General features: G+C 67.2%; 104 protein-coding genes (2 of these 104 only partly in view). 70 read left to right on the top strand and 34 right to left on the bottom strand.

Translation table 11 applies throughout. From position 1 onward, the window contains the following. Positions 1-494, top strand: partial view of an FCD domain-containing protein gene (locus tag DFO47_RS02950; RefSeq protein WP_133830609.1) — the 3' portion only. 211 nt of this gene lie to the left of the window's left edge; the window shows 494 of its 705 coding nt (coding positions 212-705); the start codon falls outside the window, past its left edge; its stop codon occupies positions 492-494. On the opposite strand, the gene DFO47_RS02945 is transcribed toward DFO47_RS02950, so the two are convergent. Beyond that, on the bottom strand, positions 491-1,525 hold the full coding sequence (locus DFO47_RS02945) for a LacI family DNA-binding transcriptional regulator (protein WP_133830608.1): 1,035 nt from the start codon (positions 1,523-1,525) through the stop codon (positions 491-493). The genes DFO47_RS02950 and DFO47_RS02945 overlap by 4 nt on opposite strands. Before the next feature lie 354 nt (positions 1,526-1,879). On the opposite strand from DFO47_RS02945, the gene DFO47_RS02940 reads away from it, so the two are divergent. The 5 genes from DFO47_RS02940 to DFO47_RS02920 are packed head-to-tail and all read left to right on the top strand — an operon-like array spanning position 1,880 to position 7,773. Then, positions 1,880-3,307, top strand: a complete 1,428-nt coding sequence (locus DFO47_RS02940; RefSeq protein ID WP_133830607.1) for a Gfo/Idh/MocA family oxidoreductase — start codon at positions 1,880-1,882, stop codon at positions 3,305-3,307. Positions 3,308-3,316: 9 nt separating this feature from the next. Then, positions 3,317-4,282 carry an NAD(P)-dependent oxidoreductase gene (locus tag DFO47_RS02935; RefSeq protein ID WP_133830606.1) on the top strand — a complete coding sequence of 322 codons (966 nt, stop codon included), beginning with the start codon at positions 3,317-3,319 and terminating at the stop codon, positions 4,280-4,282. After that, complete coding sequence (locus DFO47_RS02930; protein WP_133830605.1) at positions 4,279-5,184, top strand: 5-dehydro-4-deoxyglucarate dehydratase; 906 nt, start codon at positions 4,279-4,281, stop codon at positions 5,182-5,184. Before DFO47_RS02935 ends, DFO47_RS02930 begins: the two co-directional genes overlap by 4 nt. Further along, the gene (locus DFO47_RS02925) at positions 5,184-6,287 is read left to right on the top strand and encodes a mandelate racemase/muconate lactonizing enzyme family protein (RefSeq protein ID WP_133830604.1); all 1,104 of its coding nucleotides are present in this window, start codon (positions 5,184-5,186) and stop codon (positions 6,285-6,287) included. The genes DFO47_RS02930 and DFO47_RS02925 overlap by 1 nt, the downstream gene beginning before the upstream one ends. A gap of 34 nt (positions 6,288-6,321) precedes the next feature. Further along, positions 6,322-7,773 carry an aldehyde dehydrogenase (NADP(+)) gene (locus tag DFO47_RS02920; protein ID WP_133830603.1) on the top strand — a complete coding sequence of 484 codons (1,452 nt, stop codon included), beginning with the start codon at positions 6,322-6,324 and terminating at the stop codon, positions 7,771-7,773. A 118-nt stretch (positions 7,774-7,891) separates the two neighbouring features. Here the strand turns inward: DFO47_RS02920 and DFO47_RS02915 are convergent, their stop codons facing one another. Genes DFO47_RS02915 through DFO47_RS02900 form a run of 4 tightly spaced genes read right to left on the bottom strand, consistent with a single transcriptional unit; the run spans position 7,892 to position 13,534 of the window. Further along, positions 7,892-9,007 carry a M24 family metallopeptidase gene (locus DFO47_RS02915; RefSeq protein WP_133830602.1) on the bottom strand — a complete coding sequence of 372 codons (1,116 nt, stop codon included), beginning with the start codon at positions 9,005-9,007 and terminating at the stop codon, positions 7,892-7,894. After that, the gene (locus DFO47_RS02910; protein WP_133830601.1) at positions 9,004-11,049 is read right to left on the bottom strand and encodes a DUF6807 family protein; all 2,046 of its coding nucleotides are present in this window, start codon (positions 11,047-11,049) and stop codon (positions 9,004-9,006) included. Before DFO47_RS02910 ends, DFO47_RS02915 begins: the two co-directional genes overlap by 4 nt. A gap of 40 nt (positions 11,050-11,089) precedes the next feature. Further along, positions 11,090-12,211 carry an acetylxylan esterase gene (locus DFO47_RS02905; RefSeq protein ID WP_133830600.1) on the bottom strand — a complete coding sequence of 374 codons (1,122 nt, stop codon included), beginning with the start codon at positions 12,209-12,211 and terminating at the stop codon, positions 11,090-11,092. A 54-nt stretch (positions 12,212-12,265) separates the two neighbouring features. Beyond that, positions 12,266-13,534: an extracellular solute-binding protein gene (locus DFO47_RS02900; RefSeq protein ID WP_133830599.1), complete on the bottom strand. Its 1,269-nt coding sequence runs from the start codon at positions 13,532-13,534 to the stop codon at positions 12,266-12,268. A gap of 371 nt (positions 13,535-13,905) precedes the next feature. Between DFO47_RS02900 and DFO47_RS02895 the strand changes: the two genes are divergently transcribed. The 3 genes from DFO47_RS02895 (at position 13,906) to DFO47_RS02885 (ending at position 17,396) form a co-directional block, all read left to right on the top strand. Then, the gene (locus DFO47_RS02895) at positions 13,906-14,850 is read left to right on the top strand and encodes a sugar ABC transporter permease (protein ID WP_018761806.1); all 945 of its coding nucleotides are present in this window, start codon (positions 13,906-13,908) and stop codon (positions 14,848-14,850) included. Beyond that, positions 14,840-15,784, top strand: a complete 945-nt coding sequence (locus DFO47_RS02890; protein WP_018761805.1) for a carbohydrate ABC transporter permease — start codon at positions 14,840-14,842, stop codon at positions 15,782-15,784. The genes DFO47_RS02895 and DFO47_RS02890 overlap by 11 nt, the downstream gene beginning before the upstream one ends. A gap of 253 nt (positions 15,785-16,037) precedes the next feature. Next, positions 16,038-17,396, top strand: a complete 1,359-nt coding sequence (locus DFO47_RS02885; RefSeq protein WP_133830598.1) for an extracellular solute-binding protein — start codon at positions 16,038-16,040, stop codon at positions 17,394-17,396. A 202-nt stretch (positions 17,397-17,598) separates the two neighbouring features. Here DFO47_RS02885 and DFO47_RS02880 read toward each other — a convergent pair whose 3' ends face one another. Then, complete coding sequence (locus DFO47_RS02880) at positions 17,599-19,626, bottom strand: beta-galactosidase (RefSeq protein WP_133830597.1); 2,028 nt, start codon at positions 19,624-19,626, stop codon at positions 17,599-17,601. 199 nt (positions 19,627-19,825) lie between these two features. Between DFO47_RS02880 and DFO47_RS02875 the strand changes: the two genes are divergently transcribed. Genes DFO47_RS02875 through DFO47_RS02855 form a run of 5 tightly spaced genes read left to right on the top strand, consistent with a single transcriptional unit; the run spans position 19,826 to position 24,981 of the window. Beyond that, positions 19,826-21,115 (top strand): ABC transporter substrate-binding protein, encoded by a 1,290-nt coding sequence (locus tag DFO47_RS02875; RefSeq protein WP_133830596.1) that lies wholly within the window; start codon positions 19,826-19,828, stop codon positions 21,113-21,115. A 46-nt stretch (positions 21,116-21,161) separates the two neighbouring features. After that, complete coding sequence (locus DFO47_RS02870; RefSeq protein ID WP_026264595.1) at positions 21,162-22,115, top strand: sugar ABC transporter permease; 954 nt, start codon at positions 21,162-21,164, stop codon at positions 22,113-22,115. Further along, complete coding sequence (locus tag DFO47_RS02865; RefSeq protein ID WP_109045184.1) at positions 22,112-23,029, top strand: carbohydrate ABC transporter permease; 918 nt, start codon at positions 22,112-22,114, stop codon at positions 23,027-23,029. Before DFO47_RS02870 ends, DFO47_RS02865 begins: the two co-directional genes overlap by 4 nt. An 18-nt stretch (positions 23,030-23,047) precedes the next feature. Next, positions 23,048-23,680 (top strand): Poxvirus protein I5, encoded by a 633-nt coding sequence (locus tag DFO47_RS02860; protein ID WP_133830595.1) that lies wholly within the window; start codon positions 23,048-23,050, stop codon positions 23,678-23,680. Between the two features lie 2 nt (positions 23,681-23,682). Beyond that, positions 23,683-24,981 carry an MFS transporter gene (locus DFO47_RS02855; RefSeq protein WP_347876395.1) on the top strand — a complete coding sequence of 433 codons (1,299 nt, stop codon included), beginning with the start codon at positions 23,683-23,685 and terminating at the stop codon, positions 24,979-24,981. Here the strand turns inward: DFO47_RS02855 and DFO47_RS02850 are convergent. Further along, positions 24,968-28,219, bottom strand: a complete 3,252-nt coding sequence (locus DFO47_RS02850) for a family 78 glycoside hydrolase catalytic domain (RefSeq protein WP_133830594.1) — start codon at positions 28,217-28,219, stop codon at positions 24,968-24,970. The two genes, DFO47_RS02855 and DFO47_RS02850, sit on opposite strands and share 14 nt — an antisense overlap. Further along, complete coding sequence (locus tag DFO47_RS02845; RefSeq protein ID WP_133830593.1) at positions 28,219-29,424, bottom strand: Gfo/Idh/MocA family oxidoreductase; 1,206 nt, start codon at positions 29,422-29,424, stop codon at positions 28,219-28,221. The genes DFO47_RS02850 and DFO47_RS02845 overlap by 1 nt, the downstream gene beginning before the upstream one ends. A 240-nt stretch (positions 29,425-29,664) precedes the next feature. Here DFO47_RS02845 and DFO47_RS02840 point away from each other — a divergent pair, with 240 nt between their 5' ends. The 7 genes from DFO47_RS02840 to DFO47_RS02810 all read left to right on the top strand — a co-directional run bounded on the left by DFO47_RS02840 (position 29,665) and on the right by DFO47_RS02810 (position 35,667). Next, positions 29,665-30,339 (top strand): DUF624 domain-containing protein, encoded by a 675-nt coding sequence (locus DFO47_RS02840; protein WP_133830592.1) that lies wholly within the window; start codon positions 29,665-29,667, stop codon positions 30,337-30,339. A gap of 106 nt (positions 30,340-30,445) precedes the next feature. Continuing rightward, entirely contained in the window at positions 30,446-31,975 is a 1,530-nt protein-coding gene (locus tag DFO47_RS02835; protein ID WP_018761793.1) for an extracellular solute-binding protein, read from the top strand. After that, positions 31,976-32,947: an ABC transporter permease subunit gene (locus tag DFO47_RS02830; RefSeq protein WP_018761792.1), complete on the top strand. Its 972-nt coding sequence runs from the start codon at positions 31,976-31,978 to the stop codon at positions 32,945-32,947. It begins immediately after the preceding gene. A gap of 2 nt (positions 32,948-32,949) precedes the next feature. Next, positions 32,950-33,822, top strand: coding sequence for a carbohydrate ABC transporter permease (locus tag DFO47_RS02825; RefSeq protein WP_018761791.1), 873 nt, complete (start codon positions 32,950-32,952; stop codon positions 33,820-33,822). Between the two features lie 23 nt (positions 33,823-33,845). Beyond that, the gene (locus DFO47_RS02820) at positions 33,846-34,556 is read left to right on the top strand and encodes a rhamnogalacturonan acetylesterase (RefSeq protein ID WP_133830591.1); all 711 of its coding nucleotides are present in this window, start codon (positions 33,846-33,848) and stop codon (positions 34,554-34,556) included. Positions 34,557-34,571: 15 nt separating this feature from the next. After that, complete coding sequence (locus DFO47_RS02815) at positions 34,572-35,228, top strand: DUF1961 family protein (RefSeq protein ID WP_243835309.1); 657 nt, start codon at positions 34,572-34,574, stop codon at positions 35,226-35,228. Between the two features lie 61 nt (positions 35,229-35,289). Next, positions 35,290-35,667 carry an STAS/SEC14 domain-containing protein gene (locus tag DFO47_RS02810; protein ID WP_109045191.1) on the top strand — a complete coding sequence of 126 codons (378 nt, stop codon included), beginning with the start codon at positions 35,290-35,292 and terminating at the stop codon, positions 35,665-35,667. A gap of 12 nt (positions 35,668-35,679) precedes the next feature. Here DFO47_RS02810 and DFO47_RS02805 read toward each other — a convergent pair whose 3' ends face one another. Beyond that, positions 35,680-36,702, bottom strand: coding sequence for a LacI family DNA-binding transcriptional regulator (locus tag DFO47_RS02805; RefSeq protein WP_018761787.1), 1,023 nt, complete (start codon positions 36,700-36,702; stop codon positions 35,680-35,682). A gap of 151 nt (positions 36,703-36,853) precedes the next feature. Here DFO47_RS02805 and DFO47_RS02800 point away from each other — a divergent pair, with 151 nt between their 5' ends. The 11 genes from DFO47_RS02800 to DFO47_RS02750 all read left to right on the top strand — a co-directional run bounded on the left by DFO47_RS02800 (position 36,854) and on the right by DFO47_RS02750 (position 47,944). Next, complete coding sequence (locus DFO47_RS02800; protein WP_133830589.1) at positions 36,854-37,198, top strand: L-rhamnose mutarotase; 345 nt, start codon at positions 36,854-36,856, stop codon at positions 37,196-37,198. A gap of 91 nt (positions 37,199-37,289) precedes the next feature. Beyond that, positions 37,290-38,456: an L-rhamnose isomerase gene (rhaI, locus tag DFO47_RS02795; protein WP_133830588.1), complete on the top strand. Its 1,167-nt coding sequence runs from the start codon at positions 37,290-37,292 to the stop codon at positions 38,454-38,456. A gap of 11 nt (positions 38,457-38,467) precedes the next feature. Then, positions 38,468-40,510: a bifunctional aldolase/short-chain dehydrogenase gene (locus tag DFO47_RS02790; protein WP_166651662.1), complete on the top strand. Its 2,043-nt coding sequence runs from the start codon at positions 38,468-38,470 to the stop codon at positions 40,508-40,510. Continuing rightward, positions 40,507-41,994 carry a rhamnulokinase family protein gene (locus tag DFO47_RS02785; RefSeq protein ID WP_133830586.1) on the top strand — a complete coding sequence of 496 codons (1,488 nt, stop codon included), beginning with the start codon at positions 40,507-40,509 and terminating at the stop codon, positions 41,992-41,994. The genes DFO47_RS02790 and DFO47_RS02785 overlap by 4 nt, the downstream gene beginning before the upstream one ends. Before the next feature lie 4 nt (positions 41,995-41,998). Continuing rightward, positions 41,999-42,802 (top strand): (Fe-S)-binding protein, encoded by an 804-nt coding sequence (locus DFO47_RS02780; RefSeq protein ID WP_018761782.1) that lies wholly within the window; start codon positions 41,999-42,001, stop codon positions 42,800-42,802. Continuing rightward, a complete protein-coding gene (locus DFO47_RS02775; protein ID WP_109045197.1) occupies positions 42,802-44,274 on the top strand; it encodes a LutB/LldF family L-lactate oxidation iron-sulfur protein in 1,473 nt (490 codons plus the stop codon). Before DFO47_RS02780 ends, DFO47_RS02775 begins: the two co-directional genes overlap by 1 nt. Continuing rightward, positions 44,271-44,900: an LUD domain-containing protein gene (locus tag DFO47_RS02770; RefSeq protein WP_018761780.1), complete on the top strand. Its 630-nt coding sequence runs from the start codon at positions 44,271-44,273 to the stop codon at positions 44,898-44,900. Before DFO47_RS02775 ends, DFO47_RS02770 begins: the two co-directional genes overlap by 4 nt. Positions 44,901-44,954: 54 nt before the next feature. After that, positions 44,955-45,974: an acetylxylan esterase gene (locus DFO47_RS02765; RefSeq protein ID WP_133830585.1), complete on the top strand. Its 1,020-nt coding sequence runs from the start codon at positions 44,955-44,957 to the stop codon at positions 45,972-45,974. Between the two features lie 242 nt (positions 45,975-46,216). After that, positions 46,217-47,338 (top strand): 3-deoxy-7-phosphoheptulonate synthase, encoded by a 1,122-nt coding sequence (locus DFO47_RS02760; RefSeq protein WP_133830584.1) that lies wholly within the window; start codon positions 46,217-46,219, stop codon positions 47,336-47,338. A gap of 143 nt (positions 47,339-47,481) precedes the next feature. Beyond that, complete coding sequence (locus DFO47_RS02755) at positions 47,482-47,694, top strand: helix-turn-helix domain-containing protein (protein ID WP_018761777.1); 213 nt, start codon at positions 47,482-47,484, stop codon at positions 47,692-47,694. A gap of 151 nt (positions 47,695-47,845) precedes the next feature. Then, positions 47,846-47,944, top strand: a complete 99-nt coding sequence (locus DFO47_RS02750; protein ID WP_003792170.1) for an AURKAIP1/COX24 domain-containing protein — start codon at positions 47,846-47,848, stop codon at positions 47,942-47,944. A gap of 140 nt (positions 47,945-48,084) precedes the next feature. On the opposite strand, the gene DFO47_RS02745 is transcribed toward DFO47_RS02750, so the two are convergent. Continuing rightward, positions 48,085-48,903 (bottom strand): HAD-IB family hydrolase, encoded by an 819-nt coding sequence (locus DFO47_RS02745; RefSeq protein WP_018761776.1) that lies wholly within the window; start codon positions 48,901-48,903, stop codon positions 48,085-48,087. Between the two features lie 78 nt (positions 48,904-48,981). Between DFO47_RS02745 and DFO47_RS02740 the strand changes: the two genes are divergently transcribed. Both DFO47_RS02740 and DFO47_RS02735 read left to right on the top strand, forming a co-directional pair. Next, positions 48,982-49,236: a glutaredoxin family protein gene (locus DFO47_RS02740; RefSeq protein WP_109045200.1), complete on the top strand. Its 255-nt coding sequence runs from the start codon at positions 48,982-48,984 to the stop codon at positions 49,234-49,236. 10 nt (positions 49,237-49,246) lie between these two features. Then, a complete protein-coding gene (locus tag DFO47_RS02735) occupies positions 49,247-49,951 on the top strand; it encodes a redox-sensing transcriptional repressor Rex (RefSeq protein WP_133830583.1) in 705 nt (234 codons plus the stop codon). A gap of 75 nt (positions 49,952-50,026) precedes the next feature. Here the strand turns inward: DFO47_RS02735 and DFO47_RS02730 are convergent, their stop codons facing one another. Together DFO47_RS02730 and DFO47_RS02725 are read right to left on the bottom strand one after the other, a co-directional pair. Beyond that, complete coding sequence (locus DFO47_RS02730) at positions 50,027-50,815, bottom strand: hypothetical protein (protein ID WP_133830582.1); 789 nt, start codon at positions 50,813-50,815, stop codon at positions 50,027-50,029. Positions 50,816-51,017: 202 nt separating this feature from the next. Next, the gene (locus DFO47_RS02725; protein WP_109045203.1) at positions 51,018-51,566 is read right to left on the bottom strand and encodes a YceI family protein; all 549 of its coding nucleotides are present in this window, start codon (positions 51,564-51,566) and stop codon (positions 51,018-51,020) included. 202 nt (positions 51,567-51,768) lie between these two features. Between DFO47_RS02725 and DFO47_RS02720 the strand changes: the two genes are divergently transcribed. The 10 genes from DFO47_RS02720 (at position 51,769) to DFO47_RS02675 (ending at position 65,575) form a co-directional block, all read left to right on the top strand. Continuing rightward, positions 51,769-52,449, top strand: a complete 681-nt coding sequence (locus tag DFO47_RS02720) for a histidine phosphatase family protein (RefSeq protein WP_026264588.1) — start codon at positions 51,769-51,771, stop codon at positions 52,447-52,449. Positions 52,450-52,484: 35 nt separating this feature from the next. After that, positions 52,485-53,063: a TlpA disulfide reductase family protein gene (locus tag DFO47_RS02715; RefSeq protein ID WP_133830674.1), complete on the top strand. Its 579-nt coding sequence runs from the start codon at positions 52,485-52,487 to the stop codon at positions 53,061-53,063. A 15-nt stretch (positions 53,064-53,078) separates the two neighbouring features. Beyond that, positions 53,079-53,834 carry a cytochrome c biogenesis protein CcdA gene (locus DFO47_RS02710; RefSeq protein ID WP_109045204.1) on the top strand — a complete coding sequence of 252 codons (756 nt, stop codon included), beginning with the start codon at positions 53,079-53,081 and terminating at the stop codon, positions 53,832-53,834. Next, a complete protein-coding gene (locus tag DFO47_RS02705; protein ID WP_133830581.1) occupies positions 53,834-55,606 on the top strand; it encodes a cytochrome c biogenesis protein ResB in 1,773 nt (590 codons plus the stop codon). The genes DFO47_RS02710 and DFO47_RS02705 overlap by 1 nt, the downstream gene beginning before the upstream one ends. Beyond that, the gene (gene ccsB / locus DFO47_RS02700; protein ID WP_133830580.1) at positions 55,606-56,694 is read left to right on the top strand and encodes a c-type cytochrome biogenesis protein CcsB; all 1,089 of its coding nucleotides are present in this window, start codon (positions 55,606-55,608) and stop codon (positions 56,692-56,694) included. The genes DFO47_RS02705 and ccsB overlap by 1 nt, the downstream gene beginning before the upstream one ends. Positions 56,695-56,820: 126 nt before the next feature. Then, positions 56,821-58,923 (top strand): Hsp70 family protein, encoded by a 2,103-nt coding sequence (locus DFO47_RS02695; RefSeq protein WP_133830579.1) that lies wholly within the window; start codon positions 56,821-56,823, stop codon positions 58,921-58,923. A gap of 1 nt (position 58,924) precedes the next feature. Then, complete coding sequence (locus DFO47_RS02690) at positions 58,925-61,012, top strand: LuxR C-terminal-related transcriptional regulator (protein ID WP_133830578.1); 2,088 nt, start codon at positions 58,925-58,927, stop codon at positions 61,010-61,012. Positions 61,013-61,179: 167 nt separating this feature from the next. Further along, the gene (locus DFO47_RS02685) at positions 61,180-62,112 is read left to right on the top strand and encodes an IniB N-terminal domain-containing protein (protein ID WP_133830577.1); all 933 of its coding nucleotides are present in this window, start codon (positions 61,180-61,182) and stop codon (positions 62,110-62,112) included. Between the two features lie 122 nt (positions 62,113-62,234). Further along, positions 62,235-64,085 carry a dynamin family protein gene (locus tag DFO47_RS02680; RefSeq protein WP_133830673.1) on the top strand — a complete coding sequence of 617 codons (1,851 nt, stop codon included), beginning with the start codon at positions 62,235-62,237 and terminating at the stop codon, positions 64,083-64,085. Continuing rightward, positions 64,082-65,575: a dynamin family protein gene (locus tag DFO47_RS02675; RefSeq protein ID WP_133830576.1), complete on the top strand. Its 1,494-nt coding sequence runs from the start codon at positions 64,082-64,084 to the stop codon at positions 65,573-65,575. Before DFO47_RS02680 ends, DFO47_RS02675 begins: the two co-directional genes overlap by 4 nt. Here the strand turns inward: DFO47_RS02675 and DFO47_RS02670 are convergent. Both DFO47_RS02670 and DFO47_RS02665 read right to left on the bottom strand, forming a co-directional pair. Further along, positions 65,567-66,076, bottom strand: a complete 510-nt coding sequence (locus DFO47_RS02670; RefSeq protein ID WP_018761760.1) for a hypothetical protein — start codon at positions 66,074-66,076, stop codon at positions 65,567-65,569. The genes DFO47_RS02675 and DFO47_RS02670 overlap by 9 nt on opposite strands. 65 nt (positions 66,077-66,141) lie before the next feature. Beyond that, positions 66,142-66,531: a PLD nuclease N-terminal domain-containing protein gene (locus tag DFO47_RS02665; RefSeq protein ID WP_018761759.1), complete on the bottom strand. Its 390-nt coding sequence runs from the start codon at positions 66,529-66,531 to the stop codon at positions 66,142-66,144. Between the two features lie 61 nt (positions 66,532-66,592). Here DFO47_RS02665 and DFO47_RS02660 point away from each other — a divergent pair, with 61 nt between their 5' ends. Then, complete coding sequence (locus tag DFO47_RS02660; RefSeq protein ID WP_018761758.1) at positions 66,593-66,901, top strand: DUF4229 domain-containing protein; 309 nt, start codon at positions 66,593-66,595, stop codon at positions 66,899-66,901. Here DFO47_RS02660 and DFO47_RS02655 read toward each other — a convergent pair. The 4 genes from DFO47_RS02655 to DFO47_RS02640 form a co-directional block, all read right to left on the bottom strand. Continuing rightward, positions 66,898-67,779, bottom strand: coding sequence for a 1,4-dihydroxy-2-naphthoate polyprenyltransferase (locus tag DFO47_RS02655; protein ID WP_018761757.1), 882 nt, complete (start codon positions 67,777-67,779; stop codon positions 66,898-66,900). The genes DFO47_RS02660 and DFO47_RS02655 overlap by 4 nt on opposite strands. A gap of 75 nt (positions 67,780-67,854) precedes the next feature. Continuing rightward, positions 67,855-69,048 (bottom strand): AMP-binding protein, encoded by a 1,194-nt coding sequence (locus DFO47_RS02650; RefSeq protein ID WP_133830575.1) that lies wholly within the window; start codon positions 69,046-69,048, stop codon positions 67,855-67,857. Positions 69,049-69,060: 12 nt separating this feature from the next. Further along, positions 69,061-70,029 (bottom strand): 1,4-dihydroxy-2-naphthoyl-CoA synthase, encoded by a 969-nt coding sequence (locus tag DFO47_RS02645; protein ID WP_133830574.1) that lies wholly within the window; start codon positions 70,027-70,029, stop codon positions 69,061-69,063. A gap of 22 nt (positions 70,030-70,051) precedes the next feature. Then, positions 70,052-70,492 carry a VOC family protein gene (locus DFO47_RS02640; protein WP_018761754.1) on the bottom strand — a complete coding sequence of 147 codons (441 nt, stop codon included), beginning with the start codon at positions 70,490-70,492 and terminating at the stop codon, positions 70,052-70,054. 163 nt (positions 70,493-70,655) lie between these two features. Here DFO47_RS02640 and DFO47_RS02635 point away from each other — a divergent pair, with 163 nt between their 5' ends. From DFO47_RS02635 to DFO47_RS02620, 4 genes are read left to right on the top strand one after another with little or no spacing between them, the layout of a single operon-like run. After that, positions 70,656-71,933, top strand: coding sequence for an extracellular solute-binding protein (locus DFO47_RS02635; protein WP_109045215.1), 1,278 nt, complete (start codon positions 70,656-70,658; stop codon positions 71,931-71,933). A 4-nt stretch (positions 71,934-71,937) separates the two neighbouring features. Beyond that, positions 71,938-72,879, top strand: coding sequence for a sugar ABC transporter permease (locus DFO47_RS02630; RefSeq protein WP_208294356.1), 942 nt, complete (start codon positions 71,938-71,940; stop codon positions 72,877-72,879). Between the two features lie 3 nt (positions 72,880-72,882). Continuing rightward, positions 72,883-73,815, top strand: a complete 933-nt coding sequence (locus tag DFO47_RS02625) for a carbohydrate ABC transporter permease (protein WP_018761751.1) — start codon at positions 72,883-72,885, stop codon at positions 73,813-73,815. A 39-nt stretch (positions 73,816-73,854) separates the two neighbouring features. Continuing rightward, entirely contained in the window at positions 73,855-75,579 is a 1,725-nt protein-coding gene (locus DFO47_RS02620) for a hypothetical protein (protein WP_133830573.1), read from the top strand. 21 nt (positions 75,580-75,600) lie between these two features. Here the strand turns inward: DFO47_RS02620 and DFO47_RS02615 are convergent, their stop codons facing one another. Then, complete coding sequence (locus tag DFO47_RS02615) at positions 75,601-76,362, bottom strand: type II CAAX endopeptidase family protein (RefSeq protein ID WP_109045217.1); 762 nt, start codon at positions 76,360-76,362, stop codon at positions 75,601-75,603. 204 nt (positions 76,363-76,566) lie between these two features. On the opposite strand from DFO47_RS02615, the gene DFO47_RS02610 reads away from it, so the two are divergent. Then, positions 76,567-78,027, top strand: a complete 1,461-nt coding sequence (locus DFO47_RS02610) for an amino acid permease (protein WP_018761748.1) — start codon at positions 76,567-76,569, stop codon at positions 78,025-78,027. 100 nt (positions 78,028-78,127) lie between these two features. Here DFO47_RS02610 and DFO47_RS02605 read toward each other — a convergent pair whose 3' ends face one another. After that, positions 78,128-78,862 carry a dienelactone hydrolase family protein gene (locus DFO47_RS02605; protein WP_018761747.1) on the bottom strand — a complete coding sequence of 245 codons (735 nt, stop codon included), beginning with the start codon at positions 78,860-78,862 and terminating at the stop codon, positions 78,128-78,130. 112 nt (positions 78,863-78,974) lie between these two features. Here DFO47_RS02605 and DFO47_RS02600 point away from each other — a divergent pair, with 112 nt between their 5' ends. Further along, entirely contained in the window at positions 78,975-80,030 is a 1,056-nt protein-coding gene (locus DFO47_RS02600; RefSeq protein ID WP_133830670.1) for a DNA polymerase IV, read from the top strand. A 105-nt stretch (positions 80,031-80,135) separates the two neighbouring features. On the opposite strand, the gene DFO47_RS02595 is transcribed toward DFO47_RS02600, so the two are convergent. Further along, positions 80,136-80,312, bottom strand: a complete 177-nt coding sequence (locus DFO47_RS02595) for a CsbD family protein (protein WP_133830572.1) — start codon at positions 80,310-80,312, stop codon at positions 80,136-80,138. Positions 80,313-80,414: 102 nt separating this feature from the next. Here DFO47_RS02595 and DFO47_RS02590 point away from each other — a divergent pair, with 102 nt between their 5' ends. The 4 genes from DFO47_RS02590 to DFO47_RS02575 all read left to right on the top strand — a co-directional run bounded on the left by DFO47_RS02590 (position 80,415) and on the right by DFO47_RS02575 (position 84,112). After that, positions 80,415-81,089 carry a pentapeptide repeat-containing protein gene (locus DFO47_RS02590; protein ID WP_133830571.1) on the top strand — a complete coding sequence of 225 codons (675 nt, stop codon included), beginning with the start codon at positions 80,415-80,417 and terminating at the stop codon, positions 81,087-81,089. A gap of 117 nt (positions 81,090-81,206) precedes the next feature. Continuing rightward, positions 81,207-82,433, top strand: coding sequence for a thiolase family protein (locus DFO47_RS02585; protein ID WP_133830570.1), 1,227 nt, complete (start codon positions 81,207-81,209; stop codon positions 82,431-82,433). Further along, positions 82,433-83,236 carry an enoyl-CoA hydratase/isomerase family protein gene (locus DFO47_RS02580; protein WP_133830569.1) on the top strand — a complete coding sequence of 268 codons (804 nt, stop codon included), beginning with the start codon at positions 82,433-82,435 and terminating at the stop codon, positions 83,234-83,236. The genes DFO47_RS02585 and DFO47_RS02580 overlap by 1 nt, the downstream gene beginning before the upstream one ends. A 3-nt stretch (positions 83,237-83,239) precedes the next feature. Continuing rightward, complete coding sequence (locus DFO47_RS02575) at positions 83,240-84,112, top strand: 3-hydroxyacyl-CoA dehydrogenase family protein (RefSeq protein ID WP_133830568.1); 873 nt, start codon at positions 83,240-83,242, stop codon at positions 84,110-84,112. A gap of 12 nt (positions 84,113-84,124) precedes the next feature. Here DFO47_RS02575 and DFO47_RS02570 read toward each other — a convergent pair whose 3' ends face one another. Further along, positions 84,125-84,358, bottom strand: coding sequence for a DUF6480 family protein (locus DFO47_RS02570; protein ID WP_109045221.1), 234 nt, complete (start codon positions 84,356-84,358; stop codon positions 84,125-84,127). 76 nt (positions 84,359-84,434) lie between these two features. Here DFO47_RS02570 and DFO47_RS02565 point away from each other — a divergent pair, with 76 nt between their 5' ends. From DFO47_RS02565 to DFO47_RS02555, 3 genes are all read left to right on the top strand, one after another. Then, entirely contained in the window at positions 84,435-85,055 is a 621-nt protein-coding gene (locus DFO47_RS02565) for a GNAT family protein (protein ID WP_133830567.1), read from the top strand. An 82-nt stretch (positions 85,056-85,137) separates the two neighbouring features. Continuing rightward, positions 85,138-85,848: a tyrosine-protein phosphatase gene (locus DFO47_RS02560; protein WP_133830566.1), complete on the top strand. Its 711-nt coding sequence runs from the start codon at positions 85,138-85,140 to the stop codon at positions 85,846-85,848. A gap of 95 nt (positions 85,849-85,943) precedes the next feature. Further along, complete coding sequence (locus DFO47_RS02555) at positions 85,944-88,100, top strand: trypsin-like serine protease (protein ID WP_133830565.1); 2,157 nt, start codon at positions 85,944-85,946, stop codon at positions 88,098-88,100. Positions 88,101-88,141: 41 nt separating this feature from the next. Here the strand turns inward: DFO47_RS02555 and DFO47_RS02550 are convergent, their stop codons facing one another. Further along, positions 88,142-88,582, bottom strand: a complete 441-nt coding sequence (locus tag DFO47_RS02550) for a hotdog fold thioesterase (RefSeq protein WP_133830564.1) — start codon at positions 88,580-88,582, stop codon at positions 88,142-88,144. 140 nt (positions 88,583-88,722) lie between these two features. On the opposite strand from DFO47_RS02550, the gene paaZ reads away from it, so the two are divergent. Both paaZ and DFO47_RS02540 read left to right on the top strand, forming a co-directional pair. Further along, the gene (gene paaZ, locus DFO47_RS02545; protein WP_133830563.1) at positions 88,723-90,834 is read left to right on the top strand and encodes a phenylacetic acid degradation bifunctional protein PaaZ; all 2,112 of its coding nucleotides are present in this window, start codon (positions 88,723-88,725) and stop codon (positions 90,832-90,834) included. Between the two features lie 275 nt (positions 90,835-91,109). Then, entirely contained in the window at positions 91,110-91,505 is a 396-nt protein-coding gene (locus DFO47_RS02540) for a VOC family protein (protein WP_018761734.1), read from the top strand. A gap of 85 nt (positions 91,506-91,590) precedes the next feature. Here the strand turns inward: DFO47_RS02540 and DFO47_RS02535 are convergent, their stop codons facing one another. The 5 genes from DFO47_RS02535 to DFO47_RS02515 all read right to left on the bottom strand — a co-directional run bounded on the left by DFO47_RS02535 (position 91,591) and on the right by DFO47_RS02515 (position 95,681). Continuing rightward, entirely contained in the window at positions 91,591-91,896 is a 306-nt protein-coding gene (locus DFO47_RS02535; RefSeq protein ID WP_018761733.1) for a hypothetical protein, read from the bottom strand. Between the two features lie 14 nt (positions 91,897-91,910). Beyond that, positions 91,911-93,035: a trypsin-like peptidase domain-containing protein gene (locus DFO47_RS02530; protein ID WP_133830562.1), complete on the bottom strand. Its 1,125-nt coding sequence runs from the start codon at positions 93,033-93,035 to the stop codon at positions 91,911-91,913. 103 nt (positions 93,036-93,138) lie between these two features. Beyond that, positions 93,139-93,792 (bottom strand): TetR/AcrR family transcriptional regulator, encoded by a 654-nt coding sequence (locus tag DFO47_RS02525; RefSeq protein WP_018761731.1) that lies wholly within the window; start codon positions 93,790-93,792, stop codon positions 93,139-93,141. Between the two features lie 61 nt (positions 93,793-93,853). After that, the gene (gene paaK / locus DFO47_RS02520) at positions 93,854-95,206 is read right to left on the bottom strand and encodes a phenylacetate--CoA ligase PaaK (protein ID WP_018761730.1); all 1,353 of its coding nucleotides are present in this window, start codon (positions 95,204-95,206) and stop codon (positions 93,854-93,856) included. A 7-nt stretch (positions 95,207-95,213) separates the two neighbouring features. Then, positions 95,214-95,681: a hotdog fold thioesterase gene (locus DFO47_RS02515; protein ID WP_133830561.1), complete on the bottom strand. Its 468-nt coding sequence runs from the start codon at positions 95,679-95,681 to the stop codon at positions 95,214-95,216. A gap of 156 nt (positions 95,682-95,837) precedes the next feature. On the opposite strand from DFO47_RS02515, the gene pta reads away from it, so the two are divergent. Then, entirely contained in the window at positions 95,838-97,958 is a 2,121-nt protein-coding gene (gene pta / locus DFO47_RS02510) for a phosphate acetyltransferase (RefSeq protein WP_133830560.1), read from the top strand. A 75-nt stretch (positions 97,959-98,033) separates the two neighbouring features. Here pta and DFO47_RS02505 read toward each other — a convergent pair whose 3' ends face one another. Beyond that, entirely contained in the window at positions 98,034-99,365 is a 1,332-nt protein-coding gene (locus tag DFO47_RS02505; RefSeq protein ID WP_018761727.1) for an MFS transporter, read from the bottom strand. 240 nt (positions 99,366-99,605) lie between these two features. Between DFO47_RS02505 and DFO47_RS02500 the strand changes: the two genes are divergently transcribed. From DFO47_RS02500 to DFO47_RS02485, 4 genes are all read left to right on the top strand, one after another. Next, the gene (locus DFO47_RS02500) at positions 99,606-100,331 is read left to right on the top strand and encodes a GntR family transcriptional regulator (protein ID WP_243835307.1); all 726 of its coding nucleotides are present in this window, start codon (positions 99,606-99,608) and stop codon (positions 100,329-100,331) included. Between the two features lie 167 nt (positions 100,332-100,498). Then, entirely contained in the window at positions 100,499-101,845 is a 1,347-nt protein-coding gene (locus DFO47_RS02495; protein WP_133830559.1) for an enolase C-terminal domain-like protein, read from the top strand. Beyond that, positions 101,842-103,386, top strand: coding sequence for an aldehyde dehydrogenase (NADP(+)) (locus tag DFO47_RS02490; RefSeq protein ID WP_133830558.1), 1,545 nt, complete (start codon positions 101,842-101,844; stop codon positions 103,384-103,386). The genes DFO47_RS02495 and DFO47_RS02490 overlap by 4 nt, the downstream gene beginning before the upstream one ends. Further along, positions 103,383-104,579 (top strand): fumarylacetoacetate hydrolase family protein, encoded by a 1,197-nt coding sequence (locus DFO47_RS02485; protein WP_133830557.1) that lies wholly within the window; start codon positions 103,383-103,385, stop codon positions 104,577-104,579. The genes DFO47_RS02490 and DFO47_RS02485 overlap by 4 nt, the downstream gene beginning before the upstream one ends. Before the next feature lie 68 nt (positions 104,580-104,647). On the opposite strand, the gene DFO47_RS02480 is transcribed toward DFO47_RS02485, so the two are convergent. Next, positions 104,648-104,935 (bottom strand): hypothetical protein, encoded by a 288-nt coding sequence (locus tag DFO47_RS02480; RefSeq protein ID WP_018761722.1) that lies wholly within the window; start codon positions 104,933-104,935, stop codon positions 104,648-104,650. Positions 104,936-105,037: 102 nt separating this feature from the next. Between DFO47_RS02480 and DFO47_RS02475 the strand changes: the two genes are divergently transcribed. From DFO47_RS02475 to DFO47_RS02465, 3 genes are read left to right on the top strand one after another with little or no spacing between them, the layout of a single operon-like run. Beyond that, positions 105,038-105,394, top strand: a complete 357-nt coding sequence (locus DFO47_RS02475) for a VOC family protein (protein ID WP_133830556.1) — start codon at positions 105,038-105,040, stop codon at positions 105,392-105,394. A gap of 55 nt (positions 105,395-105,449) precedes the next feature. Beyond that, positions 105,450-106,610, top strand: coding sequence for an acetate kinase (locus DFO47_RS02470; protein ID WP_133830555.1), 1,161 nt, complete (start codon positions 105,450-105,452; stop codon positions 106,608-106,610). A 5-nt stretch (positions 106,611-106,615) separates the two neighbouring features. Then, entirely contained in the window at positions 106,616-107,188 is a 573-nt protein-coding gene (locus DFO47_RS02465) for a GNAT family protein (protein ID WP_133830554.1), read from the top strand. On the opposite strand, the gene DFO47_RS02460 is transcribed toward DFO47_RS02465, so the two are convergent. The 3 genes from DFO47_RS02460 to DFO47_RS02450 all read right to left on the bottom strand — a co-directional run bounded on the left by DFO47_RS02460 (position 107,172) and on the right by DFO47_RS02450 (position 110,906). Continuing rightward, positions 107,172-108,368 (bottom strand): FAD/NAD(P)-binding oxidoreductase, encoded by a 1,197-nt coding sequence (locus tag DFO47_RS02460; protein ID WP_109045236.1) that lies wholly within the window; start codon positions 108,366-108,368, stop codon positions 107,172-107,174. The genes DFO47_RS02465 and DFO47_RS02460 overlap by 17 nt on opposite strands. A gap of 4 nt (positions 108,369-108,372) precedes the next feature. Continuing rightward, complete coding sequence (locus DFO47_RS02455) at positions 108,373-108,579, bottom strand: DUF2945 domain-containing protein (protein WP_026264575.1); 207 nt, start codon at positions 108,577-108,579, stop codon at positions 108,373-108,375. A gap of 107 nt (positions 108,580-108,686) precedes the next feature. Beyond that, the gene (locus DFO47_RS02450; protein WP_133830553.1) at positions 108,687-110,906 is read right to left on the bottom strand and encodes a S9 family peptidase; all 2,220 of its coding nucleotides are present in this window, start codon (positions 110,904-110,906) and stop codon (positions 108,687-108,689) included. A gap of 149 nt (positions 110,907-111,055) precedes the next feature. Here DFO47_RS02450 and DFO47_RS02445 point away from each other — a divergent pair, with 149 nt between their 5' ends. Then, a complete protein-coding gene (locus DFO47_RS02445) occupies positions 111,056-111,622 on the top strand; it encodes a hypothetical protein (RefSeq protein WP_133830552.1) in 567 nt (188 codons plus the stop codon). 13 nt (positions 111,623-111,635) lie between these two features. After that, positions 111,636-113,243 (top strand): FAD-dependent monooxygenase, encoded by a 1,608-nt coding sequence (locus DFO47_RS02440; protein WP_133830551.1) that lies wholly within the window; start codon positions 111,636-111,638, stop codon positions 113,241-113,243. Positions 113,244-113,779: 536 nt separating this feature from the next. On the opposite strand, the gene DFO47_RS02435 is transcribed toward DFO47_RS02440, so the two are convergent. Then, a protein-coding gene (locus DFO47_RS02435; protein WP_133830550.1) for an NAD(P)H-hydrate dehydratase crosses the window boundary here: on the bottom strand, positions 113,780-114,135 show its end. 559 nt of this gene lie beyond the right edge of the window; the window shows 356 of its 915 coding nt (coding positions 560-915); its start codon lies off the right edge, out of view; the stop codon is at positions 113,780-113,782.

The following is a 114,135-nucleotide window of genomic DNA, read 5'->3' as shown; positions in this document are numbered from 1 at the left end:
TCTCGGATCCCACCGCGGCGCTCGGCTCCGCCCTCCGCCTGCACGTTGCCACCCAGCACCTGCCCGTGGCGGACATTGTGGAGACCCGCGTCCTGCTGGAGTCCTGGGCTGCGGGCAAGGCACGGCCGGATGCCCCCGAACTCGACGAGGCCGCGGCCCTGCTGGCCGGGATGGACCAGGCGGAAGGCCTGTCGGTCGGTGACTTCCTGGCCCTCGATGTCCGCTTCCATTTCGCGCTGGCCAACGCCGCCGGCAATGCGGTGGTCAGCGCCATGATGGGATCCCTCCGCGAGGCTATCCAGGGCTACGCCGCAGAGCTGACGTCAAACCTGCCCGACTGGGACGCCACCGCCTCCCGTTTGCGCGCTGAGCACCACGCCATCCTTGCTGCGGTCCGGAAGGGCGACGGCGGCCGGGCGGCGGAACTGGTGGCGGCACACATCGAGGGGTATTACCGGGAAGCGGGCCTGGGGGCCGGGTCCCGGGAACCCTAGCCGTGGACGGCGCTCCGTGGCGCCTTGGCCGGGCCGCTGCTGGCCCGGACTTCCAGCCGCGGCTGGAACCGGCTGCCGGGCACCTCGTTCCCTTCCTTGCGGATCAATGCCCGGAGCTGGTGCCAGGCCTGCTCGCCCAGTTCGGTGATGGGGACGGCCGCGGTGGTGAGCGCCGGCGTCGTGTACTTGGCGAAGGGGATGTCGTCGAATCCGGTGACGGAGATGTCGCCGGGCACGTCCAGGCCCCGTTCATGCAGTCCGCTCATCAGGCCCATGGCCACGAGGTCGTTGAAGGCGAGGATGCCGGTGGCCCCGCTCGCCAGGACCGCGTCAACTGCTTCATGTCCCGTGTCGAAGTCCGAGCCGCCCTCAAGCATGGTTACCTCCACCTGCGGGTGGGCGGCCTTGAAAGCCTCCAGGCCCTTGAGCCGCATGCCGTTGGATGCGCTCCGCGGAGGCCCTGCCAGGAAGGCCAGCCGGGTGTGCCCCAGCTCCACCAGGTGCCCTGCCATGTCCTGGACGCCCTGCCCGTAGTCCACCACCAGGCTGGGCACGTCCGGCGCGTCCGTGGTGCGGTTGATCAGCACCAGCGGGTGCAGGGACGGCGCGATCTCCGTCAGTTCGGCATCGGACATGCGGGGGGCGCAGAGGACCAGTCCGTCGCAGCGGCGGCGCGCTTCGCCGGCCAGGATGGACTCCTCGCTGGAAACCTCGAACGAATCCGCGATCAGCACCCGGTAGCCGTCCTGTGCCGCGGCCCGGCTGAGGCCGCGAAGGATCGCCTGGAACGTGGGGTTGGCCAGATCCGGCACCACGATGCCGATGGTGTCCGTCTTTCCCAGTGCGAGGCTGCGGCCCACCGGGTTGGGCTGGTACTTCAGTTCGGCGGCGGCTGCGCGGACCCTGGCGGCGATGTCCGGGTCCACGGTGAAGTTCCCGTTCATGACACGCGAAACCGTGGCGTGTGAGACGCCTGCCTTCACGGCGACATCCGCGATGCCGATCCGGCCGCTTGCCGATTTCCTGGCCATGGGGAACCCTTCTGTCGCGCCACTCCGGACGGATGCTGCCGGCTGCGTTAGGCGCCGGGCCAACAAGCCCCCGGGTGGCGGGTGCTTTGGAAGACAGCATATACGGCAGCCGGAAAGCGATTTCTATCCTTTTCCCGGCAGTTTTCCGCCGGGGAGGGCGCCAGCGCTGCGCGCTTGCTCAGAAAACGCTTTCTGTTAGCGCCCGGAGTGGTTGACGGATGGGCGGGCGGGTTGATACAACTTCTATAGCGAACTGAGAAAACGCTTTCTCAGGCAGGTGCAGCAGAGTGCCACCGCCGAACCGCAGCGGCCGCCCCGGCGGCCGGGCAATGAGCTTTCGAAAGGGACCCCCACATGGTCAACACAGCCGAGACGACGTCGGCCGCAGCTGCTCCCCATACGGCTGCCGGCAGCCCCACCTCCGACGGCCGCAAGGCGCGCCTTGCCCTGGTGGGCACCGGAGGGCGTTCTGAAATGTACATCCGCGCAGTGTTCGGCAAGCACGCCGACACCGCGGAACTGGTCGCGTTCTCGGACGTGAACCCCGGCCGCGTGGAGTTCTACCAGGGCCTCATCCAGGAACTCGGCGCTCCCGGCCCCATTGCCTCGTTCGATCCGGCGGACCTGACGGCCTTTATCCAGGCCAACCACATTGACCGCGTCGTGGTGACCACTCCGGACTACACCCACGCCGACTACATCGTCGAAGCCCTCCGGGCCGGCGCGGACGTAGTGGTGGAAAAGCCGCTCACCATCGATGCCGAGGGCTGCCGCCGCATCACCAAAGCGGTCCAGGAAACCGGCCGGAATGTGGTGGTGACGTTCAACTACCGCTACTCGCCCCGCAACAGCGCCCTGAAGGAGATCATCCAGAGCGGCGTGATCGGCAAGGTCACCTCGATCGACTTCAGCTGGGTCCTGGACACGGTCCACGGCGCTGACTACTTCCGCCGCTGGCACCGCGAGAAGAAGAACTCCGGCGGCCTGCTCATCCACAAGGCGTCCCACCATTTCGACCTCGTCAACTGGTGGATCGACGACGTCCCGGAGCGCGTCTTCGCCTCCGGCGGCCTGAAATTCTATGGCGACAAGAACGCCGCCGAACGCGGGCTGGGCCCCCGCCCCGAGCGCGGAACGCCCGACGCCGGTGCGCCCGCCGGTGACAAGGACCCGTTCGCGCTGGACCTCCGCGAGGACGAACGGCTCAAAGCGCTCTTCCTGGACAACGAACACTACGACGGCTACCGCCGCGACCAGGACGTCTTCACCGGCGGCATCACCATCGAGGACAACCTGGCACTGGTGGTTGAGTACCAGGGCGGGCCGCGCCTGAGCTACTCCCTGAACGCGCACAGCCCGTGGGAGGGGTACCGGGTGGCGGTCAACGGCACGGAAGGCCGGGCTGAGCTCGAAGTGGTGGAACGCGCCGCCGTCCTGCACAGCACGGACAAGAAGACAGTGGTGGATCCGAGCGCAACCCCCGTGGAGGAAGAGGACGCCGTCCGCCGCAACGGCGAACGGCTGGTGGTCCAACGCCACTGGGAGGCCGCGTACGAGGTCCCGATCGTCAATGGCGAAGGCGGCCACGGCGGGGGCGATGAGCTCCTGCTCTCGGACCTCTTCAACGGCCCGGGTGAAGACCCGTTGGGCCGCCCCTCCGGCTACCTCGACGGGCTGCGTTCGGTATCCGTGGGCATCGCCGGCAACCAGTCGCTCGAGACCTCGCTGCCCATCCGCGTGGAGGACCTGGACCTCCGCGTCGATCTCCGCCGCGGCAAGTAGGGCCGAACCATGAGCAGGATATTCGTTACCGGCGGCTCCGGCCGCCTGGGACGCAGTGTTGTCGCAGGGCTCGCCCAGGCGGGCCACGAGGTGGTCTCCGTGGACCGGGACGCCGTGCCCGCCGGCCAGCTGCCGCCCGGCGTCGTGCAGGAAACCGCGGACCTCCTGGCGCCGAAGGAGGCGCTGCGCCTCCTTCGGGAGTCAAGGCCCGACGCCGTCATCCACCTTGCAGCGATCGCCGTCCCTTTCAGCGCGCCGGAGGACGTCATCTTCGCCACCAACACCAGGCTCGCCTTCGCCGTGATCAGCGCGGCCACCGAGCTGGGCGTCCCGAAAATCATCACCGCCAGCAGCCCCACCGTGCTCGGTTACGGCTCGCCCGCGGGCTGGCTTCCGTCGTCGTTCCCGCTCGATGAGCGGACGCCGCCGAAGCCTTGGAACGCCTATGCGCTGTCCAAGCTCATCGCCGAACAGACAGTGCAGATGTTCGCCGCTGCCCAGGGTGAGCGGATCCGGTATGCGGCATTCCGCCCATGCTTCGTGATCTCACCGGAGGAATGGGAGGGGGCGCCCACGCAGCAGGGCCACACCCTGGCTGAACGCCTGGCCGATCCCGCCCTCTCCGCACCGGCCCTGTTCAACTACGTGGACGCCCGGGATGTGGCGGACTTCCTTGACCTGCTGCTCCGGAAAATGACGGACATTCCCAACGGCGAAACCTTCTTCGTCGGCGCCGCGGACGCCCTGGCAACCGCGCCGCTGGCCGAGCTCATGCCCCGCTTCCTGCCGGGCAGCGAAGACATCAGTGCGGGCCTGACCGGGACCAGCCCCGCGTTCTCCATCGCCAAGGCACAGGAACTCCTGGGCTGGCAGCCGCGGCGCAGCTGGCGCACCGAACTCACGTCCCGCCACACCCTCAACAAAGAGGCTTCCACGCTGGTCACTGCCGGCGGCGGAAGCAAGGAGACACCATGAAATTCGACGGCGTACTGTTTTTTCCCGTCACCCCGTTCACGGCCGAAGGCGCCGTTGACGTCGCACTGCTCAAGGAACACATCGCCTCCCGGCTGCCCTACGGCCCGGGCGGCGTCTTCCCTGCCTGCGGCACCGGTGAATTCCATGCCCTCAGCATCGACGAGGTCCGCACCGTGGTGGCGGCCGCCGTCGAGGTCGTCGCCGGAAAGGTCCCCGTGGTGGCCGGGGCGGGTGGACCGCTGGGCCACGCCCTCGCTGCCGCCCGGGTGGCCGAGGAAGCCGGCGCCGACGCCCTCCTGGTGCTTCCGCCCTACCTGGTGACCGGACCCACCGACGGCCTGGTGGCCTACATCGAGGCTGTCGCCGATGCCAGCAGCCTGCCGGTCATTGTCTACCACCGCGGCAATGCAAAGTTCACCGCCGCGTCCATAGCGAAGCTGGCCGCCAATCCCAAGGTCATCGGCTTCAAGGACGGACTGGGCGACGTCGGCCTTGCCCAGGAAATCGTGTCCGCCGTCAAGGCTGCCGGCCGGGAGGAGTTTGCGTTCTTCAACGGCCTGCTCACGGCGGAACTGACGCAGGGCGCCTACCGGGGCCTGGGGATCCCGCTGTATTCGTCGGCAGCATTCGCGATGGCGCCGGAGATCGCCAAGGCGTACTACGACGCCTACGTATCCGGGGATGAAGACCGCCGCAATGCCTTGCTGGAGGGCTTTTACGCGCCGCTGGTCCGCCTGCGCGACCAGACGCCCGGGTTCGGCGTCTCCCTGATCAAGGCCGGCCTGCGCCTGGGCGGCCTTCCGGTGGGCCCCGTGCGGCCGCCGCTGGTGGATCCCACGGAGGAGCAGCTCGTGGAGCTCAAGGCCATCCTGGCCAAGGGCTACGAGCTGGCCGGACACTGATGAGCGCACCGGCGGCCGAAACCGTCCGCACCATCCCGCGCATCACCGGCCTGTCGACGAGGCTCCTTACCGTTGCGCTGCGCCGCAGCTGGGGCGCGGAGGCACCGGAGAACCACGTGATCGCCACCGAGATCTCCACGGACGACGGCGGCACGGGTTTTGGTTTCTCCTGGACGCCTACCATCGGTCCCCAGGCAGTCAAGGCGTTGCTTGACCACGACATCGCCCCTTTCGTGGCCGGGCTGCCCGCAACCCCCGAGGGTGTGTGGGACGTGCTCTGGAAGCGGCTGCACGAGGCCGGCGGCGGAGGGCTCACCACCATTGCCATGGCCGGTGTGGACCTTGCATTGTGGGACCTGCAGGCCCGCCGTGCCGGCATGTCCGTCACGGGCCTGCTGGGCCAGCGGCAGGAGTCAGCCGAGGTTTACGGTTCCGGCGTGAACCTGCACTACACCCTGGAAGAGTTGGTGGCGCAGGCCGAACGCTGGGTTGCCGCCGGCCACCAGGCAGTGAAGATCAAGGTGGGCAAGCCGGACCTCCGCGAGGACCGCGAACGCGTTGCCGCCGTCCGTTCCGTCCTGGGCCCGGACCGCAGGCTCATGATCGACGCCAACCAGCGGTGGGACCTGCCCACCACCTTCCGGGCCCTCGACGTACTGGCCGAATTCGGGCTGGAATGGCTGGAAGAACCTCTCCGCGCGGATGACCTCTGGGCCTACCGAAGGCTCCGCAAACATTCGCCGGTGCCCATTGCCCTTGGCGAAAACCTGCACACGATCTACCGGTTCCGCGATTTCATCGAGGCGGAGGCGGTGGACATCATCCAGCCCAACATCATCCGGGTAGGCGGCATCACCCCGTTCCGGCGGATCGTGGAGCTGGCACGGACCCACAGCATCAAGGTCATGCCGCACCTGCTGCCGGAACTGTCCGGGCAGCTGGCATTGACCTTGGCGGAGCCCACCATGGTGGAGGATGTCGAGGAGGCATCCTTCGAACAGTTGGGGATCCTGGCCGGGCCATCGCCGGTGCGGTTCGCCAACAGCAGGGTGGCCCTGGCGGACCAGCCCGGACTGGGCTTCCGTTTCCGGGACGCACCGTAACCACCTACGCACATCCACAGAACAGGTACCTGACGTGACAACTGCAACGCTTTCCCTGTCCGAACTCACCGCCGCCGCGACGGAGGCCGCCCGGACCGCTGCTGCGGCCACCGATGCCGAGCGCGCCGCGTGGCTTCACGCGGTCGCGGACGCGTTGGACGCCAACGCGGCCGAACTGGTGGAAATCGCCGATGCCGAGACCAGCCTGGGTGTCCCGCGCCTGACGGGGGAAGTGGCCCGCACCACAGGCCAGCTGCGCTTGTTCGCACGCGTGATCACCGAGGGCTCCTACCTTGAAGCCATCATCGACCACGCGGACCCGTCCTCCACCCCGCCCAAGCCGGACCTGCGCCGCATCCTGCGGCCCATCGGGCCGGTGGCGGTCTTCTCGGCGTCGAACTTCCCGTTCGCCTTCTCCGTGGCAGGCGGGGACACGGCCTCGGCCCTCGCCGTCGGCTGCTCCGTGGTTGTCAAAGCCCACTCAGGGCACCTGCGGCTCTCCGAGCGGACCGCCGGGATTGTGGCTGAGGCGCTTCGCGGCGCGGGTGCCCCGGAAGGCCTGTTCGCCCTGGTCAGCGGCCGCGAGGCGGGAACGGCGCTGGTCCAGGACCCCGCCATCAAGGCCGTGGGCTTCACCGGGTCCATTCCCGGCGGCCGCGCCCTGTTCGACCTCGCCACCTCCCGCCCGGATCCCATCCCGTTCTACGGAGAGCTGGGCAGCCTCAACCCGGTGGTCATCACCGCGGCAGCACTGAAGGCCCGCTCCGCGGAACTCGCCGCCGGCCTGGCAGGCTCCTTCACCCTTGGGGCCGGCCAGTTCTGCACCAAGCCGGGCCTGGTGTTCATCCCAGCCGGAACCTCCTTCGCAGCCCAGGTAGCGGACGCCAGCAAGGACAAGCCCGCGGCCGGGATGCTGACCAGCCGCATCGCCGAAGCCTACCCGGACGGGCTGCGCAGCTTCGCAGCCGTGGAGGGCGTGCAGGTGGTGGGCGGCAGCGTTGACCAGGACGCGGCAGCCAACGGGGCTGCCCCGGTGGTGTTCGCCACCACCGCGGCCAAGGTCCTGGAGCGACCCGGGCAGCTGCTTGAAGAATGCTTCGGGCCCACCACCATCCTCATCGAGTACACGGACCAGCAGGAACTGTCTGCTGTCCTGGCGGAGGTTCCCGGCAGCCTGACGGCCACCGTGCACGCAGAGCCGGAGGAGGACATCGCCGCCCTGGTGGAGCAGCTCGCCGGCCTGGCCGGCCGGGTCCTGTTCGATGGCTGGCCCACCGGCGTCGCCGTGAACTGGGCCCAGCAGCACGGCGGCCCGTACCCTGCCACCACCTCGCTGTTCACCTCGGTGGGTGCGACGGCGGTCCGCCGCTTCCAGCGCCCCGTCGCCTACCAGGACGCCCCGGAAAGCGTCCTGCACCCGGCGCTCCGTGACGACAATCCGCTGGGGATCCCGCGCCGTGTGGATGGGGAACTGCGGCTCCCGTAACAACGCCCGCTCACATACTGCAGCTAAACACGAAACGCCCGCTCACTTATGGCCGTAAATACGGCCATAAGTGAGCGGGCGTTTCGATTAAAGCTGCAGTATGTGAGCGGGCGCCGGACTAGAGCTGCAGGGTCACGGGGCGCGCCAGCCCGTTCACGGTGGCCACCGGCCAGCGCGGGTCAACAGTCAGGATGTGGAGCCCGGATTCCGTGAGCTGGACCGTGTCCTCGATCTTGACGCCCGGCCCTGACGGGTTCCACGTGAACGCCTGGTCCAGCACCACCGTATCCGTGGCTTCCGACGTGACCCGGGGATCGCGCCCCGCGTAACCGGCGGGCCCGCCCTGATGGTGTTGTTCCCACTGGTCCGCGCCGAAGCCATGCCGGACGTAAGCGGCCTGGATCTCGGTGAAGATCCGGTCCAGCCGGGTGCCGGGAACCGTGGCATCGAATATATCCGCCTCCACTGCCGCGATGCGGGCCTCGGCGTCGCGCTCCCCGGGAGTGCCGGCGTCGAACCTGATCCAGCGGGTGATGTTGGCCACGAGGCCGTCGCGGCGGGCGCAAACCACCGCCATGGCACGCCGGCCAAGAGGCGCGTGCGTGGCCAAGGGGTGCCGGAACGTGCTGCGGGAGCTGCCGTTGCACAGGAGTACCAGCGGCTCTGCACCGGCGGCCACCACCCGGGCAGCCAGCGCCGACACCAGCGCGAATTCGGTGGTGTCCGGGCGGGCGGCGGACAGGACCTCGGTCATGATGCCGGCCACGTCGGCGCTGAGCAGGGCATAGCGGGCGCTTTCCGCCGGAAGCAGCTGCTGGCGCGCGGCGCGCAGTTCGGCGGCCACCTCTGCCTCGGACAGCGGAGGCAGGGCGCCATTGCCCACGGTGGCCGCGGCCTGGTGCAGGTTCGCGTACCAGGGAACGGTATGCAGGTTGACTCCCAGCGGAAGCTCCTCGGCGGCGATCCGGCCGGCTTCGTTGTTGAACGTCACCAGGTGGTCGCCGTCGCGCGCGACGAGCAGGGCGGCGATGGGGTCGCCGGCCAGGCTGATGTGCACCCGGCTGCCGTCCAGGTACCAGGTCAGGGCCGTGTTGGTGGTGAGGAGCAGCGAATCCCGCCCGGCATCGTCCAGGATGTCCAGCACGCGCCGGCGCTTGATGGCCCGGTCGCCCGGGGATCCGGGAGCCAGGCGGGCCTCCTGCTGGGGAACGGCTGCGGCTGTGGTCTGGGTCATGACGGATCCCCTTGCTCGTTGATCAGTGTTTCGATGTCGGCGGTGGCCAGGAGTCCGTCGGCCACGAAGACGGTGACGTGCCGCCGCACCGGCGCGCCGGGCTCTGCGATGACGGGCGTATCCCAGGCCAGCGACTGGCCGACGCCCGGGTAGCTGTCAACCCGGACAAACCATGGGTCCGTGGAGTCCCCGGCAGCGACGAACACCAAGGTGGCCGGGCCGCCGTCGAACGTTCCGGACCAGGCGAGCCATGGCGCGACGCTGCCGTGGGCCTGTGACTCACCGGAGCCGGCGGGCGTCCAGACGGCAGGGTCCGCGCACTCGGGCAGCCGCCAGAAGAAGCCGCCGTAGCCACCCTCGAACCGGCCGTTGGAGCCCGGACTGCCCAGGCTGACCGGCGTGTTCCCTGCAGGTGACAACGCAAAATCCAGTGACAGCCGCCAGGCGGAGGGTGCGACGGCGGACCACGCCCAGGTGCGTTCCTCGCGGAGCACAGGGGAGCCGTCCGGCCCGTTCCAGCTCAGCGTCTCTTGCAGGACGCCGGGCCGTCCCGCGCCGGCGTCGGCCTGGAAGGATGCGGTGCCGGTGCTTGCGATGCTGCCGTGGTCCGGGCGCCACACGTACTGGCCGGCTTCCCTGGTGTAGGTGCGGCCGCCCCAGAAATTCACCCCGTCCACATCCTGCAGGGCCACGCCGGCGCCCAGATGCCATACGTGGTCAAGGGGCTGGTGGTCAGTCACCACGGTGCCGTTCAGGGTGCGCACCGGGTGGAGGTAGGGGCGCGGGGAGGATACTGCCCTGATATGGCTGCCGTCCTGGTAATCGGCCACCGGGCGGCCCCCAACGGTCAGCGTCCGGACCGGCGGAAGGGGACGGGCCCAGGGCACGCCGAGTTCGGCGAACGTTGCCTGTGCCTTGACGGCGCGCTCCAGCGTTCCGGAGATGCCCTGCACCACCGGATGGGCGTCGTCGCCCTCGCCTTGCCACGTGATGAAGCCGGTGCCGATCGGCGCTGGTGCGGGCGCGGTGCGGATAGCCTCCAGGACGGCGGTGAAGGCTCCGGTGTCTTCCAGCGCGCACAGCAGCGGCGTTCCGTTGGCCCGGGCATCCAGCAGGTTTTCGAGCAGGTCAGTCCGGCCGAAGGACTCCCGGCGCTCGCCGGCCGGGGTGGTGATGACGACGTGGTCCTCCGTGTAGGAAAGGGTGATCTCGCCCAGCGTTCCGTGCACGGTGACGGCCGGGTTGAGCTGTTCGGGGGCGCAGAGCGTCAAGGCACAAAGGAGGGTCTCTCCGCCTGCGGTGCGGATCCGCAGAATGGACGTGTCATCGCTTTCCGTGCTGTTGGCCCGGTACAGGTCCGTTTCCACCGAGCGGACGTCCGCGAGGGTATGCGCGCCCGCCAGATGCAGTCCGGTGGCAACGGCGTGGGCCAGGGCGTTCGTGGCCACCCCGTCCACCACGTCCGTGCCGTCGAGGCTGCGCTTCCCGGCCCAGCGCGAGCGGTTGAAGTACGCCTTGGTCCGCAGCCATTGGCCGGTGGCGCTGAGCCCCAGCACGATGCCTATTTCACCTGCCTCCACCAGGCCCCGGATGGCGGGCAGGGCTTGGGAGCCCAGGCTCTGGAAGCCCACCTGGACCCGGCGGCCGTGGTCCCTGGCCGCGGCCAGGACTTGCTCGAATTGCGCCAGGGATGCCACCGGCGGCTTTTCGACATAGACGTCCATCCCGGCGGACAACGCCGCGATGGCCAAGGGGGCATGCGTCTGGATGGGGGTGGCAATAATGGCGACGTCGACGCCAGGCTTGGCGGCCAGCAGCCCGTCCAGGTCCGGGTACACAGCCACTGAGCCGGCCAGGCTGCCGGGCTGCGGCGGGTGGGGATCGGCGACGGCTACCAGTTCCAGGGCGCCGGCCTGTTCGAGCCGGGCCAGGTTGGCGAGGTGCCGTTCGCCGAAGCCGTGCACACCCACCAGGGCAACCCTGGGAAGGTCTGTGGACGGGGACTGCGGATGGGTGGATTCCGCCGAATGCTGTGTGGTCACGTGGGTCCTTGGGAGCGGTGCTGGTGTGGGGGGGGGGGGGTCAGGTGGTCAGCGTTTTCGCCAGGAAGTCGAGGGCCTCGTCCTGCATGGCCGCCGTGAAGACGTGCCCGCCGGGCCAGAAGCTGCCCGCATACCTGTCGGTGCCGCCGTGCAGGGATTCGAGTAACTGGTGGGCCCGGCGCATCCCGGCTTCCGGGAAGAGCTCGTCAGCAAGGGCGTACTGCACCAGGAACCGGGCGGACCCTGCGCGGGCTGTGAGTTCCGGCCAGTCACCCAGCTTCCATAGCCCGGGAGTCTGCAGCAGCCACGAATGTGCGTCGAGGTACGCGGGGAAGAGGGATTCAAACGTGGTCATCATGCAGGTGACCACGGCGGCCCTGATGCGCGGGCTAAGGGCGGCCAGGGTGAGGGAACGGCCGCCGCCGCCGGAGAAACCGATGCACCCCAGGCTGTCCGCATCGACGCCGGGCAGTGCGGCCAGGACGTCGAGGGCGGCAAGGTCGTCGTGGGCCACCATGCCGGCAAGGCTGGTGCCGAGCAGCCCCGCCGCCTTGGCCACGGTGTCCTCATGGACGCCGGCCGCGGCGTTGTATTCTTCGGCCTCGGAAGGCGCGATGCCGTCCGCCCGCCACTGCGCCTGCCGTGCGTCAACGGCCGCGGCGGTCCGCCATGGCGGGGTGGAGAGGTCAAACCGGCGGCTTCCCCAGGCAAACGTGTCATGGGCAAGGACAGCGAAACCCTGGCGGGCCAGGCCGGTGGCCAGCGCACGGCCGTCATAGTGCCCTGCGCGTGCGGCGGCCGCCGACGGGTGGGTTGTCGGGAGCTCCACGAGCCGGTCCGCACCGCCAAACTTGTTGCCGCCGTGGCAGTGCAGGGCCAGGACGCCTGGCAGCGGTCCGGAATGTCCTGCCGGCCGGACCAGCCAGCCCGTGGTGCGCGGCCCGAAGCCCAACTGCCAGCTCAGTTCGGTGGTGGTGGCTTCGTCGTGCGTTTCCTCCCAGTGCACCCGTACGTCCGGCGGCGCGGGCACAGCCGGGACGCCCAAGGCGTCAGAGAGCTCCTGCGCCGCCGCGGTGGACGCCCGGTGGCGGGGACGGGCCCGGACGTAGGCAGGCCAATCGTCGTAGCCGCCGATGGCGCTGGGCCGTGTTGCCGTGATCATGTGCCTGCCTCCTTTCGTGGTTGGTGTCTGTTCATCCGTCCGCCGCGGCAACCGTCAGGCGAGGTTTTGGTTGACCTCTGAAATCATGCCTTTGGCAGCGTCCCGCGGCGCGATCTTTCCGAAGAGTACATCCGTGTTGTAACGGTTCAAAACTTCCAGGGTTGCGGATGATCCTGCCGGGAAGGGCTTGGGTGCCGGAACCTTCATGGCCGCGATCCGGTCCAGGTAGGTGGCTTCCTTCTGCTGGGTTTCCTTGAGCAGGGGAGTGATGCCCGCCTTCAGTTCGGTGTTGGCGGGCATGCCGCGGTCGCTCTTGATCTTGGTGGCCGCGTCCATGTTGTTGACCAGGTAGTTGATGAACAGGGCCGCTTCCTTGGGCTGGGCGGATTTGGACGAGATGGCGTATTCCATCGACGAACGCAGCCAGGCCCCCGGCGTCCTGCTTTCGCCGGGAAGTTTCACCATGACCAGCGGGGCGCCGGAGTAGGACGTCATCTGGTTGCTCCAGGAAATCTTCATTCCTTGCTTTCCCTGGCCCATCAGTGTCATCTCAGGCTGGGCGGACCCGTCCTCGACGGTCTGGGACGCGGACGGGGCGCCCCCGGTTTCCATCAGCTTCTTGTTGAGCTCAAACCACTTGGCGAGCGTGTCCTCGCTGATGCCCATCTTCTTGCCGTCGTCCGTGTAGAGCTCCTGGCCATTCTGGCGTGCCCAGACGGCGAGGAAGGAGTCGTTGGCCATGGGGGTCGTGCCGAAGGTGCCGGCCGGCGACTTCTTGGTGATTTCGGCGGCGATCCGTGCGTAGTCGTCCCAGGTCCAGGTTTCGTCGTCCGGCAGCGGCACGCCGGCGGCCTCGAAGACCTTGGGGTCCAGGACCATGGACATGGAGTTGACGCCCGCCGTAATGGTGTACTGCTTTCCGTTGATCTTGCCCAGCTCAACGGTCCCGTCGGCGAACTTCGAGGTGTCGATCTGGTCCTTCACCTTGTCGAGGTCCAGGAGGACGCCGCGGCTGGAGTATTCGCTGGGATAGGCGCCGCTCATGGCGATGACGTCCGGGGTGGTTCCGCCGGCGATCTGGGTGGCCATTTTGTCCCAGTAGGAGCTGAATTCGGTGTTCTCGCCCTGAACCTTGATGGTGGGGTTGGCGGCTTCGAATGCTTTGATGACCTCCATGGTGGTCTTCGCCCTGGAGTCGTTGCCCCACCAGGCGAACCGGATGGTGACGGGATCCTCCGCAGTCCCCGCTTTCCCGGCCTGCGGGCTGTTGCCGCAGCCGGTAAGGACCATGGCCAGCGCGGCGGCGGCGCCGGTGATTCCCATGACCGATTTCCTGAGACCAAACCTCATTGTTGTCCCCCATATTTTGGTGGTCGCGTCCCCTTGCCAGATGCAACAGAAAACGTTTTCTCAAAAACTAACAAAGGGCTGTACAGGAGTCAAGAAACCGTTTACTTTGGTACGGAGCCGCTTTCTAGAACGACGCTCCCGGCGGGCGGAACCGCTCCAGCCCTGACGGGCATGCAGCGGGCCCGCGAAGGGAGTCCCGAACCCCCATCGCCTGGCGATGACCGAAACGTGGAGGCCACGATGACCAAAGGAGACCACATGGCCGCAAAGCATATTCCCAGGACGCGCCGTCCGGCCCCGCTGCCGGCCGACGCTTGCCTGCTGTCCGTGATGGAGCAGCAACCGTGAGCGCCATCAGCGAACTGTCTTCGTTGAGCCGGCGGAAGGGCAAAGCCACCGCTGAGGAGAAGAAGGCCAACAGGCGGGACAACAAGGCCGCCTACATTTTCCTGCTCCCGTGGCTGGTGGGTTTGGTGGCCATCACCATCGGCCCCATGTTGATGTCCCTCTACCTTTCGTTTACGGACTACAACCTGCTGCAGCCGCCCGAGTGGACGGGGCTGGACAACTTCACCAGGATGCTCAGCGACGCCCGGCTGCACAACTCGTTGCGGGTTACGTTCACCTACGTCCTGGTGGGTGTTCCACTGCAGCTGGCCGTGGCACTGCTGATCGCGCTCGTCCTGGACAAGGGGCTCCGCGGCCTTCCGTTCTACCGTTCCGTGTTCTACTTGCCGTCGCTGCTGGGCGGTTCGGTCGCCGTCGCCATCCTGTGGAAGCAGATCTTCGGCACCACCGGCCTGGTGAACCAGGTCCTGGCCATGTTCGGCATTCAGGGTCCCGGCTGGATCTCGGATCCCAGCACGGCCCTGGGATCGATCATCCTGCTGCACGTCTGGACCTTTGGTGCTCCGATGATCATCTTCCTCGCGGGCCTGCGCCAGATCCCCAACATGTACTACGAGGCGGCCAGGGTGGATGGTGCCACCACGCTCCAGCAGTTCTGGCGGATCACCATGCCGATGCTCAGCCCGATCATCTTCTTCAACCTGGTCCTGCAGATCATCGGTTCGTTCCAGTCCTTCACCCAGGCGTTCATCGTCTCCGGCGGCAACGGCGGACCTTCGGACTCAACGATGTTCTTTACGTTGTACCTCTACCAAAAGGGCTTCGGCCAGTTCGACATGGGCTACGCCTCAGCCATGGCGTGGGTGCTGCTGCTTATCATCGGCGTCTTCACTGCCATCAACTTCATCGCTTCTAAGTATTGGGTTTTCTATGACGACTAAGCTTGAGACGCTGCCCACCCCGGAGAAGAAGTCCGGGGGCGCCGGCAAGCCTACGAACCGCAAGCCCAGGGTCCGCGAGTCCCGGGGAACGCTGGCCTTCAGCAGGGCCCAGCGCGGTAAATCGCTGATGAAGCACGGGATCCTGATCCTGGCCGGCGGGCTGATGATCTATCCGCTCCTGTGGATGGTGGTCTCCTCGCTGCGGCCGAATGATCTGATCTTCCGTGAACCGGGCCTGTGGCTGAACAGCCTGGAAATGAGCAACTACACCTCCGGATGGTCGGCCCTGACGCACCCGTTCGGCCACTACATGATCAACTCCGCGATCGTGGTGATCGGCTCGATCCTGGGCAATTTGGTCTCATGCTCGATGGCTGCCTACGCGTTCGCGCGGCTGCAGTTCACCGCCAAGAAGCTGTTCTTCGGCATCATGCTGCTGACCATCATGCTCCCGTTCCACGTGGTGATCGTGCCGCAATACATCCTGTTCTCGCAGATCGGCTGGGTGAACACTTTCTGGCCGCTGATCGTTCCCAAGCTGCTTGCCACGGATGCGTTCTTCGTCTTCCTCATGGTGCAGTTCATCCGCGGCATCCCCAAGGAGCTTGACGAGGCCGCGAGGATCGACGGAGCCGGCCATCCGCGCATCTTCCTTCGCGTAATCCTGCCGCTGATGGTGCCGGCCCTGGCCACTACCACGATCTTCACGTTCATCTGGACCTGGAACGACTTCTTCGGCGCCCTGATCTACCTCACGGACCCGGATATGTTCACCGTTCCCGTGGCACTGCGTGCGTTCGTCGACTCGCAGTCCGCCACCAGCTGGGGATCCTTGTTCGCCATGTCCATCGTGTCCCTGCTCCCGGTCTTCCTGGTGTTCCTGTTCGGCCAGCGGTTCCTGATCAAGGGCATCGCCACCACGGGCATCAAGTAACGCCGGGCCGCACCCGGCGCCACGCACCCCCTGCACCACCTGTTTTGAACGGCCCGTCGCCAGCGGCGGGCCGTTCGCGCGTCACGGGGCGGATGCACTTCGCCGAACGCCTTGTAATACAAGTTATAGACTTGTAGTATTAGATGCAGAAAGCGCTTTCACGGCCTGAGGCCCTCTTCGAAACCTCGACGGCTACGCCCCCGGCCACCCCCAACATCACCGCACCTGGATCAAAGAAGATCGGAGTTACACAGTGCCGCTTTTTCCCCGTCCTGCATCCGCTGCCAAGCAGCCGGCAGGGGCACCACCGTCACGCTCATCGCGCCGAACCCGTACAGCGGGTGCTGTCGCAGCCGCAGTCGCCGCTGTCATGGCCCTCAGTGCCTGCGGCGGTGGAGCAGCTCCGCAGAGCGCCGACGGAACCGTTGAGCTTCGCTTCTCCTGGTGGGGCGGCGACAAGCGCGCCCAGCTGACGCAGGAAGCCATCAAGCAGTTCGAAGCCGAAAACCCCAAAATCAAGATCAAACCCGAATTCGGCGACTGGAGCGGTTACTGGGACAAGCTCGCCACCCAGGTGGCCGCCAACGACGCCCCGGACATCATCCAGATGGACGAGAAATACATCACCGAGTACTCCAGCCGCGGCGCCCTCCTGGATCTGTCCAAGTACGACATCGACACCTCCAAGCTGGATGAGGCGGCCCTGAATGCAGGCAAGAGCCAGAAGGGCTTGACGGGCATCGCGGCCGGCATCAACGCCGCCACCATCCTGGCCAATCCCGCAGTCTTCCAGGCCGCCGGAGTTCCGCTGCCGGATGACACCAAATGGACCTGGGACGATTTCGGCCGGATCGCCGCCGAGATCACCGCGAAGTCGCCCAAGGGCACCTACGGAGCGGCAGCGTACGGAACGGATGAGGCCTCCTTGGGCGTCTGGCTCCGGCAGGACGGCAAGTCCCTCTACACATCCGACGGCAAGCTGGGCTTTGAGTCCGGTGACATCGCCGAATGGTGGGCGTTCCTGAAGGAGCTGAGCCAGAAGAAGGCGGTGCCTTCCGCATCGGAGGTGGTCGAGGCTGAGGCCGCGCCCCTTGACCAGAGCGGCCTGGCGACCGGCAAGAACGCCATGGCGTTCTGGTGGTCCAACCAGGCGCCTGCCCTGGAGAAGGCCAGCGGCGGAGACCTCAAGATCCTGCGGTTCCCCACCAAGACGGGATCGGCAGCCGATGCGGAGCTTTGGTACAAAGCCTCGCAGTTCTGGTCCGCTTCCTCGCGCACCAAGCACCCGCAGGAAACGGCCAAGTTCATCAACTTCCTGACCAACAACGTCAAAGCCGGTGAAGCGCTCCTGGCGGACCGTGGTGTGTATCCCAACGCTGATGTCCGGGCAGCCATCCAGCCCAAACTCACCCCGGCAGACGTCAAGGTGGTCACCTTCATCGACCAGATCAAAGGCGAACTCGGCGATGCCCCGGCGCCGCCGCCAAAGGGTGCGGGAGCGATCCAGGAAATCATCAAGCGCTACACCTCGGAAGTCCTGTTTGACCGCTTGTCCCCGGCCGACGCGGGAAAGAAGGCCACGGACGAGATGAAGTCCGCCATCAGCAGCTGATCTTCACACCGCCAACACGGCTCCGGACAACACGGGTGGACGCCTCCCCGCCCGAGGCGTCCGACGGCGGGTGGCAGCTCCGCCCCGGCGGGAACCGATGGTTCCTTTCCGGGGCGGAGGTGTTTAAGTCGCAGTCCACTTTTAACGGGACTGAGCGTTCCGCGGACGGCGGCACCCAAGCCGGTGCCGCCGTCGGCCGTCCTTAGGACTGTGCCTGGCCCTCCGCCACCACCGCGACGCCGCCGGCAGGAACGGTGCCCGGGAAGGGGCCACCGGTTAGCAGGTCCGGGCCAGTGGCTGAGACGGCGGCATCCGCCCTCGTGTGGTTGATGGCGAACAGGAAGCTGCGCCCGTCGGGGGACAGGCGCCGCACCAGTTCCACCCCGGGATCGGCAGCGGCGACGGGCGAAACGCCCGATTCGGCCAGCAGCTTGTCAACCAGGGCTTCGATGCCGTTGGCGTCCGGGAAGGTGGCCAGGTACCAGGCCGCCCCTGGCCCAACAGGCCGCCGGGTCAGGGAGGGAACCCCCTCCAGCGGGTATTCGGTAAAGGTTTGCACCACCTCGGCGCCGGCAAGGTGGACATGCTCGCTCCAGATGGAAGAAGTGGTCCCGTCGCTCAACTTGAGCTGGGCTCCGGCCAGCAGCGGATAAAACTCCTCCACCCGGACGCCCAGGAGATCGCGGAACGCGCCCGGGTAGCCGCCGAGCAGCACATGGTCCTGAGCGTCCACGATGCCGCTGAAATAGCTGACCAGGACCGTGGCCCCGCGCGAAGCCGCGGCGGCGATGGTGGCGGCGTCCTCATCGGACACGGCGTACAGGGTGCACGCCAGCACCAGGTCGTAGCCGTCAAGTGACGCCGACGGATGCACCAGGTCCACGGAGACTCCGCGCAGGACCAGCGACCGGTGAAACGCCCTCAGCAGGTCCAGGTACTTCACGTCGATGCTCGGTTTGGAGTCGATCTCGCTGGCCCACCAGGCCTCGTAGTCGAAGACAATGGCGGCACGCGACTGGACCCGCGAACCGCGCACGGGTTCGAGGCGCTGCAGGGCCGCGCCAAGCTCCACCACTTCACGCCACACCCGCGTGTCCCGTCCCCCGTGCGGCACCATGGCGGAGTGGAACTTCTCCGACCCCGCGAAGCTTTGCCGCCACTGGAAGAACATCACGGCGTCCGCCCCGCGGGCCACGTGGGCCAGCGAATTGCGCAGCATCTCGCCGGGCATCTTGGGTTGGTTGCGCGGCTGCCAGTTGACCGCCGACGTCGAATGTTCCATCAGGATCCACGGGTCACCGCCAGCAATGCCGCGCGTGAGGTCCGCGCTGAACGCGAGTTCCAGGTGGCGTTCCGGGTCCGCGGCCACGAGGTAGTGGTCGTTGGCGATGACGTCCAGGTCTTTGGCCCAGCTGAAGTAGTCCATGGATTTGGTGGCACTTGAGGCCATCAGGTTGGTGGTGCAGGGGATGTCCGGGGTCACCTCGCGAAGGACGGCCACCAGCTCCCGGTAGTAGTCCATCAGCGCCCACGAGCTGAACCGCTGGAAGTCCAGTTGCTGGCCCGGGTTCAGGGTGGACGGTGCGACGGCGGGCGGCAGGATTTCCTCGAAGGAGCCGTAGTTCTGGGACCAGAATGCCGTGCCCCAGGAAGCGTTCAAGGCAGCGATGCTCCCGTACCGGCGTTCAAGCCAGGTGCGGAAGGCGGCTGCGTCCTCTTCGCCGTAGAACTCCGAGACGTGGCAGCCCAGTTCGTTGTCCACATGCCACAGTGCCAGCGCGGGGTGGTCCTTGTAGCGTTCGGCGAGTGCGCGGGTGATCCCGGCGGCGTAGCGGCGGTACACGGCCGACGACGGCGTGTAGTGCCGCCGTGAGCCCGGTCCCAGCACGGTCCCGTCAGCCCTGACCGGCAGGATTTCCGGGTGTTTGCGCACCAGCCAGGCCGGAGGTGCGGCGGTGGCGGTGGCCAGGGCCACTTTCACGCCGATCCCGGCGAGGTTGTCCAGTACTTCGTCCAGCCAGCCGAACTCGTAGTGCCCTTCGACGGGTTCCAGCAGGGCCCAGGAGAAAATGCCGACGCTGAGGAAATTCACGCCCGCTTCCTGCATGAGGTCCAGATCCTCCAGGCGGACACTGGCGGGCCATTGCTCGGGGTTGTAGTCGCCTCCGAAAGCGATGCCCCCAATGTTGCTCCACACTTTGGACGGGCCGGGGCTTTCCTGCTGTGTCATGGGACTCCTTTGTCAACTGTGAGGCGGGGTTTGCAATGAGGAAACGCTTTCTTGGAAAACGCTTGCCTGGCGGCTTGGAAAACGCTTGCCCATTAATCCGAATGCAGCTATTGTATCGTTTCAGACGCCATGTTAGCCAGCTCACTACTTACGTTGTAGACCGAGCCAAGGCAGGCACCCAAAGAGCAAGGAGGCTCCCGTGATCAACAGAAGGCATTTCCTCACAACCGTGGCCATCGGCACCGCATCTGCCGCAGCCCTGGCAGCCTGCGGGAACGGAGGCAACTCATCCGGCCAGACCGGATCCGCTGAAAAACCCGTGACCATCAACTACACCTGGTGGGGCAACGACGACCGCGCCGAGCGGACCCGCAAAGCCATCGCCCTGTTCGAGTCAAAGAACCCGGACATCAAGGTCAACGGCAACTTCACGGATTTCGCGGGCTACTGGCAGAAGCGTGCCACCGAAGCGGCCGGCGGCGGCCTGCCTGACGTGATGCAGTGGGACCTGTCCTACCTTCGCGATTACGGCCAGCGCAACCAGCTCCTGGACTTGGGCACGGTGAAGATCGATACCTCCGCGTTCGAGAAATCACTCCTGCCGTCCGGCCAGATCAAGGGCAAGACCTACGGCATCCCCACCAGCACCAACGCCTTCGCGGTCTACTACGATCCCGCCAAGCTGGCCTCCCTGGGCATCGCCGAACCCACCGGCAAATGGACCTGGTCCGAATTCCAGGCGTTCCTAAAGGAAGTTGGGGACAAGGGCAACGGCACCCTCTTCGGCTCCACGGACTTCACCGGTGTCTGGTGGCAGTTCAACATCTGGCTCCGCCAGAAGAACATCCAGGCCTTCACCAGCGACGGGAAGCTGGGATTCAGCAAGGACGACCTGAAGACCTGGTGGAACCTCAACTCGAAGCTGCGCGGAACCCAGGCCCTCGTGCCGGAAGACAGGGTAACCCAGCTCAAGCCCAAGTCCCCGTTCGGCTCCAACGTCAGTGCCGCCGAGGTCACCTGGGACAACTTCATGGCCGGATACCTGGCTGACAGCGGCGCCAAGCAACTCAAGCTGGTACCGGTGCCCTCGGATGACCCGAACAACCTGGGCCTGTTCCTGAAGCCGTCCATGCTGATGGTGGCCAGCGCCAAGACCAAGTTCAAGGACGCGGCCGCACGCTTCATCGATTTCATGGTCAACGATCCCGAGGTGGGCCAGATCTTCAAGACCTCCCGCGGCGTTCCGGCCTCCAAGACCCAGCGCGACGGCACCACGTTCGATGGCGCCGACAAGCTGGTGGTGGATTACGAGAAGTCCATCGAGCAGTACCTCAAGGACGCACCCGAGCCGCCGATCGTCGGGTTCGGCACGCTGGAAGCATCGTTCGGCCGGATTGCCTCCGACCTCAACTACGGCAAGCTCACCGTTGACGGTGCCGTCGACGCGTGGTTCAAGGAAGCCGAAGACCTCATCAAGCAGAACGCCTGATCCGGCCAGTGCCTGATCGAGTGTTCACGACTGACGGATTGAACTCGTGACTCAAAGCCCAACCCTGAGCAGGCGCCAGGGGCACTCCGGTACCGCGTTGCCGCGCAAGTCGCGGCAGCGCGGGGCGGATGCCCGCGCCGGTTACACCTTCCTGCTGCCCTGGCTGCTGGGGTTCATCGCCCTGACGGTCGGGCCGATGATCTCCTCCCTGTACCTCTCGTTCACCAACTACAACCTGTTCGAGCCGCCCAAGTGGATCGGCTTCGACAACTACGCCACCCTCTTCCAGGACGAGCGCTTCCTGCAGTCCGTGGGCGTGACCCTCTCCTATGTGGTCTTCGGCACCCCGCTCAAGCTCGCCGCGGCCCTGGCGGTGGCGATGCTGCTGAACAGCAAGCGCCGCGGCCAGGGCTTCTACCGGTCGGCGTTCTACGCCCCGTCCCTGATCGGGGCCTCGGTGTCCATCGCGATCGTCTGGAAGGCCATGTTCGGCGATTCCGGGCCGGTGGACCAGGGCCTGTCCTTCTTCGGGATCAACATCGGCGGCTGGGTGGGAAATCCGTCCATGACCATGCCCATGATGATCCTGCTGACCGTGTGGCAGTTCGGCGCCCCTATGGTGATCTTCCTGGCCGGCCTGAAACAGATCCCGGGCGAACTCTACGAGGCGGCATCGATGGACGGTGCCGGTCCGGTGCGGAAGTTCTTCAACATCACCTGGCCCATGCTCTCGCCGGTGATCTTCTTCAACCTCCTGATGGAAACCATCCACGCGTTCCAGATCTTCGCGTCGGCCTACATCATCTCCAACGGTGACGGCGGCCCCGCCGGCTCCACCCTCTTCTACACCCTCTACCTGTACCTGCGCGGCTTCAGCGACTTCCGGATGGGCTACGCCTCGGCCATGGCCTGGCTGCTGGTGATCGTGGTCGGCATCATCACGCTGATCTTCTTCCGCACTTCCAAGTCCTGGGTCCACTACAGCGGTGATGCAAAATGACAACCACGGCAACCCCCGTCCAACCGGCCCCGGGCGCCACCGCCCCGGCCTACAACCCGAAGTCCGAATCCACCACCGCCAAACGCGCCAAGAGCACCATCTTCCACGCCGCAGCCCTCCTGCTGACCTGCGTGGTGCTCTACCCCGCCCTGTGGATGATCGCCTCCGCGTTCAAACCCAACTCGGAAATCGGCGGCCAGAACACCTCGCTGTGGTCCAGCAACTTCAGCTTTGACAACTTCGCCACCGCGATGGACGGCATCGGCGGGGTCTCCACCCTGCAGTTCTTCACCAACTCGCTGATCCTGGCCATCGGCGCCGTCGTCGGCACCATCCTCTCAGCGAGCGTGTCCGCCTACGCCTTCGCCCGGATCAAATTCCCGGGCCGCAGCGTGTTCTTCGGCATGATGATCGCCACCTTGCTGCTGCCGTTCCACGTGGTGATCATCCCGCAGTACATCATTTTCCAGCAGCTCGGTCTGGTGGACACCTATGTCCCCCTGCTCATCGGCAAGTTCCTCGCCGGAGACGCGTTCTTCGTGTTCCTGATGGTGCAGTTCATGCGCAACCTGCCCGCCGAACTCGACGAAGCAGCCCGCATCGACGGCGCAGGGCACGTCCGGATCTTCACCTCCATCATGCTGCCCCTGATGAAACCGGCCCTGATCTCCACCTCGATCTTCTCCTTCATCTGGAGCTGGAACGACTTCCTGGGCCCGCTGCTCTACCTGAACACCCCCGACAAGTACCCGTTGCCCCTGGCCCTGCGCCTCTTTGTGGACCAAACCCAGTCCTCGGACTACGGCGCCATGATCGCCATGTCCGTCCTGGCCCTGCTCCCCGTGCTGATCTTCTTCCTGATCTTCCAGCGGTACATCGTCGAGGGCGTTTCCACCCAGGGCCTCAAGGGCTAACGGTCAACGGAGAGAAAAATGAGCGCCATGGACAGCACCACCCACGTTTCCGGCCACGAGCCCATCCCGGTGAACCGGTTTGCCCTGTTCTCCGAAACCCTCCTGGCAGGCCTGCTGGTGCTGGTGCTGTCCGTCCCGCTGGTAACCCTCCCGGCCGCCTACGCGGCCGGCATCGCCCACCTGGAACGGCACCTGGCCGGCCGGGATGATTCGGTCCGCGGACTCTGGCGCCTCTTCAGGGCGGCCCTGCCCGGCAGCTGGAAGCTGGGCCTGACGACGGCGGCAGCCGCCGTCGTGATTGTCCTCAACCTCCTGCTCGCCTGGGTGGGGCAACTGCCGGGCCGTGGAGTGGTGCTGCCAGCCACCCTGATCCTGGCGGCCGGAGCGGCGATCGTGCTGCTCCGCGCCGCCTCGGCCTGGACCGACGCAACCGGCCAAGGCGCCACCGCAGGGGACTCCTGGCGCACGGCCCTCCAGGCCGGGCAGGCAATGACCCTGCGCGACTGGACCGGTTCGCTGCTGCTCGCGGCCGCGCTGTTCTGCGCCGTGGTGTTCGTCTGGATGCTCGCGGCGCTCTTCGTGGTGGTCCCCGGCACCCTCATCCTCGCCGCGGCGGCAGTAAAACTGCGGTCCGGCCGGCCCCGACGCTAGCTGTGCCGTTGCGCCGCGCCCGAACCGATCAACGCGCCCGAACCGGTCAACGCGGCCGCCCCGGGCCCGGCCAACCCCGGTGGTACCACCCGCTGAGGCAGCACAACTACCGGCTGTTCCTGGGCATGCAGCTGGCCGGCAGCCTGGGGGTGTGGATGCAGCGCCTGGCCCAGGACTGGCTGGTGCTGCAGCTGACCGGAAGCCCCGCAGCGGTGGGCGCCGCCGTCGCCCTGCAGTTCCTGCCCATGCTGGTGGTGGGCCCGCTGGCCGGGCTGGTAGTGGACCTCTTTCCCAAGCGCCGGATCATGATGGTATGCCAGTCCGTCATCGTGCTGCTGGGCATTGGCCTCGCGGCGTGGGCCGCGAGCGGCACCCTGACGGTATGGGTGGTGTACGCCAGCTGCGTCGCCTTGGGCATCATTGCGGCGGTGGACCAGCCCACCAGGCAGGTGTTCGTCAATGAAGTGGTGGGGGACGCCGCGCTGCGGCCGGCCATCGGACTGAACAATGCGCTGTCCCAACTGGGCGGCATGGCCGGCCCGGCGTTGGGCGGGCTGCTCATCGCCCAGGCCGGACCGGCGGCGGCCTTTGCCGCCAACGCGCTGATCGGCGTGGGTGTCCTGGGCCTGATCATGGCCATCCGGACCAACGAGCTGCATCCCGGCCAGCGCGCCGGACGCGGCCGGGGCCAGGTGCTTGCCGGCCTCCACTATGTACGGGAGCGGCCGCGGCTCCTGCTCCTCATCCTCCTCGCCGGCCTGCTGGGCGCCTTCGGGATGAACGGGCCGGTGGTCCTGGCGGCGTTCGCCGAGCGGGTGTGGCACAACGGCGTGGAAGGCTTCGGCCTCTTCAACACCGTCAGTGCCGTCGGCGCCCTGGCCGGCGCGCTCCTGGCCGCGCGGCTTGGCACCATGGGCCGGAAAGGCATTGTGGCCGCGGCCGGCCTCTTCGGCTTGTCCCAGCTGCTGGCAGCGCTCATGCCCACCGTGGGCCTCTTCACTGCCATGCTGGTGGTGGTGGGCATGATGACGCTGCTGTTCCTCACCAGCGCCGCCACCGCCGTCCAGCTCGAGGCCGGTCCCGCCATCCGCGGCCGCGTCATGGCCCTGTACCTTCCGCTCCTGCTGGGCGGACATGCGCTCGGTGGCCTCCTGGCCGGCTGGCTGACCGAGCAGTTCGGAGTCCGGGCGGGCCTGGTGGCCACCGGCTGCCTGGGCATGCTGTCCGCCATGGTCATCGGCCTCTTGCTCTGGCGGCACGGGCGGCGCACCCGTCCTGCAGTGGCAACTACCGGGGCGTAAAGATCCAGGTGCCGGTGTGCACGCGGATTTCCCTGGCGGCGCCGTCCGCGGTGCCCAACGGGGCGGAAGGTACCGGGGCGGCATCCGCAGTGGGCCCTTTGACCCCGTAGGTGCCGGCGGGCAGCCTCACGGTGGCAGTGGTGCCCGGTGGAACCGTGCACTCCAGCTCCACCGAACTACCGCGCCTGCGCCAGCTCGCCTGTACGTATCCGTTGTCCACCGGGATACTGCCGCGGGCGTGCTCCAAGCGGCACAGCGGCGGTTCAATCACCACCGCGGTGCCGCCGGGGACGGCGTACCGGATGCCGAGCAGGTGCTCGAGGATCTCCTTGAGCACGGATGCGGACCAAGCGTGCGACTGGCTGTAGTCGGTCCCCTCGGCCAGGTCCCAGGCTTCCCAGGTGAATGTGGCTCCGCGGTCCAGGAGCCGTGCCCAGCCGGGCTGGTCTTTGGCGGTGAGGAGGTCCAGGACGGCGTCCATGCGGCCCTGGCGCACCAGGGCACGGACCAGCCGGTGCACCGTCATGGGGCCCTGCCGCATGCCCATTCCGGCGATCCGGGCGGCATCGGCTTCCGCGTGGCCGGGGTCCGTGATGCCCAGTGAGAGCGGGAAGGACGTGGCGTGCTGGGAGGCGTGGGAACTGGGTGTCCCGTCCTCATGGAGCCCGTCCACCATGACCCCGCCGACGCGCAGCCGGCCGCGGATGGCGCCGGCCAGCGCACGGGCTGCCGTGGCGTAGCGGACGGCGGCGTCTTCCTTGCCGGCCGTGTTGCAGAGCCGTGCCGTTGACACCAGAGCCGAGTAGGCTTGGGCGTTGACGGTGGTCGTGGCCGCGCACTCCATGTCGTAGCCGAACCGGCCGGGTGCGGGCCAGTCCACGATGCCGTGCAGGTAGGGGCCCGAGCCGCCGCCCAGCCTGGTGACCAGTCCCGCCGTCGGGCCTTCCGCCGGAATGCAGCGCATGGCGTAGTCGGCCGTGTCGCACAGGTGGGGGAGCAGTTCGCGGACCAGGCCCAGGTCTCCGGAGCGCAGGTGGTACTCCTCCGCCCACTCCGGCATCATCAGGGAGAAATCGGGGATGTCGCGCTTGCCGTCGCCGTTGGGATAGACGGCGTTGTACCGGCCCTTGTCCGCCCCGGTGTTCCAGTAGCGGCGGGCTGACCAGGCGAATTCCCGCAGTGCCTGCGCCGTGTAGGCGTGTTCGCCGAAGAACGCCATGGTGGCGTAGGAAATGTTGGCGGCGTCGGCCAGGAACTGGCCTTTTTCCCGGGTGGGAGTGTCCACGAACTGCTCCTGGACACCGTAGAGCGCAGAATCGCGCAGCAGCCCGACGACCTCGTCCAGGACGGGGTCGGAACTGGTGAAGCTGCCCTCGCCGGGGTGGCTGCCGTAGACCGTGGTGGCGCCGACGCGTGACACGTCCGCCGCCTCCACGCCCGGCAGTTCCAGGTAGCGGAAGCCGAGGTGGACGGAGGCCCGGAACTGCTGTGGTCCGGCGGTTTGGGTGTAGGGGAAGGACATGTCCGTGTTCTGGCTGGGGGTCTTTCCGGCATCCACCCTGCCGTCCGGGCGCAGGACGTAGCCGGCCCGGAGCATGACCGTGCGCCCCGGGACGCCGGCCAGGAAGTCCACCTCGGGCCGGGCCGGGATGACGCGCCCGAAGTCCGCCACCAGGGTGCCGTCCTTCGCGGCAAGGAACTGCCGCGGTGCCACGAACTCCCCGCCCAGGAACGTCCGGCGGGCGTGCAGCCGGGGAAAGTCCGACGTCGGGTGCCGGCCGGCGCTGATGGCGGCAGGAAGGTCTTCGGTGATGTCCAGGGACGCTGCGGCCTCGCCATCCAGGTGCTCCACGGGGTCGCCCTCGTCATTGCGGTAGCCCGACTGGCGGTACGGGGCCTCGCCGGCACGCCAGCCAGGGCCCGAGACAAGGACGCCGCGCCGTCCGTCGTCGTAATCAACACTCAGCCTGAGCAACAGGCCGGGAACACCTGCGGCGCGGCCCTGGCCCGGACCGTACCAGTGGAGGAGGGCCGTCACCGGCACGGGCGTTCCGGCCGGATGTGCCGCCAGGACCCCGGTGACGTCGGCGGCATCGAAATACCCCTCGCCGGGGTAGCCGAACGAGGTGGTGCCGAGGCCGGGCGTTCCGGCCACCGAAACCTGCGCGTGGTGGTGTGCCGCCACGAAGAGCCTGGCCCGCCGGACCGTCCCGTCCAGCGCCATGGTGCCCCGGAACAGGGTCCACTCGTCGGGCTGCCGGTGTCCGGTGGTGCGGTCCCATTGTGCCAAGGACGCAAGCGCGTCGTCCTCGGCGGCGTCAAAACGGTGGTCCAGCAGGATGGTCCCGGAACGGCCGGGAACCTCCCTGGTGATTTTGAGCCGCGCGTACTCCGCCTGGCTCCGGGGTCCCTGGTGCAGGGCGGCCCTTTCGCCGCTGTCCGCGGATGCCGGTACATCAACCACCAGCAGTTCCGTTCCGCCCAGCGACACCCGGATGGTCAGCCCGTCGTCCCTGATATCCAGGTCCTGCCACGATCCGGGGCAAGGTTGCCGGTCTCCTGCCGGTGCGGCGGTTCCCAGGACCTCGGAATCCGGGGCGGCGGGGGAGGGGATTTCCCAGTCCGGAGTGCGGCGGAGTACCAGTTCTCCGGCCGGGCCCAGTTCGAGCAGCACGCCCGTCCCGGGTCCGCTGCTCCGCAGGATCATGCCGGCTTTGCCCATGACGGGCCGGAGCCGGGCCTGGATCCGGACGCTGCGGACGGCGGGGCACGGCAGAGGCAGGAACGGCGAGCCTGCCACCCGCAGGGCGCGGTTGTGGATTTCCAGCGGGGCGCGCCCGCCCGGGGCCCGGCTGATCCAGCCGGCCTGCCAGGACGCGTCCGTCAGGCCGGTGCTGAAGGGGTGCGGGGAAGACCAGGAGCCCGCCCTGCCGGCAGCATCATGGATGCGCACGCGCCAGGCGAAGTCCGAGTCGTCCGCCAGGGCGGGGCCGCCATAGGGCACGCCGCGCTGGGATGCGGAAGCTACCGGACCCGAGCCCCACACCAGCGCGCCCCGGGTGTCCCGGACCTCAACCTCGTAGCCGGTCTGCTGTGCCAGGGCGGGATCGTCGCCGTCGCCCTGGGCCAGCTGCCAGCTGAACGCGGGGGCCGGCGAAGCAGCCAGGCAGGCGGAAAGCCCGTCCGTCAGCAGGTTGGCTGCGCGCAGGTGACCGGCGTCGCGGAACTGGCCGCCCATCAGGAAGCCGGAATATCAAAGGTGGCCGGGGCGGACACGGCCCAGGGGAGTCCCAGCTCGCTGAAGGTGGCGTGCTCCCGGCCCGCACGTTCCAGCGCGGCCTCAATACCTGTTACGACGGCGTGGGCTGAGTCGCCGTCGCCCTCCCACCGGACGTGGGCGGGATCGATGGGGGAGGGCAGCGGCGCCGTCCGGACCGCTTCCAGCACCAGCATGAAGGCTCCGCTGTCCAGCAGGCTGCTGGTGAGCGGAACGCCGGTGGCGCGGTGGGCCAGCAGGTTCTCGGTGAGGTCATCGCGGCCAAACGTCTTTTCGCTGCGCCCGGCTGCGGTTTCAATGCTGAGCCGGTCCTCGGTGTAGTGGAACACGGCGGTGCCGGCCGAGCCCTGCAGGGTCACGCAGGGCTCAACGGATTCGGACGCGCAGATGGTCAGCGCGCAGGTGATGGGCAGGCCTGGAGTGGTGCGGATCCGGATCACGGAGGTGTCATCCGATTCGATGTCGTTGGCCCGGTACAGCTCGGTCTCCACGGATGCGATGTCAGCGGTGGTGCGCGCCCCGGCAATCCGGAGGGCGGTTGCCACGGCATGCGCCAACGGATTGGTGGCGACGCCGTCCACCACGTCCACGCCGTTGATGCTGCGTTTCCCGGCCCAGCGCGAGCGTTTGTAGTAGGCCCGGTCCCGGACCCAGCGGCCGGTGGCCGAGATGCCCTCCAAGGTGCCGATGGTGCCGGCCGCGAGCAGTTCCTCGATGGCCCGCAGGGCGTGCGAACCGAGGCTTTGGAACCCGATCTGGACACCGCGCCCGGAATCCTCCGCCGCGGCACACAGCCGGTTGAAATCGGCAAGGGACGCGACGGGGGGTTTTTCCAAGTACAGCTCCGCGTCCGCGGCAAGGGCAGCCAGGGCCAGCGGGGCGTGCGTCTGGATGGGTGTGGCCACGATGACCAGGTCGAGGTCCCCGGCGGCCTGGAGGAGCTCGTCGAGCCCGGGGTGGATGGCGGCCGACGGCGGCACGGCACCTGGCGCGGGCGGCTGCGGATCGGCAACCGCCACCAGCTCGACGGCGCCTGCCGCCTGCAGGCGTTCAAGGTTCCGGAGGTGATGGGTGCCAAAGCCGTGCACGCCCACCAGTGCCACCCGCGCCGCAGTCCCCGGGGCGGTTCCGGCGCCCTTGCCGGCCGCTTCCGTTGCCGTTCCCATGGTTCTCCGTCCTGCCCGTCCGGGCACCAGCCTGTAGCGCCCGCCATCTGTCAGCAAGCGCTTTCCACCGTTCAGTGTGCGGCATGGAGGCATTGCCAGTCCAGCTATGTAACGATTCAAAAATTCACTTGACCGAGGTGCCGGTGCGGGTCTAGATTTTCGAGAAACCGATTACCAGCGTGATGCGGGACACTTTCCGCTTCGCCTCTGCAACGATGGAGAACAGAAGGGAGCCCAGCCATGCTGTCCGGGACCTTCAGTGCGCGTGCCTATTCATTCTTTGACACGCTCGCATGGATTGCGGGCCTGAACCTGCTGTGGATCGTGTTCACCCTGATGGGTGGCGGCATCCTTGGTGCCGGGCCGGCCACGGCCGCGGCGCAGATCCTGGTGCGCAAGCGGGCCCGGGGGGAGGCGGCTCCGCTGGTGCGCGGATTTGCTGCCGGGTACACCAGGAATTTTGGCCGCGCGAACATCCTTGCACTGCCGGTCATGGCCGTCTCCGTTGCTCTTGCCCTGAACTGGAACTACTTTTCGGCGGGGCGCGGGCTCTTCGCGCAGCTCATGGCGGCAGGCATCTTTGTTGCCGCAATCTTCCTGGCCGGCGCAGCGTGCTACGTGTTTCCCCTGTACGCCCGCTACGAACTGCCGCTGCGGCAGTACTTGCTGACGTCGTCGCGCTTTGCCGTGCGGCATCTTGCGGGAACCGTCATCCTGCTGTTCGTCACCGCCGCCGCGGCGTACGCCAGCGCGGCGCTCCCGGGCCTGATTCCGTTCTTCAGCATCGGAGCCTGGCTCTTCCTGACCGGCTGGCTCTGCGACCGCTTCTTCACCGCGAATGACGAATCGGTAGCCGAAGCGCTGGCAGCGGAACCGGACGGCCGGGCCGCCCTGCAGGGAGCCTCCACCGCCTGACCGCCCTCCTCCCGGGTGCGGCCAGGCCATGCCCGGCTTCTAAATGAAACGTATCAATACTTGCCCTAAGGCCCAATGAACCCCAATGAAGTGGAAAAGGAAGAATATGATCCGCAGGAAACTTTCCCTGGCCGCCGCCGTCGTCACCGCCGCGGCCCTGTCCCTCACGGCCTGCAGCGGAGGTGACGCCCCGGCCGCCGACCTCACCTCGGTGTCCATCATGGCGCCCTTCCTCGAGGCGCAGCCGCCCGGCGCGGACGGCGCAGTGCAAAAGAAGCTGGAGGAGATCACCGGCAAGCAGGTAAAGATCAACTGGGCTCCCAACGCCTCCTACGAGGACAAGACCAACATCACCTTGGCAGGATCGGACATCCCGCAGGTCATGGTGATCCAGGGCAAGAGCCCCGGGTTCGTCAAGAACGCCCAGGCCGGTGCCTTCTGGGACCTCACCGGCAAGCTGGACAAGTACCCCAACCTCAAGACCACCTACCCGGACATCCAGCAGAACGCCAGCGTCAACGGCAAGGTCTACGGCATCTTCCGCGGCCGCGCCCCGATGCGGACCGCGGTCATGTTCCGGCAGGACTGGCTGGACAAGCTGGGCCTGCAGCCGCCCAAGACCGTGGAGGACCTCTACAAGGTGGCCAAGGCGTTCACCGAGCAGGACCCGGACGGCAACGGCAAGAATGACACCTACGGCATCACGATTCCCAAATGGGGCGCGCTGGGAAGCAACAGCCCCTACGACGTCATCGAGGAATGGTTCGGGGCCGGCAACCGCTGGACCGAGCGGGACGGAAAGCTGGTACCCAGCTTCGAGACCGACGAGTTCCTCCAAGCGGACCGCTTCATCAAGAAGATGGTGGATGAGAAGCTCATCAACCCCGACTTCGCCACGTTCGACAGCACCAAATGGAATGAGCCGTTCTTCAACGGCAAGGGCGGCATCATCGTGGACGTCGATTCCCGGGTCAGCGTCCTCATCAATCTCTTCAAGCAGGCAGATCCCAACAACTTCCAGAACAAAGTGGGCTTCGTGGGCAACCTCGAAGGCCCCGACGGCAAGCTGCACGCCCACCCCACCGACGGCTACTCCGGCTTCCTGGCCGTCCCGAAAGCCAGTGTCCGGACGGAAGCCGAACTGGACAAGGTCCTGGAATTCCTGAACACCCTCAACGGCAAGGACGCCGGCATCCTCCTGAACAACGGCATTGAAGGCGTCAACTTCACGGTGGTGGACGGCAAGGCCGCTCCGGTCAAGCCGGAAACGGACGCCAGCAAGGCCGTCACCACGGACATCAAGAGCTACGCCCAGCTGGGCATGAACGTTGCCGGCAACCAGTTCTACCCGGTCAAGCAGGCCAGCGACTACGAGCAGCAGGTCTTCGACAAGCGCACCGACGTCATGGCGGAGGACCTCAAGAGCGCCGTCTACAACCCGGCAGCGCCTTACGTTTCCGCCACCTATGTGGCCAAGGGAGCCCAGCTGGACAACATCGTGGCCGATGCCCGGATCAAGTACCTGGCGGGCCAGATCGATGAGCAGGGGCTCAAGGACGCCATCAAGCTGTGGAACACCAGCGGCGGCGACAAGGTCAAGGAAGAGATCAACAAGCTCTGGCAGGACAACAAGTAAATGGCAGCCCCCGTTGTCGAGGCTGAGGCACGGGCGGCCAACCGGCCGCCCGTGCGGGAACGGAAGAACGGCAGGTTTTCCGTCCATTTCGCGCACTACAAGTGGTTGTACCTGCTGCTGCTGCCAGGCGTGGTGTACTTCGCGGTGTTCCGGTACGCCCCCATGTATGGCGTATCCATCGCGTTCAAGGATTACGTCCCGTTCCTGGGGGTAAACGGCAGCCCCTGGGTGGGAGTGCAGAACTTCACGGATTTCTTTGCCAACCCGGATTTTCCCCGGCTGTTGGGCAACACCCTGATCCTGGCTTTCCTGAACCTGGGCATCGCCTTCCCGCTGACCATCGTCCTGGCCCTGCTGCTCAATGAGGTACGCCTGTCCGTCCTCAAGCGCACGGTCCAGACCCTGGTGTACATCCCGCACTTCCTGTCCTGGACCATCGTGGCGTCCCTGAGCTTCCTGCTGTTCGCCCTGGACATCGGCCCGCTGTTCCAGTTCCTGAACAACGTCATGGGCACGAACATCGATTTCCTGTCCGATCCCGCGTGGTTCCGGCCCCTGATCGTGCTGCAGGACATCTGGAAGAACACCGGCTGGGGCACCATCATCTTCCTGGCCGCCCTGGCCACGGTGGACCAGGACCAGTACGAGGCCGCCATCATCGACGGCGCCGGCCGGTTCCGCCGGGTCTGGCACATCACGCTTCCCGCGATCCGGTCCACCATCATCGTGATGCTGATCCTGGCCATCGGGCAGATGCTCAACACCGGCTTCGAACAGATCTACCTGATGACCAACGCCCTCAACCGCGAGGTGGCGGACGTCTTTGACACCTACGTCTATTTCGTGGGCATCACCCAGGGCGCCTACAGCTACTCCACGGCAGTGGGCCTGTTCAAATCCCTGGTGGGCATCGTGCTGATCTTCGGCACCAACTGGCTGGCCAAACGATTCAACCAGAGCGGACTGTTCTAGCCATGAAAATCCACAACACCCGCGGCGGCCGGGTTTTCGACGCCGTCAACTATGTGTTCCTTGCCCTGATCGGCATCATCACCCTGCTGCCGTTCGTCTACGTCTTCGCCGGGTCCTTCGCCACCGAAGCGGAGATCACCCGCCGGGCATTCTTCGTCTGGCCCGAGAAATTCACCCTGGGCTCCTACGAGTACATCTTCGCCACCCCGGCGTTCACCCGCGCCCTGGTCACCACCATCCTGGTCACCGCCGTGGGCACCTTGGTCCAGCTGGCCTTCACCGTGACCATGGCCTACCCGCTGGCCAAGAAGAGCCTGCGTGGCAGGAACGTCATCCTGTCGCTGGTGGTCTTCGCCATGGTCTTCTCCGGCGGCATGATCCCCACCTTCCTGCTGGTCAAGGACCTGGGCCTGCTCAACTCGTACTGGGCCCTGATCCTGCCGGCGGCCATCAACCCCTTCAGCCTGATCATCATCAAGAATTTCTTCCAGGAACTCCCTGCCGAGCTTGAGGAATCGGCCAAGATGGACGGCGCCACCGAGATCGGGATCCTCTGGCGGATCCTGTTGCCGCTGTCCAAGCCGGTGCTCGCAACGTTCGCGCTCTTTTACGCCGTGGGGATCTGGAACGACTTCATGTCCCCGTTGTTGTACCTGAGCGACAACTCCAAGTGGACGCTGCAGATGTACCTGCGGCAGGTCACCGCCGCCTCGGACCTCCTGGGCACCGGCAACGTGGACCCCAACTACATCCCGCCGGAACAGGGCATCAAGTTTGCGGTGATCGTGGTGGCCACCCTGCCCATCCTGATCTTCTATCCGTTCCTGCAAAAGCACTTTGCCAAGGGCATGCTCATCGGCTCCGTCAAGGGCTGACCCCGTACTGGAGGAAGCACACCATGAAAATCCTGCTGGCCGGCGACTCCACGGTTGCCGACTGCCCCACCCAAGAGTTCCCGATGAGCGGTTGGGGAGCGCAACTTCCGCCGCATACCTATCGGTGGGGCTCGGTGCACAACTTCGCCAAAGGCGGGGCAAGCACGGAATCCTTCCGCGACGAGGGGCTCTGGGCGGACCTGCTGGCCGAGTCCGGGCCCGGCGACGCGGTGCTCATCCAGTTCGGCCACAACGACCAGAAGAAGCAGCACCTCGCCGCGCGAACCGGATACGCGGCCAACCTGCGCACCATGGTGGACGAGGTGCACGGGGCCGGCGCCGCGCCGCTCCTGTGCACCTCGGTGGAGCGGCTGCACTTCCTCGACGCCAGGCACCAGAGCGACGGCCCGGCGTCGGGCGCTGTCCTGGAGGCAAGCCTGGAGGACTACCCCGAGGTGGTCCGCGAACTCGGCCTGGAACTGGGGGTGCCGGTGGTGGACCTGAACGCCTGGACCCGGGACCTGTACCTGCGGCTGGGGCGTGACAGATCGCGGAACCTCTTCTGCCACTTCGCGCCCGGTGAGCACGCCCGCTGGCCGGGTGGCCTGGCGGACAACACCCACTTCTCGCGGCAGGGTGCCATGCTGGTGGCCGGGGAGGTGGCCCGGCAGCTTGGCCGGCTGGGATACGGAGTCCTTGAGCCGGCATTGGGTACGACGTCGGGACAGGGCTAGGTGGACGCCGCGGGCTTGGCAACGGGCGTCCTCTACAGCAACCCGCTGGCAGGCCCGGACGATGTCGCCGGCTGGGTGGCGGAAGGGCCCTTGGGCCTCGGCAGCCATAACGGCGCCCTGGAGCTGTCCGGCACCCTGGATGACGGCGAGTTCGGCGACCATGCGCACTGGACCTTTTGGTGCCCCGAGGAGTTTCCGGACGGCATCCGCATCAGCTGGGACTTCCTGCCGCTCGCCGAACCGGGCCTGGCCATGCTGTTCTTCGCGGCCGCCGGACAGGGCGGGCTGGACCTTTTCAGCCCTTCGCTCGCGCCCCGGACCGGGTACTACCCGCAGTACCACTCGGGGGACATCGATGTACTGCACGTTTCCTACTTCCGGCACAAACACCAGTCCGAGCGCGCCTTCCGCACGTGCAACCTCCGAAAGAGTGCCGGCTTCGAACTGGTGGCCCAAGGCGCGGATCCGCTGCCGCCCACGGAAGACGCCGCCGGCTTCTACCGCCTCAACGTCGTGAAAGAAGGGCCACGGGTGGAGTTCGCCATCAACGGGTTGAGGCTCTTTCAGTGGCACGATCCGTCGGACAAAGTGTTGGGCGGCGGCCGGATCGGATTCCGCCAGATGGCACCGCTGCGCGCCGCCTACCGCAACCTGCTGGTGGAGAAGGTTTAGGTCGCTTCCGCACTGAGGCAAGATAGGAGGCGTACATCTGCCCACTGGAGGGAGGCGGGACATGGAACCCGTATTGGTCGACGGCGGCAAGGGGACGGTGGAGCTGGGCCCGGACGGCATTCTCCATCTCATCTGGGAGCCCAAGGTACGGATCGAAGTCCACGATGCGCAGGCAGCAATGGCCACGGTCAACGACATCGCCGGCGACGGCAGCTACCCCATGCTGGTGGACATGGCCACCACGGAGTCTGTCAGCCGGGAAGCCCGCGGGGTCTTCTCCATCCCGTGCGCGGCCAACCGCATCGCCCTGCTCGGGGCAAGCCCGGTGGACCGGATCATCGCCAACTTTTTCCTGGGTGTCCACATTCCGCCGTGCCCCACGCGCTTCTTCACGTCCCGGTCCGAGTCCATGAAATGGCTGCTGCAGCAGGACAAGTAGCGGACCCGCGGCTCAGCCGGCTGCCGGCGCGGCCGTGCTCTGCCGTACCACCAGCTCGGGCGTGAACACTACCGCCCGGTGGACAGGGTTTTGGGATTCCACTTCTTCGGACAACAGCTCGATGGCCGTCCGCCCCAGCAACTCGGTGGGCTGGCGGATGGAGGACAGGGGGACCACGGCGGAAACCGCAAAATCGATGTCGTCATAACCAATCAATGCCACATCCTCCGGGATGCGGAAGGTGTGCGTCATGGTGAGGGACTGCATGACGCCCAGGGCCAGGAGGTCGTTGGCGCAGAAAATTCCGTCCGGCAGCTCCGCGCGGCCCCGCTGCACCAGCATGTCGCCCACGCTTCGGCCGGCAAGGACCGTCTGGCCCTCCGAGTCCAGCACCTCCAAGGTGGCGTCCGGTTCCTCCTTGACGGCCCGGCGGGCGCCTTCGAGGCGGTCCGCCACCTGGCGGATGGAGGTGGGGCCACCCACGAAGGCGAGCCGGCGGCGGCCGGTGTCCAGCAGGTGCCGGGCTGCGAGGTAACCGCCTGCGTCGTCATCCACTGCCACGGAGCTGAACTTGGATTCGTCAGCCAGCCGGTCCACCAGGACGGTGGGGACGCCGCGCTCGCGGAGGAGGTCCAACCGGTCCGTGACATCGCCTACCGGGGAAATCAGCAGGCCCTGAACGCGCTGCTCCTGGAAGAGGTCGATGTAATTCGCTTCGCGGCCGGCGTCGTGTCCGCTGTCCCCGAGCAGCACGGCGCTGCCCTGGAGGGCGGCGGCGTCCTCGGCCGAGCGGACCACGGAGGTGAAGAAGGGGTTGCCCACGTCCAGGACAATGAGGCCGATGGTGCGGCTGTGGCCAACCCGGAGCTGGCGGGCGGCATCATTGCGGACGAAGCCCAGCTCGTCGATGGCCCGCAGGACCCGTTCCCTGGTCCGCTCCGATACCCGGTCCGGGTAGTTCAGGACGTTCGAGACCGTTCCCACGGCCACGCTTGCGTGGGTGGCGACGTCCTTGATACTTGCTGTCCGGTTCATCGAATCTCCGTGCTGGTCTGTCCGCGGCCGGGTGTCCCGCGCGGACGATCAAAAGTTCTCTGCCATTGCTTGACACCTGCTCAGGTTCAACTGTACTTTGAATCGTAACAATGAAACGATTCAAAAAACGCGAGTTTGAACAGGAGAACCAATGAGGGTCTGTTTCCGTTCCTCGGTCCAGCCGGCGCTCATCGACGAGTACCGCCGCCGGCACGCAGCGGTATGGCCGGAGATGCTGATCGCCCTCAAAGAAGCCGGCTGGCACAACTATTCGCTGTTCCTTGGAGAGGACGGGCTCCTGGTGGGGTACGTGGAATGTGACGACTTCGACGCCGTCCGCGCCCGGATGGCCCTGACGGAGGTCAACGCCAGGTGGCAGGCGGAAATGGCAACACTCTTTGAAGACTCCGGCCAGTCGCCCGATGAGGGGTTCCGCGTGCTGGAGGAAGTCTTCAACCTTGACAGCCAGTTGGCGGCCAGCGCATCCGCAGGCTGACCGCCTGCGCGCACAACTTTCGCACCAACAGCAACAGGGCTCCAGCAGCGGGGCACCACAACCACACGAACCACACACCGGAAAGAACATCATGAACGACGTAGCAACGGCGCTGGGCAGGCTCGAGGAGCTTGCCATCGAGGTCCCCTCGTGGGCCTATGGAAATTCAGGCACGCGGTTCAAGGTGTTCGGTACGCCCGGCACGCCGCGCACGGTCCAGGAAAAGCTGGCCGATGCCGCCAAAGTCCACGAACTGACCGGGCTGGCCCCCACCGTGGCCCTGCACATCCCGTGGGACAAGGTGGACGATTACGCAGCCCTGAAGGATTACGCCGCCGGCCTGGGGGTGGGGCTGGGCACCATCAACTCCAATACCTTCCAGGATGACGAGTACAAGTTCGGTTCCCTGACCTCCTCCAACGAGTCGGTGCGCCGCCGCGCCATCGAGCATCACCTGGACTGCATCCAGATCATGCACGCTACGGGCTCACGCGACCTGAAGATCTGGTTGGCGGACGGCACCAACTACCCGGGCCAGGACGATATCCGCGGCCGGCAGGACCGGCTGGCCGAATCCCTGCAGGAAATCTACGCGGCCCTGGGGGATGAACAGCGGCTGGTGCTGGAGTACAAGTTCTTCGAACCGGCTTTCTACCACACCGATGTCCCGGACTGGGGCACGTCCTACGCGCAGACCCTGGCACTTGGGGAGAAGGCGTTCGTCTGCCTGGACACCGGCCACCATGCCCCCGGCACCAACATCGAGTTCATCGTGATGCAGCTGCTTCGCCTGGGCAAGCTGGGGTCCTTCGACTTCAACTCGCGCTTCTACGCCGACGACGACCTGATCGTGGGCGCCGCCGATCCGTTCCAGCTCTTCCGCATCATGCACGAGGTGATCCGTGGCGGCGGTTTCGGGAAAGAGGCCGGCGTCGCCCTCATGCTGGACCAGTGCCACAACCTGGAGGAGAAGCTCCCGGGACAGATCCGCTCGGTCCTGAACGTCCAGGAGATGACGGCCCGCGCCCTGCTGGTGGACACCACCGCCCTGGGCGAGGCACAGCGCGCCGGGGACGTGCTGGCCGCGAACGGCATCTTCAACGATGCGTTCTACACCGACGTCCGGCCCATCCTGGCTGAATGGCGTGAATCCCGCGGCCTGCCCGCGGACCCGATCGCTGCCTACAAGGCCAGCGGCTACCAGAAACAGATCAACGAGGACCGCGCAGGCGGCCAGCAAGCCGGATGGGGCGCATAAAGGGCATGAACATGCAGAACGCAGCCAAGACTGTTGAAGACCTGATTTCCCGTTCCAACCGCCTCGGCGCGGACAAGCGGAACACCAACTTTGCCGGCGGGAACACCTCCGCCAAAGGCATCGAGAAGGACCCGGTCACGGGCGAGGACGTCCAGCTGTTGTGGGTGAAGGGGTCCGGTGGGGACCTGGGCACGCTGAAGCCACAGAACCTGGCCGTGCTCCGGCTGGACCGGTTGACCGCCCTGAAGAACGTGTACCCGGGCGTTGAGCGTGAAGACGAGATGGTGGCGGCTTTCGATTATTGCCTGCACGGCAAGGGCGGGGCCGCACCGTCGATCGACACGGCGATGCATGGTTTGGTGGACGCCGCCCATGTGGACCACCTGCACCCGGACTCCGGCATCGCCATTGCCACCGCCGTTGACGGGGAAGCACTAACCACCAAGATCTTCGGCAACAAAGTGGTCTGGGTTCCCTGGCGCCGCCCCGGTTTCCAGCTGGGCCTGGACATCGCAGCGATCAAGGACGCCAACCCGCAGGCCATCGGCACCATCCTGGGCGGCCACGGCATCACCGCCTGGGGCGCCACCAGCGAAGAAGCGGAAGCCAATTCCCTGTGGATCATCGACCAGGCCGAAAAGTACATCGCAGAGAACGGCACGGCCGAGCCCTTCGGCGCCAAGCTCCCGGGTTACGGCGCTCTGCCGGAAACCGAACGCCGTGCCAAAGCCGCAGCGTTGGCACCGGTGATCCGCGGCCTGGCCTCCACGGACAAGCCGCAGCTGGGGCACTTCAGCGACGACGCCGTCGTCCTGGACTTCCTCGAAGCCGCCGAGCACCCGCGCCTGGGCGCCCTGGGTACCTCCTGCCCGGACCACTTCCTCCGCACCAAGGTCAAGCCGCTGATCCTGGATCTTCCGGCCGACGCCTCCATCGAGGATTCGATTGCCCGGCTGCAGGAGCTCCACGCCGACTACCGCGAGGACTACCAGGCGTACTACGACCGCCACGCCGATGCCGATTCGCCGGCGCTGCGCGGCGCCGACCCGGCCATCGTGCTGGTGCCCGGCGTGGGGATGTTCTCCTTCGGCGCCAACAAGCAGACCGCCCGGGTTGCCGGCGAGTTCTACATCAATGCCATCAACGTCATGCGCGGCGCCGAGGCCATCTCCACCTACGCACCCATCGAGGAATCCGAGAAGTTCCGGATCGAATACTGGGCGCTGGAGGAAGCCAAGCTGGCCCGGATGCCCAAGCCCAAGTCGCACGCCACCCGCATTGCGCTGGTGACCGGCGCGGCATCCGGGATCGGCAAGGCCATCGCCACCCGCCTCGCCGCGGAAGGCGCGTGCGTGGTCATCGCCGACCTGAACCTCGAGAATGCGCAGAAGGTGGCCGAAGAACTCGGCGGCCCGGACGTTGCCATCGGCGTCCAGGCGGACGTCACGGATGAGGCCCAGGTCGCCGCGGCGATCGACGCCGCCGTCCTGGCCTTCGGCGGCGTGGACCTGGTGGTCAACAACGCCGGACTGTCCATCTCCAAGCCGCTGCTGGAAACCACCGAAAAGGACTGGGACCTGCAGCACAACGTCATGGCCAAGGGCTCCTTCCTGGTGGCCAAGGCCGCCGCGAAGGTCATGATCGCGCAGGGCTTGGGCGGGGACATCATCTACATCTCCTCGAAGAACTCCGTGTTCGCCGGCCCCAACAACATCGCCTACTCCGCCACCAAGGCAGACCAGGCCCACCAGGTCCGGCTCCTCGCGGCCGAACTGGGTGAGCACGGCATCCGCGTCAACGGCATCAACCCCGACGGCGTGGTCCGCGGCTCCGGCATCTTCGCCGGCGGCTGGGGCGCAAAACGCGCGGCGGTCTACGGCGTCGACGAGGAGAAGCTGGGCGAATACTACGCCCAGCGCACACTGCTCAAGCGCGAAGTCCTGCCCGAGCACGTAGCCAACGCGGCCGCCGTCCTCACCAGCAACGAACTGTCCCACACCACCGGCCTGCACATCCCCGTGGACGCCGGAGTGGCCGCAGCCTTCCTGCGATGAGCACGCACGTTCCAGGCGTTGACGGCGCTGGTTCCGGCGCCGGCGTCTTCGCCGCCGTGGACATCGGTGCCTCGTCCGGCCGGGTCATGCTGGGCCGCGTGACTCCCGGCGCCGGGGTGTCGCTGGAGACCGTCCACCGCTTCCCCAACGGAGTGGTGGAGATCGATGGCGGCCTCCGCTGGGACTTCGACGCGTTGTTCGCCGAAGTCCTTGCCGGCCTTAGGGCTGCGGCCACCGTGGCCTCGGCGCAGGGGGAAACCATTGCCAGCATCGGTATTGACACCTGGGCCGTGGACTACGGCCTGGTGACCAAGGCCGGCCGGCTGGTGGCGCAGCCGTTCAGTTACCGCGACGACCGCAGCCGGGCCGCAGTGGCGCCGGTCCACGCCAAGCTGGACCCCGCGCGCCTCTATGCCACCACGGGGTTGCAGTTCCTGCAGTTCAACACCATCTACCAGTTGGCCGCGGAACAGGACCTCGACGGGCTGCAGTCCCTGCTGATCCCGGACCTGATCGCCTTCCTGCTCACGGGCATCCGCCGGACGGAAGCCACGAATGCCTCCACTACCGGGCTGTTCGACGCCGTGGCAGGGGAGTGGGCCACTGAGTTCTTCGCTCCACTGGGCTTACGGAAGGACCTGTTCCCGCCGCTGATCCAGCCCGGTGAAACTGTCGGCACGCTGCTGCCGGAGATTGCCGCTGCGGTGGGGCTTACCCAGGACACGAAGGTGGTGGCCGTCGGCTCGCATGACACCGCATCCGCCGTCGCCGCGGTCCCTGCGGAGAAGGATGCCTTCGCCTACATTTCCTCCGGCACGTGGTCGCTGGTGGGACTGGAACTGAAGCATCCGGTCCTGACCGAGGCCGGCCGGGAAGCCAACTTCACCAATGAACGCGGGGTGGACGGCACCATCCGGTACCTGCGCAACATGGGCGGGCTCTGGCTGCTCAGCGAATGCCAGCGGACCTGGGCCTTGGAGGGCTTCCGGCCGGAACTGACCGCCCTGCTCACGGCGGCCGCGGCCCTTCCTGCCGGTGGTCCGGAAGTGAACGCCGATGATCCCTACTTCATCGCTCCTGACAACATGCCCGAGCGCATCCGGGCGGCGGTCCGGCGCACCGGTGAGGTCCTGCCCGACGATCCTGCGGCGATCACCCGCTGCATCATGGACAGCCTCGCCAGTGGTTACGCCCGGACCATCACCGCGGCCGAACGCCTTGCCGGCCGTGCCGTGGAAGTGGTCCATGTGGTGGGCGGCGGTTCGCAGAACACCTTGCTCTGCCAGCTCACCGCCAACGCCACCGGACGTCCCGTCATCGCCGGACCCGTGGAAGCCACTGCCCTGGGCAACGTGCTCGTACAGGCCCGCGCGGCCGGGGCAGCCGCGGGCGGGCTGCCGCAGCTGCGCGAAATCATCGCGACGGGAACGAGCCTTCGCCGCTACGACCCCGCGCCCCTGCCCGTGAACGCCGCCAGGAATTGAGCCCATGAAGATCGCACTTTTCGCCACCTGCATCGTGGACGCCATGTATCCACGCGCCGCCCAAGCAACGGTGGCGGTCCTTGAACGCCTGGGCCACGAGGTGGTCTTTCCCCAGGGGCAGGCCTGCTGCGGGCAGATGCACGTCAACAGCGGCTACCTCAAGGAAGCCCTTCCCGTGGTGGCCAACCACGTGCGGGCCTTCGAATCCGAAGATTACGACGTCGCCGTGGCGCCGTCCGGTTCCTGCGTCGCCTCGGTGAAGCACCAGCACCCCATGGTGGCCCGGCACGCGGGGGACGCCGCCCTGGAAGAGCGGGCTGACGCCGTCGGAAAGAAGACCTACGAACTCTCGGAACTCCTGGTGGACGTCCTGGGCGTCACCAACCCGGCGGCGCAGCTGGGCTCTTACTTTCCGCACACCGTGACGTACCACCCGTCCTGCCACGGCATGCGGCTGCTCACGCTGGGTGACCGGCAGGCCGGGCTGCTGCGGGGTGTCAAGGGCCTGGAACTGGTGGACCTGCCGGAAGCGGACCAGTGCTGCGGCTTCGGCGGCACGTTCTCCGTGAAGAATGCCGACGTCTCATCCGCGATGCTGGCGGACAAAACAGCGAACATCCGCAGCACCGGTGCGTCCGTGTGCGCCGGCGGCGACTACTCGTGCCTGATGCACATCGGCGGTGGCCTGTCGCGGCAGGCAGACACCATAGGTACCCTCCACCTGGCGGAAATCCTTGCCAGCACCGAAACGGAACCGGTCGCGGTCCCCGGGCCCGCCGGGCGAACCGTCAAGGTGGTGGCCAAATAATGTCCCGCACCCCGATCGGGATGCCCGGCCTGCGCCCCGGCATCGGCAACCTGTTCGCCGAAGAGAAGTTTCCGTCCGCTGCCCGCCGCGAGCTCGGCAACAGCCAGCTGCGGAAGAACCTGAAGCACGCCACGTCCACCATCCGCGCCAAGCGCCTGGCCGTGACCGGTGAGCTGCCGGACTGGGAGGAACTGCGGGAGGCGGGCAGTGCCTTGAAGACCTCCGTCATGGCCCGGCTGCCGGAACTCCTGGAGGCTTTCGAAGCCAACGTCACCGCCCGCGGCGGAACGGTCCACTGGGCCCGCGACGCCGACGAGGCCAACGCGATCATCCACGGGCTGGTCACCGCCCAAGGCGTGGATGAGGTGGTCAAGGTCAAGTCCATGGCCACCCAGGAAATCGGCATGAACGAGTACCTGGAAGAGCGCGGCATCTCGGCGTTCGAGACCGACCTTGCCGAGCTCATCGTCCAGCTGGGCCACGACAAGCCCAGCCACATCCTGGTCCCGGCGATCCACAAGAACCGCACTGAGGTCCGCGACATCTTCCTCCAGGAAATGCCCGGCGTCGATCCCGGCCTCACGGACGAACCCCGCCGGCTGGCCATGGCCGCCCGCGCCCACCTGCGGGCCAAGTTCCTCACCGCGAAGGTGGCAGTCTCCGGCGCCAACTTCGGCATCGCCGACTCCGGCACGCTGGGTGTGGTGGAGTCCGAGGGCAACGGCCGGATGTGCCTGACCCTCCCCGAAACCCTGATCACGGTCATGGGCATCGAGAAGCTGCTTCCCACGTTCTCCGACCTTGAAGTCTTCCTCCAGCTGCTGCCGCGCTCCTCCACCGGCGAGCGGATGAACCCGTACACCTCACTGTGGACCGGCGTGACCGAGGGCGATGGTCCGTCGAATTTCCACGTGATCCTGCTGGACAACGGCCGCACCAATGCCCTGGCCGACGAGATGGGACGCTCAGCGCTCCACTGCATCCGCTGCAGCGCCTGCATCAACGTCTGCCCGGTCTACGAGCGGGCAGGCGGCCACGCCTACGGCTCCACGTACCCTGGCCCCATCGGCGCCATCCTGTCGCCGCTGATGACCGGCATCGAGGCGGAAGAGAACGGCTCGTTGCCGTATGCGTCCTCGCTCTGCGGCGCCTGCTACGACGCCTGTCCGGTGAAGATCAACATCCCGGACATCCTGGTCCACCTGCGCGGCAAGGACGTGGACGCCCACCGCGGCGGCCTGCCGTCCCAGCTGGACGTGGGACTCAAGGCCGCCTCTTGGGCGCTCTCCGACGGACGCCGCCTGGCCGCCGTCGAAAAGCTCCTGCCCCTGGGCCGGGCCGCCGCCGGACGGGACAAGAAGATCAAGAAACTGCCCGGCCTCGCCGCCGGCTGGACCCAAAGCCGGGACATCCCGGCGCCCCCGGCGCAGTCCTTCCGTGACTGGTGGGCCAAGGAGCACAAGAGACCATGAGCACCCGGGAACAGATCCTTGCGGCCGTCCGCACCGCACTCAAGGACGCCCCCGCCGTCCCGGACATCCCCCGGAAGTACCGGCTGGACGGGGAGGCCGACGCGCAGCAGCGCATCGACGTCCTGGTGGACCGGTTGGAGGACTACAAGGCCGGAGTCACCGTGGTGGACGAAGACGCAGTCCCCGCCACCATCCGGGACCTCCTCGCCGGGGCCGGCTCCTACGTGGTTCCCGCCGGCCTGGACCCGGCCTGGCTGGCCTGGGAGACAGACACCAGCAGGATCAGGTACGACGGCGGCGCGCACGGAGCGAGGTCCGTCACCGAGCTCGACGCAACAGACGCCGTGGTGACCGCCAGTGCGGTGACCGTGGCGGAATCCGGGACCATCATCCTGGACGGCAGCCCGGACCAGGGCCGCCGCGCCATCTCGCTCATCCCGGACCACCACGTCTGCGTGGTGCGCAGCCGGGACGTCACCGCGATCCTGCCCGAAGCGCTCCGCCGCCTGGACGGAACAAAGCCCCTCACCATGATCAGCGGACCGAGCGCAACCTCGGACATCGAGCTTGAACGCGTCGAAGGCGTCCACGGGCCCCGGCGGCTGGATGTCGTCATCATCCGGTGAAGCTGAAGTAGGCTGCAACCAGGCCGCCAACCACCCCTGACAGAACGGACAACGATGCCCCTCTTCGACCTGCCCCTGGCCCAGCTGCGCAGCTACACTTCCGACGTCACGCCGCCGGAGGACCTGGGCGCGTTTTGGGACGCCACCCTCGAAGAAGCCAGGGCCTTCCCCTTGAACGCCGCGTTCGAACCGGTGGAGAACCACCTGACGGTCATCGACACGTTCGACGTCACCTTTTCCGGCTACGGCGGGGCGCCGGTCAAGGGCTGGCTGCACCTGCCCGCCGCCCGGGAAGACGGCACCAGGCTGCCCGTGGTGGTGCACTACGTCGGCTATTCGGGCGGCCGGGGCCTGGTCAACCAGGACACCCGCTGGGCCCAGGCCGGCTACGCGCATTTCATCATGGACACCCGCGGCCAGGGGTACGGCGGCACCCTGGGGGACACTCCGGACCCGCACCCCTCCGCCGGGGACGTAGCGCACGCGGGCCTGATGACCCGGGGCCTGGCGAAGCGCGAGGACTACTACTACCGGCGCGTCTACGTGGACGCCTTCCGCGCCGTGGAGGCAGCCCAGGCCCACCCCGCCGTCGATCCAGCCAAAGTGGTCCTCGCCGGAGTCAGCCAGGGCGGCGGCATCGTGGTGGCCACGGCGAGCCTCACTGCGGGACGGCTCGACGGCGTCATCGCCGCCCTTCCCGACGTCCCCTTCCTGCAGGACTTCCCCCGCGCCATCGACATCACCCCGCGCGGGCCCTACCCGGAGATCGCCCAGTTCCTGGCGCGCCACCGCGACCGGTACCAGCACGCACTCGGGGTCCTGAACTACTTCGACGGCGTCAACCTGGCCCGGTACGCCACGGCACCGGCGCTCTACTCGGTGGCCCAGATGGACGACATCTGCCCGCCGTCCACGGTCTTCGCCAGCTTCAACGCCTACGGCTCCCGGACGTCCGGGGCATCCTCCACCGGGGCGGCCAAGGAGATCGAGGTGTACCGGTTCAACAACCATGAAGGCGGCCAGGAACACCACTGGATCCGGCAGCTGCAGTACCTGCGCAAGCTCCTGGGGTAGGCCGGCGCGGGAATGTGACGGACGCTGATTTTGCGGCGGCGGACGGCCGGGCTTATGGTCTTTTCCATGACTAACCGTTGGTATGCGTATTTTTCGTTGGCTCTGGAGGGGCCCGCGTCTAACTGACACGCATCCAGCATTCCTTCAGAGCCAACAGGGCAGAGATCATTCTCTGCCCTTCGCCGTTTCTCCGGCGGGTTCTGAAATCCGGGCCCGCTTCCCATCTGGAACAGGACCCGAACATGAGCACCGCAACAGCAGCAGCCGCCAACGCCGGCACCACAACCACCTCGAACCTGCGCGTCAGCGAATTCACCGCGCTGCCCACCCCTTCCGGGCTCCTCGCCGAACTGCCCCTTGACGCCCGGGCGGCTGACGTCGTCGAACGCGGACGCGACCAGGTCCGGGCCATCATGGACGGCGTGGACGACCGCCTGCTGGTCATCGTGGGCCCATGCTCCATCCACGACCCCAAAGCCGGCCTGGAATACGCCCGCCGGCTGGTCAGCCAGGCTGAAAAGCACAAGGAAGACCTGCTGGTGGTCATGCGGACCTACTTCGAAAAGCCCCGCACCATCGTCGGCTGGAAGGGCCTGATCAACGACCCCCGGCTGGATGGCAGCCACGACATGGTCACCGGGCTGCGCACCGCCAGGCAGTTCCTGCAGCAGGTGACCGCGCTGGGACTGCCCACCGCCACCGAATTCCTGGAGCCGATCAGCCCGCAATACATGGCGGACCTGATTTCCTGGGGTGCCATCGGCGCCCGCACCACCGAAAGCCAGATCCACCGGCAGCTTGCCTCCGGCCTGTCCATGCCCATCGGCTTCAAGAACGGGACCGACGGCGGCCTGCAGGTGGCGATCGACGCGTGCGGCGCCGCGGCGGCGGCGCAGGCGTTCCTGGGGATCGACGGCGACGGCCGGGCGGCACTGGTGGCCACAGCCGGGAACCCGGATACCCACGTCATCCTCCGCGGCGGACGCAAGGGCCCCAACTACTCAGCCGCCGACGTCGAACGGGCGTCCGGGGAGCTGGCCGGAAAGGGCCTGAACCCGCGCCTGGTGGTTGACGCCAGCCACGCCAACAGCGGCAAGAGCCATCACCGCCAGGCCGAGGTGGCGCTGGAGATCGGTGCCCAGCTTGAGGACGGGGGCGCCGCGGCGCAGGCGATCGCCGGGGTGATGCTGGAAAGCTTCCTGGTGGGTGGCGCCCAGAACCTGGACGTTGCCGAGCACGCGGCCGGCCGCTCCGAACTCGTGTACGGCCAGAGCGTCACCGATGCCTGCATGGACTGGGACGTTTCCGCCTCCGTGCTGGAGCAGTTGGCTGCCTCGGCGCGGAAGCGCCGGCAGGCGAAATAGTGGCTTTACCTACTTTCACATCTGCCACATGAACATCTAGAGTATCTATTTAGGTGATTGGTGGATGGCTCAGCATCGGAACACCGCATTGGCACGTACCTGGGGTCACTGTTGTCCATCCGTCAGCAAAGGAAAATAGGGAAATGTCGGCAGAACAGAACTTCTCCAACGCGAAGTTCCTGACCGTGGCTGAAGTGGCCGAGGTCATGCGCGTCTCTAAAATGACTGTTTACCGGCTGGTCCACTCCGGCGAAATGCCGGCAGTGCGGTTCGGCCGCTCCTACCGGGTACCTGAGAATGCCGTGGAGCAGTACCTCAAGGGTGCCGTGGTGGACGGTCACTCCGAGACAGCCTAAGGCAGCTTGTCCCAAGCCGCCTCCGATAGGCGGTACCCTGTTAAGGAACGTTTTACGTCATTGTAAGAATCTGTCAGTTGTCCAGTTCGTAGCTCTGTCCACGAACCATTTCCATCAGACAGGTACTGCATCTAGTTTGTAAGGAACTTTCGTGGGTTCAGTTATTAAGAAGCGTCGCAAGCGTATGGCCAAGAAGAAGCACCGCAAGCTGCTTCGCAAGACTCGTCACCAGCGCCGCAACAAGAAGTAGCAATACTTCGAACAGCGTGGAGAACGCCCGTCGCCTGCAAAGGCGGCGGGCGTTTTTTCGTGCGCTGGAGGCTACGGTGCGGGAACCTGCAGGCGGGGGCACGCAGACTCGCGGGATATCCAGACGCGCGTGAAAGCTAGCTACAGGCGCGGGCCGCGCATCCGGGCGAAACCCTTCCACAGCCCGTAGATGGCGCCGCCAAAGGTTGCCACCTTAAGCCCGAAGGTGGCGGCGCGGCGGCCGGCACGGAAATCGTAGACCGGCCAGTTACGGTCGCGGGCGTGCCGGCGGAGCTTGGCATCGGGGTTGATGGCCACGGGGTGGCCTACCAGGGAAAGCAGCGGAACGTCGTTATAGGAGTCGCTGTACGCCCAGCAGCGCTTCAGGTCCAGGTCCTCCTCGTCGGCGATGGCCTGGACAGCCACGGCCTTGGCCGAGCCATGCAGGATATCGCCCACCAAACGGCCGGTGTACATTCCGTCGGAGACTTCCCCGACCGTGCCGAGGGCGCCGGTCAGGCCCAGGCGGGTGGAAATGACCGTGGCAACTTCGATGGGCGTGGCCGTGACCAGCCACACCCGGCGGCCCACGCGCAGGTGCTGCTCGGCCAGGGCCTTGGCACCCGGCCAGATCCGGGAGGCGATCATTTCGTCATAGACCTCTTCGCCCAACGCCCGGATATCGTCAACGCTGATGCCCACAGCCAGGGTCAGGGCCGAGTCCCGGACGGCGTGGACATCATCCATGTTTTCACCGCGGGCCACAAACTTGAACTGTTTCCAGGCCATACCAGCCGCCTGCCTCAGGGTGAACGCCCCGCGCTGGTGCATTTTCCGGGCCACATGGAAGAGGCTGGCGCCGCGCATCAAGGTGTTGTCCACGTCGAAAAACGCCGCTTCACCGGGCTGCGGCGCAGTGACGGGCCGCGTGACTACGGCGACGTATTTCTCCTCGGGCATGGACTCGAGTCTAGTCAATAGGCCGGCCCGCCGCCGTCGGCGTCGCCCGCATGCCGCGAACGGCGATACCGTTAAGCCATGGCTACCCCCCGCGTCGTCCTGGTCACCAAAGCTGACTGCCACCTTTGCGAAGAGGCGCGCGACGCCGTCGGCCGGGTTACCGCCTCGTTGGGACTGACCTGGGCCGAAGAGTCGGTGGACCACCAGCCCGAGCTGCGCGAACGCTATGCCGAGGAAATCCCGGTGGTCCTGGTGGACGGGGTCCAGCGCGACTTTTGGAAAATTGACGAAGCCCGCCTGGAACGCGTGCTGCAGCGCGCCATGGCCCGGTAGGGGGAGGCCAATGACGTCCCTGGAACCAACGTCCCAGCCCGTCCCGGACCTTCCGGGCGCCACCGGTACGCCGGCCAAGCAGATCCCGCCCGCGGCGGTGGCCCGGCTGACCCTGTACCTCCGCGCCTTGAACACCTTGCTGGCAGAGGGCGTCGAGCGGGTCTCGTCCGAGTCATTGGCGGAGGCCTCCGGCGTCAGTTCCTCGACGCTGCGCAAGGACCTGTCCCATGTGGGGTCCTACGGCACCAGGGGAGTGGGCTATGAGGTGCAGTACCTCAGCCGCCATATCGCAGCGGCCCTTGGCCTCACGCACGACTGGAAAGTCGCGATCGTCGGCGCCGGAAACCTGGGCAAGGCCCTGGCCCGGTACGGCGGCTTCGAATCCCGCGGGTTCGACGTCGTGGCGATCTTCGACGCCGATCAGATGGTGGTGGGCAACGAGGTGGGCTGGCTGCGGGTCAGCGACGTGGCAGACCTTGAAACCGTCCTGCACCGCACCGGAGCCAACATGGTGGTGCTGGCGCTCCCGGCGGCTGTGGCCCAAGGCATCTGCGACCGCGTGGTGGCCGCAGGCGTGCACAGCGTCCTGAGCTTCGCGCCCGTGATGCTGCAGGTCCCGGAAGGCGTGAACCTCCGCAAGGTGGACATGGCCACCGAGCTGCAGATCCTGGCATACCACGCCCAGCGGGCACAGGCGCCGGGCCAGACCGCGTAAGGACCACCGGATAAAAGAAAACGGCCCGGGACGCTGCGAGGCGTCCCGGGCCGTTTTCCGTGGTGTGGCAGGCTGCTACCGGCCGTAGGGGTTTCCGAAGCCGCCGGCATACGGGTTGCCGAACTGCTGCTTCCGGAAGTACGGGGCGGCCGCGGGAAGGTAGAGCAGCACAATGGCCGCGATGCCCAGGACCGTGCCGACGGTGGCGAACGACGGAACCCCGAAGAGGCCCAGCACCGACAGGGCCGCCAGCACCGTCCCCAGGATGCGAGCCCAGTTCTTGCCCTTGCGGACGAAGAATGCCACCAGCAGGTACAGTCCGGCCCCGATGATGGCGAAGACCACCAGGGTTCCGGCGATGACGCCCTTGATGTCGTCGTACGTGATGCCCGCGTCGCTGGCCTTGACCTGCTGGTCAAAGGCCTGCCGGAATGCCGGATCATCAAGCTGGGTCAACCCGGTGAGCAGGGAGATGACGAAGATCACGGCGGCTGCGATCAGCATCCAAAAGGAAATGTTGACCAGTTGGGGGATGCCGGTGCTTGCCGCCGGCTGCGGCTGCTCCGACGGGTACTGGCCGTAGGGGGACTGGCCGTACGGCTGCTGTCCATAGGGCTGCTGCTGTCCGTAGCCGGGGGCCTGCGGGGCGTTCTGCCCGTACTGGGGCGGGTTCTGGCCGTACTGCGGGGCTGCCGGCGGCTGCGTACCGGGTGCGTTCTGTCCGTATTGCGGGGCGTTCTGCCCGTACTGCGGGGTGTTTTGTCCGTAGCGGGGCTGCTCGCCGGCCGGCTGGCCGCTGCCGGGCTGGTCGCTTCCGGATGGCGGATCGTGGGGCACGGGAGGCGGGACGGGAGGAGTACTCATGGGCGTTCCTTCTGCAGGTCGGGATCCGGGCGGGCTGCCGGGAATCGGTCCTGTGCCGCCCCCAGCATGGCTTAGGTCCACCGTACCCCCGGCAGCCCTGGTTGTGCGTGATTCCGCGGGGCCGTTCACGGTGCGACGGACCTTAAATGCGGCACCCCGGCACCAGGCGAAATGCCTGCTGCCGGGGTGGGCCGGAGCGGAATCAGGCTGCGGGAGCGATGAAGGCGAGCTCCAGGTTGATGGCAACCTTGTCGCTGACCAGCACGCCGCCGGTCTCCAGGACGGCGTTCCAGGTCAGGCCGAAATCCTTGCGGCTGATGGTGGTCTCCGCGGAGACGCCTGCGCGGGTGTTGCCGAACGGGTCAACGGCCACGCCGTTGAACTCGGTCTCCAGGGTTACCGGGCGGGTGACGCCCTTGATGGTGAGGTCACCGCTGAGCTCGTAGCTGTTGCCCTTTGCCACCAGGCCGTTGGAGACGAAGGAGATCTCCGGGAACTTCTCCACGTCGAAGAAATCCTCCCCCTTGACGTGGCCGTCGCGGTTGGCATCGCCGGAGTCGAAGCTGGCGGTCTTGATGGTGGCGTTGATCTTCGAGTCGGCCACATCCTCGACGAGGTCAAGCGTCGCGGCGGCTTCGGTGAACTGGCCGCGGACCTTGCTGATGCCGGCGTGACGGACGGTGAAGCCGATCTCGCTGTGGGAGTTGTCCAGGGTCCAGGTGCCGGTGGTGACGTCTGCGGGAAGTGCCATGATGATGCTCCTTGTTCGTAATGCCTGTTGGGGTCATGCAGTTGAACCTTCATCGGTTGAAGCCTCAACTAACTTGCTGCATCCAGTATAAACATGCATTTGCATCTTTTGTTCCCATGTTTGGAACATTTCTTCAGAAACTTAAGTTCTACTGTTTGTAGAAGATTTCGGATCGCACGCCATCTTTGAGAAACTGGTAAACATGCCCCAAGCCACTGTCCATCTGCTCCGCCACGGCGAGGTCCATAATCCCGACGGCGTTCTGTACGGACGGCTCCCCGAATTCCACCTCTCCGAACTGGGGCAGGAGATGGCCAGGACCCTCGCCGAGCACTTCCGGCAGCGTGCCGAGCAGGGCGCACGGATCACCTACCTGGCCGCGTCGCCGCTGGACCGTGCGCAGGAAACGGCACGGCCGACGTCGGAAGCCCTGCACCTGGAAATCCACACGGAGCCGCGGATTATCGAGGCGGAAAACTACTTCGAGGGCATGAAGGTCACCAAGGCAGAACTCCGCCGGCCCAAGCACTGGCCCCGGCTGGTCAATCCGCTGCGCCCGTCGTGGGGCGAGCCCTACACGCAGCAGGCGGCCCGCGTTGCCGCCGCAGCGCAGGACGCCCGGCTCCGGGCGATTGAACTGGCCGCCGGCGATTTCGGTGCCGCAGGACCCGAGGCCATCCTCGTCAGCCACCAACTGCCCATCTGGGCCGCACGGCTCAGCGCCGAAGGCCGGCCCCTGTGGCACGATCCCCGCAAGCGCGAGTGCACGCTGACCTCCGTTACGTCCCTGGTGTTCGACGACGCCGGCTCCCTGGTGCGGGTCGACTACAGCGAACCCGCCGCGTCCCTTCTTCCCGGTGCCGCCAGCACCCCTGGAGCCTAGCTGTGACCAATGATTTCCTCCCTACGCGCCGGAGTATGCTCGCCGCGGGCGGCCTGGCCCTCGGCGCACTGACCCTGGGCTTGTCCGGCTGCGCCCAGGAAGACGCCCTGGCCAAGCAGGCAAAGGCCGGGGACAACAAGAACTACGTGGCAGGCGACGGCTCCGTCACCGAATTCGCCGCCGGCGACCGCAAGGAAGCCGTCCAGATCCAAGGGGCACTCTTCAGTGGCGACAAGGTCACCCCTGCCGACTTCCAGGGCAAGGTCAGCATCCTGAACTTCTGGTTCGCCGCCTGCGCCCCGTGCCGGGTGGAGGCGCCCATCCTCGAAGAACTCCATCAGGAGTTCAAGGACCAGGGCGTGCAGTTCTTCGGCGTCAACCTCCGGGATGAGAAGCCCACGGCGGAGGCGTTCGAGAAGACCTTCAACCTGACCTACCCGAGCTTCGATGACAAGGACGGCGGCGTCCTGCTGTCCGTGTCCGGCCTGGTTCCGCCCGGGGCAGTTCCCACCACCCTGGTCCTGGACAAGCAGGGGCGCGTGGCGTCCCGGGTCCTCGGCGAGATCGAAAAGGGCACCTTGAAGGCCCTCATCACCGCCGCCGTGGCGGAGTAGGGCGGCCCGGGAACCGTGAACAGCCCCTTCGCCGAAGCAATCCTCAGCGGCTCGCTCCTCCTGGCCATCCCGGTTGCGCTGCTTGCCGGGCTGGTGTCCTTCCTCTCGCCCTGCGTGTTGCCCCTCGTTCCGGGCTACCTCGGCTACGTCACGGGATTGAGCGGCGTTGACCTGCAGAAGCAAAAGCGCGGCAGGATGCTGGCCGGCATCGGCTTGTTCGTCCTGGGCTTTTCGGTGATCTTTGTCCTGCTGGGCGGCGCCTTCGGGCAGCTGGGCACCCTGATCAGCGGCAGCCGCAATGCCTGGATCACCCAGCTCCTGGGGATCCTGGTGATCGTCATGGGCATCGTGTTCATGGGCGGCTTCAGCTGGCTCCAGCGGGACGCGAAAATCCACGCCAAACCCCCTGCCGGGCTCTGGGGAGCACCGTTGCTGGGCCTGACCTTCGGGTTGGGCTGGGCGCCGTGCATCGGGCCTACCTACTCCGCCGTGCAGCTGCTGAGCCTATCCGGCGGATCGTCCGCAGCCAAGGGCGCATTCCTGGCGTTCGTCTACAGCCTGGGACTGGGCATCCCGTTCCTGCTGATCGCGCTGGCGGTGCGCCGCGGGATGGGCGTCATGGCGTTCTTCCGCAAACACCGCCTTGCCATCCAGCGGACCGGCGGCGGCATCCTGGTGGTGCTGGGCCTGCTGATGGCCACCGGCGTCTGGGGGGCCTGGGTGACCGGGCTGCAGTACTGGTTCCAAACCGACGTGAAGTTGCCGATCTGATGAGCGAGCGTGTGAACGTAAAGAAGAAGCAAGCCACCCCTGTCGCGGAAGCCAAGGCAGAAGCCACCCTCCCGGTGCTGGGCCCGGTTGGCATGCTGCGGTGGGCCTGGACCCAGCTGACCAGCATGCGGACAGCACTGTTCCTGCTGCTGCTCCTCGCCGTCGCCGCCGTCCCCGGCTCCCTGTTCCCGCAGCGGCCTGCCAACCCCTCCGTGGTGACCCAGTACATCAAGGACCACCCGGACTACGGCAAGCTGCTGGACTCCCTGCAGCTCTACGACGTCTACTCCTCGGCCTGGTTCTCCGCGATCTACCTGCTGCTCTTCATCTCGCTGATCGGTTGCGTGGTGCCGCGAGCCATTGCCCACTACAAGGCCATGCGTTCCCAGCCGCCGCGTACCCCGCAGCGTTTGTCCCGGCTCCCCGAATACGGCACCCTGGTGGTTCCCGCCGACGCCGGAATCCCGGCGTCGGACGCCATCCACAGCGCCGCCGGGCTGCTCCGCAAGCGCGGCTACCGCGTGGAGGTCAGGGATGCAGACGGCGCCCTGCCGTCCCTGGGTGCCGAGCGTGGCTTCCTGAAGGAAGTGGGCAACCTGGTCTTCCACACCTCGCTGATCGGCGTGCTGGTGTCCGTCGCCGCCGGCGGCCTGTTCGGGTACAGCGGCCAGCGCATCCTGGTGGAAGGCGACACGTTCGTGAACACCCTGGTGGGCTACGACCAGTTCAACCCGGGCACCAACTTCCAGTCCAGCCAGCTCCAGCCCTACTCGCTGCAGCTGGACAAGTTCAACATCACCTTTGACCGGGAATCGAAGGGCAAGTTCGGCCAGCCCATCGACTTCTCGGCCGCCGTCACCACCAAGGAAACCCCGGACGCCCCCGCCAAACAGGAAATCCTGAAGGTCAACGATCCCGTGAGCCTGGGCGGCACCAGCATCTACCTCACCGGCAACGGCTACGCACCCGTGGTCACGGTCCGCGACGGAGCCGGGAACATCGCCATGCAGGGCCCGGTGGTGGCCAAGCTGCAGGGGGACAACTACTACTCCTCCGTGGTGATCAAGGTCCCCGACGCGAAGCCGGACCAGCTGGGCTTCGTGGGCTTCTTCCTCCCCACCGCGTTCGTCACGGACAAGAACGTTTCGTTCAGCGCCGACCCCGAGCTGTTCAACCCGCAGCTGACCCTGAACTCCTACTACGGCGACCTGGGCCTGAACAGCGGTGCGCCGCAGAACGTCTTCGAACTCGACGTCAGGAACCTGACGCCGCTCAACGCGAGGAACCTGGCCGCAGGCGGCATCACCCTGGCTCCGGGCTCCACCTACACCCTGCCGGATGGCAAGGGCACCATCAGTTTTGACGGGGTGAAGCGCTACATCGGTGTGGACATCCACCACAACCCGGGCCAGGTCTACGCCCTGGTCTTCGCGCTCCTCGCGGTGGCGGGCCTGATCGTCTCGCTCTACGTCAACCGCCGGCGCGTCTGGGTGCGCACCGGCACCGCGGCGGACGGCCGGACCATGGTGGAGTACGGGCTCCTGGCCCGCGGTGAGGACCACCGCCTCGCCGGCGAGGCGGCCGCCCTCCGGAAACTCTTCGCCACGGAATGGCAACTGCCCGAGGACAACGCCGCCGACGAAACGGCATCCGACCACGCTGATGCCGAAGGCACCGCCGGGTCCCAGCAAACTCCCAGCCCGGCAGGCGATAATGTCGCAGGCTCCGTCAGCACCCCAGCAGGCCCCACCGGGCCCGAAAAGGACCAGTAATGCCATTTGGAATCAACGAAACCATGGGCCAGTACAGCGAACTCTTCATGCTGCTGGCGGCGGGTACCTACACGGTGGCTTTCATCGCCTTCGCATGGGACCTGGCCAAAAGCAGCAAGGCGCTGCGCGCAGTGGACCTCAAGGCGGCCCAGGCGGGTGCCCCGGCCAAGGTTCCCGTAGCAGCCGGCGTTGGCGCCGGCTCCGCCGAGGCCCGCCTGGACGGGCCCGCCGGCCGGGCCGAGCGGCCGTCGTCGTCAACTGCCAAGGCCAACGGGGCAGGTTCCGGCGGCGTCGCCACGGCCGACGGCGACATGAAGTACGCCGCGGAGCGCCGGGTCCCGGCGCGGGTCGCCGTGGCCCTGACCACCCTCGCCGTCCTCATCCACGGCGCCGGCGTGGTGACCAGGGCCCTTGGTGCCGGCCGGGTGCCATGGGGCAACATGTACGAATTCCTGACCACCGGCGCGTTCCTGGTGGCGGCTGTGTTCCTCCTCTCCCTGATCCGCCGCGACCTCCGCTTCCTGGGCACCTTCATAGTGGGCCTGGTCATCATCATGATGGTTGCTGCATCCGTGGCCTTCTGGACCCCCGTCGGCCACCTCGTGCCCGCGCTGCAGAGCTACTGGCTGGTCATCCACGTTTCCATTGCGGTGCTGTCGTCCGCCTTGTTCACACTGACGTTCGCCATGTCCGCCCTGCAGCTGGTCCAGTCCCACCGGCAGAAGGCCGTCGCCGCAGGCGGCGCCGACAAGCTCGGCTTCATGCGCCTGGTGCCCTCGGCGCTCAGCCTCGAAAACCTGTCCTATCGCATCAACGCCATTGCCTTCATCGGCTGGACCTTCACGCTCATGTTCGGTGCGATTTGGGCGGAGAAGGCCTGGGGCCGGTTCTGGGGCTGGGACACCAAAGAGGTATGGACGTTCGTGATCTGGGTTGTCTACGCCGGCTACCTGCACGCCCGGGCCACCCGCGGCTGGACCGGAACCCGCGCCGCCTGGCTGTCGATCGTGGGCTACTGCTGCGTGATCTTCAACTTCACCATCGTGAACACGTTGTTCAACGGGCTCCATTCCTACTCCGGGCTCTAAGCCGCCGGCATCGAATAACCATTCGATGTAGCAACAGGGCTGTTCCCCGGTCCTTCGGAAATGCTACTTTGGTCAGGTTCCCTGTGATGAAGTTTGCAGGCGGATCACCAGTTTTCCGAGGTACCCATGAGCTATGCTCTCGCCGTCGACGTCGGAACCAGTTACACAGCGGCCGCCGTTGTCCGTTTCGACGAAGGTGCTTCGCCCCTTCCGGAGTGCCTGCCGTTAGGCCTCCGAGGAACGTCCGTGCCCTCCGTTGTGTACTACCCGGAAGAGGGCCCGGTCCTGGTGGGGGAAGCCGCGGAGCGTCGCGGCCTTGACTCACCCGGCCGCGTCATCCGCGAGTTCAAACGGCGCGTCGGTGACGACGTCCCGTTCGCCCTGGGCACCCTGGCGGTACGGCCTGAAGATGTGTTCGCCACCGTGGCCCGGTGGGTGGCCAGCCGTGCGGCCGAACGCGAAGGCGCGCTCCCAGCGGCCATCTTCCTGACCCACCCGGCAGCCTGGGGAATCCACCGGCTGTCCGCCATCCGCGACGCGCTGGCCGCCCACGGCCTGGACAACGTCACGCTCCTTCCCGAACCCGAGGCTGCGGCCCTGCACTACGCCTCCCAAGTGCGGGTGGAGGACGGAAGCACCATCGCGGTGTACGACCTCGGCGGCGGGACCTTCGACACCGCCGTGCTGAGGAAGTCCGGCGGCCGCTTCGAGCTCCTGGGCCGCCCCGATGGCATCGAGGACCTGGGCGGGGCGGACTTTGACGCCGCCGTGTTCCGCTACGTCGCGCAGCATACCGGCACTGTCCTGGCGGACCTCGACCCCGCCGATCCCGCCGTGATGGGCGCCCTGAGCCGGCTCCGGCGTGAATGCGTCGAGGCCAAAGAGGCCCTCTCTGCGGACAGCGAAGCCACCATTCCGGTGCTGCTCCCCGGCGTCCAGCAACAGGTGCGGCTGGTGCGGGCCGAGTTCGAGGCGCTGATCGAGGACCCCGTGCGGGACACGGTGGACGCGCTGGAACAATCACTGGCCAGGCTCCACCTTGAAGCCGCGGACCTCTCCGCGGTCCTCCTGATCGGTGGCTCGTCACGGATTCCCCTGGTGGCGCAGCTGGTGTCCGAACAACTGGGACGGCCCATTGCGGTGGACGCCGATCCGAAATCTTCCATCTGCCTCGGGGCCGCCGTGGCGGCCGTCCTGGCACACGCAGCGGCCGCCCCGGCCCTGGCCGCCGCGTCCGGGCCTGTTGCCGCGGCAGCCGGGGGCCCGGCCGCCGTCGTCCCTGTTCCCGCAGCACCAAGCGTGTCCGGTGCCCCGGTCAGGCCCAGCTGGTCACGCCAGCACGCGACGACGGCGGGGGCCTTGGTGGGGACGGGCCGGCTTCCCGGAGTGCGGGGCGGCCGAAGGGGTGCGCACGCCCCGAAACCGACGGTCCGCGTCACGGCGGTCGCCGCCGCCGCCGCCATCCTGACGGTCCTCACTGCCACGACCGCCCAAAGCCCTGCCGGGTTGGGGAACCTGACGTCGATATTCGTCCCGCAGGCAGGGGCCGACACCGGAGCTTCCGGTCCGGGAGCGGCCACCGGTCCGGCAGGGACGGAAGCCCCGGGCACCGGGGGAGCCGCTGTCGCGGTGAACCCGCAGCCGCTGGCCGGAATCGAGGCCGTTGCGAAAAAGCCGCTCGCGCCGCAGGCGGGCCTGGACGTTTCCGCCTCTCCCACCAGCAAACAACAGGAGCTGGGCGGTGCGGCGACTACGGGCGCCGGCGCCGCCGATGGTGCCACGGCCGGGGGTGCCCCGGCAGGGACGGGGACCGCCGGCACAGGAGTGGTGCCTGAATCCGTGACCGTGGCTCCCGCGCCGCCACCGGATACCGCCCCGCCCGGCAGCACGGGCCCCGGGACGGGAACTGCCTCTCCGTCGGACACCGCGACACCGACGGAGACCGCGCCGCCGAGTACCACCACCGAACCTACGCCTGTTTCCGGTTCCACGAGCCCCACCGACCCGGCCACCTCGGCAGCACCCACGCCCACACCGCTCTCGACGGCGGTGCCCACCACGACCGGGGCTTCTGACCCGGCCACGGATCCCATCGTGTCCCCGACATCGGTAGACCTGACGCCTGTGCCGGCCACCGCCCCATCCCCGACGCCCGAGGAAACAAACCCTACGCCCACGCCCACTGATGCGGCCGTGGCGACGGCCCCGACGACGTCCCCGGCGGCCTGATATGGACGGGAACCTGCAGCGTGTGGAACGGCCCGGATCCCTGCACGCTGCGCTGCAGCAGCACCCGGGGCACCCGCCCCATGCCGCGGAATTAGTGGCCACCAAGTTGAGGGGGGCCAACGGTGCAGTACGCGAACTGCTGCTGGCGCTTTCCGTGGGTTTCGCATTGCCCGGTCCGCTGCCGGCAGAGCTTCAGCACAAAGTTGGCAGGGGAGCGGACAACCTTGACGCCCTGGTGGACCGCGCCGAGTCAGCGGGGCTGCTGATGCCGGACGGCTCGGTGGTGGGCCCGGCCCGGCACGCCCTGTTGGCCGTTACCCCGACCGCCAAGATCCATGCCCTCCAGCGGGAACTCGTAACCGTCTTCGCGTCCGCAGGGCAACCGCTCGGAACCATTGCCCGGGAACTGGCACGGGGAGGCCTCGCAGATCCGCGCGTAGCCATGGAACTGGAGCAGGCCGCAGACGCCGCGCTGCAGCATGACCCCAGGCTCGCCTCGCAGATCTACGAGGAGGCCCTCCTCGCCGGAGCCGATCCCCTGGCAACTGCAGCCCGGCGCGCACAGGCCGCAGCCGGTGACGGGGAACTCGACGCCGCGGCGCGGATCATCGACACCCTCCTGGTCAGCCCAGACCCCCCGGACGTCCGCCGCGGCGTCGATGTGGCCGCCTCCGTGTGGGCCCAGCGGGGAATGCTGGCCCGCGCCGGCGACGCCTACAACTGGCTGGGCCCCGAGCGCGTGGGGGCATCGGCGCCCCTGGCCGCCGTCGCCATCCTGGGGACCGGAGACCTCAAGGGCGCGGAAGCCTTCTTCCCGCCGGGAGCCCCGCAGGCCTCCCCGACACTCCTCGCGTCCGCACTGCTCCAGACCGGCGAGGGAATCCTCGCCTCCCTGGGGGAGAAACCGCAACAGGGAATCGCCGTACTGATCCATGCCTCGGACCTGCTGAACTCGGCCGGCACGGCGCTTCCGTTGCCGGAAACACCCGGTGCACTGGCCGCACTGCTGGCCCTGCACAGCGGGGAGCCGCACCTGGCCGAGACAGTATGCCGGGCAGCCGTGGCGGCGGGCCAAGGAGGAAGCGCCGCCCAGCCAAGGCTCCTACTCATCCAGGCCTGGGCGGCCATGATGCAGGACAAACCCGACGAGGCGCGGCTGGCAGCCACGGAGGCCGCCAAGATCAACCACTGGCCGCTGGTCCCGCGTGACGAATTCCTCAGTGCGGCGCTCGACGTGGGGCTGGCCCGCAGGAATGGCGAGGTTCCGGAACTCCTCCGGGCCTGGGAACGCGCCCGCGAGGCCATGCTGCATACATCCGTGGACCTCTACAGCCTGCTGCCCTGGGGCGAACTCCTCATTGCCGCGTCCCGGCTGCGGGAGACGCGCCGCGTGGCGCATTACGTGGACGAGGCGTGGAAGCTGCTCGGCCGCCTGGGGGAACCTCCCTTGTGGACCGTTCCGCTGCATTGGGCCGCGGTACAGGCTGCGCTGCTGAACGAGAGCCCCGCCGACCTCGCCCCACACGCGACGGCGCTGGCCAGGGCCTCGACCCACAGCCACCTCGCCGCCATCCTGGCCGCCGCGGGCAAAGCCTGGGTTTCGGTGCTGGCCGGGAGGTTCCGGCCCGCCGAAGTGGAGGGTGCTGCCAGGCTGCTGGGCGGGGTGGGGATGCCATGGGAGGGGGCACGCCTCGCCGGGCACGCTGCCGCGCGGGCTGAGGACCGCAGGGACATGATGCGCCTGCTTGCCTGCGCCCGGGACCTCCACCCGCAGGGCGGCCCGGCCGGGACGCCGGAGGTATCGGCAGGAACCAACGCCGAGACCGGCGGAAAGGGCCAGCCTGACGCCTCGGGACTGAGCGAGCGGGAGAAGGAAGTGGCCAGGCTGGTGCTGGAAGGCAAAACGTACCGGGAGATCGGGGAGTCCATCTACATTTCGCCCCGGACGGCGGAGCACCACATCGCCCGCATCAGGCGCCGGCTTGGGGCCGAGAACCGCTCCGACCTGCTGGCCCGCCTGCGCCTTGCCCTCGGCACCGACAATTCCGCGCCGGCCAAACCCCAGCACCTGCATCCGCGGCAGAAATGAAACCCCTAATGCCCCTAGCGGCGGGGGTGCCCGAACCCCGCATCCAGGCCCGCCGTTAGGGGGAATGAGCCCGATGCCCCGTGCACGGCTGCGAACCTAGGTTTGAACCAGGCCGGGTCCTGCACCCGTCGATTCCGAAACTCGAAGAAGATGTGAGGAGCAGGCAGATGCCAACACTCGCGAACGACCTCGTGCAGTTCCTCATGAAACTCTTCGGCGACCGGGAAGCAGTCCAGGCGTTTCTGGACAACCCGGAACGGGCTTTGGCGGACCACGGATTGGGCAACGTATGTTCGGCCGATGTCGACGCCGCCATGCCTGTTGTCCTCGACTACGCCCCCATCACGGTCAACGCTTCCTCGTTCGAGCGGAGCTACAGCACCGGCGGTAACGGCCCGTGGACCGGTCCCGCGGGCCCGGCGGCAGGGCCCGGCGACCATGGCGCGGGCTACGGCGGTACTGCCCACGACCCTGACGACCACGCCTACGCAGTCCAGCAGCTCCACCACGTGGTGGACCACTTCTCCCACACCGCCGGCGCCACCATCGTCGATGAGCGGGCCACCATCGCAGGCCAATCCGCGCCACAGAACGTCTGGGCCCACGGGGACGCGGAACAGTGGTTCGACAACGAGCTTGCGGTGGCACCGGGTGACCACGCGGCTGCGGCCTCAGCCCATGTCCCAGCCGTGTTCGGCGACGCCGCCATTGGGGCTCCAGGTATTGGGGACGCAGGTCCCGGGGACGCCGACGCGGCGAACGGCCCCTGGGACGATCACGGCGGGCTGTCCGGCTCCCTGGCCGCCGGTCCCGGCCTCGACCCGGATGATTCATCCGCCGAGGAACCCGGGCATTCCGGCCACGCCCTGGAGGCCGGCCTGTTCTCCCCAGCCGGCGGTCCGTACAGCGATCCCGCCGGACATGGGGCCATGGCGCTGGATGCACACCCGGACGACCCCTTCCAGGACAACGCGGCCACCAGCCTGGTCGGGGACAGCCAGCTCGATTTCGCCGAGGATAACCCGGCCCACCCTGATGCGGACCTGGAGGCCCACCACATCATCGACGTTCCGGTGGTTGACGACTCAGCCGGGCTGTAACACGCTGGTGCCGGAAAGGTAAACCGGCGGGCAGGAGGCGTCCACCTCCCGCCCGGGACATTGGGTACTGGAACGAAGGACGCGCCGTGGCAGAAGCAGGACCCGCAAGGCCCGTTGACCCCATGACGGCGGGCCAGCTGATGAAGCTGGTTGAGCAGGGCTTGCAGCTGGTGGGGAGCGGGGACCGCCCGGACCTGCGGAAGAGGCTGGAGCAGGCTGTGGGCCGGTTGCAGGATCCAAGCATCAGGGTGATTGTGGTGGGGGAGTTCAAACAGGGCAAGAGCAAGCTCATCAATGCCCTGGTGAACGCCCCCGTGTGTCCGGTGGACGATGACATTGCCACGTCTGTTCCCACAGCTGTCCGGTACGGGGATCCGGCGTCTGCCGCCATCCTGGTTCCCGCGGCCGGCACTCCCGACGGCGGGGAAGAAGGCCTCGAACGCCGTCCAGTGGACCTGGCGGAGCTGCCTGCGCTCGTCTCCGAGCAAGGCAACCCGGGCAACAGCAGGAAGCTGACCGCCGCAGAGGTTTACCTGCCCAGGCGGGTCCTGACCGGCGGCCTCACCATCATCGACTCCCCGGGTGTGGGCGGCATGGGGTCGACCCACACGCTGACGACGCTTACCGCACTGCCTACGGCCGACGCCGTGCTGCTGGTCTCGGATGCGTCCCAGGAATACACCGAACCCGAACTCCGCTTCCTGCGAAAGGCCATGCGGATCACTCCCAGCGTGGCAGCGGTGCTCTCCAAGACAGACCTCTACCCGGACTGGCGGCGCGTGGAGGCGTTGGACAGGGCCCACCTTGACCACGTGGCACCGGACATTCCGCTGTTCCCCGTGTCCGCAGACCTACGGCTGGAGGCCTCGCGGCTCCAGGACAATGAGCTCAACGCCGAATCCGGCTATCCCGGCCTGGTAGCGCACCTGCGCAATGAGGTCGTTGCGAAGGCCCAGCGCCTCCAGCGGCGCTCCGTCAGCCAGGACCTGCTCTCGGTCACGGCGAACCTCCGGTTGTCCCTCCAATCCGAGCTGGAGGCCCTGGAGAATCCGGACGGGACCCCGCACATGCTCGAGGCGCTGGAACAGGCCAAAGCCGAAGCCGACGAACTGCGGAAACGCTCCGCGCGCTGGCAGCTGACCCTCAGTGACGGCATAAACGACCTCATTGCCGACATGGAGTACGACCTTAGGGACCGCCTGCGCCGGATCCAACGCGAAGCCGAGGCCGCGATCGACCAAGGCGATCCCGGGCCGGTCTGGACCGAGTTCTCCCAGTGGCTCGAAGAATGCGTTGCCGCAGCCGTTTCCGACACGTTCGTCTGGACCAGCGAACGGTCCCAATGGCTCGCGGCCCAGGTGGCAGAGCACTTTGCCGCGGACGAGGTGTCCTTGCCCGTCCTGCACGTCTCCGACGCGGGGGACGCCCTCGACCCGGTGGACCAGATGCCCGGGTTGGATCCCGGCCGGGTGAACCCGGTCCAGAAGGTCCTGATCGGCATGCGCGGGTCCTACGGTGGCGTGCTGATGTTCGGCCTCCTCACCGGGATATTCGGGATGGCCCTGATCAATCCGCTCTCCGTAGGAGCCGGCCTGCTGCTGGGACGCAAGGCCTACCGGGAAGACAAGGAAGCGCGGTTGAAACGCCGCCAGGGCGAAGCCAAAACCCTGGTCAGGCGCCAACTCGACGACGTGACGTTCCAGGTGGGAAAGCAACTCAAGGACAGGCTTCGCCTGGTCCAGCGGACCACGCGGGACCACTTCACTGAAATCGCCGACGAATACCACCGCTCCCTGTCTGACTCCGTGGCGGCAGCCCAAAAGGCCGCCAACTCCTATGCCCAGGAGAAGGAAGGCCGCATCCGGGACATCAGGACCGAGCTCAAGAAGGTGGAGGCATTGCATCGGGCCGCCGAAGCCATAGCCGCCGAGGTAAGCGCCTCCGGCGTCCGCACCGTCGCGGGGGTGGGATGACAGCGGCCACCATGGCCGGGGCGGCGAAGCTCATCCGGGACACCCTGGAGGCCTACCGCGACGACCGGGAAGCCGCCGGGATGCTGCAGGGCTATGCCCGGCGGCTCGCCGAGCCGCTCAGGATCGCCGTGGCGGGCATGGTCAAGGCAGGAAAGTCCACCCTCCTGAACGCCATCATCGGTGAAGAAATCGCTCCCACAGACACCGGCGAATGCACCAAAATCGTCACGTGGTACCGGCACGGACCCACGCCGCGCATTACGCTGCACCCCGTCAATGGGGAGCGGCGGAACCTGCCGCTGAAACGCGTGGACGGTCGCCTGGTCTTCGTCCTGGACGGGATGCAAGCGGAGGAAGTGGAAAGGCTCGAGGTCGAGTGGCCGGCACCGGCACTGCAGGGCATGACCCTGATCGACACCCCGGGGATCGCATCCCTGTCCCGGGACGTGTCCGCACGGAGCCTGGCGTTCCTCACTCCGGAGGATTCGGCGTCGGAAGCTGACGCCGTCATCTACCTGATGCGCCACCTGCACGCGTCAGACCTCCGGTTCCTCGAATCCTTCCATGACACCCGGGCCGGGCGCTCCGGCACGGTCAATGCCATTGCGGTGCTGTCCCGTGCAGATGAAGTCGGGGCCGGCCGGATTGACTCCCTGATTTCCGCCGGCAGCATCGCGGAGAGGTACAGCCAAGACCCCAACCTGCGGAAACTGGCGCTGGCGGTGGTCCCCGTGGCCGGACTCCTGGCCCAAAGTGCCCGCACCCTCCGCCAGGCGGACTTTGAGGCCCTGCGCATGCTGGCAGGCCTCGACCGGACCGTCCGTGAAAGGATGCTGCTTTCCGCCGACAGGTTCCGCCGGTCCACCGAGCCCGCGGGACTGACGGAGGAGGCACGGACGGGCCTCCTGGAGCGCTACGGGCTCTTTGGCATCCGGCTGGCTTCGGTCCTTATCCGGAACGGGTTTACCGAAGCCACACCCCTCGCCCACGAGCTTGCCCGGCGCAGCGGACTGGATCCGCTGCTGGATGTGCTGGACCGCCAGTTCCAGGCGCGGTCCGAGGCGCTGAAGGCCAGGACCGCGCTGGCGGCAGTGGAGAACCTCCTGGCCAGCCGCCCCCGCGACGGGACGGAGCGCCTGGCGGCCGCCCTGGAACGGCTCCAGGCAAACGCCCACGAGTTCCGGGAGCTCCAGTTGCTCGCGGTGTTGCGGACCACGGGCGTGGACCTGCCTTCGGAACTGAGTGCGGAAGCTGAACGGCTGGTCGGCGGCAACGGCGCGGCCTCCTGGGTGCGGCTGGGCCTGGACGCCGGGTCCAGCCCCGAGGTGCTGGCGGCCGAGGCCCGTCGGTACCTGGCACGCTGGCGCGGGGTGGCCGAGAGCCCCCTGACCGGAAGGCCGGCCGCGGAGGCATGCCGGGTGGTGATCCGCAGCTGCGAGGGCGTGGTGGCCGGGAGCTCCGGCCGGCAACGCCAGCCGCGGTCAGCCTAGGGAGCGTCCTCGCCGCAGCCAGGCGCCGGCCGGCGGCAGGAACAGCAGCACCAGTCCGCCGAACGCCAGGGCCATTCCGGCCACCCACAGCATCACCACATAGCTGCCGGCCGCGCCGGTGGGGACCAGGAAAACGGACGCCAGCAGCAGCACGGGCAAGTGGCTGGCCAGCAGCGTAAGAAGGACCCAACGTGCCCAGGCCCTGCGGGCCAGCACAGCAGCCAAGGCCACCGCCTCCAGGAGCGTGGCCAGCAGCAGGGCGCCCATGCTTCCCCAAAAGACGATCTCCGCCGCGGTGCCTGCGGACGCCATGCCGTTGCGGGCCGCTGTGTCCGCCACCACGGCGCGGAGGCGGTGCAGGTTCGAATCGCGGGCCACGAACGAGCCGGCCAGCACGGTAAGCCCGGCGAGGAAGCTGAGGACCCAGAGGGTGCGTGCAGTCCTGACCGTGCCGGGCAGGGAAGGGGTGGCCGGGATGGGCGGCGGTGCGGACCAGGACATCCCCGGCCGAGGTGGAGGATGGGACAGACGCTGCTCGTCTCCTCCGGGCGGGGACGTCATGGCCCCTATTTCAGTCCGTCGGTATCGTGTTCGTCGGTGTCGTGCCTGGGTTTCCGGTCGTCGTCCTTGGCCTTGGCATCCAGTTCATCCTTGAGCTTCTTGAGCCGCTCAGCCTCGGCCTGGTTACGGCGCCGGGCCTCCAAGTTGCGGAGGAAGTCGGGATCGTCGTCAGGAGCGGTGGGGTGGGGGTAGCTCGGCCGGGGCTGCGCTGTGCCGCGCGGCCTGCCGATCAGCAACCACAGGATGGCGCCCAGGACGGGCAGGATGATCTGGACGATAATCCACGCCGGTTTGGAAATGCCCCGGGTCAGGCGGCCCTCGGTACGGATCACGTCCACCAGGCCATACACAAAGATGACGAGGACTGCGACGGCCAAAGCCACACGGAAGAGCATGCCATCAAGTCTATCGTCAGGACGCGCAGGGGCCGCGGGCGGAGGCGGCTAAACTTGAATAGTGGCCTTTTTGAAATATTCCCTGATCCGGCTCGCGATCTTCGTGCCCCTTTTCGTCCTGTTCGCGTTCCTGCAGGTCGGGGTGTTGATGTCCGTGGTCTGCGCCGCGGTCATTGCCTTCGCCATCAGCTACCTGTTCTTCCAGAAGCAGCGGGACGCTGCCACCGCAGCCCTGCAGCACCGCTTTTCCGGAAAGGCCAAGCCGCTTCGCTCGGCCGGGGAAATCCAGGACGCGAACGCCGAGGACGCCCTCCTCGATGCCAACCCCGACATCACCATCAACAATGCCAAGGGCAAAAAGAACGCCTAGAACCCGTGGCTGAGGATCAGCCCCAGTGAGAACAAAATGCTGTAGCCGAGGTTGATCAGCCCGGTCTGCTTAAGGACCGGGATCAGGCTCTTGCGCTTGCGCCCGTTGATCATCAGCCAGGCCGGCATCAGGCAGGCCGGAATGAGCAGCAGCACAATCAGGATCCATGGCCGGCCAGGGGCCAGGATCACCACCAGCAGGATGGCGACGGCCAGCATCAGGACGTAGCTTTCGCGCGCATGCTTGTCTCCGAGCCGCACGGCGAGGGTCTTCTTGCCGGCCTGCATGTCCGTGGGGATGTCCCTGACGTTGTTGGCCATCAGCAGTGCGGTGGCGATCAGCCCGGTCCCGATCGCGCCGATGACTGCCGGCAGGCTGATGTGCCCGGCCTGGGTGTAGGTGGTACCCAAGGTGGCCACCAGGCCAAAGAACACGAAGACGAACAGGTCGCCGAGGCCCATGTAGCCGTAGGGGTTCTTGCCGCCCGTGTAGCCCCAGGCGGCCATGACGCAGCCCAGCCCCACCAGGATCAGCCACCACGCCTGGGTCAGGACCACCAGGGCCAGGCCGAACACCATGGCCAGGGCAAACGTGCCGAACGCGGCCCACTTCACATGCTCAGGCTTGGCGGCGCCCGAGCCCACCAGCCGCAACGGCCCGACGCGGTCGTCGTCGGTACCGCGGATGCCGTCCGAGTAGTCGTTGGCGAAGTTCACGCCAACTTGCAGCAGGAGTGCCACCAGGGCCGCGAGGATGGCGTTGGGCAGCAGGAACGAGTCCATTTCGTAGGCGGCGGCGGTGCCGATCAGCACCGGCGCGATCGCTGCCGGAAGTGTCCGGAGTCGGGCGCCTTGGATCCATTGGGCGGCTGTGGCCACGGTTAGTACCTCGTGTTGTTTCGATATGACGGCAGGATGGAGCGGGCGCACCCGCCGCGGTGGTGCAGGTCCACTCTACTTTCCCTCGTGCAGGGCACTGAGTTCCGCGGTCATGGCGAGCCGGTCGGGTTTGCCGTTTGGCAGCATCCGCAGCTCCGGTGCGGTGAGGACGGTCTTGGGTGCCAGGACCCCCAGTTGCTGTTGCCACTGTTGTTGGAGCACGACGGCGGAGTCCGCGGCTTCGTGCCCGGAAGCGCCGTCCCCGGCAAGGGCCACGTAGGCGGCCACGGCCTGGCCCCATTCCGCGGAGGGAACGCCGGCAACGAACGCCGAGGAGACGGCGTCGGACTGTTCCAACTGCTCCTGCACGTGCGCGGCGGAAACCTTGATGCCGCCTGTGATGATGACGTCGTCGGCCCGGCCCAGCACAGTGAGGCGGCCGTCGTCGTCGATGGAGCCGAGGTCGCTGGTGCGGTACCAGCGCACGCCGTCCTCCTCGAAGAACGTCCCGGTTTCTTCATCCGGTGCCTCGATGTAGCCGGCCGCCACCGTGTCCCCGCCCAGGAGGATCCGGCCGTCCGCGGCCACCCGGACAGAGACGCCTTCCAAGGGGTAGCCGTCGTAGATGCAGCCGCCGGAGGTTTCGGCGGAACCGTAGGTGGTGATCACCCGCACGCCGGCGTCCCGGGCAGCTGCCAGCAGGGACTGCGGCGCCGGGGCCCCGCCCAACAGGATGGCGTTGAACCGGCGGAGCACCGCGAGGGTTTCCGGCGACGGGTCATCCAGGAGCCGCTGGAGCTGGGTGGGAACCAGGGAGGTGAAGCGGATTTTGTCTGTCAGTTCCAGCGCTGCGGCGGTGAAGGCCTCCGGCGTGAAGCCGCCGGACATGTCCATGACCCAGGGGCGGGTCCCGGCGAACAGGGACCGCACCAGCACCTGGATTCCGGCAACGAACTGCACGGGGAGGGCCAGCAACCACTGCCCCTCTCCCTTGAGCCGCAGCGCCGTGGCCATGGACGAGGCCGCCAGGGACTCCACCGTCAGCAGCGTCGCCTTGGGGGTACCGGTGGATCCGGACGTGCGGACCACGGCCACGGCGTCGTCGCAGCCGGGGGTTTCCACGTGCCCCACCACCAGTGCCCCGTCTGCCCCGACGGAGAGTTCGACGGCGGGGCCCTCGCCGTGGAGGGCGGCCGCGAGGGCTTTCAGGGCCGGTTCGATGTTGAGGGGGCCGCCGGTGCCGGCGGCCGGTGATTCGTCGCTGTTCATTGCCGTCCCTTCTTAGAAATAGTGCGGGAAGCGTGACCAGTCGGGGTCGCGTTTTTGCAGGAAGGCTTCCTTTCCTTCCACGGCCTCGTCGGTCATGTAGGCCAGCCGGGTCGCCTCGCCGGCAAACACCTGCTGGCCCGCCAGGCCGTCGTCGGCCAGGTTGAAGGCAAACTTCAGCATGCGGATGGCCTGGGGCGACTGCCGGGCGATGTCCGCCGCGTATTCCAGCGCCACTTCCTCCAGCCGCGCGTGGTCTACAGCCTCGTTTACGGCGCCCATCCGAACCATGTCCTCAGCGGAATATTCGCGGGCGAGGAAGAAGATTTCGCGGGCGGCCTTTTGGCCCACCTGCCGCGCCAGCAGCGCCGAACCGTAGCCGGCGTCGAAACTGCCTACCGTGGCGTCGGTCTGTTTGAACTTGCCGTGCTGCCGGGACGCGATGGTGAGGTCTGAGACGACGTGCAGCGAGTGCCCGCCGCCGGCCGCCCAGCCGTTGACGACGGCGATGACCACCTTGGGCATGGTCCGCATGAGCCGCTGGACTTCGAGGATGTGGAGCCGTCCGGCACGGGCGGGGTCGATGGTCTCCTGGGTCTCGCCGTCGGCTGTGTTTTGTACTACGTACCGATAGCCGTCCCGGCCCCGGATCCGCTGGTCGCCGCCCGAGCAGAAGGAGTGGCCGCCGTCCTTGGGGGAGGGGCCGTTGCCGGTGAGCAGCACGGTGGCAACGTCCGGGGTCATGCGGGCGTGGTCCATGGCGCGGTACAGCTCATCCACGGTGCCTGGACGGAACGCGTTGCGGACCTCCGGCCGGTTGAATGCGATGCGGACCGTGGGCAGGTCACGCACCCAGCTGCCGTCGGAATCCCGCTCCACCTGCCGGTGGTAGGTCATGTCCTGGAAGTCCTCGAAGCCGGAAACCACCCGCCAGCGCGTGGGATCGAAGACGTCGGACACCGGGGCGGGGATCTGGTTGCTCACCGTCCAAGTCTAGTAATCGGCGTCAGCTGATGCAGAACTCGTTGCCCTCGGGGTCCGCCATGGTGTGCCAGGAATGCGGCCCTTGCCCGGCCGTCCACAGGAAAGTGGCGCCTCGCGCCTCGAGTTCGCCCCGCACCTCGTCCTTGTCCCGGCCGTCCAGCCGCACGTCCCAGTGCACGCGGTTTTTCACGGTTTTCTGCTCGGGGGCGGTCTGGAAGAGCATGCGACGCGCGGGGGCTTTGGCTTCTATTTCCTCGGGCGGCCGGATGGCGGCGCCGTCCTTCCACACGAGGTTTCCGCGGTGCGTTATGGTCTGGTCCCCGGTGGCGTAGCCCTGCTCGATCATGGAACGGATGAAGCCGGCATCCTGTGGTTCCACCGCCCACTGCAAGGTTTCGGCCCACCAGTCGGCGAGCTCATGCGGGTTTGACGAGTCGATCACGATTTGGATATTCAGTCCCATCCGTCCACGGTAAGGGCGGCGGCGGAGTTGGGGAAGGGGCTGACGCGGATGGGCGGCCCATCCTGACGCCGTCCAAAAGTATTCTTGACAATATGTCATGACATAGGTCACAGTTTCTAGCGGAAAGGGTTTTCCCCGCTATCGCGAGAGACAGGACAGAGCATTGTCAGAGACGACAAGAATCTCCAGCATTACCCGCCGCCAGTTTGGGCTGACGGCCTTCGGACTGTCGGCCCTGGCTGCCGGCCTCACCGCCTGCAGTGGAGGAGGGGGAGGGAGCTCCTCGGATGGCGGCGCCAAGACGCTGCAGCTTATCCTGTCCGGCGACACCAACCAGGGCGGTGCGTTCGCCGCCGCCGCCAAGAAGTACAAGGAAGCCACCGGGATCACCATCGAGGTTGTCGACGTCCCCACCGCGGACATCACCACCAAGCTGAAGAACGCGGCCACTGCGAACGACCTTCCGGCGCTGGCCCGCGTCACCGGCCTCGACCCGCTGTGGGCCAACCAGCTCCAGGACCTCACGGACATCGCCAAATCCCACAACATCGATCCCAACTTCCTGCAGCAATCGCCGGACGGCATTATCCCCGCCATCCCCTCCGACCTCACCGCCGTGGGGCTCTTCATCAACAAGAGCTTGTTCACCAAGGCCGGCGTCGCCTTCCCGACGTCGATCGACACCACCTGGACCTGGGATGAGTTCATCGCAGCCGTGAACCAGGTCCGCGAGAAGGCAGGCGCCAAGTACGGCGTGGTGATGGACCGCTCCGGCCACCGGCTGCGCGCCATGATGTACGAATTCGGCAGCACCGCCTTCGCCAAGGAAAACGGCAAGTACACCGGCGACAGCAAAGCCGTGGAGACCCTGGAGTACTTCAAGAAGATCAACGACGACCAGACCATGCCCAAGTCCGTCTGGCTCAGCGGCGAGGACGGCAACGCCATGTTCAAGAGCGGCCAGGTGGCCGCCTACTACTCCGGCAGCTGGCAGGTGGCGGACTTCAACAAGAACATCAAGGACTTCGAATGGCTGTCCGTTCCGCTGCCCAAGAAGGACGTCAACGCCACCAACCTCGGCGGCGGATTCATGGTCGCCTTCAAGGACACCGGCGCAGATGAGGAAGCCAGGAAGTTCATTGACTGGTTCTACAACGACGCCAACTACACCGAGTTCGCCAAGACCGGCGGCTACCTGCCGGTCAAGGACCTGAAGGTGGACTATCCGTTCCAGCAGGCATCGTTCGAGCTTTACCAAAAGCAAATCGCCGGCAACCAGGCGAAGGGGGACAACGCCATCAAGCGCGTGGTCATCGAGGCTTACGCCGAGACCCCGTTCTCCGGCGATCCGCTCCGGGAGGAGACCGTCAAGATGCTCTCCGGCGGCCAGGACGCCAAGACCACGGTGGACAACATCGTGAAGCTCTACAACGGGGCCTGATCCCGTGGCACAACCAACCATCACTCCGACGGCGGCCCCGGCACCGCAGCCGGGGCCGGTCCGCAGCAAGTCGGCGCTGAAGCGCCGCAACCGCTACGTCATCGCGCCGCTGGTCCTCATCGGCGTCAACGTGGTGCTCTTCCTGGTGTTCTTTGTTTGGCCGGGAGCGCTGGGCATGCTGTACTCCTTCACGGACTACCGCGGAATCGGCAAGCTGCACTTCATCGGCCTGGCCAACTTCCAGAAGCTCTTCGCTGACGGCTCGTTCTACGCCGCCCTGGGCCGGACCTTCGTGTACACGGTCCTGTCGGTCCCGCTGGTCTACGTCTGCTCCCTGGGCGTGGCCGCGTTGCTCGTCAGCAAAGCCGTCCGCGGACGCACAGCGGCAAAGACCGTGATCTTCCTGCCCTGGCTCATTTCGCCCATCGTGGTGGGCGTCATCTGGAAGTGGCTGTTCGGCCAGGACTTCGGCTTCATTAACTTCCTGATTTCCGGCTTGGGCGGGAATCCGCTGCCATGGTCCAGCGACGGCAACCTGGCCCTCGCCGTGGTGATCTTCGCCTCGGCGTGGGGCGGCACCGCCTTCAATATGCTGCTGTTCATCGCCGCGCTGAAGAACATTCCGGAATCCCTGTTGGAGGCGGCGGAACTCGATGGGGCCAACGCCTGGCAACGTTTCCGGCACGTCACCCTGCCGGGCATCGCGCCGACGTCGTTCATGGTGATCCTGCTCTCCACCATCCATGCCATGAAGGAATTCGCCATGATCCAGGCTCTGACCGGCGGCGGCCCCGGAACGCAGAACACCCTGATCGTGCAGTACATCTACAAAACCGGTTTCGAGCAGTCAAAGGTGGGCTACGCCAGCGCCGCCTCCATGGTGCTGATGGTGGTCCTGCTGGGCATCGCCCTCATCCAGCTCCGGTTCAACAGGAAGAAGGGCTGACCCGTGGCAACAGCTGCCAACCTGCCTCCCGCGGTAGCGGAGGAACACGCCCAACCAACGCGGAACGACCCAGCACCACGCCGCAGGGACGGCCGCACCCAGCCGGGCAACCGGGAGATCCGGGCCAAGGCCTCCATCCCGCTGACCCTGCTGATGTGGGTGATCGCCGCCATCTACGCGCTACCCCTGCTCTGGTTCCTGCTCAGCTCGTTCAAGCCCGGCAGCGAACTCTTCAGCTACCCGCTGTCCATGATTCCCCGGGAATGGACCTTCCAAGGCTTCGTGGACGCATGGGAACGGGTGGACTTTGCGCAGTACTTCCTGAACACCGCCACGGTCTCCATCACCACCACGGTTCTAACGGTCTTCTTCAGCGCCTGCACCGGATATGCGCTGGCCAAGTACAACAACAAGGGCACCAGGCTGTTCTTCGTATGCATCCTGGCCACCACCATGCTGCCCACCGAGGTAATCCTGAACCCCACGTTCTCGGTCATCCGGGACCTGGGCCTCTACAACTCGCTGGCCGGCATCATCGTCCCGTCGGTACTCACGGCCACCGGGGTGTTCATGTTCCGGCAGTTCTTCCTCACGGTTCCGGATGACCTGCTGCACTCCGCCAGGATCGACGGCGCGGGCGAGCTGGCCATCTTCTTCCGGATCATGCTCCCGTTGTCCAAGCCCATCCTGTTCACGCTGGCCATCTTTTCGTTCCAGTGGCGGTGGAACGACTACATCTGGCCCCTGATCGTGCTCAACGACCCCAAGTGGTACACCCTGCAGGTGGCGCTGCGGAGCATCGTTGGGGCGGAAAACATCGACTGGCCGGTGCTCCTGGGGGCCTCGGTGATCTCGCTCCTGCCGCTGGTCCTGGTGTTCTTCGTCTTCCAGAAATACGTGCTCAACGCGGACGTCAGCGCCGGGCTGAAGGATTAGGACGGTCCCGCCACTGCGGGCCGGTGAAAGGCAGCAACAGTGCAGACAGCAACAACGGACACAGCCTTCCAGGCGCGGGTGGCGGCAGAAGCGGACCGGGAGGTCGCGGCGTTCCTGGCAGCCCACGACGACGACGTGCGGGCCTTGGCGCACCGGCCGGCCATGGCCAGGCTGCTGGCCCTGGCCGCCGTGTTCACCGAGCCCGGCTCCGGCTACTTCGCGCAGGAAACCCTTGCCACGGCGATGCGGCGGTGCCTGGACCGGTTGGAGACCCTCCAAGGGCCCACCGGCCTGTTCGACGGCACCAACCTGTCCTCGCCGCCGGACTCCGCGTTCACCCTGAACGACGCCTGCCTGGCGGTGCGGCTGGTCCGCGCAACGGAAACCCCGGACCACCTACTGGCGGAGGTGGACGAGCGGCTCGAGGCCATCATCGCCACGTCCGTTGACGCCATGGTGGCAGGCGGCGTCCACACCCCAAACCACCGCTGGGAGCTCTCCGCCGCCCTGGCGCAGATCAACACGCTGCACCCGCGGCAGGACATCGGCGCCCGGATCGAACAATGGCTGGCCGAGGGCATCGACCAGCTCCCCGACGGCATGTACTCCGAGCGCAGCCCCTTGTACGCCACTGCCGTGACCAATCCCTCGCTGCTGACCATCGCGGACGCCACGGGCCGGACGGACCTCCTGGACCACGTCCGGCGGAACCTCGCCGCCTTCCTGCCCTGGTTCAACGCCGACGGCACCGTGGAATCCGTCTTCTCCCGCCGGCAGGACCAGTGGATGCAATTCGGCGCCGCCCCGTTCCTTCACCTGTACCGCCGGCTGGCGGCCCAGGACGGCCGGGCCGATTTCGCCGCGGCAGCCACCTGGCTGGCCCGGCTGCCCCTGCACGAGCCCGCGAAACTGCTTGCCCTCACCCGGCTGGACCCCTGGCTGTCAGCGGCCCTGCCTGCCGATCCGCCGTCGCACGCCGCCGCGCTGCCGGCACCCCTCGCTCCGGCCGCGGCGGCGCTCGAGAGTTGCGGCGCCTACCGGTTCCGCGGAGCAGGGTCCGTGGCCACCGTGTTCGGCGGCTGCGACCCCCTGGTTCCGGGCGTCGGCTCCGGGCTTGCCACCAACCCCACCTTCCTCCGCTTCGGGCACGGCGCGGCCGTGCTGTCCGATCTGCGGCTGTCCAGGAGCTTCTTCGACCTGGGCCCTTTCCGCAGCCAGGACACGGTGCGGCAGGGCGGCGTGCTGGTGCTCGCCGAGCAGCTGGAAGCCAACTTCTACCAGCCCCTGCCGCCGGCCAGGCAGCGCCCGGATGGCATATACGCCCTGGAGCATGAAGGCCGGTTCAGCGCCGGCATGGAGTTCAGTTCGCGCGCCGCCGACGTCCACTGGCTTGCCACGGAGATCAGGATCAAGGCAGCAGGCGGGGAGGTAGGCCTGGACATTGGGTTCGAAGGAACGCACACGGCTTTCGCGCTCGAGCTGACCTTCCAGCCCGGCGGGGTGCTCGACGGCGTGGAGCCGGCAGGTGCGCACGGAACCTTCCAGCTGCTGGGCGGTACCGGCACGTACCGGGTGGGCACGGACGTGATTGAGTTTGGACCCGGGCTGCCCGCAGATCCGGATACTCCTGCCACCTACAACCCGGGTGAAAGCTACCGCTACCTGGGCGGCACGAACGCGGCCGGCGGCACCAAGGTCTACATCACGGGGCGGACCAGCGGCACGCACCGCTTCACGGTGCGCGGGTACACTCTGGCGGACTGAGCGCCGGGACTGAGCGGCGGCTTACGCCTGGACGTGCTGCATCTGCTCGAACAGTTCCGGCGGGATGGAGTAGACCAGGACCACGGCCAGCAGGTTCTTGGCGGCGTGGACGAAATAGGAAAACATGACGTTCTTCCCGGTCCATACGTAGACGAACACCAGCGTGGCCCCCATGGCCAGGTAGGGAAGCAGTGCCGTGAGGGTGATGGCCTCCTGCCCCACGATGTGCATCGCCGCGAACAGCACTGCCGAGAGGACGCAGCAGATCCAGATGTTCACCCGCCTGCCCAGCTTGCCGATCAGCAGGTGGCGGAAGATGTATTCCTCCACGAATGGTCCCACCACCACCAACAGCGGCACCATGAGCCAGGGCGGCACCTGCTGTATCAGGGCCTGCAGGCCTGCCTGGTTGGCGGACGTTTCCACCTGCCCGTTCAGCGCCACCAGGACCGCGGTCAGGACCAGCATCGCGATGACCGCGGACGGAACCATTAGCAGGGTGAACCACGGCCGGGTCGCCAGGACTTTGAGGTCGCGCGCCACTACTTTCCGGGCGGCCAACAGCGCCACGATTCCCACCGAGGAATAGAACAGCAGGTTCACCGCATACGAGGCGGCGGCCGGGGACGGCGCAATCTGCCGCAGGAAAGGGGCCACCAGGTCGCCGGCCGCAGCGAAGAATCCCGCGATGGCCACGTAGAGGCAGAGCGCCGCCAGGTCCAGTCGGGAAAAACGGTACAGCTGTGGCTGTGGAGCGGGTGGTATGCGATGGGCTGTGGCCATGCTTCAGCCTATCGCCGGGGGTGCCGTGTAGCGCGCGTCACGTACCCGGCGCCCGGTCTTGTAGGATGGACAGGCCGCGTGAAGCTTCGGCTACTCGATGATTTACGCTCACAATCGCTGGTTTCTTGGCATTAAGGCCGAATTTTGTGAGCCGTATCATACGGATTCCGGATGCGGCCAACCCCCAACCCACAAGGAACAGTTGTGCCTCAAAGTACCCCCACAGACCTCAAGAACACCGCCGCGGCAACCGCCGCCGTCGACTCCTCCCTCAGCGCCGAGGGCTACAGCAAGACCCTGGGCCGACGCCACGTCACCATGATCGCCATGGGCGGCGCCATCGGCGTGGGCCTCTTCATGGGAGCCGGCGGCCGGCTCGCCTCCACCGGCCCGGCCCTGATCTTCTCCTACGCCATCGCCGGCGTCATCGCCTACCTGCTCATGCGGGCCCTGGGCGAACTCATCATGTACCGGCAGACCTCAGGCTCCCTGGTGAGCTACGCCGGCGAGATGTTCGGCAAAAAGGGCGCGTACATGTCCGGCTGGATGTACTTCATCAACTGGGGCATGACCGGCATCGCCGAGCTCATCGCGATCGGCCTGTACTTCCAGTTCTTCTTCCCCAATGTCCCCGTGGAAGCCTCGGCCATCGCCGCGCTGGCGCTCCTCGTGGCCGTGAACCTCCTGAGCGTCAAGGCGTTCGGCGAGTTCGAATTCTGGGCATCCTGCCTCAAGGTGGGCGCCATCCTGACCTTCCTGGTGGTGGGCACGTTCATGGTGGTCACCAACGCCCAAGTGGGTGACGGGCACGCCTCCGTCAACAACCTCTTCGCGGCCGAGGGCGGCATGTTCCCCAAGGGCGCGCTGGTGATGGTCCTGGTCCTGAATGCCGTCATCTTTGCCTACAATGGCATCGAGCTGGTCGGCGTCACTGCCGGCGAGATGCAAAAGCCGGAACGCGAGGTGCCCAAGGCGATCCGCGCCGTGGTACTGCGCATCGTGGTGTTCTACGTGGGCTCCGTCCTGCTGCTGGCGATGCTGCTGCCCTCGGACCAGTACAAGGCCGGCACCTCCCCGTTCGTTACCGTCTTCGGCCAGATGGGCCTGGGCTGGGTGGGTGACGTGATGAACATGATCGTGATCACCGCCGCCCTCTCCTCCTGCAACTCCGGGCTCTACTCGATCGGCCGCGTCTTCCGCACCATGGCCAACAACGGCCACGCCCCGCAGTGGCTCACCCGCATGTCCAAGCGGCACGTCCCGTATGCCGCCATCCTTGCGATCGCCGCGTTCTACCTGGTGGGCATCCTGCTGAACATCTGGCTGGGCGGCTCGCACGCGTTCGACCTCGCCTTGAACACCGCCTCGATCGGCGTGATCTTCTGCTGGGGCTCCATCTTCGCGAGCCAAATCGTGTTGCGCCGCCGCAAGGGCATCACGTCCACCCTGCCGATGCCGGGTTCGCCGTGGACCAGTTGGGCCGGCCTGCTGGGCCTGCTGGCCATCACCGTGCTCATTGGCTTCGACACCATGACCAGCAAGGACGGCGAGGTGTTCTACCTGGGCCTCTGGACGCTGGCCACCATCCCGTTCTTCGCGGTGGTCCTGTGGCTTGGCTGGCAGAAGGTCAAGGGCAACCAGCCCAAGAGCGAGCTCTACAGCTGACGCCGGATCTTCCTGAGCAACGTTCGACGGCGGGCCGTCCCTTGGGTGGGGCGGTCCGCCGTCGGCGTTTCCTCCTTGATGTCCGGGCGGGCCCGGTGCGTCAGGCAGCGGAGTCCTTCAGGTGGCGGGCAAAGTAGTCCTCGATCCGCTGCCAGGCCTCCGGGGCGGAGTCCGGGTCCGGCCCGATGCCCATCACGCGCATGAGCGGGCGAAGGACCACGGGTCCTTCGTCGGTGTCGTTCAGGAAGGCGTGGCCGGCGCCGGGGAACTCCTTGACGCTGTGTTCGATTCCCAGCCTGTCCAGGGCTGATTCGAGCCGGGCAGCGGCCCCCTTCAGGGGCCTGTCCGCGCCGCCGTAGTTGGCCACGATGGGGCAGGCGCCGCGGAGGGCGTCGTCCAGGTTGCCGGGCAGGCGACCGTAATTGACCGCGGCTGCGTCGAAACCGTCCTTGGCCACCAGCAGCGCGAAGCCGCCGCCCATGCAAAAACCGATCACGCCGGTTTTTCCGGTTGATTGCGGGGAGGCGGCAAGCCACTTCCGCGCCGTGGCGATGTCCGTGAATGCCCTGCCGGTGCCGGCAGTCATGCTGCGCATGGTGCTGACCAGGCAGCGGCGCGCCCCGCCCTCGCTGAACAGATCCACTGCCAAGGTCAGGTAGCCGGCCCGGGCCATCCTGTCGGCGTGCCTGCGGGTCTGGTCGGTCAGGCCAAAGGCCTCGTGGATCATTACGACGCCGGGGAAAGGGCCTTGGCCCTCCGGCGTGGCAAGATAGCCGCCCAAGGAAGGCGAGCCGCCGGCGGTGGCGCTTTCGGCGCTGAGGTCAACGTAGGTCATGGCTAAGGCTAACCGGGCAGTATGCATTTACTGTGCGGATCCAACCGCGGGCCCCGGGACGCTGGTGCGCGGCGCCTGGCCCGGGCAGACTGGGGCTGTGAACGAACCATGGGTGCTGCACGTGGACCTGGACCAGTTCATCGCTGCCGTCGAAGTGCTCCGCAGGCCGGAGCTCGCGGGCAAGCCCGTGATCGTGGGTGGCCGCGGCGACCCCACCGAACGTGCCGTGGTGTCCACGGCGTCCTACGAAGCCAGGGCCTACGGCGTGGGCTCCGGCATGCCGCTGCGCATCGCCGCGCGGAAGGTGCCGGACGCGGTCATCCTGCCCGTGGATCATGAGGCATACCTTGACGCGTCCGAGAAAGTGATGGCGGTCCTGCGCTCGCAGCCCGGCGCCACGGTCCAGGTGCTGGGATGGGACGAAGCCTTCGTGGGGATCGAGGGCGGCGTCCCCGAAGATATCGCCAGGCAGCTGCAGCTCGCCGTCCTGGCGGAAACCAGGCTGCACTGCAGCATCGGCATCGGGGACACCCTGGTCCGGGCCAAGGTGGCCACGGGGTTCGGCAAGCCCGCAGGCATCTTCCGGCTGACGGAAGGGAACTGGCTCCACGTGATGGGGGACAGGCCCACAATCGATCTGTGGGGCGTGGGAAAAGCGGTGTCGCGGCGGCTCGCCACCCTTGGCATCAAAACTGTTGCCGAGCTCGCGGCGGCCAACCCTGCGGACCTGGTGCCCGAGTTCGGTCCCAAGATGGGCCCGTGGTACGCCCAGCTGGGACGGGGCGAAGGGTCGCGGGTGGTTGATGACACACCGTGGGTGGCCCGGGGACACAGCCGGGAAACCACCTTTCAGCGCGACCTGACGGAGGCGGCGGACATTGACGGGGCCCTCAGGGAATTGGCAACGCACGTCATGGACGATGTCGCCGCGGAAGAGCGGCCGGTGGTCGGCCTCACCCTGAAGGTGCGCTATGCGCCGTTCACCACCACAACGTACGGCCGGAAGATCCCCGCAACGTCCGCCCCTGCGGAAGTGCTCGCACACGCCCTGGAGCTTGCCGCGAAGATCGAGCCCGGTCGTCCTGTCCGGCTGCTCGGGCTGCGGGCGGAAATGACCATGCCGGAGGATTCCCGCCAGGGCCACACTCCCACCCGCAGCGGCTGGTGATTTTGCCCGATGGGTGTGGACAGCGGAACGGCGGCGGATCTGTCCGATCCGCCGCCGTCGGGCTGATGCAGCACGCCGTTCGCTGCGGCAGCAGCAGCGTGGCTGTCAGTCGCGCTTGAACTCGTCCTTGACGCTTTCGCCCACCTTCTTGGCATCCGCCTTGACCTGGTCCGCCTGGCCTTCAGCCTTGAGACGGTCATTGTGGGTGACGTTGCCGGCAGCTTCCTTTGCTTTGCCGCCAAGTTCTTCGGCTTCGTTGCGGATCTTGTCTCCGAGGCCCATGGTGCCGGCCTCCTTCCGTTTCCGTCGATCGTTTACATTTTCACCATAAACGAAGCTTGCTTACTAATTCAAGGGATGGGGCGGGCGGGCTAGGCTCGGGGGATGGAGAAAAAGCGCGGACGGGGGCCGGCCGGGGTGCAGGCACCCCGGGTTTCACCGGTGGAGCTCACTGACCTCGAAGACCAGGCGGACGCCGCCTTCCGGCGCGGCGAGCGGCACGAAGGGGTCCGGTTTAGCCGCGCGGACGCAGAGGGATTCGACCTGGGCGGGTCTGTCTTTTCCGAGTGCCGGTTCGATGCCGTGTCCTTCAACGACGCGCAGCTCCGGGGAGCATCCTTCCGTGACTGCATCCTGGCCGAGCTGTACGCCCCCGTTTTCCGCGGTGCCCGCAGCACCTGGCAGGACGTGGAGCTCCGCAACCCCCGGCTGGGTTCAGCGGAACTGTACGAAACCGGCTGCCAGTCCGTACGGATCGACGGCGGCAAGGTGGACTTCCTGAACCTGCGTGGTGCCAAGCTCACGGATGTGCTGATCAGCGGGTGCATCATCAATGAACTGGACCTTGGCGCCGCCGGAGCCGTCCGGGTAAGGCTCGAGGACTGCACCATTGGATCCCTGGACCTGGCCGGCGCCAAGCTGAAGGATTTCGACATCCGCGGGACCGGATTCCGCAAGATCAGCGGGCTGGGCAGCCTCTCCGGCCTGGTTGTTGACGAGTACCAGCTGGGCCTCCTGGCGCCGCTGATCGCCGCGCACCTGGGCGTCACAGTCCTTTAGCCGGGTGCGGAGCGGAACCTTGCCGTGTACCATTTACAGAACGAACGGTCGGTAAGTGGTGCATCCGCTGTGCCGGCCGCCGATGACAGTGCTGTTTATCGCGTGAAGGGTGTATCCATGGCTGCAACCGCAGGTCCGCAGGCTTTCCTTGTTGGCGGGGTCCGAACGCCGGTGGGCCGGTACGGGGGTGCCTTGTCCGCCGTGCGGCCGGACGACCTCGCCGCCCTGGTGGTCCGCGAAGCCGTGGAACGCGCCGGCCTGGACCCGGAAAGCATCGACGAGGTGATCCTGGGCAACGCCAACGGCGCAGGGGAGGAGAACCGGAACGTTGCCCGCATGGCCACCCTGCTGGCAGGCCTTCCGCTCCACATCCCGGGCATTACGGTCAACCGGCTGTGCGCCTCCGGACTGAGCGCCATCATCCAGGCGAGCCACATGATCAAGGCCGGAGCCGCGGACATCGTCATCGCGGGCGGCGTGGAATCCATGAGCCGGGCACCATGGGTGCAGGAAAAGCCCACAGCCGCCTTTGCCAAGCCAGGCCAGATCTTCGACACCTCCATCGGCTGGCGCTTCACCAACCCGCAGTTCCAGCAGGGCGGCCTCTCCCGCGACGGGAAGATGACCTACTCGATGCCGGAAACGGCGGAAGAAGTAGCCCGAGTGGATGGCATCTCCCGCGAGGATGCGGACGCATTTGCCGTCCGCTCGCACCAGCGTGCCCTCGAGGCCATCGCCGCCGGGCGCTTCAAGGACGAGATCGTCCCCGTCACGGTGAAGACGCGCAAGTCCGAAACGGTGGTGGACACGGACGAAGGGCCCCGCCCCGGCACGAGCCTCGACGTTCTCGCTGCCCTCCGGCCGGTAGCACCGGGCGGCTCCGTGGTCACCGCCGGAAACTCGTCCTCGCTCAACGACGGCGCCTCGGCCATCATTGTGGCCTCGGAGGCAGCCATCGAACGGCTGGGCCTGACCCCGCGGGCACGCATCATCGACGGCGCTTCCGCCGGCTGCGAACCCGAGATCATGGGCATCGGTCCTGTCCCCGCCACGCAGAAAGTGCTCAAGCGCAGCGGCCTAAGCGTTGGTGACCTGTCCGCCGTCGAACTCAATGAAGCTTTTGCCACCCAGTCACTGGCCTCCATCCGGCGTCTGGGCCTGGATCCGGACATCGTGAACCGCGACGGCGGCGCCATCGCGCTGGGTCACCCGCTCGGCTCGAGCGGGTCCCGGATCGCCATCACCCTGCTGGGGCGGATGGAACGCGAGGACGCCAAAATCGGCCTCGCCACCATGTGCGTCGGCGTCGGCCAAGGCACCGCCATGCTGCTGGAGAAAATCTGATGGCCGCCGCAGTGGACCTTGCCGCCGAAGTGTTCTCCGCCCTCAAAGTGGAGGAACGGGACGACCGTGTGGTGGTGCTGCTCAACCGGCCCGAGGTAAAGAACGCCATCGACCAGCAGATGGTGGACGAACTCCACACCGTGTGCGCAGCGCTGGAACAGAATCCCAGGATCCTGATCATTGCTGGGGTGGACGGGGTGTTCGCCTCCGGGGCAGACATCGCCCAGCTGCGCGAACGGCGGCGGGATGACGCCCTGCAGGGGATCAACTCCACCATCTTCGTCCGGATTGCGAAGCTGCCCATGCCGGTCATCGCCGCGCTGGACGGCTACTGCCTGGGTGGCGGCGCGGAACTGGCCTACGCGGCGGACTTCCGGATCGGCACCCCCACCGTGCGCATCGGCAATCCCGAAACGGGCCTGGGCATCCTGGCCGCGGCAGGCGCCAGCTGGCGGCTCAGGGAACTCGTGGGTGAACCGCTGGCAAAGCAGATCCTTCTGGCCGGCCTGGTCCTCGGCGCCGACGAGGCACGGGCGGCCAACCTCATTACCGAGATCCACGACCCCGCGGACCTGCTGGCCGCGGCCCAAAGCCTTGCCGACAGGATCGGGCGCCAGGACCCCCTGGCCGTCCGCATCACCAAATCCGTGTTCCACGCCCCCGCGGAAGCCCACCCGCTGATCGACCAGCTGGCCCAGGGCATCCTCTTCGAATCCCAGGCCAAGTTCGACCGCATGCAGGCGTTCCTCGACCGCAGCGCCCGGAAGAAGGCCAACCCCGCCAACCCCGCAGACAGAAAGTAGACCATGAGCGAATCGCAACTGACTCCAGCCCTCCCGGCCCGGGTGGGTGTCCTGGGCGGTGGCCGGATGGGCGCCGGGATCGCCCATGCATTCCTGGTCAAGGGCGCCGACGTGCTGGTGGTGGAACGCGACGAGCAGGCTGCGGAGGCGGCACGGGAACGGGTGGAATCCGCGGCGGCAAAGAGCATCGAGCGCGGGGCAACGGACGCAAACCTGGACGAAATGGTCTCCCGCCTGGCCGTCGGCGTGGACTATGACGCCTTCAAGGACCGCCAACTGGTGGTGGAAGCCGTCCCGGAAGACTGGGACCTGAAAGTTACGGCGTTGCGGGGCATCGAGGAGCGGCTGGCGGAAGACGCCTGCCTGGCATCCAATACGTCCTCGCTGTCCGTGAACGGGCTCGCGAAGGAGCTGAGGCGGCCGGGCAATTTCCTGGGGCTGCATTTCTTCAACCCGGTGCCCGCTTCCACGCTCATCGAGGTGGTGCTGGGCGAGCACACCTCGCCCGGACTCGCTGTGGAGGCGAAGAGGTGGGTGGAGGCACTCGGCAAGACCGCCGTCGTCGTCAATGACGCGCCGGGGTTCGCGTCCTCCCGGCTGGGCGTTGCCATCGCGTTGGAGGCCATGCGCATGGTCGAGGAAGGCGTAGCCTCGGCCGAGGACATCGACAACGCCATGGTGCTGGGCTACAAACACCCCACCGGGCCGCTCCGGACCACGGACATCGTGGGCCTGGACGTCCGCCTGGGTATCGCCGAATACCTGCAGTCCACCCTGGGTGACCGGTTCGCACCCCCGCAGATCCTGCGCGATAAGGTGGCCCGCGGGGAACTGGGCCGCAAGACCGGCAAAGGCTTCTTCGACTGGCCCAGCTAGCGGCCGCCCGCGTTAGTCGAAGAAGCCCACGATGTAGCCGATGAAATACAGCAGGCAGAGCAGGACGACCACCCCGATGATGGCAATCCAGAGGAACTGCGTGCCCTTGCCCGGCCCGCGCTCCTCCGTGCCATGGGGCCCGACCGTGGATGCTTCGCCCGGCGGGGTTTCGCCGGGCGGAACGCCGCCGCCGGGCTCCAGACCGGTGATCTTGTCGTCTTCCGGATCCGGATTGGTACCTGACACAATGACTCCCTCGCTCGCCGTCCACGTGCTTGCCCAAGCGTAACCGGCACCGAACCGGTGGGCCTAGGCTGGTGCAGTGACTTTCCTTGAACCCCTTACCCTGACCGGCCGGCACGTAATCCTGGAGCCGCTCGCGGAGGAGCATCACGACGGCCTGGTGGAGGCCACCAGGGATGGTGAGCTCTGGAAGCTCTGGTACACCTCGGTGCCGGCCCCTGATGGGATGGCCGCCGAAATCAGGCGGCGGCTGGCACTGCAGGACCAAGGGTCAATGCTGCCGTTCACCACCCGCCTGATCGATGCGGAAACCGGCGGCCCGGGCCGCATCATCGGCATGACCACCTACATGAACATCGACGCCGCCACGCCCCGCGTGGAGATCGGCTCCACGTGGAACGCGGCCTCCGTGCAGGGGACCGGAACGAACCCGGACTCCAAGCTCCTGCTGCTCGGGCACGCCTTCGAGGCCGTGGGCTGCCCGGCGGTGGAGTTCCGCACCCACTGGCTGAACCACCAGTCGCGGGAGGCCATCGCCCGGCTCGGTGCCAAGCAGGACGGCGTACTGCGCAGCCACTCCCGGACCAGCGACGGGAACCTGCGCGACACCGTGGTGTTCTCCATCCTGGACCACGAATGGCCCGCCGTCCGCGCCGGGCTCGAGTACCGGCTGGACCGCCGCGGCCCGGCTGCCCGCTGATGACGCCAAAAGTCTTCCCGTGCGGCATGCGGCTCCCAGCACCGTGTGATTAGCTGGGCGGATGAGCAAACGGGGCGGGCCCATGAACTGGGATGGAGCTGTCAACGCCTGGCACATTTCGGGCGGCATCTACCGGATGGGTCGGCGTGAGTGGCTGACGGCGTCCGGGTGGCGGCAGGTGTTCGACGACGGCGTCCGCACCGTCGTCGATCTCCGCAACGCAGCGGAAGGCCGGCGCCGGGACACCGACCCGGTGGTCCCGGACACGTCCATGCCGGACATCGACGTGGTCCAGGCGCCCACGGAAGAGGCCGGTGATCCGCGCTTCACCGCCATCACCGGGCCGTATTTGAACGACCCCGGGCATTACGCCGTGAACGCCCGCCTCTTCCCGGAAAAGCTGGTGGGCGTCTTCCGGGCCATCGCCCACGCCGCACCCAAGGGGGATGTCCTGCTGCACTGCGCCGCCGGCCGGGACCGCAGTGGAATGGTGGCCGCCATGGTCCAGGACCTCGCAGGCGATTCCGACGAAGCGATCGCAGAGGGCTACCGGCGGGCGGCACGCGGCATCAACGAGAGGTACCGCACGCACGGGCCGCCGCACAGCCGCGAACGCTACCTGGCCGCCGGTGAACTCGAGCCCTTGCTGGAACAACGGGGGCTCACCGTGGCCAGGTTTGTCCGGGACCTGGATACCCGCCACTACCTTCTGGCCAACGGCCTCACCGCAGTAGAACTCGAGGCTGTCCTGGCCTGTTGCCAGGACAGCGTAGATACAATGGGACCAGTGTGACGCATGTGACCTGAGATACTGTTGTTTCCTCGGTCACGTTGACCGGCAGAGAGACGGACATGAGCTCAACAGCAGCACCGAGGAAAAAAGCTTCAATGGCGCATGACCTGGGGTTTAGTGCTGTCACGCTGCGGCGGGGGCTCGCCTTGGGCGCCGCTGCCGGCGTGCTGGCATCCTCCGCGTACGCAGCCGTTCCCGCTTTTGCTGCCGGTGAATCGTCCCCCACTCCGGCCTCGCCGAGTCAGGGTACAGCGTCCCCCAGCCCGGCTTCGGGAACGACAGCCCCGGCGTCCCCGGCGCCGGCACCAACCGCACTTTCGCAGGCCGCCCTCGACGACGCCGTGCAGCGGGACCTCAAGCTCACCCCCCAACAGTTCGAGGCTGCCGGACAACTCGGTGCCCAGGCAGCGCAGGCGGCCGTCCAGCTGCGCCAGGTCCCGGGCTACGTGGGAATCCGGATCGAGCATGGATCAATTACGGTCAGCGGTTCAGGACGTGAGCTTAAGACCGCCGTTGCCGCCCTCGCCGGCACTATTTCCGGTTTGTCCCTCGAGGCGCCCGACGCCGGCACCAGGTCCGAACTGGCGGTCAGCACGGAGCAGCTCTTCCAGGCCTATCTCCGCGACGTTGGGCCGCAGGGCCTGCAGGCGGTGATGTACGCCGGCGGAAAGTTCGTGATCAGGACGGGCGGGATCAATGCGCCGGAGGCATTGTCGCCAGAACCAGCGACGTCGTCCTCGCCGTCGGCAGCGCCGTCGCCCTCGCCGTCGGAGTCGGCCTCGCCGGGGGCCGGAAAGGTCACTCCGGCCCAGTTCGTGTCCCGCTATGCCAACGTCGAGCTCGACGGCGGTACGCCGCTCAAATCCGAGGCGGACGTCGCAGGCGGCATCGGGTACCAGAGCGATATCGGCTATGTGTGTTCCACCGGTTTCTCCGCCTTCGACCCCACAGGCCTGCCCACTGTCCTGACCGCGGGGCACTGCGCTTCGGATGGTGCCGCCAAGACAGCCACCCTGGAGTTCCAAGGCGTGCCGGCGGGCCTGCTGGGGAAGTTCGGCTTCAGCCAGTTCGGCGGCCCGGGGAACACCCGCGTGCTCGACCCCACCACTCCCATCGCTCCGGACCAGACGGCGGTAACCAACCCTGGCAATGTGGGGACGGACATCTCGGTGATCCAGTCGCTGCGGCAGGACATCGATCCCCTTCCCGCGACCAGCACGTGGGGGAACCCGTCCCAGCCCGGGCCCGACGTCAAGATCATCGGATCCGAAGACCCCGTTGTGGGAATGCCCATTTGCCGCTCGGGACGGACCTCCGCCTGGTCCTGCGGAACGGTTGACGCCGTCGGCATCTTCATCGTGCCGGGCCCGGGCTACGCCTCGGACAAGAAAGACATCCGCGCGTTCAACGGGTTCCTTTCCTACGGGGTGCAGTCCAGCGGGGGAGACTCCGGGGGCCCCTACGTCAGCGGCAACTACGCCGTGGGCACCCACTCGGCAGGGGACACCCCGGACCAAAACGGCAACGTGATCCAAAACTTCGCCGTCGGCGCCACCTTACGGAACAGCTTGGCCGTACTTCCCGGCTACCAGCTGGAACTGTTCCTCAACAAGCCTTCCGTTACCGCGCCGGCGGCCGGCGGCACCTATGATTCCGGCCAAACCATCGCTGGCACCGTTGCCGCGGCCCCGGCGTCAGCCATCGCCGCCGGGTCCAAGGTCCGGATCACCCTCCAGGGCCAAGGCCCGTTCGAGGTCCCCGTGGACGCCGCCGGCAACTGGAGCTTCACCGCACCGCAAGGCAAGGATCTGCTCCACTTCACGGCCGAGACCGTCAACGGGTACAGCCGGTCGGGCACCACCACCTTTGAGTTCGCGGCCACCCCGCCGGCTCCCACCAGCCCTGCCCCGCCGTCGAGCCCTGCCCCGCCGGCTCCCACGAGTCCTCCCGCCAGCATCGCTACCGCATCCCCGTCACCCACCCAGGCCACCGCGGCCCCGTCACCGGCCCAGACCAGCCCGGCCGCCGTCGTCACGCCCCCGGCCAGTACCCCGGCACCCAGTACCCCGGCACCAAGTACTTCGCCTGCCGGCCTGGCGATCACAGGCGGCAACGGTTCTGCGGATGCGGGCGGCCTGGCCTACACCGGCGCGACGGCGTTGGTGCCCGCAGCCGTCGCTGCCGCTGCCGCGGTCGCCGTCGGGATCGTGCTTATGGTGCTGGTCAGGCGCCGGAAGCGGGGATCGGACTAGGTTCCGACAGGCTCAACCACCGGGGACGGGCTCAACCACCGTTACTTGTGGCGCCGCATCAGCAGGTTTGTAATGCGCAGGGTGCAGAGCCGCTGGCCCGCCTCGTTGGTGATCAGCACCTCGTGCGTGGTCAGTGTGCCGCCCAGGTGGATAGGCGTGGCCGTGATGGTGACCTGGCCCTCCCGTGCGGACCGGTGGTGGGTGGCGGATACGTCCACCCCCACAGCGGTCTTGCCCATGGTGCTCGCGTGGATCACGGCGGCCCAGGAGCCCACGGCCTCGCCGACGGCCAGCGAAGCGCCGCCGTGCAGCAGGCCGAAGGACTGCCGGTTTCCCTCCACCGGCATGGTGGCCACCACCCGCTCCACGGACTCCTCCAGGATCTTCACGCCCATCTTTTCGTCCAGCTCGCCCAGCGTGATTTTCCAGAGTTCATGCTGCGACGGCTGGTTGTCGCCGGAATCCTCGTGTGGGGCGCTCATTCGTTCTCCTTCGGTATCCATTTCAGTCCCGGCCTTCTAGTGTGCGGCACGGCACTTCATGTATGGTGAATATATTACCGAACGGACGGTCAGTAATGACTGTTGTTTGCCTGCCCCAGCGTTGGAAGGACCCGTCAACGATGACCACCACAGCCACAGCTCCCCAGGCCACGGTCGACACCGTGGAGACAGTGCCCAGCTTCGTCAAGGATGCCTGGTGGACGCCCGACGCCGGCTCGTCGGCTTCCGCGGTGCCCGTCCGGGATGCGAGCACAGGGGAAATCCTGGCCAAGGTCAGCACGGAGGGCCTGGACCTGGCCGCCGTCGTCGAATACGGCCGCACCACCGGCCAGGCGGAACTGGGCAAGCTGACCTTCCACCAGCGCGCCCTCAAGCTCAAGGAACTGGCGCAGTACCTGAACGCCCGCCGCGAGCACTTCTACAACTTCTCGTTCCAGACCGGTGCCACCAAGATCGACTCCATGGTGGACATCGACGGCGGCATCGGCGTGCTGTTCACCTTCGGTTCCAAAGGCCGGCGCGAACTGCCCAACTCCCAGGTAGTGGTGGACGGGCCCATGGAGGTGCTGTCCAAGGACGGCTCCTTCGCCGGCGAGCACATCTACACCCGCATTCCCGGTGTTGCCGTCCAGATCAACGCCTTCAACTTCCCGGTCTGGGGGATGCTGGAGAAGTTCGCCCCTGCCTTCCTGGCCGGCGTCCCCACCATCGTCAAACCGGCCACCCCCACCGGTTACGTTGCTGCGGCCGTGGTCAAGGCCATCGTTGAATCCAACATCCTGCCGGCAGGGTCGCTGCAGCTTATTTCAGGTTCCGTCCGCGGGCTGCTGGACGTCCTGGACTACCGCGACCTCGTCGCCTTCACCGGCTCGGCGTCCACCGCAAAGTCGCTCAAGGCGCACCCGAACGTGGTGGAGGGCGGAGTGCGGTTCACGTCCGAGACGGACTCCCTGAACGCTGCCATCCTTGGCCCTGACGCGGTGGAGGGCACACCGGAATTCGATGCGTTCGTCAAGTCCGTAGTCACCGAAATGACCGTCAAGGCCGGGCAGAAGTGCACCGCCGTCCGCCGCGCCATCGTGCCGCAGGAACTGGTTTCCGCCGTCACCGCCGCGATCGGCAAGCGCATCTCGGAACGCATCGTCCTGGGCGACCCCCGCGGCGAGGGCGTCACCATGGGCGCACTGGCGTCCGTGGAACAGTTAAGGGACGTCCGGGCGGCCGTCCAGTCCATGCTCGACGCCGGCGGTGAGCTTGCGTACGGAACCCTCGATTCGCCGTCGGTCACCTCGGCCGACGGAACCACCGGCGTGGTGGACGGCGGGGCGTTCATGGCCCCGGTCGTCCTGAACTGGGACAACCCCGAAGCGGACGCAATCCACTCGCTCGAAGCATTCGGACCGGTATCGTCCGTGATCGGCTACCGCGACCTGGCCGACGCCGTCCGCCTTGCCGCCCGCGGCGGCGGCTCCCTGGTGGCCTCGGTCTGCACCAACGACCCCACGGTGGCCCGGGAACTGGTCACCGGAATCGCTGCGCACCACGGCCGCGTCCTGATGCTGAACCGGGAGGACGCCCGCTCGTCCACCGGCCACGGATCACCGGTGCCGCACCTCGTCCATGGTGGCCCGGGGCGCGCCGGCGGCGGCGAGGAACTCGGTGGCATCCGGTCCGTGCTGCACCACATGCAGCGCACCGCCATCCAGGGCTCACCCAACATGCTCACCGCCGTCACCGGCGTCTGGCATACCGGTGCGGACCGCAACTTCACCGTGGAAACCGAAGGCGCGCACCCGTTCCGGAAATCCCTCGCCACTCTACGGATCGGCGATGCCGTCCGCTCTGACCTGCGGCAGGTCACGCTGGCGGACATTACCGCTTTTGCGGAGTCCACGGGCGACACGTTCTACGCGCACACCAACCAGCAAGCGGCGGAAGCCAACCCGTTCTTCCCGGGCATCGTGGCACACGGCTACCTGCTGCTGAGCTGGGCCGCAGGACTGTTCGTGGAACCCGCCCCGGGCCCCGTGCTGGCCAACTACGGCCTGGAGAACCTGCGCTTCATCACCCCCGTTGCCGCCGGCGATTCAATCCGGGTCACCCTCACGGCCAAGAAGATCACCCCGCGCGAAACGGACGAATATGGCGAGGTGGCCTGGGACGCCGTCCTGACCAACCAGAATGACGACATCGTGGCCACCTACGACGTCCTCACCCTCGTCGAAAAGTAGCCCGGAACGCCCGCTCACTTCCTGCGGCTTCCACCGGAACGCCCGCTCACTTCTGGCAGCTTCCACCGAGACGCCCGCTCACTTCTGGCGGCTTCCACCGGGACGCCCGCTCACTTCTTTCGGGAAAGTGAGCGGGCGTTTGGGGTTTGGGCGTCGAAAGTGAGCGGGCGTCTGGGGTTTGGGTGTCGAAAGTGAGCGGGCGTATTGGGGAGGGGCTTTTCCGGCAGCCCGGGCGTAAGATTCTGCCCGTAGGAGGTGGCCACATGAACCTTAGAATGAGCACAGCCACAACCATCCTGCCAGTCGACGACGCAGCCCGCGCCCGCAGCTTCTACACCGAAAAGCTCGGACTCCCGCACCGCGGAATGACAGACGATGGAAGCGAATTACTCGGCACCGACGGCGGCCCCATGCTGCAGCTGATGCCCGTCTCCGATGGCAAGCACTCCGAGCACACAGCGCTGAGCTTCGAGGTAGCCGACATTGAGGGGACCGTCCGTGACATGGAGGCCAGGGGCGTAATGTTCCAGGACTATGACCTTCCCACCCTGAGGACGGAAAACCACATCTGCACCACGGAATCCGAAAAATGCGCGTGGTTCATGGACACCGAGCACAACATCCTCTGCGTCCACCAGAACCTCGTGGCGAATCCGGAATACCAGGTCTAGGCGCCAAGGGACAAAACCGCAGCAGGGGAGCCCCGGTCTCATCGGGGCGCCCCTGCTGCGGTTTATGGAACGTTTGACCTTGGTGTCAGCTTTCGGCGCCGCCGTGCAGGCCGTCGTCGCTGCTGTCATCCTCGCGCCCGGTACCGTGGCCTTCTTCGCTGCGGTCCGAGAGGTCCATGTTGCCCCTGGCCTCGTCCATGGTGGGGCCTCCCGGCGGGACGCTGTAGGTGTCCGGACGGATGCCGTGGGACTGTTCCTCGATCAGGGCCTGTTCCTCACTGAAGCGGATTGCGTTGGCCTCGTCACCTGAATCACCGGCGATGTCTTCGCGGAGCTTCGAGGGATCCGGAACGATGTACCCTGCCTCGGGTTCTTCCTTTGGGTGGCTCATCTGCTTTTCCTTTCCTATCGGGTGGTATTGGTGGCGGGCCTGTCGGTGAGGTCCACCTTGATGTCCAGGCTTTGGTCTCCGCGCTTGACCTTGAAGCCTACGGTGTCGCCGGGGTTGCGCTTGCGCAGTTCCGCCAGGAGCTTCTCAGGCGTGGTGAGTTCCACGCCCTCCATGGACTGCAGGACGTCGCCGGGCCGGATTCCTGCCCGTCCCGCGGGTCCGTCCGTGTCGGCTGCGAGCACCACCACCCCGGATCCGCCCTGGATGCCCAGCTGGTCCGCAATTTGTGCCGTAAGCTCGCCCGGAGTCAGGCCGAGGTAGGCATGCTTCGCAGTGCCGCTGGCCAGCAGTTCCTCCGCCACGTCCACGGCGGTAGCGGCGGGAATGGCAAAGCCCAGCGAAACGGCGCCCGCGGACGGCGGAATGTAGGCCTCACTGATGCCGATCACCTCGCCGCGCATGTTGATCACGGCGCCGCCGGAGTTGCCCGGACTGATCGGTGCGTCCGTCTGGATCAGGTCCACCAGGGAGAGGCTGTTGGAGGCGGAGCCTGGGATGGAGCGGTGAAGCCCGGAAATGATGCCGGCGGTGGCCGTGTTCTCAAACCCGAGGGGTGAGCCAAGGACCAGGGCGCCCTCGCCCACTTTGGGCAGGTTGGTCTGGTAGGTCGGTTTCGGCAGGCCGGTGCGTTTGGCCTGCACCAGTGCCAGGTCGGTGACGGCGTCGCTTGCCTTTACGGTCCCTTCGACGCGTTGCCCGTCGGCGAAGCCCACTTCCACTGTGGTGGCACCACGGATGACGTGCTCGTTGGTGAGGATCAGCCCGTCCGCTGAGTACACCACGCCGCTGCCAAGACCGCTCTGCGTGAAAATGGTGACGACGGACGGTGACAGGTTCTCGACGAGTTGGGGCAGGTTGCCCGCCGCGGTGCCGGCGTCGCCGCCGGGTGCCGGCGTCCCGGAAGCCGGGGCGGAACTGCCCGCGGACGACGACGGTGCCGGGCTTGGGAAGGAACTGCTGGGGGCCGGAGGACTTGGCGTTCCGGTGCAGCCGCCCAGTGCAAGGCCGGCAGTGAGCACTCCGGCGGCAGCTGCTGCCTGGAGGCGGCGGGAACGCTGCCGATCACTGGCCTGGCTCATCAGGACCTCCCTGCGGGTGGTGGCTTCCTACCACCGTAGCGGGGGAGCCGGAAAAATACCAAGCACGCTTATTATCAGCGGTGATGCGTGCTGGACCAGGCTCCTATCCTTTGCTGTGCAGGCCGTCGAACGCAACGGTGATGACGTCGTCGGCGAGCTTCTCCGGCGACAGCGAACCGCCCGGCTTGTACCACTCCACGATGGAGTTGATCATGCCGAACAGCAGGCGCGAGACGGTCCGGGGATCAATGTCTGCGCGCAGCGATCCTTCGTCGCGGGCAGCCGAAATCAGGCCGGCCACCTTGTGGTCGAAGGTCCGGCGCCGTTCCAGGGCGTCCCGTTCGATCTCGGTGTTTCCGCGCAGGCGCAGCAGCAGAGTGACGAACGGCAGGCGCTCCACGAGCACGGCCACCGTTTGCCGCAGCACGAACTCGAGCCGGGCATCGGCCGCCCCGGAAGTGGCCTCCGGCTGCTCCAGGATGGCTTCAAGCCCGCCCAAGGCGTGGTCCAGCGCGAGCTTGAGCAGGTCGCCCTTGGACGGCACGTGGTGGTAGATGGCGGACTTGGAAATGCCCAGGTTCTCGGCCAGGATGCCCATCGAGGTTGCGTCATAGCCGTGCCGGTTGAAGACGTCGACGGCGATGCGCAGCACAGACTGCTGGTCATAGCCGGGGCGGCCCCGCTTGGTGCCGTTGGCGGCTGTTCCGTGGGCGGCTGGGGTATCGGCGGTGCTGGCAGTTCTGCTGGCGCTGGGCATAGTGGCTAGTTTCTCACGAACGGTCGGTAGGTCCGGGGACGGCGCAGCGCCACCGGAACCATTAAGCCTTCGGGCGGAGGTCGTAGATGCGGCGCAGCTTTCCGTTGGACCGCTCCAGCGAGCCCGGTTCCACTACGTCCACGGTGCACGAGGACCCCACGTGGATCTTTATCTGCTCCTTCAAGGTGCGGGCCGCCGTCGTGCTCTGTTCAACGGTGACGGTGTCCCGGCGTTCGATCCGGACGGTCAGCTGGTCCATCCGCTGGCCCTCGGGCCGGGTGAGCTCGAGCTGGAAGTGCGGGCTGAGTTCGGGGATGCGGAGGGCGATTTCCTCGATTTGGGAGGGGAAGAGGTTCACGCCGCGCAGGATGATCATGTCGTCGCTTCGGCCGGTGATGCGTCCCATCCGGCGGTGTGCGGGGCGGGCAGTTCCCGGGAGCAGGCGGGTGAGGTCCTTGGTGCGGTACCGGATGATCGGCAGCGCTTCCTTGGTGAGCGAGGTGAAGACCAGCTCGCCGTGTTCGCCGTCGCGCAGGACGTTCTCCTTGCCGGCCACCGGGTTGAAGGCATCGATGATCTCGGGACGGAAGTGGTCCTCCCAGATGTGGCTGCCGTCCTGGGTTTCCACCGCTTCGCCGGCGACGCCCGGACCCATGACCTCGGACAGGCCGTAGATGTCGCAGGCCTTAATGTCCATCATCACTTCGAGCTCGTGCCGCATCTCCTGGGTCCACGGCTCGGCGCCCAGGACTGCAAACTTCAGCGAGGTGGAGGCGGGGTCGATGCCCATGTGCGCCATCGCGTCGGCGATGGTCAGCAGGTAGGTGGGGGTGGCCAGGATGGCGTCCGGCTTGAAGTCCTGGATCAGCTGGATCTGGCGTTCGGTCTGGCCGCCGGACATGGGGATGACGGTGCAGCCCAGGGCTTCGGCGCCCGCGTGGGCGCCCAGGCCGCCGGTGAACAGGCCGTAGCCGTAGGCGTTGTGGACTTTCATGCCGGGGCGGATGCCGGAGGCACGGAAGCTGCGGGCCACCAGCTTGGCCCAATCAGCCAGGTCCTGCTTGGTGTAGCCGACGACGGTGGGCCGGCCGGTGGTGCCCGAGCTGGCGTGAATCCGGGCTACTTCGCTTTGCGGCACGGCGAACATACCGAAGGGGTACTCGGCGCGGAGGTCGTCCTTGGTGGTGAAGGGAAAGTTGCCCAGGTCCTCAAGTTCGCGCAGGTCGCTGGGGTGGATGCCGGCGTCGTCGAACTTGCGCTTGTACAGCGGGACCCGGTCGTAGGCGTAGGCCACCGTGTGCTGCAGGCGGCTGAGCTGGAGGGCTTCGAGTTCGTCGCGGGAGATGGTCTCTTCGCGGTCCAGGCCTGGGTCGATGCCGGCAGCGGCGGGGGTTTCGGGGGCATGCAGGGTCATGGTTTTCCTACTTCTTGGGGATGGTGCGGCTGCGTCCACGGAACTCGGCGATGAGCTCGCCCGGGGAGCTGGGGTGGGTTTCGGAGGCCGTGGCGGTGTCGGCGGCGAAGATCTGGATGTCGTACAGGCCGCTGCGCCCCGCGCTGGAGCGGCGGTCCGCGACGGCGGTGAGCACCTGGCCGCGGAATGCCGGCTTGAGGAAATTGATGTCGACGCCGGACGCGACCGTGATGGTGTTTTCCTCGCCCGGTGCAGGCTGGATGGGGTTGCACGCGAGGGCGAAGGCGGTGTCGCCGAAGGCGAAGATCATTCCGCCGTGGGCCATGCCGAAGCCGTTGAGCATTTCCTGCCGGAGGGTCATCCGGATGGTGGCGTGGCCGTCGCTGAGGGCGAGGACCTCGATGCCCATCCATTCGGAGGCGTAGTCGTTTTCCAGGATGGGGTGCGTGGCCCCGGAAAGTGTTGCTTCAGCCATGCGTCATTGCCTCCAGCTTTATTTACCGAATGTTCATTAGGTAATCCCATGAGGGGGGCCGGTGTCAAGGGTGGGCCGCGCGCACGTGTGCCCACGGGCCGCGTGTAGTGCAAGGATGGGAGGACCGGCACGAGCAAGCACAGCAAAGGGCGGACCATGGCCAAAGGCATCTACGTCAGCGCAACCACCCCTGGGTCGGGCAAGTCCCTGGTGGCCTTGGGCCTGGCGGACACCCTGCACCGGCACGCGGACAGGATCGGCTTCTTCAAGCCCGTGGTCCACGGCCCCTCCGCCGCGGACGACCCCATGGTGGCGTTGATGAAGGCCCGGTTTGCCCTGGACGATGACCTGTGCCGCGGCGGCCTGACCTATGCGGAGGTCCGCGAACTCCTCGCGGCAGGCAACCGCGCGGAGATCGACGCCCGGTGCGTGGAGATCTACGCCGACATTGCCCGGCACTGCGATGTGGTGATCGTGGAGGGGACGGACCTGGTGGGCCAGGACTCCGCCGTCGAATTCGACCTGAATGCCCGGCTGGCCAACAACCTCGCCACGCCCGTGGTGGCCGTGGTGGGCGCGAAGGGGCGGACGGTTGCCGAAACTGCCGCCGCCGTGGAAGTTGCCCGCAAGGAACTTGCCGCCGAACGCTGCTCGCTGCTGGCCATCATGGTCAACAGGGCGGACGCCGCTGACCTGGATGCCATTGCGGCGGCCTTGAAGCCGGGCGCGTCCGGCCGGCCCGTGTATATCCTGCCCGAACTCGAAGAGATCGCCCGGCCCACAACGGGCGAGGTGGCGACGGCCCTGCGTGTCCGGCAGATCGCGGGAACGCCGGATATGGAACGCGACGTCAAGGACATCAAGGTTGCCGCCATGAACGTGGGCAACTTCCTGAACGTCCTGGACGAGGGGGCCCTGGTGATCGTGCCTGGTGACCGGGCGGACGTAATGGTGGCCTGCCTGGCATCCTCCTTCTCGCCGGAGTTCCCCGTGGCGTCCGCGCTGATCCTCACCGGCGGCCTGGCGCCGGATGCCAACATCTATCCGCTCCTGGCGCAAGCGCCGTTTCCAGTGTTCGCGGCGGACGAGGACACCTACCAGACGGCGCGCCGGGTCTCCGAGGTCCGCAGCGAGATCTGGTCCGGGCACCGCCGCAAGGTAGCGTCGGCGCTTGGCCTCTGGTCCCGCCGGGTGGACGAAGCCGAACTGGTGGAGCGGCTGCACCTTCCGCGGGCCGAACGCATGACCCCGTTGCGGTTCCTGCACGACCTGATCGAACGCGCCCGCGCCCAGCGCCGCCATGTGGTCCTGCCCGAGGGCACCGATGTCCGGATCCTCCGCGCAGCCGAGATCCTGCACCGGCGGGACGTCTGCGACCTCACCCTCCTGGGGCCCGAATCGGACGTCCGCGAGCTGGCCGCAGCGAACGGCATCGACCTGTCAGGAATCACCATCATCGATCCCGCCACCTCGGAGCTGCGGCAGAAGTTCGCGGAGAAATATGCCGAGCTGAGGGCCCACAAGGGCGTGGACCTGGCCAAGGCCCTGGAGATCATGCAGGACGTCAGCTACTTCGGCACCATGATGGTCCAGCTGGGAGTGGTGGACGGCATGGTGTCCGGCGCCGCGCACACCACCGCGCACACCATCCGGCCTGCGCTGGAGTTCGTGAAGACCCGCGAGGGCGTGAAGATCGTGTCCTCGGTGTTCCTGATGCTGATGCCGGACCGGGTGCTGGTGTACGGGGACTGCGCCGTGAACCCGGATCCGAACGTCGAACAGCTTGCGGACATTGCCCTGGCCTCGGCCGAGACCGCCGCCCAGTTCGGGGTGGAGCCGCGGGTGGCCATGCTCTCGTACTCGACCGGCGGCTCGGGGTCCGGCGAGGCGGTGGACGAGGTGCGGCAGGCCACCGAACTGGTGCGTGCCCGCCGGCCCGACCTCGCCGTGGAGGGGCCCATCCAGTACGACGCCGCCGTCGACGCCTCCATTGCCGCGTCCAAGATGCCCGGTTCCTCCGTGGCCGGCCAGGCGACGGTGTTCATCTTCCCGGACCTGAACACCGGCAACAACACGTACAAGGCGGTGCAGCAAAGCTCCGGCGCCGTCGCCGTGGGGCCGGTCCTGCAGGGGCTGCGGAAACCGGTGAACGACCTCTCCCGCGGCTGCACGGTGGAGGACATCGTGAACACGGTGGCCATTACTGCCATCCAGGCGCAGGCCCGCGATGCCGGGCCGGAGCGGGCGCAGGTCCCTGCAGAGGCACCGGCGTCCTAGGGCGCCACGCACAAAGGACGACGACGGCACTTTCGCAGGTGCCGTCGTCGTCCATTTGCTTGGGGCGGGGAATTCCTAGGCGGCTGCCTTGACCTGCAGCGGCTGGATCTTGCCGATGACGAACAGGTAGTTGGCGGCCCCGATGAGGGAAATTGCGCCGATCACGGCCAGCGGCGCCACGAAGGATCCGGTCTGGTCCACCAAGACGCCGATCAGGATGGGCGTGAAGATGCCGGCCAGGTTGGAGGCGAAATTCTGCAGGCCGCCGATGGAACCGACGTGGCGTGAACTCGGTGCGACATCAGCCGGCAGCGACCAGATGCCGGTGGCGGCCACCGTGAGGCTGGAGTAGGCGATGGACAGCAGGGCCAGGGCCATCCAGGCCTCCGGGACCAATGCGGCAAACATGATGACGGAGCCGCCGGCCAGGCCACCGGCGATGGCCGTCTTGCGGACCTTGCTGACGGGAGATCCTGCCCGCACGGCACGGTCAGCCAGGTAGCCGCCCAGCCAGCCGAACAGGACGGCGCAGATGCCGGGGATGGCGCCGAAGAAGCCGAGCTTGAGGAGGTCGAAGCCGCGTTCTTTAACCAGGTAGCTGGGGAAGAACGTGATGAAGAAATAGATGGCACTGTTCAGGCAGAAGAAGCCGAACATCATGCTGAGGATGGTGCGGTACTTGAACAGCGAACGCCAGGGGAGCTTGGCCGCGTTTTCGTCGTCGCTTGCCGCTCCGCGGGCACCGCCCTCCTGGATGTAGCTGACTTCGGCGGCATTGGCGCCGGCGTGCTCCTCCGGGCTGCGGTAGTACTTCCACCACACGGCGGCCCAGATGATTCCAAGGACGCCGATGATGATGAACACCGCGTGCCAGGACGTGAAGGCGACGATCAGGGTGACGATCGGCAGCGCGATCACGGCTCCCACCCGCGAACCGGAGTCCCAGATGCTGGTGGCAAAGGCGCGTTCGCGGACCGGGAACCAGGTGGCCACCACCTTGGCTGCAGTGCTGGGCGCCGGGCTCTCACCCACGCCGAGGAGGAAACGGGCGGCGAAGAGTGACCAGAAGCTGGACGCTGCGGCGGTGACCATGGTGAAGACGGACCACCACACGGCGGCCAGCGAGAACGAGCGGCGCGGGCCCACCTTGTCCACGTACCAGCCGGCGGCGAGCTGGAAGAAGTCATAAGCCCAGAAGAACGCTGCAAAGATCAGGCCCTGCTGGGTGGCACTGAGTTCAAAATCCTTGCCCATGAACGGGAGGGCGACGCTGAGGCTGGAGCGGTCAAGGTAGTTGATGCTCAAGCCAATGAAGGCAAGCCAGATGATCACCCAGCGTTTGCGGGTCATGAGGCGGGGTTGCCGGGATGAAGTGGTGATGGAGGTTTTACTTCCGAGCGTAGTCATGCGGTCTCCTTCGACATATACATGGCTTCGGGTGCGGTGCGCACGGCGGGAGGGGCAGGCGCGGAAGGCATCTGCGCCAAAATCATATAGGAATCGGGTTAATCATATAGAAAGTGTGACCCGGATCAAGTCCCCGCCGAAAAAATCCTTCGATGAAGGCTGCGGCGCCCCGTGGCTTATGATTCCCCCAAGCGGCTTCCCGCCGTTCAGTACCAGCAATCCAGTGCAAGAGGTAACCGCGTGCCCCCACGTCAATCGTCCGAAACTTCCCGCGGCAAGGCAGCCGTGCCCGATGTGTATTCGGCGATGCGTGCCTCCATCCTGGAAGGGGAGATTGCTCCCGGCACCCGGATCAACATCGATGCCGTAGCCCGCGGCCTGGGCGTGTCCCAGACGCCCGTCCGTGAGGTGCTGCAGCGGCTTGAAGGCGACAACCTGGTGGTCTACAACCCCGGCCGCGGCTACAGCACCACCCCGTTGCTTGACCTGCCGGAGCTGCGCTCGCTGTTTGAATTCCGGCTCCTTGTGGAACCGTGGGCGGCCCGGGCCGCGGCCGTGGACCGCCTTGCCAATCCGGCCGGCTCGCTGGAAAGGGAGCTGAGCAGTTTCCGTGCCATCATGAAGCGGACCGGCGACCTGCGGCAGGACCTGGTGGCCCATGACACCCGCTTCCACGACACCATCCTTGCCGCCGCCGGGAACCCCGTGGTCCGGCATGCCTTTGCGCAGACCCACTGCCACCTGCACACCTTCCGGCTGTACCCGGCGGACGTGGACGGCGCCATTACCGTGGCTGAGCATACGGCCGTGCGGGAAGCCATCGAGGCCTGCGATCCGGAGCGGGCTGAGGCGGCCATGACCACCCACATCCGCAACTCTTTTGACCGCTTCGCCCAGGCCTTCGAGGGTGAGCTGCCACCGCTGGAGGACGGCGGCCCGCCGCGCAGGCACATCATCACATCCTAGGAATCCGGCGAAAAGTCCCGGTCCGCAAGGGCCGGGCTTTTGGGTTCCCGGGCCGGGCCTGCCGCTGATGGGGGGTTGACCTGAATCGCACTTCCTATATGATTTTAGAAATTCGTATAGGAATCGAATCTTTCCCTCCGCCAGTTCCGCTCCGAAAGTTGAGATCCATGCCTTCCATCACGTCCATCAACACCCAGGACGTCCGCTTTCCGACGTCCCTTGAGCTTGACGGTTCAGACGCGGTCAACGTAGACCCCGATTACTCCGCCGCCTACGTGGTCATCCGCACCGACGCGGGCGACGAGGGCCACGGCTTCATCTTCAGCTGCGGCCGCGGCAATGACATCCTGACGTCCGCTATTGACGCCTATGCCCGCCTGCTGGTGGGCCGCGACATCGATGAGCTCATCGGCGACCTCGGCGCGGCCTCCAGGCTGCTGGTCCATGACTCCCAGCTGCGCTGGCTCGGACCCGAGAAGGGCGTCACCCAGATGGCCTGCGGCGCCCTGGTCAGCGCCCTGTGGGACATCCGTGCCCGCCGGGAGAACAAGCCGCTCTGGCTCCTTCTCGCCGAAATGACACCCGAAGAAATGGTCAGCGTGGTGGACTTCACCCACATCCGCGACGCCCTCACCCCCGAAGAAGCCCTCGAGATCCTCCGCGCCGGCCAGGAAGGCAGGGACCAGCGCATCGCCGAACTCAAGGCCGGCGGCTTCCCCGCCTACACCACCTCCCCGGGCTGGCTGGGATACAGCGACGAGAAGCTGGTCCGGCTGAGCAAGGAGGCCGCAGCCGACGGCTTCTCCATGATCAAGCTCAAAGTGGGCGGGGACATCGACGACGACCGCCGGCGGATGGCCCTGGCCCGCGACGCCGTGGGCGGGTTGCCCATCGCCATTGACGCCAACCAGCGGTGGGAGGTGTCCGAGGCGGTTGAATGGGTCAACCAGCTCGCGGAATTCAACCCGTACTGGATCGAGGAACCCACCAGCACGGACGATATCCTGGGCCACGCAGAAATCCGCAGGGGTGTGGCGCCGGTCCGGGTGGCCACCGGTGAAGCCGTGGCAAGCCGCATCGTGTTCAAGCAGCTGCTCCAGGCCGGTGCCATCGACGTGCTTCAGCTCGACTCCACCCGGGTGGCCGGCGTCAACGAGAACATCGCCATCCTGCTGCTGGCCGCCAAATTCGGGGTGCCCGTCTGCCCGCACGCCGGCGGCGTGGGCTTGTGCGAACTGGTCCAGCACTTCTCCTTCTTCGACTACGCAGTGGTGGGCCGGAGCCAGGAAAACCGCATGATCGAATTCGTGGACCACCTGCACGAGCACTTCGCCGAACCCGTCCGGATCATCAACGGCCGCTACGCCGCGCCCGAACTCCCGGGCACGGGCGCCGAGATGTTCAGCGCCTCCCGCTCCCGCTGGGAATTCCCCAACGGTGCCGGGTGGCAGGAAGTGGGCAACCGCGCCGCCGTGACCGGCGCAGCCCCGGCCCCTGCCGGAGCCGGCCGGTGACCGCCGGAGCAAGTGCCGCCGTCGGCCTCGCCCCGGACCGTAGCGCCGGGCCCACCACGCCTGGTGCCCTGGACGCGGCAGTGGAAGCCGCAGCAGCTGCCTTTGACCAGGGCCGCCGCGTGGATCCGGCTACCCGTGCCGGCTGGCTCGAAGCGATTGCCGCCGGCCTGGAGCAGGACGCCGGCGGACTGGTGGAAACGGCCGCCTGGGAAACCCACCTTGGTACCGCCCGGCTGGAGGGGGAACTGAAGCGGACCGTCTTCCAGCTGCGGCTGTTCGCGGCGGAAATCCGCCAGGGCGAGCACTTTGACGCCACCATCGACCACGAGGACCCGGCCTGGGGCATGGGTCCGCGGCCGGACCTCCGGCGGTACAACGTGCCCCTCGGCGTCGTGGGCGTCTTCGGCGCATCCAATTTCCCTTTCGCGTTCAGCGTGATGGGAGGGGACAGTGCCTCGGCCCTGGCCGCCGGTTGCTCCGTGGTGCACAAGGCACACGACGCACACCGCGAACTCGCTGCCCGCACCGCCCGCGTAGTGGCCGATGCCCTGGATGCTGCAGGGGCGCCGTCGGGCCTGTTCTCCCTGGTGACCGGCCGGCAGGCGGGCGAAGGGCTGGTGGACCACCCCCTGGTCAAGGCCATCGGCTTTACCGGATCCACCGCGGGCGGCCGTGCCCTGCTCGACAGGATTGCTGCCCGTCCCGAGCCCATCCCGTTCTTCGGCGAACTGGGTGGCATCAACGCCGTCTTCGTGGCACCCAACGCATGGGCGGCCCGGCGCGCGGAGATCCTCACGGGGTACGCCGGTTCCTTCACCCTGGGCATGGGACAGTTCTGCACCAAGCCGGGGCTGCTGTTCGTCCCCGCGGGGGATGCAGCGGGGATCCGCGCCCAGCTGGTGGAGGCCCTGGCCGGTTTCGCTCCGTCCCGGCTCCTGAGCGACCGCCTGCACGCCGGTTACGCGGATGCCGTGGCCACGCTCCGGGACAGTGCCGGCGTGGATGTCCTGGTGGCAGGCGACTTTGCGGAGGAACCGGCCCCCACGGTCCTGCACACCACTGCGGAGGAAGTCCGGAAGGACCCGCACCTGCTCCGGCAGGAGATGTTCGGCCCCGCCAGCCTGGTAGTGGAGTACCGGGACCAGGCCGAACTGCCCGGGCTGGCGGACCTGCTGGAAGGGCAGCTGACCACCACCCTCCAGGCCCAGGAGGACGACGACGTGTCCGAACTCGTTGCCCGGCTTGCAGACATCAGCGGGCGCGTCCTGTGGAACGGGTGGCCCACGGGCGTCACGGTCAGTTACGCCCAGCACCACGGCGGCCCGTACCCGGCCACCACCTCAAACACCACGTCCGTGGGCACGGCCGCCATCCGCCGCTTCCTCCGCCCGGTGGCTTACCAGTCGTTCCCTGCGTCCCGGCTGCCCGAACCCCTGCAGGACAGCAACCCCTGGCGGGTCCCGCAAAGGGTCGACGGCGTGTGGCAGCATCCGGCCGGACGCACCTGCGTCGGCGGAGCCGGGAAGGAGGGGCAGCAGTGAGCCCGCTGTCCGGGGCAGCACGTTCCGTCCTTCCCGAGGACGCCGACGCGGCGCTGCTCATCGGCCGGGTCTGGGATGGGGAAACGGCGGGTCCGCGCGTGGTGGCCGTCAGCGGGAACACCGTCTTCGACCTGAACCGCCTGGCCCCCACCGTTGCCGCGCTGATGGAACTGCCGGACCCCGCCGCTGCCGTCCGCTCTGCCCTGCTGGATCCCACCCTCGCCGAACCGCGGTGGGCGGTGCCCGACGTCGTCAACGCCTCCCTGCAGGGTGACCACACCCGCACCCGGCTGCTGGCGCCCATCGACCTCCAGGTCATCAAGGCCTGCGGCGTGACGTTCGTGGACAGCATGATCGAGCGCGTCATCGAGGAGCGCTGCGCGGGCGACGCCGGGCGGGCTGCGGAGGTGCGGGAGTTGGTGGGCCGTGCGCTGGGGGGAAGCCTGGCAGACCTCCGGCCCGGCTCGGCGGAAGCCGCTGAAGCCAAGCGGGTCCTGGTCGCCGAAGGGCTGTGGTCGCAGTACCTGGAGGTGGGGATCGGTCCGGACCCCGAGGTCTTCACCAAGGCGCCCGTCCTGTCATCGGTCGGCCTCGGCGATGGAATCGGCATCCCGGCCTTCTCGTCCTGGAACAACCCGGAACCGGAGCTGGTGCTCATTGCCACCGCCGGCGGGCGGGTGGTGGGTGCCACGCTGGGCAACGACGTCAATCTGCGGGACGTGGAAGGCCGGAGCGCCCTGCTGCTGGGCAAGGCCAAGGACAACAACGCATCCAGCGCGCTGGGGCCGTTCATCAGGTTGTTCGACGGGACCTTCACGCTGGAGACGCTGCGCGATGAGGAGATCCTGCTGCGCGTGGACGGTCCGGACGGGTACCTGCTGGAGGGCCGGAACAGCGTTGCCCGCATCAGCAGGCCCTTCGAGGAACTCGTGGCCGCCACCCACGGCAAGCACCACCAGTATCCGGACGGCTTCGCGCTGTTCACGGGGACCCTTTTTGCGCCCACCCAGGACCGGGACGAGCCGGGACAGGGCTTCACCCACAAGCACGGCGATGTGGTCACCATCCGCAGCCGCCACCTGGGCGCCCTGGTCAACACAGTGGGTCCATGCGAGGAACTGCCGGAATGGACCTTCGGCCTCCGCCGGCTCTTCGAGTACCTGGCGGGGCAGGGACAGGGCGCCCGCGCCTAGTCTTTACGGATAAAGGACGACGACGGCACTTTCGCAAGTGCCGTCGTCGTCCTTTGGAATGGGGGAGCCTAGCTGTTGTCCGGCTTGGCTATGCTCTCCGGATCTTCCTCCTTGGCAGGCTCGTCGGAAAGGCCCTGCGGGGTCAGGTCAAGGTCCTCCGGGTGCTCCGGTGCCTGCGGGGCCTCGCCGGTTTCGGCGGCCTTGAGGTTGCCCGTATCGTCCAGGGCGGGGTTGGCCCCCTCCACCACGGTGGGGTCTTTCTTCCCGGAGCCGGAGCCCGCATTGAGCGGGGCGGTGCTGCTGGATCCCGTGTTGGTGGGGTCGTTTTCGTCGATCGAAGTGGGCTCGCTCGTCATGGAAATGTCCTCTCGCCGTGGTCCAGCCTTGTCCGCCGACCATAGGCACACCCGGGGTGCATGCGCAAGGAAAGAGTGCACTCATCGGTTACCATCACTGGCATGCCCGGTACAGCCATCACCACCGCCTTCATCCCCGTCCGCGACCCTCAGGTGGCGGCCCACTGGTACAGCCGCATGCTGGGACTAACCGTCGCGGACGCGAACCGATTCTCGGCGCTCCTTGCCGGCAGCGGAACCGCATCCGTAACGCTGATGGGCCCGGGCAGCGGCATCCAGGTTTCCCCGGGGCTGTCGTGGGCGACGTGCAACTTCACAGTCGATGACCTGGACGCCAAGCGCGCGGAGCTGGCGGAGCAGGGCGTCCCGGTGGGGTCCATTACGGGCTCGCCGGATGTCTGCCTCTTCTTCACGGCCAAGGACCCGGACGGGAACACGCTGCTGCTGACTGACCGTTAGCGGCGCCACCTATAGTGGGGTTTGAACTGCTGACGCCAGGCTGAGGAGGCCCCGCATGCTCGTGCTCGTCATCAACTCCGGCTCGTCGTCGCTGAAGTACCAGGTCCGCGACGTCGCCGCCGGGACTGTCCTCACCGAGGGGCTGATCGAGAAGATCGGGATGGGCAACGGTGGCGGAGGCGACGGCGAGATCGAGGGCCCGCGGGACCACGCGGAAGCCCTGGAGCAGGTGGATGCCGCCATCCACCAGGAACTGGGTGGCCTGGAACTGGGCGCGGTGGGCCACCGGGTGGTGCACGGCGGCGAGCGGTTTGCCGAACCCGTGCTGATCGACAACGAGATCACCCGTGCCATCGAACGCCTCAACCCGCTGGCGCCGCTGCACAACCCCGCCAACGTCCTGGGCATCCGCGCCATCACCAGGAAATGGCCGGACATGCCGCAGGTGGCCGTGTTCGACACCGCCTTCCACCGAACCCTGCCCGAATACGCCTGGCGCTACGCCGTCCCCGACGAGCTCTACACCAACCACGGGATCCGCCGGTACGGCTTCCACGGCACCTCGCACGAGTACGTTGCCCGCCGGTCGGCCGCGCTGCTGGACCTTCCCCCGGAAGAGTTCGACGGCGTCATCGCCCACCTGGGCAACGGCGCGTCGGTCACCGCCATCCGGGGCGGACAGTCCGTGGACACCTCCATGGGTTTCACCCCGCTCGAAGGCCTGGTGATGGGCACCCGCTCGGGCGACCTTGACCCCTCCATCCTGGTGTTCCTGGGCCGCGCCGGGTGGACTCCGGAGGACATCGACTCGATGCTGAACCGGGAATCGGGGCTGAAGGGCCTGGCCGGGAACAATGACATGCGCGCCGTGGTGGAGGCCGCCGAATCCGGGGATGCCAAAGCCGCCATGGCGCTGGCGGTGGCGTCCTACCGGCTGGCCAAGTACATCGGTGGGTACCATGTGGCGGTCGGCGGTGCCAAGGCGCTGGTCTTCACCGCGGGGATTGGCGAGAATTCCTCCCAGTTCCGGGCGCTCGTTGCGGACCGGCTGGGCGCCCTGGGCATCGAGCTCGAAGCCGGCCTGAACGCCAAACGGTCAAGGGAGCCGCGCGTGATATCCGCACCGTCCTCCGCGATCCCCGTCCTGGTGGTTCCCACGGATGAGGAACGCGCGATCGCCGAGGCGACGGCCGCCGTCGTCGGTTCAAACAGGTAACCGGCATGCCGGAGATCCTGCTGCCAATCCACACCGACCGGCTGGTCCTGCGCCGCTTCGAAGGCCGCGACCTGGACGCCTTCCACGCCTACCATTCACTCGCCGAGACTGCCCGTTTCCTGCCGGGACCGGCCAAAAGCTACACCAAATCCATGGAGTACGTGGGCAAGTACGCCAACTTCGTGTACGAGAAGGAGGGCGACTGGCTGTCGCTGGCCATCGAGGCCAAAGATGAGCCGGGCCTCCTGGGCGAAGTGGTACTGAAGTGGCTCCCGGGCCGCGGGCAGGCGGAAATCGGCTGGTCCACGGCACCGCAGGCGCGCGGCAAGGGGTACGCCACCGAGGCCGCGGCGGCGGTCCTGGACCTCGGCTTCGGGGACCTCGGCCTGCGCCGGATCGAGGCCCGGCTGGATGAGCTCAACACCGCCTCCGCGGCGCTCTGCCAGCGGCTGGGGATGCGGCTGGAGGCGCGGCATGTGGACAAGTGGTTCTACAAAGGCCAGTGGGCCACCGAACTGGTCTACGCCGTCCTGGCCGACGAATGGAGCCGGGAAAGGGAACCTACGCCCGGCCCTTGAGGATCAGGTTCCAATAGATCTTCGGGAAGAGGTCCCGGTCCACCACCCAGGACAGCCTGCTCTCATTCCAGGTGGGAACGTGCGGGATGCTGGGCTTGACCCGGTACTGGTCGTCGAATTCGGCGAACACCACGGTGTCCCGCGATACCGTGAACGGGCACACCGAGTACCCGTCATACTTTGCGCGCAGCGGCTTTCCCTTGCGGGCGGCCACCAGGTTTTTCGCCAGGACCGTGGCCTGCTTTCGCAAGGCGCCGCCGGACTTTGAGTTGCTGGTCCCCGCGGCGTCGCCCAAAGACCACACGTTGTCATGCCGCAGGTGCCGCAGCGTCTGGCGGTCCACCTCCACAAACCCGCCGGAGCCACCGGCGGCCGGCAGGTCCGTGGCCTTCAGCCAGTCCGGGGCGGACTGGGGCGGGACGGCGTTGAGGACGTCGTACGTAAGCTCCTCGGTGATGTTTGCGGCGTGGTCGCGGATGGTTGCCCTGCGCTCGCCGGGGTTGACCGCAACCAGTTCGCTGTTGGTCCGCAACTCGATCCCGTACTCGGCGATCTTCCGGTCCAGCTCCCGGTCCACCTCCGGTACCCCGAAGACGGTGGGGTACGGCTGGACCATCACCACCCGGATCTTGTCCAGGACGCCTTGCTCCCGCCAGTAGTCGCAGGCAAGGTACATCGGCTTCTGGCTGGCTCCGGCGCACTTGACGGGCCCGGCGGGCATGGTGAACACGGCGGTGCCGGAGGCCAGGCCGCTGAGCAGGGTCCAGGCCTTGGGGGCAAGGTCGAACTCGTAATGGGAGGCGCCGTGTGGCGAGTGCACGGCGTCGGCAAGGCCCGGAACGGCGTCCCAGTCATACTGCAGGCCCGGGCACACCACCAGTTGCCCGTAGCCAACGGAGGCTCCGGACGCCAGGGTGACCGTGTTCGCGTTGGCGTCCACGTCCACCGCGGCATCCCGGATCCAGGTGACGCCCGCCGGTGTCACCGACTCCTGGGTCCGGACGGCTTCCCGGGCCTGCGCCCGGCCGCCTGCGATGTGCGAGAACAGCGGCTGGTAGAGGTGGTGGTCCTTGGGTTCGACCACCGCCACATCCTGGACGCCGTAGCGCTGTAACCTGGCCGCCAGCGAGATGCCGGCGTTGCCGCCACCGATAATGACAACCTCGTGGCGGGCAGCCACGGGCCTACTTCTTTTCGGTCAGGGCGGATGCCTTGTGCGCCGCGCGGGCGCCGGTCTTGGCCGATTCCACCACATACTGCGGCTCATCCTCGCTGGCGCGGTGCGTGTTGCCGTCGAGTTCGAAATCGCTGGTTTTCTTTTCCACGATCTTGCCGTGGGTCTTGCCTTGTGAAGTGTTCCACTCCACGTGCGTTCCCTTGCTTAATGACATGCCTGCCCCTTTTGGTAGCCCGGACCTTTGCCCGGATCGGAAAACAAGTGCCCCACAATGGTAAGCATGGTGAGCATTTCCGGGAACAGGGCGGTGGCAGGCAGGCGCTACTGCTTCAGCCCGGCGCCTGGAAGCAGCCCGGTGGCGCCCAGGGCGTCGGCGATGAAGGCGTAGTCCCACGCACGCTCACGCCACTGCACATAGCGTCCGGAGGCCCCGCCGTGGCCGCCGTCCATCTCGATCTTCATGACGATGGGCTCGGACCCGGTGGTCTTGTTCCGCAGCTCCTGCACCCATTTGGCGGGCTCGACATACAGGACCCTGGTGTCGTTGAAGGACGTCACGGCCGCGATCTTGGGGTAAGCCACCGCCCGCACATTCTCGTACGGCGAATAGGACTTCATGTACGCGTAGGCCTCGGGGTCCGTGATGGGGTTGCCCCATTCCTCCCACTCCAGGGCGGACAACGGCAGGTCCGGGTCCAGGATGCTGGTGAGCGGATCCACGAACGGCACCTGCGCCACGATCGCCGCGTACTTCTCCGGCGCCATGTTGGCCACGGCGCCCATCAGCAGGCCGCCCGCGGAACCGCCCAGGGCCGCGATCCGCGCCGGGTCCACCCAGCCGGAGTTCGCCAGCCAGTCCGTGGCGTCGATGAAATCGGTGAAGGTGTTCTTCTTGGTGAGCTTCTTGCCGTCCTCATACCAGTGCCGGCCCAATTCGCCGCCGCCACGGATGTGGGCGATCACGAACACCACGCCACGGTCCAGCAGGGACAGCCGGGCGATGCCGAATCCGGGGTCCATGCTCATCTCGTAGGAGCCGTACCCGTAGACCAGGCCCGCTGCCGTCGCATCCTGCTTGACGCCCTTGTGCCGCAGGACGGAGAGCGGGATGCGCGTGCCGTCGCCGGCGGTGGCCCATTCGCGGGTGGCGATGTAGTCGCTTCCGTCGTAGCCGCCCAGTACCGGGCTTTCCTTGCGCAGCAGCAGGTCGCCGGCGGGCAGTTCGGGGGTGGGGAGGACGAAGTCGTAGATCCGCGACGGCGTGAAGTAGGACGTGTAGCCGAGCCGGATCACCGGGGCGTCGTAGTCCGAGCCGCCCACCCCGGCGGTGTACAGCTCCTCATCGAAGGCAGGCTCCACCGGGGCCTGCTGCGCGGGCGTGCCCAGCCCGGCCAGCCCCATCACCTGGACCCGCTCGATGGTGTCCTTGCGGACGGAGACGATGAGGTGGGTGGAGGTGACGCCCGCGCCGTTGACGCGGACGTCGTCGGAATGCTCGACGACGGTCTGCCAGGTCTGTTCGGCCAGCGGCTTGTGCAGCTCAGCCGGGTCCGTCAGGGAGACCATCGAGTTGATGGCGCCGCGGTTGTGGGTGAGCAGGATCTTTTCTTCGCCGTCCAGCAGGAAGGGTTCTGCCTCGTAAAGGATGCGTTCGTCCCGCGAAATGACGGTGCTGACCGTTGCGGCGGGGTCGTCGAAACGGAGCAGCCGGGTTTCGCTGTACTCCGAGCAGCCAATGCCGAGCACCAGGTAGCGCCGGTCCGCGGAGAGCTCGAAGCCCAGCCACATGGCGGGATCGTCCTCCTGGTACACCACGGTGTCGTCGGCCACGGGCGTGCCCAGGACATGGGACTTGACCTGGTAGGGGCGCCAGGACTCGTCCACCACGGTGTAGAAGAGGCGGGTGCCGTCCGGGGAGAAGGAGACGCCATAGAAGATGTTCTCGATGACATCCGGCAGCAGCGTGCCGGTGCGAAGGTCCTTGATCCGGAGGGTGAAGCGCTCATCGCCGGAGTTGTCCACCGCGTAGGCGTAAAGGTGGCCATCGATGGTCACGGCGGTGCCGCCCACCGAGAAGAACGGCTTGCCCTCAGCTTCGACGTTGCCGTCCAGCAGGACTTCTTCGCCCGGGATACCCATGCCGGCCTCGACGGCCGGCGGAGTCCAGTCGGCCACCTTGTCCCCGGTGTCCTGCGCCTTCACCCGGCAGTGGATGCCGTATTCCTTGCCCTCTGCCGAGCGGCTGAAATACCACCAGCCGTCCTTCCGGTGCGGGACGGAAAGGTCGGTTTCCTGGGTGCGGCCCTTGATCTCCTGGAATATGGCCTCGCGGAGCGGCTCCTGGCCGGCGGTGACCGCTTCCTGGTACTCGTTTTCGGCCCGCAGGTGCGCCACCACCTCCGGGGATTCCTTGTCCCGGAGCCACTCGTAGTTGTCCACGAAGGTCTCCCCGTGGTGGGTGCGTTCGGTCGGAATCTTCTTGGCAACCGGGGGTGCCGGGACGGAGGTGCCGGTGGAATCCTGCAGCGGGGTGGAGGTCATGGATTCAATATATAGACCCGTCCCTGCAAGTCCGCAGGCCGTTCGCTGACGGGGGAGCGGCGGACCGGACCGCACGGGACGAAAGACTCTGGGACGCCTGCGGCGGTTCGGGTCAGGCTGGAGGGAACACCGCAAGGAAAGGGGGCGCCATGTCCTTCGAATCCGGCCCGGCTCCCCGGGCCAAAGCCTGGTTGGCCGTGGCTAAATGCGTGGGGACGTCCGCCCTGATGCTTGCCCGCAGGCAAGTGCACCTGCCTGCGGGGAACGTGGGCCGGATGTTGCGGTTCGCGGACGGGAGCGCCGCGCGGGTCTACCGGGAGACCGCCGTCGGCCGCCCTCCCGCCGCGGAGCCCTGCGTACTCGTAGTCACCTTCACCCTGCGCCTGGTGCGCGGCCGGGCGCACAGGTTGTTCGAGGCCGAAAGCCTCCTGAACACCCCGCTGTTCGTGGGGTTCCCGGGGTTCGTGTCCAAGCTGTGGTGCGCCCACGATACCTTCGGCGCCTACCGCGGGTTGTACGAGTGGGACGGTGCCGAGCAGGCGCGCCGTTACGCCGCCGCCCTCTGGCGGGTCCTTGAACTGGTCAGCGTCCCAGGATCCATCAGCTTCAAAATCCTCCCTGGCCTGCACCGGGACGAGGCCTTGGCCGACCCCGCCCGGATGCGCCTTGCCGCCCACCCCGAACATGCCTGGTGGCGGCTCCTCCCCGCAGCGTGAGGGCCCGGCAGCCATGGGACGCGGGCAAGGACCGACGCCGGACACCGACGTCCTCGTTGTCGGCGCTGGTCCCGCCGGGCTCACCACCGCGCTCCAGGCACAGGCGCATGGCGCCTCCGTCAGGGTGGTGGACCGCCGCCCGCACCTGACACGCCCGTCCCGGGCCTTGATGCTCCATGCCCGCGCCCTGGAAGGGCTGCGGCCGCTGGCAGTCACCGGAGAACTGCTCCGCCGCGCCGATACCACCCCGGAAGCGCGGCTCCACCTGGGCCGGCGTATCGTCGAAGCCCGGCTGGGCCACGCGGACCTCCCGGACACGGCCTTCCCGCACCTGACCCTGGTCCGGCAGGCCGACGTCGAGGCCGTGCTGTGGCAGGCACTCCAGGAGCGGGGCGTCCACGTGGACTGGGGCGTGGAGTTCCGCGGGCTCGGCCGCGGCGGCGTACAACCAGAAGGAGGCATGGTCCGGGCGCAGCTTTACCGCGACGGGGGCGGCCGGGAAGAGCATGATTCCCGGTTCCTGGCCGGTTGCGACGGGCAGGCCGGCACCGTCCGCAGCATCACGGACGCCCGCTGGGAGGGCGGTCCCTACCGGGTGGAGGCTGTCCTGGCCGACCTGGAACTTGACGGGACCCTGGACCCGGGGGTCCTGCACGTCGCCGTCGGCAGCGCCGGGCTGACCTTCCTTTTCGCCCTTGGGGAAGGAGCCACCTGGCGCATGCTGGCAACCCGGCCCGCGGACCCGCAACCCGCCGCATTGTTCGGCCAGTTGGGCCCGGCCGTCCCGCCAGGGGAAGTGGAACGGCTCGTCAGGGTCTCGGGGCTGGGCGCCGCGGTCCGGGACGTCCGGTGGTCGGCGCAGGTCGCGCTTCAACACCGTCTTGCCAGTTCGTTCGGCGTCGATCCCGTCTTCCTGGCAGGGGACGCCGCGCACGCACATTCTCCGGCCGGCGGTCAAGGCATGAACAACGGCATCCTCGACGCCCTCAATCTTGGCTGGAAGCTCGGCTTCGCCTCGACGGCCGGCGGGCCCCTCCCTGAGTTGCTCAGCTCCTACCACCAGGAGCGCCGGCTTGCTGCCCGGCAGGTCCTTGCCCTGACGCACGTCATCTTTTTTGGGGAGGCCTCGCCGCACCCTGCCGCCCGGCTGGCCCGGAGCATTCTTCCTGCGTTTGCGCCGGTCCTGCCGTTCCTGCTGCGCCGGCAGTGGCTCACGTCCAAGGGCATCAGGCTCCTGGCCCAGCCTTTCGTGCGGTACCGGAGCAGCACTGTCTCCATTGACGGGACACCCCGGTCGGTCCGGTGGCCACGGCCCGGCGACCGGCTGCCGGACGCGCCGGCCTCGGTGGCGGGACGGGAAGTGCGCCTGCATGACCTGACGGCCCTCCCGGGGGTCCATCTCTTGCTGGAGCGGGATGCCGGCCCGGACGCCTTGGATGCCCTGGCGTTGCCGGCGCGTGCGGGACACAGCCCCCTGGTCCATGTCCACCGGCTCAGCAGCCATCCGGGCCGGGGCGTGGTGGCCGTGCGCCCGGACGGATATGTCGGTTTCAGCTGCGGCGAGGCGGACCCGGCGCAAGTGGGGGACTGGCTGCGGCTGGTGGGTGCCTTGCCGTCCTGACGGGTGGTTGCCGGGGCATGTCCGGCGTATCCTGATCAGTCCAAGGCACATCTGCCCAGCCTGAGAGGGGAAGTTCCATGACCATCCCGCCAGTGCACGAACCTGAGCCGTTTCCGCCCGAACCCGGACCGGAGCCGAGCTCCCCGGATCCCACCCAGCCCCGCCCGCCCGGGCCGCCGTCGCCACATCCGTTCCCCGCACCGCCGTCGCCGGGACCGTTGCCCGTTCCCGATCCCGGGCCGGCGCCGCTCCGGCCGGACCCCATCAGGGATTGACCGCACGGGCACTTGAAGGCCCGCGCTCCGAGTGCTAAAAAATCAGTATTAGACAACAAAGGCTCGGGAGGCGGGCAAACCTGTTGACTGCCTTATGGGGCGGATCGCCACACTGTGCACGCCACAGCGCCAGACAGCGCATCGGCAGCTGAGGCCTGTACTTCCCGACACGGTGGCCCCCGGCTTCGGCCGGGGGCCATCCGCGCGTCCGGCCTCCCTGTGTTCCGGTCACGTACCGGCCGGGTGCCCCGGCATCAGGAATCAGGTGCTGAGTTCCAGCATCAACGCAGGCATTTCCTCGGCTAGTTCGCGGGCCAGGAACCCCATGGGGCCCCGTCTGCTGGCCAGCCGGTCCGCGGCGGCCGCATGCAGGTGCGTCCCCCAGCATGCCGCCTGGGCGCCGGTGGTTCCCCTCGCCCGGAGGCCGGCGATGGTCCCCGCCAACACATCCCCGCTGCCGGAGGTGCCAAGGCCGCCGTATCCCGTGGTGATCTTCCAAGGGCCCGGGCCGTCGTCGAAGCCTGGAGGCTGCGTGATCAGGCCCTGGCAACTGACAACGGCGCCGAACCGGGCGGAGACCTCGGCCAGGTCTTTTTCAAGGTCCGCCACGTCGCGCC

Origin of the sequence: Arthrobacter sp. AG258 (assembly GCF_004364695.1) — a bacterium.
Lineage (GTDB): Bacteria > Actinomycetota > Actinomycetes > Actinomycetales > Micrococcaceae > Arthrobacter.
This window is presented reverse-complemented; position numbering and strand designations above follow the sequence as displayed.

Excerpts from the sequence above, each read along its gene's own strand:
- DFO47_RS02945 (WP_133830608.1), bottom strand. The coding sequence starts at position 1,525 with ATGGCCAGGAAATCGGCAAGCGGCCGGATCGGCATCGCGGATGTCGCC.
- DFO47_RS02940 (WP_133830607.1), top strand. The coding sequence starts at position 1,880 with ATGGTCAACACAGCCGAGACGACGTCGGCCGCAGCTGCTCCCCATACG.
- DFO47_RS02935 (WP_133830606.1), top strand. The coding sequence starts at position 3,317 with ATGAGCAGGATATTCGTTACCGGCGGCTCCGGCCGCCTGGGACGCAGT.
- DFO47_RS02930 (WP_133830605.1), top strand. The coding sequence starts at position 4,279 with ATGAAATTCGACGGCGTACTGTTTTTTCCCGTCACCCCGTTCACGGCC.
- DFO47_RS02925 (WP_133830604.1), top strand. The coding sequence starts at position 5,184 with ATGAGCGCACCGGCGGCCGAAACCGTCCGCACCATCCCGCGCATCACC.
- DFO47_RS02915 (WP_133830602.1), bottom strand. The coding sequence starts at position 9,007 with ATGACCCAGACCACAGCCGCAGCCGTTCCCCAGCAGGAGGCCCGCCTG.
- DFO47_RS02905 (WP_133830600.1), bottom strand. The coding sequence starts at position 12,211 with ATGATCACGGCAACACGGCCCAGCGCCATCGGCGGCTACGACGATTGG.
- DFO47_RS02900 (WP_133830599.1), bottom strand. The coding sequence starts at position 13,534 with ATGGGAATCACCGGCGCCGCCGCCGCGCTGGCCATGGTCCTTACCGGC.
- DFO47_RS02890 (WP_018761805.1), top strand. The coding sequence starts at position 14,840 with ATGACGACTAAGCTTGAGACGCTGCCCACCCCGGAGAAGAAGTCCGGG.
- DFO47_RS02880 (WP_133830597.1), bottom strand. The coding sequence starts at position 19,626 with ATGACACAGCAGGAAAGCCCCGGCCCGTCCAAAGTGTGGAGCAACATT.
- DFO47_RS02865 (WP_109045184.1), top strand. The coding sequence starts at position 22,112 with ATGACAACCACGGCAACCCCCGTCCAACCGGCCCCGGGCGCCACCGCC.
- DFO47_RS02860 (WP_133830595.1), top strand. The coding sequence starts at position 23,048 with ATGAGCGCCATGGACAGCACCACCCACGTTTCCGGCCACGAGCCCATC.
- DFO47_RS02850 (WP_133830594.1), bottom strand. The coding sequence starts at position 28,219 with ATGGGCGGCCAGTTCCGCGACGCCGGTCACCTGCGCGCAGCCAACCTG.
- DFO47_RS02845 (WP_133830593.1), bottom strand. The coding sequence starts at position 29,424 with ATGGGAACGGCAACGGAAGCGGCCGGCAAGGGCGCCGGAACCGCCCCG.
- DFO47_RS02840 (WP_133830592.1), top strand. The coding sequence starts at position 29,665 with ATGCTGTCCGGGACCTTCAGTGCGCGTGCCTATTCATTCTTTGACACG.
- DFO47_RS02835 (WP_018761793.1), top strand. The coding sequence starts at position 30,446 with ATGATCCGCAGGAAACTTTCCCTGGCCGCCGCCGTCGTCACCGCCGCG.
- DFO47_RS02830 (WP_018761792.1), top strand. The coding sequence starts at position 31,976 with ATGGCAGCCCCCGTTGTCGAGGCTGAGGCACGGGCGGCCAACCGGCCG.
- DFO47_RS02825 (WP_018761791.1), top strand. The coding sequence starts at position 32,950 with ATGAAAATCCACAACACCCGCGGCGGCCGGGTTTTCGACGCCGTCAAC.
- DFO47_RS02820 (WP_133830591.1), top strand. The coding sequence starts at position 33,846 with ATGAAAATCCTGCTGGCCGGCGACTCCACGGTTGCCGACTGCCCCACC.
- DFO47_RS02810 (WP_109045191.1), top strand. The coding sequence starts at position 35,290 with ATGGAACCCGTATTGGTCGACGGCGGCAAGGGGACGGTGGAGCTGGGC.
- DFO47_RS02805 (WP_018761787.1), bottom strand. The coding sequence starts at position 36,702 with ATGAACCGGACAGCAAGTATCAAGGACGTCGCCACCCACGCAAGCGTG.
- DFO47_RS02800 (WP_133830589.1), top strand. The coding sequence starts at position 36,854 with ATGAGGGTCTGTTTCCGTTCCTCGGTCCAGCCGGCGCTCATCGACGAG.
- rhaI (WP_133830588.1), top strand. The coding sequence starts at position 37,290 with ATGAACGACGTAGCAACGGCGCTGGGCAGGCTCGAGGAGCTTGCCATC.
- DFO47_RS02790 (WP_166651662.1), top strand. The coding sequence starts at position 38,468 with ATGCAGAACGCAGCCAAGACTGTTGAAGACCTGATTTCCCGTTCCAAC.
- DFO47_RS02785 (WP_133830586.1), top strand. The coding sequence starts at position 40,507 with ATGAGCACGCACGTTCCAGGCGTTGACGGCGCTGGTTCCGGCGCCGGC.
- DFO47_RS02780 (WP_018761782.1), top strand. The coding sequence starts at position 41,999 with ATGAAGATCGCACTTTTCGCCACCTGCATCGTGGACGCCATGTATCCA.
- DFO47_RS02775 (WP_109045197.1), top strand. The coding sequence starts at position 42,802 with ATGTCCCGCACCCCGATCGGGATGCCCGGCCTGCGCCCCGGCATCGGC.
- DFO47_RS02770 (WP_018761780.1), top strand. The coding sequence starts at position 44,271 with ATGAGCACCCGGGAACAGATCCTTGCGGCCGTCCGCACCGCACTCAAG.
- DFO47_RS02765 (WP_133830585.1), top strand. The coding sequence starts at position 44,955 with ATGCCCCTCTTCGACCTGCCCCTGGCCCAGCTGCGCAGCTACACTTCC.
- DFO47_RS02760 (WP_133830584.1), top strand. The coding sequence starts at position 46,217 with ATGAGCACCGCAACAGCAGCAGCCGCCAACGCCGGCACCACAACCACC.
- DFO47_RS02755 (WP_018761777.1), top strand. The coding sequence starts at position 47,482 with ATGTCGGCAGAACAGAACTTCTCCAACGCGAAGTTCCTGACCGTGGCT.
- DFO47_RS02745 (WP_018761776.1), bottom strand. The coding sequence starts at position 48,903 with ATGCCCGAGGAGAAATACGTCGCCGTAGTCACGCGGCCCGTCACTGCG.
- DFO47_RS02740 (WP_109045200.1), top strand. The coding sequence starts at position 48,982 with ATGGCTACCCCCCGCGTCGTCCTGGTCACCAAAGCTGACTGCCACCTT.
- DFO47_RS02735 (WP_133830583.1), top strand. The coding sequence starts at position 49,247 with ATGACGTCCCTGGAACCAACGTCCCAGCCCGTCCCGGACCTTCCGGGC.
- DFO47_RS02730 (WP_133830582.1), bottom strand. The coding sequence starts at position 50,815 with ATGAGTACTCCTCCCGTCCCGCCTCCCGTGCCCCACGATCCGCCATCC.
- DFO47_RS02725 (WP_109045203.1), bottom strand. The coding sequence starts at position 51,566 with ATGGCACTTCCCGCAGACGTCACCACCGGCACCTGGACCCTGGACAAC.
- DFO47_RS02720 (WP_026264588.1), top strand. The coding sequence starts at position 51,769 with ATGCCCCAAGCCACTGTCCATCTGCTCCGCCACGGCGAGGTCCATAAT.
- DFO47_RS02715 (WP_133830674.1), top strand. The coding sequence starts at position 52,485 with ATGCTCGCCGCGGGCGGCCTGGCCCTCGGCGCACTGACCCTGGGCTTG.
- DFO47_RS02705 (WP_133830581.1), top strand. The coding sequence starts at position 53,834 with ATGAGCGAGCGTGTGAACGTAAAGAAGAAGCAAGCCACCCCTGTCGCG.
- ccsB (WP_133830580.1), top strand. The coding sequence starts at position 55,606 with ATGCCATTTGGAATCAACGAAACCATGGGCCAGTACAGCGAACTCTTC.
- DFO47_RS02695 (WP_133830579.1), top strand. The coding sequence starts at position 56,821 with ATGAGCTATGCTCTCGCCGTCGACGTCGGAACCAGTTACACAGCGGCC.
- DFO47_RS02690 (WP_133830578.1), top strand. The coding sequence starts at position 58,925 with ATGGACGGGAACCTGCAGCGTGTGGAACGGCCCGGATCCCTGCACGCT.
- DFO47_RS02685 (WP_133830577.1), top strand. The coding sequence starts at position 61,180 with ATGCCAACACTCGCGAACGACCTCGTGCAGTTCCTCATGAAACTCTTC.
- DFO47_RS02680 (WP_133830673.1), top strand. The coding sequence starts at position 62,235 with ATGACGGCGGGCCAGCTGATGAAGCTGGTTGAGCAGGGCTTGCAGCTG.
- DFO47_RS02675 (WP_133830576.1), top strand. The coding sequence starts at position 64,082 with ATGACAGCGGCCACCATGGCCGGGGCGGCGAAGCTCATCCGGGACACC.
- DFO47_RS02670 (WP_018761760.1), bottom strand. The coding sequence starts at position 66,076 with ATGTCCTGGTCCGCACCGCCGCCCATCCCGGCCACCCCTTCCCTGCCC.
- DFO47_RS02665 (WP_018761759.1), bottom strand. The coding sequence starts at position 66,531 with ATGCTCTTCCGTGTGGCTTTGGCCGTCGCAGTCCTCGTCATCTTTGTG.
- DFO47_RS02650 (WP_133830575.1), bottom strand. The coding sequence starts at position 69,048 with ATGAACAGCGACGAATCACCGGCCGCCGGCACCGGCGGCCCCCTCAAC.
- DFO47_RS02640 (WP_018761754.1), bottom strand. The coding sequence starts at position 70,492 with ATGGGACTGAATATCCAAATCGTGATCGACTCGTCAAACCCGCATGAG.
- DFO47_RS02615 (WP_109045217.1), bottom strand. The coding sequence starts at position 76,362 with ATGGCCACAGCCCATCGCATACCACCCGCTCCACAGCCACAGCTGTAC.
- DFO47_RS02605 (WP_018761747.1), bottom strand. The coding sequence starts at position 78,862 with ATGACCTACGTTGACCTCAGCGCCGAAAGCGCCACCGCCGGCGGCTCG.
- DFO47_RS02595 (WP_133830572.1), bottom strand. The coding sequence starts at position 80,312 with ATGGGCCTCGGAGACAAGATCCGCAACGAAGCCGAAGAACTTGGCGGC.
- DFO47_RS02590 (WP_133830571.1), top strand. The coding sequence starts at position 80,415 with ATGGAGAAAAAGCGCGGACGGGGGCCGGCCGGGGTGCAGGCACCCCGG.
- DFO47_RS02585 (WP_133830570.1), top strand. The coding sequence starts at position 81,207 with ATGGCTGCAACCGCAGGTCCGCAGGCTTTCCTTGTTGGCGGGGTCCGA.
- DFO47_RS02580 (WP_133830569.1), top strand. The coding sequence starts at position 82,433 with ATGGCCGCCGCAGTGGACCTTGCCGCCGAAGTGTTCTCCGCCCTCAAA.
- DFO47_RS02575 (WP_133830568.1), top strand. The coding sequence starts at position 83,240 with ATGAGCGAATCGCAACTGACTCCAGCCCTCCCGGCCCGGGTGGGTGTC.
- DFO47_RS02560 (WP_133830566.1), top strand. The coding sequence starts at position 85,138 with ATGAACTGGGATGGAGCTGTCAACGCCTGGCACATTTCGGGCGGCATC.
- DFO47_RS02555 (WP_133830565.1), top strand. The coding sequence starts at position 85,944 with ATGGCGCATGACCTGGGGTTTAGTGCTGTCACGCTGCGGCGGGGGCTC.
- DFO47_RS02550 (WP_133830564.1), bottom strand. The coding sequence starts at position 88,582 with ATGAGCGCCCCACACGAGGATTCCGGCGACAACCAGCCGTCGCAGCAT.
- paaZ (WP_133830563.1), top strand. The coding sequence starts at position 88,723 with ATGACCACCACAGCCACAGCTCCCCAGGCCACGGTCGACACCGTGGAG.
- DFO47_RS02540 (WP_018761734.1), top strand. The coding sequence starts at position 91,110 with ATGAGCACAGCCACAACCATCCTGCCAGTCGACGACGCAGCCCGCGCC.
- DFO47_RS02535 (WP_018761733.1), bottom strand. The coding sequence starts at position 91,896 with ATGAGCCACCCAAAGGAAGAACCCGAGGCAGGGTACATCGTTCCGGAT.
- DFO47_RS02530 (WP_133830562.1), bottom strand. The coding sequence starts at position 93,035 with ATGAGCCAGGCCAGTGATCGGCAGCGTTCCCGCCGCCTCCAGGCAGCA.
- DFO47_RS02525 (WP_018761731.1), bottom strand. The coding sequence starts at position 93,792 with ATGCCCAGCGCCAGCAGAACTGCCAGCACCGCCGATACCCCAGCCGCC.
- paaK (WP_018761730.1), bottom strand. The coding sequence starts at position 95,206 with ATGACCCTGCATGCCCCCGAAACCCCCGCCGCTGCCGGCATCGACCCA.
- DFO47_RS02515 (WP_133830561.1), bottom strand. The coding sequence starts at position 95,681 with ATGGCTGAAGCAACACTTTCCGGGGCCACGCACCCCATCCTGGAAAAC.
- pta (WP_133830560.1), top strand. The coding sequence starts at position 95,838 with ATGGCCAAAGGCATCTACGTCAGCGCAACCACCCCTGGGTCGGGCAAG.
- DFO47_RS02505 (WP_018761727.1), bottom strand. The coding sequence starts at position 99,365 with ATGACTACGCTCGGAAGTAAAACCTCCATCACCACTTCATCCCGGCAA.
- DFO47_RS02495 (WP_133830559.1), top strand. The coding sequence starts at position 100,499 with ATGCCTTCCATCACGTCCATCAACACCCAGGACGTCCGCTTTCCGACG.
- DFO47_RS02480 (WP_018761722.1), bottom strand. The coding sequence starts at position 104,935 with ATGACGAGCGAGCCCACTTCGATCGACGAAAACGACCCCACCAACACG.
- DFO47_RS02475 (WP_133830556.1), top strand. The coding sequence starts at position 105,038 with ATGCCCGGTACAGCCATCACCACCGCCTTCATCCCCGTCCGCGACCCT.
- DFO47_RS02470 (WP_133830555.1), top strand. The coding sequence starts at position 105,450 with ATGCTCGTGCTCGTCATCAACTCCGGCTCGTCGTCGCTGAAGTACCAG.
- DFO47_RS02465 (WP_133830554.1), top strand. The coding sequence starts at position 106,616 with ATGCCGGAGATCCTGCTGCCAATCCACACCGACCGGCTGGTCCTGCGC.
- DFO47_RS02455 (WP_026264575.1), bottom strand. The coding sequence starts at position 108,579 with ATGTCATTAAGCAAGGGAACGCACGTGGAGTGGAACACTTCACAAGGC.
- DFO47_RS02450 (WP_133830553.1), bottom strand. The coding sequence starts at position 110,906 with ATGACCTCCACCCCGCTGCAGGATTCCACCGGCACCTCCGTCCCGGCA.
- DFO47_RS02445 (WP_133830552.1), top strand. The coding sequence starts at position 111,056 with ATGTCCTTCGAATCCGGCCCGGCTCCCCGGGCCAAAGCCTGGTTGGCC.
- DFO47_RS02440 (WP_133830551.1), top strand. The coding sequence starts at position 111,636 with ATGGGACGCGGGCAAGGACCGACGCCGGACACCGACGTCCTCGTTGTC.